The organism is Phyllobacterium sp. 22229, assembly GCF_052056495.1.
Classification (GTDB): Bacteria; Pseudomonadota; Alphaproteobacteria; order Rhizobiales; family Rhizobiaceae; genus Phyllobacterium; species Phyllobacterium myrsinacearum.
This window is the reverse complement of sequence record NZ_JBQEPA010000001.1, coordinates 70,875-183,514: the sequence shown is the minus strand read 5'-3', so window position 1 is coordinate 183,514 and position 112,640 is coordinate 70,875. Positions and strand designations below refer to the sequence as shown.

The window sequence follows — 112,640 nt, the reverse complement described above, 5'->3', positions numbered from 1 at the left end:
GCGGTCTGATCCTGGTTGTTGTCAACACGGCCTCCATCCGGGCGATGGTGAACACGTTCACACAGACGAGACTCCTGGACGATCCCGATGATTATATCGCGACGCACCTTGCACGGCTTGCCGGCGACTTCTCCGTCAGCAGCCAGCATTTCTATGCTTTTTATCTGCTGAGCCACGGGCTCATCAAAGCCCTGCTGGTCGTCGCGTTGCTGCGCAACAAGCTTTGGGCCTATCCGCTTTCCCTCGTGGTTCTTGGACTGTTCATCGCCTACCAGCTGTACCGGTATTCCTACACGCAGAGCGCAGCCCTCATCGTGCTGACGGTTTTCGACCTGTTTGTCATGCTGCTCATCTGGCACGAATACCGGCTGGTTCAAAAGCACGCTTCGCGATAGGTTGCGCCGATGCCGCTAAAAATTCCTCTCATCGCCGGATCGATCCTTTGCCTTCTCATCTTTCCGCTCGCATTGCTTTTTGCGGGCATGTCGGTGATGGCGTCGGATGGCGGAATCACGGCTGAGGCGCGGATGATTTTCTATGTGATGTGCGGCTGGCCGGTCAGCGCCCTTGCCGGACCGATTGGCGCAGCATTGACCCACCGCCGCCTCGGCGCGTGGGCCCTTTTGTGGTTCGTTCCGTGCCTGGCCTATGCGGCGGTTATCCTCGGGCTCACCCTATTCGCCCGCTGACGTCACAGGGTGGTCAAAGCTCCAAGAAGGACTCGAACCCGCCATAGATCATACGCTTGCCATCAAACGGCATCTCCCATTTATCATTCGCAAGCCGGGGGTCCTCCATAGCCTTCCTGTTGGTTTCGTCCCGCTGCTGTCGCGACGCATGAACAATCCACGAAAAGACGACGATTTCATCGTCCTTTGCCTGCACGGCACGCGGAAACGACGTCAGCTCGCCGTAGGGAACGTCATCGCCAAGGCATTCCACATAGGCCAGTGCGCCATGTTCCTTCCAGACATCACCCGCAGCGCGCGCCATCGCCTTATAGGCATCGATCTTGTCCTTCGGCACGGCCAGTACAAATCCATCGACATAAGACATTGTCATCTCCTCATTCGTTTCAACTGTTCTAGGACGATTGAACGGGATGGTTTGCGACATTGTTCCCGTATTTTTATCAGCTCCCGATGATTTCCGGGCTGATCATGGAATGACCGCCTTTTTCGCAAGGCGGTCATTCGCTGCTTTTGCTGAAAAACCGGTCAAAGACCGTTCTTTTTGAGAATCTCCGGTGCATTCGCCTTGGTGATGGTTTCGGTGCCAAGGACGATTTTTTTCTCCACCTTTTCACCCGCAAGGACTTTCAGCGCCTGGCGCAATCCTTCGGCTCCGGGTGTCGGGTAGAGGAACGTTGCGGCGAGTTCCCCCTTGTTGACCCACTGGACGCCTTCATTCGGCAGTCCGTCGACGCCAAGGAACAGGATGTCCTTTTCGCGCCCCGCATCCTTGGCGGCGAGATAGGCACCATAGGCCATCGGATCATTGTGGCCGTAGACCAGCTTGATGTCCTCATGGTTGCGCAGGGCGGTCGCCATGATGTTGTAGGCCTGATCCTGCTTCCAGTCACCGGACTGCTTGTCCAAGAGATAGGTGATGCCCTTCTCCGCATCGGTGTATTTGTGGAAACCGTTGCTGCGGTCATGGCTTGCCTGCGTGCCGAGGCCACCCCAGATTTCGACCACTGTGCCTTTGGCCTTGCCCTTGCCGCCAAGCAATTCCACGGCGTGTTGTCCCGCCGCTTCACCGATCACCACATTGTCGCCGCCGATCCACTGGGTGAACTTGTCGGTATCGACGTTGCGGTCAAGCACGATCACCGGAATGCCGGCATCCATGGCTTTTTCCACCACGCCGGTCAGGCCAGCCGATTCCTTGGGTGAAATCAGGATCGCGTCCACTTCCTGCCGGATGAAATTTTCAACATCGGCCACCTGCTTTTCCGTCTTGTCCTGGCCGTCAGCGACAAGCAGCTCAACATTCGGATGGTTTTTGGCTTCGGCGACCAGATCCTTATTGAACTGGACGCGCCAGGGTTCGACGGTCGTGGTCTGGCTGAAGCCGATGACATATTTATCCTTGGCCCATGCGCCCGGCATGTGCAGCGCCAGCGGCGCGATGAAGGCGGTTGCCATTGCCAATCTGGCAAAATGTCTGCGTGTCAGTCTCATTCTATCCTCCCTGATAGTCCTTGTTGTCGGTTCAATCACCGTGCCCTTGCCGGTTTTCTGGCTTGCTGGGCTCGGATTTCCTTGATGGGGCGGCTGTCGCGAGCTGGGAGAGAAAAAACAGCCATCCGCTGGAGCGCCGCTCCTGCAGCAGCACCGCAACAATGATGATGATGCCCTTGAGCACCAGTTGCGTGTTGCTGTCGATATTGTTGAGCTGCAGGATATTGCTGAGAAAGCCGAAGATGAGCACGCCGACGAGCGTGCCGATCATCGAGCCGCGGCCGCCCATCAAGCTGGTGCCGCCGATCACCACGGCCGCAATCGCATCAAGCTCAAGCCCCGTGCCCGCATCGGGTTTTCCCTGCCTGTATTGCGCGACATAGAGAATGCCCGCGAGCGCCGCGAGATATCCCGATATGGCATAGACGCTGATCTTTACCCGCCAGACCGGCACGCCGGCGAGCCGCGCCGCTTCTTCATTGCCGCCGATGGCATAGATGTACCGGCCGAACTTCGTGTATTTCAGGATCACCCAGAACAGGAGAATGATGGCGGCAAAGATCAATCCCGGAACCGGTATCAATCCGAATATCAGCGAGCGCAGGAATTCGAAATTCTCAGTTGCGTTGCTGCCGGTATAGACCGGCCAGACCGCCGTGTTCTGGCCCGCCGTCAGGCGGGCAACCCCCAGCCCCGCCACCATCATGGCAAGCGTGACGATGAAGGGCTGCAGACGGCCGCCGACGATGACCAGGCCATTGACCATGCCAAGCATGAAACCGACGGCGGGAACCACAACGAGCACCAGCAGCACCCCGGCCTTCGCATCTGCACCGGAGGCGACCCACCAGGCAATGGCGGCCGCAGCCACGATTGCAACAAGGGCGATGATGCGGTTCCGCTGCGTCTGGTCATTTTCGCGCTCGCCGACGGACCGCCCGCCTATCCGGGCAAGGAACAGCCCCGCTCCCAGCACGACAAGGAATGCTAGTATGAAAATGGCGGGAATACCGATGGTATAGGCCGCTGACCAGCCCTCATTGGTCAGGAGCATGGCGCAGACGACGGAACCCAGCGCAAGCACGGACCCGACCGAAAGGTCAATTCCGGCAATGAGGATCACCAGCGTCATGCCGACAGCTGTAATGCCCGTGACCGAAATCTGCCGGAAAACATCGGACAGGTTGCCGTAGGACAGGAATATATTGTGCCCCTTGGACGATACCGGCGATGAGAAAATGCCGACCAGAAACAGCAGTACCAATCCCCAGTAGAGCTTGGTTGCATTCAAGAGGCTCCTGATCCGGCCGAGACTGCCTTGGGATGACCGCATGGTCTGCTCGCTCGTTCGTGTCATGCCGCATCCTTTGTCAGAACCGTGCCCAGGGGTGTTGCCAGTTCCATCACCCGTTCTTCGGAGAATGCCGGGCTCTCAAGAATGCCGGCTGCCCTGCCCTCACACATCACGAGGATGCGGCTGGAGAGCGCAAGAAGTTCCGGCAATTCGGAACTCACCATGATCACCGCCACGCCGGACAAAGCGAGCTTTTTCAGAAGCTCGTAGATCTCATCCTTAGCGCCGACATCGATCCCCCGCGTCGGTTCGTCCAGCAGGACAACGCTTGGCCGGGTTTCCAGCCATTTGCCCAGCACGATCTTTTGCTGATTGCCGCCGCTCAGCTGATCGACCCTCTGATCCGGGCCATCGCAGCGCACGTGCATCGCTTTGATGATCCGGCCTGCCACGGGGTCCTCGCGCCGGCGGCTGATCCAGCCGAACGGCGCGAGCCATGGCAAGGACGGCAGCACGGCATTGGCCCGGATGTCGGCGTCCATGAGAAGACCCGTTCCCTTGCGGTCCTCGGTCAGGAAGGCGATGCCTTTTGCCACCGACCGGCGCGGCGTCAGGGAAGCGGCGGCAAGGTTGGTGCCGTTGCCGGTGATCGTACCGGAGCGTTCTCCGGTCGCCGCGCCGAAAATCAGTTCAAGCACTTCGGTGCGCCCCGAACCCAGCAGCCCGCCGATCCCGAGAATTTCGCCGGCATGGAGATCAAAGCTCACATCATCGACAACATTGTGCATGCTACCGCGCGAATTCGGGCGGCGCAGGCCGAGATGGCGCGCTTCAAGCACAACCGGCCTGCCCGATCCATCCGCCTTGGGTTCCGGCGCAGCCAGATCGCGGCCCACCATCATGCGGATGAGATCGCGCTCGCTCACATCCTGCGCCCGGCGCGTGGCGATGAAGCTGCCGTCGCGCAACACGGTGATCTTGTCGGCCAGCGAGAATATTTCATTCATCCGGTGGGAAATATAGATGATGGCAACGCCGTTGCGGGCCAGTTCCCGCACAAAGCTTGCCAGTCTCTGGGCTTCGGCCTCCGACAATGCCGAGGTCGGCTCATCGAGAACCAGCACGTCGGCCTTCAGGGACAATGCCCGGGCAATCTCGACAAGCTGCTGCTCGCCAACGCGCAAATTCTCCACATCGGCACGCGGATCGATATCGATGCCGAAGCGGTCGAGCAGTTCGGCACTCTTCGTTTCGATGCGCCTGCGGTCGATGAACAGGCCGCCAATCAGCGGCTCGCGCCCGAGAAAAATATTCTCGCAGACGCTGAGGCTTGGAATGAGGTTGAGTTCCTGGTGGATGATGGCGATGCCGTTGTGCTCGGCTTCCCGCGGCGAGGCGAAGTCAACCGCGCGGCCCCGGACAAGCATGTCACCGCCGCTGCGGCGATGGACGCCGCTGAGGATTTTCACCAGCGTCGACTTGCCCGCACCATTCTCCCCCATGATGGCATGAATCTCGCCCGGATAGATGTCGAGATCGATGCTTCGAAGAGCAACAATATGAGCGAATGACTTGCTGATGCCGCGCATCGAGACGATCGGCAGCTGACTATCCAAAATGTTCCTCCCAAAACATTCTTTCAAGTTAATATGTAACATGTTAGATGTTATTGGGCAGGAGTCAAATGCTTCATTCGGAGGAATCGAATTCAGCCTCCCGCCATGCAACAGGGCCTATCGGGGGAACGTTGAACGTGCAATTGGGGTCAGGCGGCAAGAGTTTCAGGGAACAGAAAGTCGTCGCGGTCACGCGCAAGGACCAGGTCTATTCCATCCTGCGGCAGGCCATCATTTCATCGCAGCTGGCGCCCGGCGAAGCCATCCGCAAGGAGCTGGTGGCGCTGCAGCTCGGCGTATCGCGCACGCCGGTCAGCGATGCCATCAACCGCCTCGCCGACGAAGGCCTGGTCGAGATTTATCCGCAAACCGGCACCTTCGTTGCCCGGCTGCGTCTCGACAAGATCGAGACAGCCCAATTCGTGCGCATTGCCCTGGAAACGGCAGCCATCCGGCGGGCGGCGGAGCGCAGCTCGGCTGAGATCGTGCAGCGCCTGCGCGATAATCTGGACCGGCAGCGCAAGGCGGCGGACTCCAGGGACTTTGAGGGGTTTTACGCGCTCGACGAGGAATTGCACGATATGATCTGCGATGCGGCGGGGCTGGCCGGATTGCGCGAGATTGCCGCGAAGGAGCGCAGCCAGATCGACCGCGTGCGGCGGCTGCTCCTGCATTACGAAACGCGCATGGTCGAAACGCTGAAAGAGCACCAGACTATCGTCGATGCCATTGCCGGCAGCAGCGTCGAGCGCGCGGCGGCGGCGATGGAAGAGCATATTTCCAAGATGGGCAAAATGCTGCTGCAGCTGCAGAGCAAACGGCCGGAGCTTTTTGCCGAATAGCCCCCTCGCCGCCCGGTCTAATCCGCATGCAGGTCGCGCGGGATTGCCGGACCGACCTCCAGATCCCGGAATTCGGCTGCAAAGCCAGCCCGCTGCGGCGAACAGGCCATGATACCGGCCGACGCATCGTCTTTGGGAAACGGCGCGAGCCGCGCCAGCTGCCACGGCGCGTCATTGATGGCATACTGGACCCGCACCGCATCATCGTGGCGGGTCAGCCGGATGTGCACGGCATCGTCGACACGGGCGCTGTGCAGCGGAATGACGGACCAATCAGAAATCCGGTTGGTGACGACGACGCTGAAATGCATGAGGCCGTCAGTATATTCGATGCCGGTCTTGATCCAGTTCCGGGCGTCGATCCGCAGCATCAGACCGGCTTGATCGTAGAGTTCGCGGTAGTCGCCGCGCACGGTCACGCGGGCGCTGAAATCGCCGCTGACCGGCATCAGATAGGCATGGCCATTGTCGCGCGCGAAACCATAGAAGGTGTGCTGCCAGAAATCAGTATTCTCAGCCGTCGCAAGCGAGAGCAGACGCGCATCGCCGTGATGGGATGGCGGCGCATTGAGCCAGTTGAACCCGTCAGTCATCACTCCCTCCACACACGAATCCGGCCTGAAACGGCAGATGCGGTGTAGCAGATTGCTGCCGGCGCTGAAATCCATTGCGGCGATAGGTACGGTTACCAATTGGCACTGGTGGTGCATCGGAGCATCATGGAGATGGTTCTTCATCCGGCGATCGCCTTGGCCGCGCAGGTTTTGGCCATACCGTGGGGGTACGTCAGGCTATGCGGGTGTAACAGATGGAAAGGCAATCAAGGTATTTGCTCGGATTCACAAATGTGATTGAAAACGGCGGAGTGGGAGTGGTGATTTTATTGATAACCAGCCGTTCTCATTTCAAAAATGATCTTACGGACAACGCGTATGCCAATGCTTTCTCACTATAAAAAGAGTGGCTGCAGCGCACTTGTTTTTCTTGCATTGGCAGCAATTACAGTATTGGACTCTCCGTTTGGAAACCACCAGAACGCGATATTAATACTAAAATTACTATCAATATTTTCAACATTCATGGCTCTTTTGTGCTTAGAATATTCTACATTTACTAATTTTCATAAATTAACGTTGAAATCCATCATAAGTTCGACTCTGTTTTGCGCGTTATACTGCCGAGATGATACAGATTATATTTCAGCAACACTCGTGTTTTCCGGAGTTTTCGCCTGTTTTTTCATCGCGCAGCTTATGGCCAGACCGAAAGAATTGACTGACGAAAACCACAAATAACCGCACGCACGTGCCACCTTCAATCCTGAACCATGAGCACTGCTTTGGATTTGGCCTGGGATATATCAACCACATTTATTTTGGCCGGGATTGAGGAGTTGATCAAGGCTTACCTCGTTGTCCTGTTCCGCGACACCAGGTTCCGCATACCGTCCTATTTCCTGTTTTTTGGCCTGGAATGTGTATTCAAGACACCGGTGGTCTACGAGCACACTTTGGAACTTGGTGCCGGTCCGGTGTTTGCAGTGCTTGGAACCTTGTCCGTCGTTGTCTCCTCAACCAGCTTTCACATTTTTACATCATTGGTTTATGCCAAAGCCAGATGGATTTACGCGGCAATCTTCTACTGCACAGTCATTCATTGCGCCACCAACATGACGATGGATTATTTGCCGGTTCTTTCCCTCGAAATCTACGCGTTCATCTGGTGGCCATATACATCCGTCGCCATAATCATTCTCTTGCCCTATTCCTATTTTGAACGGCGCATAAGCATTGCCCCCCGTGAATGAGAGAGCAAACCTTGCGCTTTTCCGTCAGGAAGCCATCGACAGCCGTAAGCACAAATGGTTCGGGCGCCCGCAACTATTGCGCCCGATATCCGCAACAGTGGCAACGGGGTGTGCGGTGGTTGCGGTCGCAATGATCGGCATATTCGTGGCATTTGGCGAATACACGCGCAGGGTCCGCCTCACCGGCACGGTGCAGACCAGCGTCGGCGTCGTGCGCTTGATTGCTCCGCAAGCCGGACAGATTGTTGAAACCTCGGTCAGCGAGGGACAGGAGGTGCATAAAGGCGACCGCCTGTATGTGGTAAGCACCGATAGCACGACCTCCGATGGAAACACCTATGCTGCCATTATCGGCCAGCTCCGCCTGCAGCGAAACGAACTGCAGCAGGAGATGGCACGACGCGTCGAACTGGACAAGGAACATAAGGATAATCTGCAAGAGCAGGCGGCTGCGCTCGAGCGGGAGATTGCGCAGGTTGCAGCGCAGATATCCGTAACGGCTGCCTATGCGCAAACCCTGAAGCAATTTGCCGACCGGCTGGAGGGCGTGGTTGAAAAAGGCATTGTTGCACAACGGGAATTCGAGGTGCGGCGGGAAAGTTACATGGGGCAGCGCGCACTTCTGGAAAACCTGCGCCGGGACACCATCCAGTTGCGGGCCAAATTGCAGGAGACCCGTTCCAAGCTCAGGGGCTTCGATCGCGAAGCGGCCTCCGTCATCGGCGGGTTGAAGCGGCAAATATCGGCTCTTGATCAACAGACCGCTGATATGGAGCGCAACCGGGAAATATTGGTGACGGCGCCGCAGGATGGCACGGTGACAGCCGTGCTTGTCCGCGAGGGACAGACGGTTGGTGCAGGCACACCGCTTCTATCCATATTACCGGCATCGGGACATGTGGAAGTTCACTTCTTGGCCTCAAGCGCGGCAATCGGCTTTATCAGGCAAGGATCACCTGTGCTTCTGCGCTATGCGCCGTTTCCCTATCAGAAATTCGGCCAGTATCCCGCTACCATTGCAGAGATTTCCCGCGTTGCGTTGCGCGCGGCGGACGGCGAAGGCATTGCCGCCGGGCAAATCGCTGGAAAACAGCTCCCGAGCGGCTTTTACAGGGTCACCGCCAAGCCGGAGCAGGATACCGTTCTTGCCTATGGTGAACGCGAACCATTGCAGGTCGGCATGGACGTCGAGGCCGATGTCTTTCTGGAAACCAGAAAATTGTATGAATGGATATTGGAGCCGCTCTACAGTCTGAGCGGCGGCATTGGCGGCAAGCCGGGATCACGCGCAAGAAATGAATCCGGTGCTGGATAGGCTCTCATTCGGCTTCAGGCATCGCTTGCCGGTCATCCTGCAAACGGAAATGGCCGAATGCGGGCTTGCCTGTCTCGCCATGATCTGTGGTTTTCACGGCAACAGGGTGGATATCGGCATCCTTCGCCGCAGGCACGCGGCTTCCATCAAGGGCACGGCGCTGACATCCTTGATGCGTATTGCGACAAAACTGGGGTTTGCCAGCAGGGCCATTCGTCTCGATGTTGCAGATTTTGCCGATCTGCGCCTGCCCTGCATTCTGCATTGGGATTTCTCCCACTTTGTCGTCCTGGCAAGGACAACGGCAAAGGGGATCGTCGTTCACGACCCTGCGCTCGGGCGACGCTCTCTCACGTTCAGCCAGGCCTCGGCCCATTTCACCGGCGTTGCACTGGAACTGCTGCCGACTGGTGGTTTTGTGAAAAAGGTGGAAAAGGAGCGCATTCGCCTAAGCGATCTCTTCCGCAATGTCGCTGGCCTCAAGCGCGCGCTCGCCCAGCTTTTTCTGCTGTCGCTCTGCCTGGAGGTTTTTGCACTCCTCAGCCCGGTGGGCTCGCAAATCGTTATCGATCAGGTTGTCGTCTCGGCCGATCACGATCTGCTCATGACCGTCGCGATTGGTCTATGCCTGTTTCTGCTGCTCCAGACGATGATCGGGATTGCACGCGGCTGGGCCGGACTTCTGATGGGCACAAGTCTCAACCTGCAATGGACAACCGGCCTGTTCGATCATCTGCTGCGCCTTCCCTTGTCTTATTTCGAGAAGCGTCACATCGGCGATGTCGTGTCCCGCTTTTCCTCGCTCGTTCCCATTCAGTCGGCGCTGACCACGGACATCGTTGCGGCGGTCCTCGATATCATCGTTGTCATGGGCTCTCTGTGCCTCATGCTGATCTATGGCGGCTGGCTGACATGGGTCGCCGCAGCCACGCTGGCGATCCAGACCCTCATTCGCGTTGTCTCCTACCCGGCCTATCGGGCGGCCAATGAGGCGGCCATCGTGCAGGGAGCCAAAGAAGATTCGCACTTTCTGGAATCCATTCGGGGTATTGCCAGCCTCAAGGCGCTCGATCTGCATGAACGACGGCGCGGAGCATGGCTTAACCTGATGGTCGAATCGATCAATGCAGACCTGCGCATCCGCAAACTCGATCTGGTTTTTGGTACGACAAGTGATCTGCTCGATGGTTTTGACCGCATCATCATGCTCTGGCTGGGAGCTTCAGCCGTCATGGACGGAGCCATGACCATTGGCATGCTCGTTGCTTTTCTTGCCTACAAGGACCAGTTCACCGGGCGGGTGTCTGCGCTGATTGGTCTGACCGTCCGGCTCAAGATGCTCGGTATGCATACCGAACGCCTTGCCGATATCGCATTGAGCGCGCCCGAGGATGCGCCCCGCACCGCATCCAGCGATCAGGACATGTCGCGATTTCAGGGCAAATTGGAAATCAAGAATTTGACTTTTTGCTACAGTGACGGCGATCCGCCTGTTCTGACGAATGTCAATCTCACCATCAATCCGGGTGAAATCATTGCTCTGACGGGCCCATCCGGCGCGGGCAAAACCACGTTCATGAAGATCCTGGCGGGACTGCTGGCCGTTCAGGACGGCCATTTGTCGATTGACGGGCAGGACATCAACCGCCTCGGCGCATCTGCCTACCGCAAAGCCGTTGCGTGTGTTCTGCAGGATGACCGGCTTTTCGCCGGTACGATCGCCGAAAATATCTCCGCTTTCGATCCGGAACATGATAGCGAGCGGGTATGCCACTGCGCGCGACTTGCTGCCATCGACGGCGAGATAAACCGTATGCCCATGGCCTACGAGACACTCGTGGGTGATATGGGCAGCGCTTTGTCCGGCGGCCAAAGACAGCGGATTTTTCTGGCGCGCGCGCTTTACCGCCAGCCAAAAATCCTGTTTCTCGATGAGGCGACCAGCCATCTTGACGAAGACAATGAGAAGACGATCAACCGCGCACTGGCCAGCCTTGCCATAACGCGAATTATCGTGGCGCACCGGCAATCGAGCATTGCGCTTGCGCATCGAACAATCAGAATTCACAACGGCAGCATTGAGGAATTCACATCCTCAAGCGCAATCCCGTGAGATTTGCGGAGCAAAATCTCACGAATGCAAGGTTTCCGGGCGTTCGCCGGCTGGCGTGAAGCGGAACGGCTTCTGAAAATGCCCTCGCTCCGCCAAGACGTTCAATTCGCGATTTGCCGCCATGACGGCCAGCTCGTCCACGTCGCGCACACCGCTTTCATAGATCGCAATGACAATCCGGGCGAGCTGGTTGCAGCGAGCGTGGGTTTTCGGGCAGCGATCGAGCATTTTTGAAGCCCGGTCATGGGCCTGCTGCATGATGTCCCAGTCCGTCGTGGAGTGAATGCGTTGGTCCCTGCTTGAAAAAGGCATGACACACTCCCTGAATATGACTGAAAGTTTTGCAATACCGCAGTGCCGGGCCTGCAGCGCGGCAAAATTGCGGATAAAACCAGTAGATTCCTCTTTGCGCCGGAACGCAAATCACACCCGCCAAAGCAGGCGATAACTATTTTGTGATCGGCATTTCCGCCTCTGAACGCCAACCATTTTTTGTTGACCGCGTCGCTCATGTTTTGTAAGGCTCACTTGTTCCGGGGTCCATTGCTGGCGCAACCGAAATTTGCTCTGCAAACCATACAAATCAAAGAGGTTTTCATGAAAATCAACTTTCCGACTTTTGCAAGTGCCGCGGCGCTCGCTGTTGCCCTGATCGCCGCTCCGGCGATGGCACAGAATGCCGATGGCATTGTTGTTTATAATGCCCAGCATGAAAGCCTCACCAAGGCGTGGGCCGAAGGTTTCACCAAGGAAACCGGCATCAAGGTGACGATCCGCAACGGCAAGGACATGGAGCTGGCCAACCAGATCGTGCAGGAAGGCGCTGCTTCCCCCGCCGACGCATTCCTGACGGAAAACTCCCCCGGGATGGTTCTGGTCGACAATGCCAAACTGTTCGCACCGCTCGACAAGACAGTGCTTGATCAGGTGCCGGCCAATTTCCGTCCCGAGCATGGCCGCTGGACCGGCGTTGCCGCCCGCTCCACCGTCTTTGCCTATGACAAGAATAAGCTGACTGAAGACAAGCTGCCGAAGTCGCTGCTCGACCTTGCCGATGCCAGCTGGAAGGGCCGCTGGGGCGCAGCGCCGGCCGGTGCCGATTTCCAGGCGATCGTCAGCGCACTCCTGGAACTCAAGGGTGAGGAAACCACAGCCAAGTGGCTGAAGGGGCTCAAGGAAAATGCCACCGCCTACAAGGGCAACAGCGTTGCCATGAAGGCCGTCAATGCCGGAGAAATCGAAGGCGCGGTGATTTATCACTATTACTATTTCGGCGATAAAGCCAAAACCGGCGAAAACACCAAGAATGTGTCCCTGCATTACTTCAAGCATGAGGATCCGGGCGCATTTGTCAGCATTTCCGGCGGCGGTGTTCTCGCTTCGAGCAAGCATAAGGACGATGCCCAGGCGTTCCTCAAATGGGTCACCGGCAAGGCTGGTCAGGCTGTCTTGAAGGATGGAGATTCCTTCGAATATGCCGTTGGCAAGGACGCCGCATCCAATGCCGCCCTCGTGCCCCTGGCCGATCTGCAGGCACCGAAGGTGGAACCTTCCAAGCTGAACAGCAAGAAGGTGACAGATCTGATGACGGCAGCGGGCCTGCTGTAACCACCACGCCGGTTAGCCGGCAATGAAATAACTCTGGACACCTCCTGCACAGACATTTGATCTTGCAGGGGGTGTTGTTCGATTCCGCTTCGGGTATGAAGGCCAATCTGGCCGCCGGCGGGTACTCGTGCGTATGAAAGCAAATGTGAATTGTTGTCTACCGGATCAATAAACGGCCAACGTCCCGATGCGGCTGCTGCGCAGCTGGCTTTGGTCCCGCATCATGCCGTGCGACGCCTGCCGTTTTTGTCTGTTTTCGGGCTTGCCGGGCTTGTTGCCCTGCTCAGCCTCCTGCCGCTTGGTTTCGTCATCTGGGTTACCATCCAGACCGGCTGGGATACGGTGGTCACCCTGGTGTTTCGCGCCCGCGTCGGCGAATTGCTGGTCAACACGGTGCTGCTGGAAGTCTGGACAATCCCGCTGTCGATCGTTCTGGCGGTCAGCCTTGCCTGGCTGACAGAGCGGACGGATCTGCCCGGCGCCCGCCTGTGGGCGTGGCTGGCGGTAGCGCCGCTTGCCGTCCCGGCATTTGTCCACAGTTATGCCTGGATCAGCATTGCTCCCAGCCTGCATGGCCTGTTCGGCGGTGTTCTTGTGTCCGTTCTGGCTTACTTCCCGTTTCTCTATCTTCCCGTTGCGGCACAGATGCGGCGCGTCGATCCGGCCATGGAAGATGTCGGCGCATCGCTCGGCCTCAGTCCTTGGCGGGTTTTCTTCCGGGTGCTGTTGCCGCAGTTGCGGTTTGCCATTTGCGGCGGCTCCCTGTTGATCGGCCTGCATCTTCTGGCGGAATACGGCCTGTTCGTCATGATCCGCTTCGATACTTTTGCAACAGCCATCGTTGACCAGTTCCAATCAACCTTCAATGGCCCTGCCGCCAATATGCTGGCCGGCGTGCTGGTGCTGTGCTGCGCGGGCCTGCTGGCGCTGGAAGCGCTGATTCGCGGCAATGAACGCTATGCGCGTGTCGGTTCGGGATCGGCCCGCCCGATCACGAAATACCGGCTGGGCTGGCTGGCGCTGCCATGCCTGCTCATTCCGGTGATCACCACCGCGCTGGCGCTGGGCGTTCCGTTCGTCACCCTTGGCCGCTGGCTGATTGCCGGCGGCACGTCGGTGTGGAAGCTGAACGAAATCGGCACCGCCTTTGGAAGCACATTGCTGCTGGCCGTTGCAGGCGCTGTTCTGGCCACCGTTGCCGCAACGCCCATGGCGTGGCTTTCAGTGCGGGCTCCCGGCCGCATGCAGCGAGCCCTCGAGGCCTGCCACTACTATGTCGGTTCGCTGCCTGGTGTCGTGGTTGCGCTCGCGCTTGTCACCATCACGGTGCGCGTCGTCCTGCCGCTCTACCAGACAGCCGCAACACTGCTGCTCGCCTATGGGCTGCTCTTCCTGCCGCGCGCCCTGGTCGGACTGCGGGCCAGCATCGCGCAGGCGCCTGTCGAACTGGAGCGGGCAGCCATGGCGCTCAGCCGCACGCCGGTGCAGGCGGTCACGCGCATTACCATGCGGCTGGCCGCACCCGGCGCCGCCGCCAGCGTCGCATTGGTGGCGCTTGGCATCACCAACGAATTGACGGCGACGCTGATGCTTGCACCCAATGGTACGCGCACGTTGGCAACGGAATTCTGGTCGCTGACCAGTGAGATTGATTATGCGGCTGCCGCGCCCTATGCACTGATGATGGTGGTGCTGTCCCTGCCCCTCACGCTCCTGCTGCATGCCCAATCGAAACGGATTATTGGACGATGACCTTTCTCGACATTCGCGGTGTAACAAAACGATACGGTGTCACCACCGCCGTCGATGACGTCACACTGTCGGTCGCAGCGGGCAGCCGCACGGCGGTTGTCGGGCCGTCGGGATCGGGCAAGACCACCCTGCTGCGCCTCATCGGCGGGTTTGAAGCCCCCGACAGCGGCCAGGTAACACTGAATGGCGACGTATTGGCCGACGGCACGGCGATCGTTCCGGCGCATCGCCGCAGTGTCGGCTTCGTGACGCAGGATGGCTCGCTGTTCCCGCACCTGACGGTCGCCGACAATATCGGCTTTGGCCTGGACAAGCGCAGTCCCGACCGCAGCCAGCGCATCCTTGCCCTCATGGACATGGTCGAGCTTGACCCCATCATGCTGAACCGCCGGCCGCATCAGCTGTCGGGTGGACAGCAGCAGCGGGTCTCGCTTGCCCGTGCCCTCGCACGCCAGCCCAAGCTGATGCTGCTGGACGAGCCGTTTTCCGCCCTCGACACGGGTCTGCGCGAAAACATGCGCAAGGCGGTTGCGGCTGTTCTGAAAAAAGCCGGCATTACCACCATTCTGGTCACCCACGATCAGGCGGAAGCCCTGTCCTTTGCCGATCAGGTCGCGGTGATGCGGCAGGGCAAACTGGTGCAGGCCGGACCGCCGCGCTCGCTCTATCTGAACCCGTCGGACCGCACGACGGCCTCGTTCCTCGGCGACGCCATTCTCCTGCCAGCCGAAATCGGCAATGGCTGGATCGATTGCGCCTTTGGCCGCTTGGTGGCGAATACTGCCGATCGGCTCGGCAAGGCGGAAATCATGCTGCGCCCCGAACAGCTGAAACTTGTCGCCGTCACCGAAAAGGACGTCATGACCTCGCTAGACGCGAGTGCCGGTTATGGCAAGGTGGTCGATATCGAATTCGGCGGTGCCGTGTGCACCGTGATGCTTGCGATCATGGGCAGCCATGGTGCGCAGGACGGCAAGCCGGCCGCGCCGGTGCAGATCAAATGTTCTGCCGTCAATCTTCCTGCAACCGGGGATCATGTGCGCATTGAAGTCCTCGGCGAGCCGCATATATTTGCCTGACGCGGTTGCCGTTCCAGATTAGGAAGCAGCAATCGCTCCAACAGGAACACTCCCGGAAGGAACCTCCATGCCGCTTTCGATGTACCAGATTTCAGTCCCGGTCTATATCCGCGGCTTTTCGATCCTCTCGACGCTGATTGCCAAGGCTGAAGCCTATGCGCAGGAAAAGAAAATTGATCCTTCCGTGCTTGTCAGCGCGCGCCTGGCCCCCGACATGCTGCCGTTTTCGGGACAGGTTCAACGGGCGAGCGACACCTCCAAGGCGACGATTACCCGCCTGACCGATGTCAAAGCGCCAAGTTTTCCCGATGATGAAGTGAGTTTTGCCGATCTGAAGGCGCGGATCGCCAAGACCGTGGCCTTTCTGGAAGGCCTGGACACGTCAGTGCTCGATGACAGTGAGAGCCGCGAGGTTACCCTGAGTTTCGGTCCGCACAAGGCGCTTCTGGGCGGGCAGGATTACATGCTGCAGTTCGCGTTGCCGAACTTCTTTTTCCACGTCACCACCGCCCATGACATCCTGCGGCACAATGGCGTTCCCATCGGCAAGCTGGATTATCTGGGCGCCTACAGCACTTAAAGGAGAAGCCGTTAGCGCTGTCTTGCCTTGCGGGCAGCGTAGCGGCGATCGCGTTCCGCCTTGCGCTCGGCCTCATCGGCGATGACGCGGGCGATCCGGTTGCTTGACTCGGCCTGCAGCGCCTTTGCGGCAGCCTCAGCTGCTTCTGACACAGCGGCGGCTTCCGCAAGCTTGCGGTCACGTTCTTCCTGCTTTATGCGCTCGCGTTCTGCCTGCCGTGCCGCACGTGCCGCCGCAATGGCTTCCCGTTCAGCGCGTTTTGCCTGCATCTCCGGGTCAGTCGGCTTGGGTGCTTTTTCGAACTTTTTGAGAAGCAGTTGCTTGGCCTCGGCCGCCGCTTTGCGGCGATCAGCGAATTCATTGAGATGTTTCAATCCGGGGTAGTCCTTGTATGGGTTGTTTGGATCTGCCGGAGGCGCGCCCGGCATACGCCGTTTACGCGACAGCGCACCGCATCGCGCGGCGCCGCAGATAGAGTTCCTGTAGCCTACCCGGCGCGCCGTGACAATGAAAGCTCCGCCTAAAGATCAATTGAATTATCAAGATTTCCGGCTCATTGTAATATCTGGTGTCGATTGGCAAAAAAGAACGTGAAAACCTTCGGGTCACGCACCATATCTCTGGAAATGATCCGGCGTCACACTCTGGCACCTCCGGACAGACGCCCACGGGAGAGCAACATGGCTCACTTTGAATATCAATTGCATGCCTTTGATCTTGATAGCAAATTCGGTTTTGCCGACGGCAATATGTTTGGCGCGCTGCTGCGCGAGAAACTGGGCAAGCTCGCACCCAACAAGCGCGAGGTCCTGGTCGAATGCGTCAAGCGCTTCCTGCTGCCAGCCATTCCGCGCCGGGTGCAGACAATGATTGTTGCCAAGGGTCATAACCCGATCCGGCTTGTTGCCGGTGAAACCATCGACGATGTCGAAGATGTCACGGTGGGCATCCGGGAAAAAGACGTGCTGCAGATTGCCCGCGAACTTCTGCGCCGCGTCAAAGCCTAGGGTCAGGACTCATTCCGGCTGCAGATCAAGTGTCCACGTCTGGCCGACAAGGTCGTGACCGAACGAATGGTGCCGTTCTTCCTCGATGAGCTTGAAACCGGCTTCCTGATAAATGCGCCGGGCTGAATGCAGAAAGTCATTGGTCCAGAGGGTAAGCTTGTGATAGCCGACCGCCCGCGCCCGCGCGATGCAGGCGGCGACAAGCGCCGAGCCGATACCCAATCCGCGCGCTGACGGCTCCACATAAAGCATGCGCAGTTTGCCGACCTGCGGGTCATCCGTGCGCATGAGAAAGACCGACCCGGCGATTTCGCCATTCCGGTCGGCAATCCACGCCTGCTCCCGGGCCGGATCGAAGTTTGCAATGAATCCGGACAGGATGCCGGCAATCAGACCTTCAAATGTCCAGTCCAGATCGTATTCGGTGTTGTAGAGATAGGCCTGCCTCTGAATGACCAGGCCGAGATCGCCTGCTCTGGGAGCCCGCAATGTGTACGCGGGAGCCGGGCTGACCGTGTCGGATCGACTGCCCAGAATGGAGCGGATATCACGCATGGATTGCGTCAAGCGGCTGACACGGGCGATATCGAGCGGCGCGAGCACGGCATTGGCCCGCTCGATCGCACTTCGGTCCAGCGCTGCGAAGGCAGCCTGGCCCTCCGGTGTCAGCGAGAGGATGCGCAGCTTGGCGTGATCGGTGCTGACCGTGCTGGTGACAAGCTGGCGCGCTTTGAAGCGGGCCAGTATCCGGCTGATTTGCGCGGTGTCCATGTCCAGTATCCGCGAGAGATCGGCAGCCGTTTTAACGGTGTCATTATTGGCAAGTTCATAGAGAATGCGTGCTTCGGGGAGTGAAAAAGGGCTGTCGGTCAGATGTTCGTCCAGCAAGCCGATAATATGAGTGTAGAAGCGATTGAATTTTCGTATTTCAGCGACCGGTTCCGACATCGGCCCATTCCTCTGCTGTTGACTGGTCTTGAGTATTGACTCAGTCAACATTAAAAGGCAAGTGGCGCACGGCAATGTGAAGTGCCCGCGAACAGGCACCTTCCTGGCTTGCGCGCCGGGTCAATCAGTCAACGGCGACCATGACATCGGAAGCCTTGACGACAGCATAGGCGCTGTCCCCTACCTTCAACTGCAACTCGTCGACAGCCTCGTTGGTAATCGATGCCGTGACCACCGAACCGCCGACGTCGATGCGGACATGCGCCGTGGTTGCTCCTTTGGTTACGTCGACAACTGTCCCCTTCAGCCGGTTGCGTGCACTGATCTTCATAGCGTTTCTCCTGTTGTTTGCCGTACTTTAGACGGGCGAATGCTGTTTACAAGAAGCAAGGGAAAAAGGCCCGGAAAACCGGGCCCTTTCTGTGTTCTCCCAAGGAAATTTATCGTCCGGCGAGTGCCTTGCCTTCCCGGTCCAGCGCGCTGAATTCCTCATCGGAGAGGTTGATCCTTGCGGCATCGACGTTTTCCTCAAGGTGCTTGACCTTGGATGTTCCCGGTATGGGCAGAATGACCGGGCTGCGTTTGAGCACCCATGCCAGGGCGATCTGGCCCGGCGTCGCTTTGTGATGGGCAGCGATTGTGTCCAGCAAAGAGCCTGGCTTTGCCAGATCACCGGCAGCCAGCGGGGACCAGGGTATGAAGCCAATTCCGTTCTGCGTGCAGTAATCCACGACATCCTCGCTTGTGCGATCAACGAGATTGTAGCGGTTCTGCACGGTCGCCACTTTGAAGAACTTCGAAGCGGCCTTGATCTCTTCAACGGATACCTCGCTCAGTCCGGCGTGGCGGATCACACCCGCGTCGAGCAGCGATTTCACAGCGCCGAACTGTTCGTCACGCGGTACTTTCGTGTCGATCCGGTGCAACTGCCAGAGACCGATCTGATCAACGCCAAGCTGGCGAAGGCTCTTATGCGCCTCGTCGATGAGGTATTTTGGATCGGCCTTCGGTGTCCAGCGGTCCGGTCCCTCGCGCGTGAGGCCCGCCTTCGTGGCAACGAGAATGTTGCCATAGGGATGGAGGACTTCCTTGATCAGAAGTTCTGAAACATCCGGTCCGTAGGAATTTGCCGTATCGATGAAGTTCACGCCAAGTTCCGGCAGGCGCTGCAAGGTGCGGATGGCTTCCGGCTTGTCGGCGGGCTCCCCCCAGATACCACGGCCAGTGATGCGCATGGCGCCAAAGCCAAGACGATTGATTTCGATATCGCCGCCAATTCTGAATGTACCGGATTGGGATGCAATGGATTGGGACATTGTCACAGTTCTTTCGTTTGAATTGGAATATTCGATGAAAGTCGGGAACGTCTGTTGCGCACGGAATGCGCGCAGGATCGTGAACGCACGCGGTGGTGCGTTCACGATACATATAGTCCGCAATGGCAAAAGTTTAAGGCTTGAAAACGCGCCCGGTCTCTACCATGGTCACGCGATCAATCAACACCCGAACGGCTCTATTCTAATTGAAATAGAAGGCGTAGGAGGCGAAATTCCCTTCGAAGATCGAGGTGATCTGGTTCCATTCGCCGCTGCTCATTGCCGGGCCGTCCTGAAGATACGGCACGGCAGCCGGACCGGTGACCCAGAGGACGAAATCAAACGGTCTCGGATCATCGAAAACCTTGGCAAGGTTGATGCCTTTGTCGAAGCGCCAGTGGGGAACCAGGATTTTGCCGTCAAGCGCCGCCTCAAACTGCGACAGCACTGCAAGCCACGCCTGAATGCGTTCCGGGGTCACATTGAAGGATGGCAGCACGCCGCTCTTCTGCTTCGGGCCGGGCAGCCATTCGTGGTCGTCGTCGGTTTCCTTGTCAATGAGGGCCCAGGTTTCCCGGTTGAGCGCGATGACCTTTTTCAGGTGAACGCGCACGTCGCTCCACATGGCCTTGTCGGCAACCGGCCAGCGGATGGTGTGAATGAGAGTTATGAAGTCGGCGATATCATCGGCCTGCGCCTTGTTCACCCCGAACATCGTATATTCGTCACTACCCCTGCCATTGGCTTCCGCCATGGTCGAGACAGCACGCGGGAACACCACGCTGAAACTGCTGTTCCAGCTTTCGGAAAAATCATGGGAAAGCCATGCCTTGGCGACGGCCATCAGCAGATTGTCATAGCCCTGCAGCCATTTCGCATCGGCGGTGTCAAAACCGACGATGAAAGGCAGGGGATCGCCGTTTTCATTGGCGTCGGAAAAGGCGCGCCCGATATGGTCTTCCGGTCCAACCGTGCCATCGCCATTCCAGTCAAACCGGGCAACGGAAAGATCGACTTTCAGCTTTGCCGGCTTGTCGCCAACGGCGGCAAGCGCCTTTTCAGCGGAATCAAGATCGGCAATGAACGTGGCCAGAATGCCGCGGAACTGTTCATAGGTGATGGGTTCCGGATTGTCGTTTCTGGCGATCTGGCTGGCACCCCGTCCCAGAAACAGTTCATAGCCATCCGACTTCGAGCCAAACCCATGCTTGTAGAGCGATTGGGCCAGCTTTTCGAAGGCACGTGCACTGCGCACAAGGCCAAGGCCCAGTTGCGCATCGGCATTGTTTGTCGCTTTCGCCGCCAAAGCCAGCAATTGCTCATCCGCCTCGCCGATCCGGCCATTGGCAAGATATTTCTGAAACAGTTCGGTGGCAGCGTTATCCGCCCGCGCTGTCGCGGCAAAAGTGAAGCAGACAAAACTTGCCGCCATGATCAGGGAAATGAGTTTTTTCACGCAGATTTTCCGTTGTTGATGATATCAAACACCGGATTGATAGGCTGGCGCGATGCAAAAGTCTGCAAAATACAATCGTTTGGTGTGCTTATTCACCTATAGATTGTGCCCGTCAGAATGACTGATCGTCGTCCCTGGCGAAAAAGGCCGTCTTTTCTGATTCCGACCGCAGCGTGTCCTGAGCCCGGTCAAGCGCACGCATGGCGGCAAAAAGCACCTCCCGGTCGTGCTGGTGTGCTTCGAACAATGCGACAAAGGCCGGATTGGTGATTTCATGCGGCTTTGGTGCAGCCTTGGCCCGGTTCAAGCTGTCATCGGCGGCGCGCCTGGCCTTCTCCACGTGCTGTCTGGCTGCATCGACATCCGACAAGCTCTTGAAATACTGGCTCATTGTGCGCTTTGCCGCTTTCGGTGAACGTCCGGCCACGCTGGCAAGTAAAGCCTGCCTGCTCTGCTCTTCCAGAGTATTCTTGCCGGCTTGGCCGGCAGATTTGCTGTTCAGGTCGGATACGTTTTTCATGGGCCATTCTTTGATAATTGGCCACAGCATAGGACATCGCCCCGTTTGCCGAAACGAAAGCACGGTTAAAACTCCGGTTGAAACAGGCACGGGATTCCGGTTCTGCCACCTATGCTAGAACCAGATTGCGCTTTGCCCGCCTCCCAACTCTGTGGGAGGCTTTTGGCGATTCGTCTCGAACCGGTTATCGGGATGTTCTATTGGCGGTCGTTGATGCGGAACGCGGCGTCCCAGCCGAGCGCATCACGGGCTTTGCCGCTGTTGGCGACGACATCGGTCTCCGTGACATTGTAGATGCCGCCCGCCCCGCGCTCGACCGCCTTGAGCGCCGCCACGGCAGCAGCATCGACATGGACGCGCAGATCCGGATTGGCCGGCATATCGACCCCGGTTCCCGGCCCATAGAGAAAGCCGTAACGCAGCACAATGCCATCCATGCCCGGTTCACGCAAAACCGCCTGTTCCATGGCGGCAACACCGCCGACGGTGGTTGCACGGGGCTCTTCCGCATGCAGATCAAGCGGGTCCGTTTCGACGAACACACCGGCTTTGGGCGCATAGGCCCAGGCGATGCTCTGCACGATCATCCGCCGGACACCCACTGCCTTTGCCGCGCGTACGAGATTGGCGGTTCCTTCGCTGCGGATGCGGGCATTGCGGCCGATGAAATCCTTCATCGCCGCCGGACTGACACCATAGGGCAGATCCGTAAGCTGATGTATGACGACATCGGGCTGCGATTCCACCACCGCCGCGGCGAGTTTCTCCGCATCAAAGACATCGACGATGGCTGGTTCAACCCCGATCTGGCGCAGGGAAGCGGCCTTCTCCGCGCTTCGCGTGGTGCCTGTCACCGCATATCCGGCTTCCAGCAAAAGCGGGGCAAGCCGCTTGCCAACGGCACCGCTTGCGCCGGCGAGGAAGATTTTCCTGATCATTTACGCGTCTCCTGTCATTGTCTGGCATTGGTCCTGCACCGCCAAGACGAGGCAACCCAACCGAATGTGACATGACCTCCGCCCTTTTTCATCTAAACGGGTTCGAGCATGCCAAACCAGGCGACAAGCCCGAGCACGACAATACCCAGCGCGATCTCCGTCAAGGTTCCAAGCCGTATGACGTGCAGGGAACGCGCCTCGCGGGTGCGCATGCGCGGAACGAATACATAGCGGTTGATCAGAGCCAGTCCCGCCAGCGCCGCGACAAGAATGATCTTCAACGCCAGCAAGAGCTGATAGGGAGAGGTCCAATCGTCCGGCAGATGTCCAAGGACGAGCATGGTGTTGACCACGCCGGAGGCAATCACCAGTGCAACGGCCACATGACCGGCCGACGAAAACCGCATGAGCGCCGTTTGCGCCGCCATACGCCATTCCGCCTGGCGCAACCGGTCAAGCACCACAATAACCGGCACAAGTGCTCCGATCCATGCGCCGCCTGAGAGCACGTGCAGCATATCATTGCTGCGATGGGCCACACCGATCCAGCCCTCCTGCATTGTGGCATGGCCGGAAAATGCCAGACTGGCCAGAACCAGCCCTGACGCCACTGCAAGCGCAGCATGCGCCCGGCGCGGCGTCAGAGCCAATGCGGGTAAAAGCAGCAGGGCAGCTGCAACCTGTAGCGCCCAGCCGCGGCCGACGCTCGTCTCGAGCAGCACGTCACGGATTGTTCCGAGATCAACAACATCGGTCCAGCCCTGCCCGATCGTTCCTGCCTGCAGCGGCAAAGCCAGAAACGTCGTCGCGACAATCAGAAAGACCGCGATCCCGCTCGCCGGGCGCAGGCGCTGCCCGATTTCCACGGCGAGGCTTTTGGGCACCAGCAGCGCAAGATAGGCAAATGTCCCCCACAGGAACATCGCGGACACATTGTGCGCGAAGCGGCAGAGAACAAGCGCCGTCTCCAACCCCATCAGGGCTTGACGGTAAATGTATAGCTGCCCTTGGTCTTGTGACCGTCGGTGGAAAGCACCGTCCAGTTGACAGTGTAGCCACCCGGGACAAGCGGGGTCGACAACGGGATGACCAGTGTTTTCTGGTCACTGATGGCCAGTTTGGCCTGACCGGTCGATATCGTCGCGTTTCCTTGACCGGTAATGGTCGCCCCTGAGAATTTCAGGTTCAGCCCTTCGGAAAATGTCAGGTCGATCTCGACGGGCGAGACCTTCACCGTCGCGTTTTCGGCTGGAACTGCCGATTTGAGATGGGCATGGGCGAATACCTGTCCCAACAGACCGGCATTGACGACGGTTGCGACAGCGAGAATACGGAAGAGCTGTGACATGAGAACTCCTGTAAGCGGGCAGAGATTGAAAATCCGGGATGTGGATGCGACCGCGCGGCGAAAGCTATGCCTGATTTTAGCCCGGATCATGGCAGAATCCCCGCGGCACGCGGCGGCAAACAGGCGGCAGCGCGAAGCATCCACCTGACGCCGTCGCTGCTCATTTCGATACAGCTGAGCGGTTCGACATCGATGCGCCAAAACGCGGTATCCGGTGCTTGCAAGGCGCTGAGAACAGCGGCGCGGACGATGGAGGCGTGCGTCACCACGATTGTGTGGCCGCCATCATTCAGATGGGAACGCATCCAATCCGCAATCCTGACGAGAAAATCATGGATGGATTCGCCGCCATGCGGCGCCGATACGGGATTGTGCATCCAATCGGCCACATCGTCCGGCTGGGCATCATGAACAGCAGTGAATGCCTGTCCGGCCCACCGCCCGTAATCAATCTCCGCCAGCGCCGCATCGACAATGGATTCCAGTCCGAGGGCATCGGCCGTTTGCCGGGCCCGCAGTGCCGGACTGGTCAAAACACGGTGCGCGTGGCGCAAATGCCCGGCAATAGCCTGCGCGCGCTGGGTTTCACCAGGTTCAAGCGCTTCGTCGGCGGGAAAAGCACCGGTCCGCACCGCAGGCGTGGCGCCATGGCAAACAAGGGTTAACCGCGTGGCTTTGGCCAAAATATCCCTCAAAAACCCTCAGGAAAAATACGGAAATGGCGCCCTGACCGTTCATTGACAGTCTGCGGCGTGCACAGATATAACCGTGCTGTTGCGAGTTTGGAAGCCGGTGAAATTCCGGAGCGGTCGCGCCACTGTAATTAATCAGTCTTTTTTCGCTGATTGAAAGCCAGACCCTGGCCGCAACATCATTAATTCCGTTAGTGAACGCGTCATTCTGGGAGAAAAGTTCATGTCCGATATCGCTCTTACGCCATCAGCCGGCGTCACCCCCATTCCTCTCGGCGAAGTCTTGCCCTGGGCTATTTTCGGCGGGCTGATCATGCTGCTCGCAATCTACTTCATTGGCGCGGAAGAAGGGGCGATGTCGCTCTTCTCGGGCATGTATGTGCACGAATTCGTTCATGACGGCCGCCATCTCCTCGGTTTTCCCTGCCACTGAGGAAACGAAACAATGACAAGAGATCTTTTGATCCGCGGCATGATCGTAGGGGTCATCGCCGGGTTGCTGGCGTTCGGCTTTGCCCGGGTGTTCGGCGAACCGCAGGTTGATCACGCCATCGCCTTTGAGGAAAAGATGAGCCAGGCGGCCGGTGCAGCGGCTGAACCGGAGCTTGTCACGCGGGCGACACAGGCCGGCATCGGCCTGTTTACCGGCATCGTTGTCTACAGCGCCGCGCTTGGCGGATTGTTTTCCCTGGTCTTTGCCTTTGTGCATGGCCGGGTCAGCTCGCTCAGCCCGCGCAGCACGGCGGCTCTGCTTGCCCTTGCAGGTTTTGTGGCAATCGTTCTCGTTCCCTGCATCAAATATCCGATGAATCCGCCTGCGGTCGGCAGTCCGGACACCATTGGGGCCAGAACGGAACTGTTCTTCGTCATGCTGGTGGTTTCGCTCGGCGCCCTTGCCGCGGCCGTCGGCCTGGCAAAGCGCCTTTATGCCCAGCACGGCGCATGGAACGCGACATTGATCGCCGGTGCCGCCTATGTCGTGTTCATAGCCTTGGTTCAATACCTGCTTCCCGCCATCAACGAAGTTCCCGAACAGTTCTCACCGACGGTTCTGTGGAATTTCCGCGTCGCATCGCTGGGGATCCATGTGATCGTCTGGACCACGCTTGGTCTGCTCTTCGGCGCTTTGGCTGAACGGGTTCTGGCCGGACAACGGCCGCGCTATCGCCTGCAGGCGGCGCGCTGAGCGCAGTCGGCCATTCCTGAACGCCCCCTTGCGGGCGTTCAGGCTTCCGCCGCCGATGGAGCTGGCATGAGACCGCAACACCTCAATATCCCCATGCGCCGCCCGGCAGGCTGGTTTCTGGTTCTGGTTGCGTCGTTGCTCCTGTTGCAGACCGGCAGCGGCTGGGCGCATCGCAGCAGCGCCGGAACCGACACTTCGGGCATTTCCATTCCGAGCCTCTCCCACGGTGAGATGGCCATTATCGCTGACTACCGCACGCCGATCCTCGATCTGGCAGCGCGGATGACCCGCACCGATGAAAAGTTCCGGCGGCTGCTGAATTATACCAATATCCAATACAGCTATTGTCTCTGGGGCATTGTTCCCGGCAGTATCAGCGACGAGCAAAGCCCGTTCAACGCCTGTTCACACGCCTATCTTGCTGCGGCAAAGGCAGTGCTGGTGTATATGCGCGACATGCCCGAACACCGGGACGCGGTCAGTACCCTCGTCTCTGATCTTGATGGCGAGCTTGTGCGCAATGGCGGCTCTTTCGTCATGTGCCAGTATAGCGGCGATCCCTACAACACCGCCGACATCATCAAGCCGCACTGGAGCGATGTGCCGGGGCACCTGACCAGCCTGTTTTCCTTTCTGGGATTCGCGATGCTGTTTGTTTCGGCGGGTTTTGCCTGCATCCATCTGACGCGCCCGCCACAACAGCCTGATACCGTCTGATCAAGGCTATGGCCTTTGGGCCACACCGCGCACGTCTTGTCGCCGAACCGCAGATCGCCCTTTCCGCTGCACGCGACTTGATTTAAGCCTGCTTGACGTTTGAACGTTACTGCATTTCATGCCCAAAGACGCTTACAACCAAGGACACTTCATGCCCTCCTTTGATTATATCCGCCCCATCCTGCTGCTGCTCGGCTCAAATGTTTTCATGACATTTGCCTGGTATGGCCATCTTAAATTCGCGGGCCGGCCGCTTTTTCTGGTCATCCTTATCAGCTGGATGATTGCCTTTGCCGAATACTGCCTTGCGGTACCGGCAAACCGCTACGGTCACGAGATCTATTCGGCCGCCCAGCTGAAGACCATTCAGGAAGTGATCACGCTCCTGGTCTTTGCTGGGTTTTCGGTGATGTATCTCGGTGAAAAAATCACCATCAACCACCTCGTCGGCTTCGCGATGATCTGCGGCGGTGCATTCTTCGTGTTCAAGGGTCCGCTCTAGGATCAAATATTAGCCGCATAATATTGTTGAAAGACCGCAGGGAGGCCGGCTAACCGTTGCGAAACGTATAGGCATAACCGTTCAGCGCCGGCGCGCCGCCAAGATGCGCATAGAGCACCGTTGACCCGTCGGGAAAAAATCCCTTGCCCACGAGATCGATCATGCCTTGCATGGATTTTCCCTCATAGACGGGATCGGTGATCATGCCTTCCAACCGCGCGCAAAGACGGATGGCCTGTTTGGTTTCCTCTGATGGTACGCCATAGACCGGATAGGCATAGTCTTCGTTGAGGATGACATCCGCCGCGGTCAGGTCTTTACCAAGCTCAACCAGATCGGCGGTGCGGCGCGCGATCTCCAGCACCTGCGCCCTGGTCTGCGCGGGGGTGGCCGAGGCGTCGATGCCGATGACGTTGCGCTCGCGCCCGTCTTTGGCAAAACCGGCAAGCATGCCTGCATGGGTCGAACCGGTCACCGTGCAGACAATGATATAGTCGAATGTGAAACCGAGCGCAGCTTCCTGTGCCCGCACTTCTTCAGCGAAGCCGACATAACCCAAACCGCCGTATTTATGGACCGAAGCTCCCGCCGGGATCGGATAAGGTTTGCCACCCTTGGCTTTCACATCCTCGATGGCGTTTTCCCAGCTTTCACGAATACCGATGTCAAAGCCTTCATCCACCATTTCCACGTCGGCACCCATTATCCGGCTGAGCAGGATATTGCCAACGCGATCATAGACGGCGTCTTCGTGCGGAACCCAGCTTTCCTGCACCAACCGGCATTTGAAGCCGATCTTCGCCGCTGTCGCCGCTACCATGCGCGTGTGGTTCGACTGCACGCCGCCGATAGTCACGAGCGTGTCGGCACCCGATGCAATGGCATCCGGTATGATATATTCGAGCTTGCGCAGCTTGTTGCCGCCAAAGGCCAGCCCGGAATTGCAATCGTCGCGCTTGGCATAAAGCTCGACCCGGCCGCCGAGATGCGCGGACAGGCGGCTCAGTTTTTCAATCGGCGTCGGCCCGAATGTCAGCGGATAGCGTTCGAATTTTTCCAGCATTGTGTTCCCCTTGAGAAGTGGTTTTCGCAGGTAAAACGCTATCATTTGCCGGGTGAGAGGTGCTCTCATAGTTTGGCAACAAAACTGATGAATAATGATTTCTTTGCGCTAATTCTGCACTATACTTTTGTAGTAATGCTTGTTTGCGGAAGATTCTTTTATGCCCAGCGAACTGGACCGCATCGATATGAAAATGCTGCGGCTGTTGCAGAAGAACGGGCGCTTGACCAATGCGGAGCTGGCAACGCTTGTGGATGTGAGCCCGGCGACCTGCCATCGGCGCACGCAGCGCCTGTTCGACGACGGTTTTATCAAGACCGTGCGGGCGATGGTGCAACCACAAATGGTCGACCGGGGTGCATTGGTCATGGTCGGCGTGGTGCTGGATCGTTCAACGCCGGAAAGCTTCGCGCAGTTTGAACAGGCGGTAACAAAATTGAGCTTTGTTCTCGACTGCAATCTCGTCGCCGGTGATTTCGATTATTTCCTGAAAATCCGCGTCAAGGATATGGCCGACTTCAACCGGATTCATGGCAGCCAGCTGATCGCCCTGCCCGGCGTGCGCCAGACCCGGACGTTCTTCGTCATGAAGGAAGTCATCGACAACGCGCTGCTGGATTTTTGAGGGGATTGGAATAGAATCTGAGGAACAAATGGGATGATATAAATGGATCCGTGGACGAGCTTATTGATGCTGGCGGCATGCATAATTTTTATCGTGGCCGGAACTCGCATATATTATAAATTTATATCAATGGCATGGGATGAGGTAGAGGGCATTATTGATAGTACATGTACTTCAATATTGGTTGATACGCGTGCGGTACACTTCTCGGTAAAGTTTAGCTATGACAATCAAACGTACTGTGAAGAAATAAAACAGACCGGCATGAACGGATTCCTCTGCAAATCTGTTGTCGGGAACAAAGTGCGCATTCTTGTTAACCCCAAGAATCCGAAAGAATGCGTCGTAAAGAGCAATGAAACTGATCCAATCGACGCAAGCGCGGCAATCGTGGCCAGAACAATTTCAAACGTTCTATCTTTCATCAGGCACCGTTGATTAAAATAGCGTGGGCTGCCCGAAATGTAGCTCTGGGCTTCTAATCCATCTTTATCGTTCGAAAGTCCATCGCTTGTCTCATTTTCAACGCCCCAGATCGTTCTTGGTGTTCTTGTAGATGTTGACACCCAGTTCGCGGATTTTCTTGCGCAGCGTATTGCGGTTGAGCCCAAGCAGTTCGGCTGCCTTGATCTGGTTGCCATGGGTGGCGGTCAGGCATGACAGGATGAGCGGGTATTCCACTTCCTCCAGCACGCGCTGGTAAAGCCCGACCGGCGGCAGATCATCGCCATAGGAAAGGAAGTAGCGCTGCATGTTGAGTTCCACCGCCTGGGCGATGGTGATATCCTCGTTGGACATCGACGACGAGGATGGTTCCGCCGGCCGCAGGTCGGCCTTGAGTTCCGCCTCGATCACATCCGCATTGATTTCTTCCTGCGGATAAAGCGCTGCAAGACGGCGCACCAGATTCTCCAGTTCGCGCACATTGCCGGCCCAGGGATAGCGGCGCATCAGGTCGAGGCCATCGGCGGTGATGCGTTTTTCTGGCAGGCCGTCTTTTGCCGCCATCTTGAAGAAATGCCGGACAAGATCGGGAATATCCTCGCCGCGCTCACGCAGCGGCGGCAGGCGCAGCGGCACCACGTTCAGACGGTAATAGAGATCCTCGCGGAACATGCCCTGATTGATCAGCGTGCGCAGATCCTTGTTGGTGGCCGCCACGATGCGCACATCGGTCTTGATCGGCGTGCGCCCGCCCACCGTCATGTATTCGCCCTGCTGCAGCACGCGCAGCAGCCGTGTCTGGGCTTCCATCGGCATATCGCCGATTTCATCGAGGAAGAGCGTGCCACCATCGGCCTGTTCGAACCGGCCGCTCGACCGGTTCTGCGCACCGGTGAACGCGCCCCGCTCATGGCCGAACAATTCGGATTCAATCAGGTCGCGCGGAATGGCTGCCATGTTGATGGCGACAAACGGTCCCTTGCGGCGACGGCCGTACTCATGCAGCGCCCGCGCCACCAACTCCTTGCCCGTGCCGGATTCCCCTGAAATCATCACCGTCAGGTCGGTCTGCATCATCCGGGCGAGAACCCGGTAAATGTCCTGCATGGCAGGCGAGCGGCCCACCAGCGGCATGGTATCCGGTTGTTCTTCATTGGCCCATTTTTCCGGCTTTTTCTTCGGTTCCGCCAAGGCACGGCCGACGATGCTGACAAGCTCGGTCAGATCGAATGGCTTTGGCAGATATTCATAGGCCCCCGCCTCCGAAGCGCGGATCGCTGTCATGAAAGTGTTCTGCGCGCTCATGACGATAACAGGCAGATCGGGGCGCGATTTCTTGATGCGCGGCAAGAGGTCGAAAGCGTTTTCATCGGGCATCACCACATCGGTGATGACGAGATCGCCGTCACCGGCGGAAATCCAGCGCCACAGGGTGGCTGCATTCGACGTGATGCGCACATCGTAACCGGCACGCGACAGCGCCTGATTGAGGACCGTTCTGATTGCTGCGTCGTCATCCGCAACGAGAATGCTGCCCAAGCTCATGATCAGAATCCTGCCTTCTTCGATATAATCATTTCATCCGCATGGTCATCGTCCGAAGGATCGCTTTGCCATGCGGGCATCAGAATACGGAATGTTGTCTTGCGCGGCACGGAATCGCACTCGATGACACCGCCATGATCGCCGACGATTTTTGCAACGAGCGCCAGGCCGAGACCCGAGCCGTTCGGCTTTGTCGTGATGAACGGATCGAAGAGATGCGGCATGATGTCAGGCGAAACGCCGGCACCGGTATCCTGCACGCAGAATTCGAGCGGCAGGGAGACACGGTTGCGGATGCCGGGAATGGACAGCCGGATGCCGGGGCGGAACGCCGTCGACAGCGTGATTTCGCCCGGCTCGCTGGTGCCGATGGATTCCGCCGCGTTTTTCACCAGGTTCAGGAACACCTGCACCAGCTGGTCGCGATTGGCGAAGACGTAAGGCAGCGACGGATCATAATCCTCGTGAAACTTGATGTGGCTGGCAAAACCGTTCCTGGCGATGGCTTTGACGTGATCCAGCACCACGTGGATGTTCACGGCCTCGCGCTCGATCGGACGTTCGTCGGAAAACACTTCCATGCGGTCAACAAGCGAGACGATCCGGTCGGTTTCGTCGGTGATCAGCCGTGTCAGCGCCCGGTCATCATCGTTCAGACCTGTTTCCAGCAGCTGCGCCGCACCGCGAATGCCCGACAGCGGGTTCTTGATTTCGTGCGCCAGCATGGAAGCAAGGCCGGTCACCGAGCGGGCGGCGCCGCGATGGGTCATCTGCCGGTCCAGCTTTTCCGCCATGGACCGCTCCTTGAACAGGATGACGATCGATCCCGGCGCTTCGCTGACCGGCGTCACATAGAGATCGACGATCCGGTCCTGTCCGAGACGCGGCGACGAAACATCAACACGATATTCATTGACCGGCGACGGGCTTTCCCGCACCTGCTTGACCAGTGCCAGCAGAGGGCTGCCGAATGGCAGCAGCATGTCCAGCGTGTTGCGGCTCAATATGCTGGCGCTGGAGCGGAAGAACGCTTCTGCATCGGCATTGGCATAGGAAATATGCCCGGTTTCATCGAGCATGATCACCGGATGGCGGATCGCATTGAGAACGATCCCCGCCAGCTTGTCATCCATCGCAACATTGTCCGCCGATGTCATCATGCAACCTTCTTCATGTCGTGTTCGTCCGGCCGCGCGAGTGCGGCATGCAGGCGCCCGGCAACCAGACGCGGATTGGTTTCGGTCATGATCGCAGCGCGTTCGGCGGCGCCGATATCGACACCGTGCTTGTCCAGATACCAGCCGAGATGTTTGCGCGCATGACGAATGCCGGTCGGCTCGCCATAATGGGCCAGCATCGCCTCATAATGGGCGACCGCATAGTCGGCAATCAGGCCCGCATCCTGTCCGCTCTGCATGCCATGCACGATTGTTCCGGGCAGCCAGGGCTGCCCGTAGGAGCCACGTCCGACCATGACGGCATCGGCGCCAGACGCCTCGAGAATGCCATTGGCATCGTCGCGGTTCAGCACATCGCCGTTGGCGACAAGTGGAATAGAAACGGCTGCTTTGACGGCACGGATGGCATGCCAGTCCGCCTTGCCCTCGTAGAACTGGCGGCGCGTGCGCCCATGCACCGTCACCATCTGCACGCCCGCCTGTTCGGCGCGTGCCGCAAGCTCCGGCGCATTGATGCTGCCGTCATCCCAGCCCAAACGCATTTTCAGCGTCACGGGAACCTTCACCGCGCCAATGGTCGCCTCGATCAGCGTCAAGGCATGGTCGAGATCGCGCATCAGGGCCGAACCGGAAAAACCACCAGTCACCTTTTTGGCCGGGCAGCCCATATTGATGTCGATGATATGCGCGCCCTCGCCTTCGGCAATGCGCGCGGCTTCCGCCATCCATCTGGTTTCACGTCCGGCGATCTGCACCACATGGGTGCCAAGACCATCGCCGCGCAGCCGCAGCAGGTTGCCGCGCTCGCGCGTGCACAGCTCGGCGCTGGCAACCATTTCGGACACGACCATGCCTGCGCCGGCCTTCCACGCCAGCTGGCGGAACGGCAGGTCGGACACTCCGGACATCGGCGCAAGGAACACCCGGTTACGCAGCTGCACGCCGCCTATCTCGAGTGGTTGATTCAGATCGATCACGTCACTATTGCCTGTTTCGTATGCAATTTTCCAATCGCCTATCCTTTAGACAGGAACACTGGACTAGGCAAGGCAAAGAGCACCGCGAATGGACGAGATTTCGTTTAAACCTCTGGTCTTTCGCCTCGGCAAGAGGTAACGCAGTCTGGAGTTACGGAGAGAAGTGTGGCGGCAGGTACAAACGACAAGCAGATGCGGGTGGCAGCCGTCATTGTGGCGGCTGGTCGCGGGGAACGCGCGGGCCAAAGCGTTGAAGGACCGAAGCAATATCGCAAGATCGGCGGTGAAGCGGTTCTGGCGCACACGCTGCGGGCATTTCTCGGCTGCCCGTTCATCCACGATGTCATTGTTGTCATCCACAAGGAAGACCAATCCCTCTTCGCCCAGGCGGCCGGAGACTATGCGGCACGCGTCACATGCGTGACCGGCGGGCCGACGCGGCAGGAATCAACCCGGCTCGGCCTGCTTGCCCTGAAAGACCAGGCGCCGGACCACGTGCTTATCCATGACGGTGTGCGGCCGTTCATCTCCACCGACCTGCTCGAGCGGGTAATTTTCAACCTGACGCCGCATATCGGCGTGCTGCCAGTGCTGGCGGTGTCCGATACGCTGAAGGCGGCGGGGCATGATGCCATGGTGAGTGCCACGGTGCCGCGTGCCGGGCTTTATGCGGCCCAGACGCCGCAGGCCTTTCCCTATGGGCCGATCATGGCCGCGCACGATGCCGCATTCGCCATCGGCCGTTCCGATTTCACCGATGATTCCGCCATTGCCGAGTGGCAGGGCCTGCCGGTGCGCATTGTCGAGGGATCGGCCGACAATACCAAACTCACCTGGGCAAAGGATATCGATATGGCTGATGACCGACTGTCGCAACGGCATGCCGCCTTCCCGGATGTGCGCACGGGCAATGGCTATGACGTGCATTCTTTCGAACCCGGCAATGGCGTGACGCTTGCCGGTGTCTTCATCGAACACGACCGCAAGCTCAACGGTCACTCCGACGCGGATGTCGCCTTGCATGCGCTGACCGACGCCCTTTTGGCCACACGCGGCGCGGGCGATATCGGCACGCATTTCCCGCCATCCGACCCGCAATGGAAAGGTGCAGCCTCGCATATTTTCGTCGAACACGCGGTCAGGATCGTCAAGGCGGCAGGCGGGCGCATCGCCAATGCCGATATCACCCTGATCTGCGAAGAACCGAAAGTCGGCCCGCACCGCGAGGCGATGACCGCGGCCCTGTCGAAAATGCTCGGGATTACGCCCGATCGTGTATCGGTCAAGGCGACGACCAATGAAAAAATGGGCTTTATCGGCCGCAAGGAAGGCATTGCCGCCATTGCCACGGCATCGGTGATTTATCCAGGGGGATTGCCGGAATGAGCGGACTGATCGCTGAGACAAAAGCCATCGCAGTTCTGCAGGCCTGCCGTGCCAGAGGCATGCTGCTTGCCACCGCGGAATCCTGCACAGGCGGGCTGATTGTAGCCTCCCTTACCGATATTGGCGGTTCGTCCGATGTGGTGGATCGCGGCTTCATCACTTATTCCAACGAAGCCAAGCACGATATGCTCGGCGTTCCCATGGATCTGATTGCAGCGCATGGCGCCGTATCGGAAGAAGTGGCGCTTGCCATGGCCGCGGGTGCCGTAAAACAGTCGCGCGCCGGCATCGCCGTAGCGGTGACGGGTGTCGCAGGACCCGGTGGCGGATCGGCGGCAAAGCCGGTTGGTCTCGTCTGGTTCGGTGTCGCTCTCAAGGGACAGGCACCGCAGGCTGTGCGTCATGTTTTTCCCGATCAGGGACGCGCGAGCATCCGGCAAAACGCCGTCGAAACGGCGCTCGATCTGGTGTTGAAGACGCTCGCCTCCTGAACTCAGGTGCGCGACACCCGGAACGCCATGCCGATGGATTCCGGCGTCACCGGCTTGAAGCCGAATTTTGCGTAGAGATGTTTGGCCGGGCCATCGGCGATAAGGCTGACATAGGCGCCATCAGGCGCTTCCGCCGCCACATAGTCCATCAGCGCTGCCATGATCTTCTTGCCCAGCCCGCGTGCCTGATGGGCGGGATCAACCGCTATGTCCACCACCTGATAGAAACAGCCGCGATCCCCGACAATGCGGCCCATGCCGACTGCCTTGCCGTCCAGTGTCACCGTCACGCCGCAAACCGTGTTGGGAAGTCCGATGAGAGCCGCCTCACGGCTCTTCGGACTCAAACCGGAAATCACCCGCAACCGGCAATAGTCGTCAACGGATGGTGCTTCCCTGTGAAGCGTGTAATCGGGCTCAGCGCCGCTCATCATTCTCTCCCAATCTGATTGCGCCGCAGTTCTAGCTGAATCGTCCCGTTGCGATCAATCATCCGGGACACGGAAACTTGCCATTCTTGACATCATCACCGCCGGCATGGGATATCGGTTCCATGATCGAGAATGACGTTTTGATTGTCGCGCGGATTGCCGGCATCCCAACAGGCGGGATGCAGGGACTTCGTGCACGCTGATCGAAAAGCGTAACTCGTCACCAGCAAACCCCGCCGGCAATGGACGGGGCTTTTTTATGGTGCGCGCCGTCCATCGGCATCAAGATGGAGAACGCAATGACACAGAATATCTATGATACGCCGGCCTTCTTTGAGGGCTACAGCCAGTTGGGCCGCTCGGTGGGCGGTCTTGCGAGCGCGGCCGAATGGCCTGCCCTGCAGGCGCTGATGCCAGACCTTCACGGCCTGCGCGCCGTTGATCTCGGTTGCGGTTTCGGCTGGTTTTCCCGCTGGGCGCGCGAGAACGGTGCCGCGGAGGTGCTCGGCCTCGATGTTTCGGAAAACATGCTGGCGCGGGCGCGATCGATGACACAAGACACGGCAATTTCCTATGATCAGGCCGATCTGGAGATGCTTGATCTTCCCGAGGCGTCTTTCGGCCTTGCCTACAGCTCGCTCACCCTGCACTACATCGACAATCTGGCCGGGCTGTTCAAGGCTGTGCACAAGGCGCTTGTGCCTGGAGCGGCGTTCATTTTCTCGATGGAACATCCCATCTTTATGGCACCATCCCGTCCCGGCTGGCTGATCGATGCGGATGGCCGCAAATCCTGGCCCGTCGACGGTTACCTGGTCGAGGGGCCGCGTGTGACGGACTGGCTGGCCAAGGGCGTCATCAAACAGCACCGGACAATCGGCACCATCCTCAATCTGTTGATAGCAGCCGGCTTCACGATCACTCACGTGGAGGAATGGAAGCCGACGAAGGAACAGATTGACGCAAGACCCGATCTTGCCGAGGAACTGGAGCGCCCGATGTTCCTGCTGGTTTCCGCACAGCGCTGAGGCCCATACGAGACCGTTCAGTTGAGAGAATCCGGGGGCTTCCAATGGCGCCCGGATTTTGATACGGCTCAACGCGGAAGAGTTTTGATCTGCCCGGAGTTTCATTTTGCCATCGTAAAGACCGGTCTCGCCTGTATTACCCTGTACTGCTGACAACGCGCGTTGTGTTACGGCAGTGCTGACACATGTTCAGCGGGTGGCAGAGTTAGAGGCCGGTTGGCAAAGCAAGCGTATGCTTTCAGCAGACGCATCGGCCCAAAACTCTTCTTCGTTCCCGAAAACGCCACACCGCGCTCAGTCCATGACTGTCTGACAGCCTTCTTGCTGAACTTCCAAAAGGAAGATCAAGACGGCATGTCCAATATTCTTAGCGTCCAATGGACCATTGTTCCAAGAACGGCTCCCCAGCCTCTCATCGCCTGCAGCCATTGCCGGTGCGTGCGGCCCTTCAAATCCAGCGGCAAGGCCCGGCTCAACGCCAATGGCCGCAAACTCGACGCCTGGCTCATCTACAAATGCACGGTCTGCGACAACACGTGGAACCGCACGATCTTTGAGCGCAGGCATGTCCGGGATATCGACCCGCAAACCCTGTCAGCGCTTCAGAGCAACGATCCGGAATGGCTCGAAGAGCTGGCGTTCAATCTGACGGAACTGCAACAGAAGACGAAGGACGGGACGGAATTCTCCGATGTTTTCGTCGCCAAGAAGCTTCTGTCGCAGGCATCGGATGTCACGCACCTGTCGATTGAGCTCAGACTGCCGTTGACAACAACCGTGCGCCTCGACCGGCTTCTGGCTTCGGAACTGGCTTTATCCCGCAGCCGGATACAGACACTGGAACGCGATGGCCTGCTGTCGACGGCGCCATCCGGTCGCAACATTCTGCGCAAAAGCATTGGAGACGGTCTGGCCGTTCTCATGGATATTTCCAACGAACCAGAACGCAGCAGGATCATGGATGCGGCAAGCAGACAGGTAAACAGCTGAAACAAGACACCCCACTGCGGCGATTCTTGCGGTGGGGAGTTTTAGTTATCCGGCAAATCAAAAAGACGGTTTTGCGTTATGAATCGCGCCCGTAAATCTGATCGGCGCGTTTTTCAAAGGCTTCGGTGAATTTCCGGAAGGCAATATCGAACATCGACCCCATCAAAAAACCGAGCGTGCGGCTTTTGAATTCATAATCGATGTAGAATTTGACCTCGGAATGTTCCGGGTTTGCCGAGGGCACGAACTGCCATTTGTTGTCGAGATAGCGGAACGGCCCGTCGACATATTTGGTCTCGATGACCTTCTCGTCCGGCTTGAGCAGGACCTGGCTGGTGAAAGTCTCGCGGATCAGCTTGTAGCCTACGGTCATATCGGCGATGAGCAGCGTCTTGCCGTCCCGTTCCTTGCGCGAACGCACCTTCAGGCTTTCGCACATCGGCAGGAACTGCGGATAGCTTTCCACATCCGCCACCAGATCGAACATCTGCTCGGCCCGATGCACCACGGGGCGTGTCGTATCGAACTTCGGCATTCAGTCAGCTTCTGTTGGCGTGCAGCGCCTCGCGTGCAGCCTTCAGCTTGGCGAAATCATCACCCGCATGGTGCGATGAGCGTGTCAGCGGGCTCGATGCAACCACCAGGAAGCCCTTGGTCTTGGCGATGGTCGCATAGGACTTGAATTCGTCTGGCGTGACATAGTTGAGGACCGGATGATGCTTGCGCGTCGGCTGCAGGTATTGGCCGATGGTCATGAAGTCGACATTGGCGGAACGCAGGTCGTCCATCAGCTGCAGGACTTCGTTGCGCTCTTCACCGAGCCCGACCATGATGCCGGATTTGGTGAAGATGGTCGGATCGAGTTCCTTCACCCGCTGCAACAGGCGGATGGAATGGAAGTAACGGGCACCCGGACGCACCTTGAGGTAGTTGGACGGCACCGTTTCCAGATTGTGGTTGAACACATCGGGGCGCGCGGCAACGACGATCTCGAGCGCGCCGTCCTTGCGCAGGAAATCGGGCGTGAGGATTTCAACCGTCGTACCGGGTGAAATCGCGCGGATCGCATTGATGACATCGGCAAAATGCTGGGCACCGCCATCGGGAAGATCGTCGCGGTCGACCGAGGTGATGACCACATGGGTCAGGCCCATCTTCTTGACGGCCTTGCCGACGTTTTCCGGCTCGTTCGGATCAAGCGCGGTCGGCAATCCCGTTGCGACGTTGCAGAACGCGCAGGCGCGGGTGCAGATTTCGCCCATGATCATGAAGGTGGCGTGCTTCTTGTCCCAGCACTCGCCGATGTTCGGGCAACCGGCCTCTTCGCACACGGTCACGAGACTGTGCGAGCGGACGATATCGCGCGTCTCGGCATAGCCCTTGGAAACCGGCGCCTTGACGCGAATCCAGTCCGGCTTCTTCAGAATTTCCGTATCCGGACGATGCGCCTTCTCCGGATGCCGCAGGCGCCGCTTTTGATCGATCGTATCGAGAACCGTTACCATCAGGACTTCCTAGTTTAATTCGAGGATCTGGCTTTGCCAAAAATCCACAGAATGATAATTGCGCCCGCCGTCGCAACGATCAGATTTCCAAAAAAGCCGTAAAAGTTGAAATTCAACAATCCGGCCAGCGTGCCGCCTACGAACGATCCGGCAATACCAACAAGAATATTGGTGAACAAGCCATGATTGCGGCTCATCGCCTTTTCGGCGATATATCCGGCGATAAAGCCGATGACCAGCATTCCGAAGAAACCGACACCGGGCATGCTCATGATACCGACTGGCTGATCCATCTTCCCTCGCTCGCCCTATCGTCCTGATGCAATCGCAATGGCACGAAACACCAGAGCCCATATAGCACCGAAAAGAAAACCACCCAAGCCGCAGGCCAATGTCACGATCCACACCCCGGTCCATCCGCCGATGGCAGTACCGTTGATGGATATGGTGTTGCCGGAAAGCAGACTCAAGGCAGACGCAGCAAACCCCAGCCCAAAGCCGATCAGGGTCGACCATTTGAGGATTGCCCATGACAGGCGGATCCAGGGTTTGCTGTCCTTGATGGTGACCAACGGACCGGAATTCCTTTCGCTATCAGGCGTTCAGTGCACGTCCATAGGCATCCAGCACGCTTTCCTTCATCGTTTCCGACAGGGTCGGATGCGGGAAGATCGTGTGCATCAGTTCTTCTTCAGTCGTTTCGAGGTTCATCGCAACCACGAAACCCTGGATCAATTCGGTCACCTCAGCACCGACGAGGTGGGCGCCGAGGAGCTGGCCGGTCTTCTTGTCAAAGACGGTCTTGACCATGCCCTGGTCTTCCCCAAGCGCAATCGCCTTGCCGTTGGCGACAAACGGGAAACGGCCGACACGGACGTCATAGCCTTCCGCTTTTGCCTTGGCTTCGGTCAAACCGACGGAAGCGACCTGCGGGTTGCAATAGGTGCAACCGGGGATCTTGGCCTTGTCCATCGGATGCACATTCGGCAGCCCGGCGATCTTCTCGACGCAGATGACAGCCTCGTGCTCGGCCTTGTGCGCCAGCATGGGCGGTCCAGCGACATCGCCGATGGCATAGACGCCGGGAACATTGGTCTTGCCATAGCCGTCGATGACGATGCAGCCGCGATCGGTCTTGATGCCGAGTGCCTCAAGGCCGATATTCTCGATATTGCCCTGCACGCCGACTGCCGAGACCATGCGGTCCGCGGTGATCTTTTCGACCTTGCCGTCCTTCTTTTCCACATGGGCGGTGATGGAATTGGCTGACTTCTCGACCTTGGTGACCTTGGCGTCGAGAATGATCTTCATGCCCTGCTTTTCGAACTGCTTGCGGGCAAAATTGGAAATCTCAGTGTCTTCAACCGGCATGACCTGCGACATGACTTCGACCACGGTTACATCGACGCCCATCGTGCGGTAGAACGATGCGAATTCGATACCGATGGCGCCAGAGCCCATGACGAGCAGCGACTTTGGCATTTCTTCCGGCTTCATCGCCTCGAAATAGGTCCAGATCAGCTTGCCATCCGGCTCGATACCCGGAAGCGCGCGCGGCCGGGCGCCTGTGGCAATAATGATGTGCTTTGCGGTGTAGGTGCCCTCGCCCAGCGTATTCTTGGGCAGCGGCGCCTGCGGCTCAACCGGCTTCTTGGTGGTCTTGGATACGACGATCTCGCCGGGCTTGGTCAGCTTGGCCTCGCCCCAGATGACATCGACCTTGTTCTTCTTCATCAGGAAGCCGACGCCGCCATTCATGCGTTCGGCAATGCCGCGCGAGCGGGCGACGATGGCCTTGAGGTCAGCGGTCACGCTGCCTTCGACCTTGAGTCCGTAATTCTTCGCGTGTTCGGCGTAATGAAAGATTTCAGCCGAGCGCAGCAGCGCCTTTGTCGGTATGCAACCCCAGTTGGAGCAGATACCGGCGAGATGCTCGCGCTCCACGATGGCCGTCTTCAATCCCAGCTGCGCGGAACGGATAGCGGCGATATAGCCGCCCGGGCCGGAACCAATGATGATCACGTCGTAAGTATTGGCCAAGTCTCGGTCCTCCTAAGACTGAACTAAATATCGAGTATGCCTCGAACGATTGGTGCAATGGCCTTGCCGATTGCCCGTGTATTGTCTGCATCCAGATGCACGCCATCGACAGGCGATGTCTTCGCCACCGATCCCGCATCGAAAAACGCGCAATCGGCCTGCCGGGCGGCATCTTCAAAAAAGGCGGCGAGCAGGCGGGACTGTTCGATGCCCTGCTCGAACACCAGCCGGAATTCCGGTCCGTCCGTCTCGCCCAGCGGCGGCGGCGACATGATCAGGATGTCAGGCGCTTTCGCATCAAGCTGGTACGGTGCCGTGCGGATGATCTCGATCAGCCGCTGCATGCCGCGCTTGGCGCCTAACGCATTGCCGCAGATAAAGCTCTTCATGTCGTTGGTGCCGAGCATGACGATCACCAGATCGAGCGGAGAATGCGTGCCAAGGGCCGTGGTCAGCGTCTTGGCAGCATTGCGTTCAAACCCTGAGAGATGGTCGTCGAAGGCGGTTGTCCGCCCGTTCAGACCATCCGCGACAACGCTGACGCTGCCGCCAAGCCCGGCCTGCAAAACCTGCGGCCAACGATCCTCCAGCGCATGGCGTCCTGACCCGTCGGGAACATACCCCCAGGTCAGTGAATCGCCATAGCAGAGTACCGTTTTCATTGTCGGCCTCAGACCAGCATGCCCATCGGGTTTTCAATGTGGCGCTTGAAGGCCTGAGCAAGCTCGGCACCCAGGGCTCCATCGACGGCGCGGTGATCGGTCGAAAGCGTCACGGACATGACCGTGGCGACCTTGATCTCACCCTTCTTGACGACCGCCCGCTCTTCACCCGCACCGATTGCCAGAATGGTGGCATGCGGCGGGTTGATGATGGCGGCGAAGTCTTTCACGCCGAACATGCCAAGGTTGGAAACCGCTGTCGTGCCGCCCTGATATTCCTCGGGCTTCAGCTTGCGGTCGCGGGCACGCTTGGCCAGATCCTTCATCTCGTTGGAGATGGTGGACAAGGTCTTTTCCTCGGCTCTGCGGATGATCGGCGTGATCAGGCCGCCGGGGATCGACACGGCAACGCCCACATCGGAATGCTTGTGCTTGACCATGTTGGCTTCGGTCCAGGACACATTGGCGTCTGGAACATCGCGCAGGGCCAGAGCCATCGCCTTGATGATCATGTCGTTGACGGACAGTTTGTAGGCGGGAACGTCGCCCTTTTCCGTCTTGCGCATCGGCGATGCCGCATTGATCTGGGCACGCAGCGCCAACAGTGCATCAAGTTCGCAATCGACCGTCAGATAGAAATGCGGAACCGTCGACTTGGCTTCCAAGAGACGCTTGGCAATCGTCTTGCGCATGCCGTCATGCGGCACGAGCTCGTAAGAGCCTTCCTCGAACAGTTTCAGCACCGTATCGTCGGACATCGGCTTGGGTGCTGCCGCGGGTGCAGATGCGCTTGCAGCCGGAGCTGCAGCCGCCTTGGCTCCGCCACCGGAGATTGCTGCCTCGACGTCTTTCTTGATGACGCGGCCATGCGGGCCGGAACCCGTTACAGCGGAAAGATCGATACCGGCGTCTTTGGCGATGCGGCGGGCCAGCGGCGAGGAGAATGTCCGGTCGCCGGACTTTGCCGGAGCAGCAGCGGCGGCGGCTGGTGCCGCCGGTGCTGGTGCCGCTTCCTTGGGCGCTTCGGCCTTGGCGGGCGCTGGTGCGGCTTCTGCTTTCGCAGGAGCAGCGTCGCCGCCCTTGGCAGCAGCGCCGACATCTTCGCCGTCCGCCGCCAGAATGGCGATCAGCGCATTAACCTTGACGCCTTCCGTACCGGCGGGGACCACGATCTTGGCGACCGTGCCCTCATCGACCGCTTCGACTTCCATCGTTGCCTTGTCGGTTTCGATCTCGGCAATCACATCGCCGGGACCAACCTTATCGCCTTCCTTGACAAGCCATTTGGCAAGATTGCCCTCTTCCATCGTGGGAGAAAGAGCCGGCATGGTGATATTGATCGGCATATCGATTTCCTCCCCTTTATGCTGTGTATGTCACAGCTTTGACGGCCTCGACGATTTCAGCGACGCTCGGCAATGCCAGCTTTTCCAGATTGGCGGCGTAAGGCATCGGAACGTCCTTGCCGGCAATCGTCAAGATCGGCGCATCGAGATAATCGAAAGCCTGCTGCATGACGCGGGTGGCAATTTCCGTACCGACCGAGGACTGCGGATAGCCTTCCTCGATGGTGACGCAGCGGCCGGTCTTCTTGACCGATTCGACAATCGTCGGAATGTCCATCGGACGGATGGTGCGCAGATCGATGATCTCAGCATCGATGCCAAGCTTCGTCAGTTCTTCCGCTGCCTTGACCGTATAGTTCATGCCGATACCGAAGGAGACGAGCGTAACGTCCGTGCCCTTCTTGTGGATGCGGGCCTTGCCGATCGGCAGGACGAAATCATCAAGCTTCGGCACATCGAAGGAATGACCGTAGAGGATTTCGTTTTCGAGGAAGATGACCGGGTTCGGATCGCGGATCGCCGCCTTCAGCAGACCCTTCGCATCGGCAGCCGTGTAGGGCATGACGACCTTGAGGCCCGGAATATGGCTGTACCATGCGGCATAGCACTGGGAGTGCTGGGCAGCAACGCGGGCAGCCGCACCGGAAGGACCACGAAACACCATCGGCGCGCCCATCTGGCCGCCGGACATGTAGAGCGTCTTGGCCGCCGAATTGATGATCTGGTCAATCGCCTGCATGGCGAAGTTGAAGGTCATGAATTCAACGATCGGACGCAGACCGGTCATCGCCGCACCAACACCCACACCGGCAAAGCCGTGTTCGGTGATCGGCGTATCGACAACGCGGCGCGGGCCGAATTCGTCGAGCAACCCTTGCGTGATCTTGTAGGCACCCTGATATTCGGCGACTTCTTCACCCATGACGAAGACGTTGGGATCACGGCGCATTTCTTCGGCCATGGCGTCGCGCAGGGCTTCACGCACGGTGGTCGATACCATCTCGGTGCCTGCCGGAATATCCGGATCGGCGGCAACTTCGGTCTTCGGTGCAGCCGGAACAGTTGTGGCGGGCTTTGCAGCCTCCGCTTCGTGCTGCGGGGCTGCTTCCGCCTTGGCAGGCGCTTCGGCTGCAGCAGCCTTTGGCGCGCTATCGGCGCTTTCACCGTCGCCCAGGAGAACGGCGATGACGGTATTGACCTTCACATTGTCGGTGCCTTCGGCAACAAGAATCTTGCCGATGGTGCCTTCATCGACCGCTTCCACTTCCATCGTCGCCTTGTCGGTTTCGATTTCTGCGAGAACGTCGCCGGAGGTGACCTTGTCACCTTCCTTTTTCAGCCATTTCGACAGTTTGCCCTCTTCCATGGTCGGCGAGAGCGCTGGCATCAGAATATCTACAGGCATGGTTGCGCCTCCCTTAGAGCAGAATGTCGGTATAGAGCTCGGATGCATCCGGCTCCGGATCGGACTGGGCGAAATCCGCTGCGTCGGCAACGATGTCGCGAACGTCCTTGTCGATCTTCTTCAGGTCGTCCTCGCTGGACCAGCCCTTGTCGATCAACCGGCTCTTCACCTGCTCGATGGGATCGTGTTCGGAGCGCATCTTCTGCACTTCGTCCTTGGAACGGTATTTGGCCGGATCCGACATGGAGTGACCACGATACCGGTATGTCTGCATTTCCAGGATCATCGGGCCTTTGCCGGAGCGCGCCCAGGCCGTGGCTTCTTCGCCGGCAGCCTGAACAGCGCGGACATCCATGCCATCGACCTGAATACCGGGAATGTTGAAGGAAATGCCGCGACGGGAGAAATCGGTTTCGGCCGAAGCGCGGGAAACCGCCGTACCCATGGCGTAACGATTGTTTTCGATGATGTAGATGACCGGCAGCTTCCAGAGCGCCGCCATGTTGAAGCTTTCGTAGACCTGGCCCTGGTTGGCCGCGCCATCACCGAAATATGCCAGGGAGACATTGCCGTTGTCGCGGTAGCGATTGGCAAAAGCGAGGCCCGTACCAAGGGAGACCTGCGCGCCGACGATGCCGTGACCGCCGTAAAAGTTCTTCTCTTTCGAGAACATGTGCATGGAGCCGCCCTTGCCCTTGGAAAGGCCGCCGCGGCGTCCGGTCAGTTCGGCCATGACGCCCCGGGCGCTCATGCCGCAGGCCAGCATGTGGCCGTGATCGCGATAACCGGTGATGACCTGATCGCCTTCGACCAGTGCGGCCTGCATGCCGGTCACAACGGCTTCCTGACCGATATAGAGATGGCAGAAACCGCCGATGAAACCCATGCCGTAGAGCTGGCCGGCCTTTTCTTCGAAGCGCCGGATCAGCAGCATTTCGCGGTAGGCGTGGAGCTCCTGCTCCTTTGTGTACTCGATTGGTTTTGGTGCTTTGACAGCAGAGGTCTGCGCAGAACGCGCAGGGCTTTTTTTCGCCCTCGTAGCCATATCTCACTCCCTGTTATTTTGTCGGACGACAATAGCAGCCGGAGCAGAACTTACAATATGCAGAATTGAATAAGAGCTATGCAAATAAGACGTTCAAAACGCACGATAAAAAGCGAATTAACCGGAATTCAGTTAATAGTTAAATCACCCGAGCCACGCATAATTGTGACTTCGTCCGGCCGCGATACATTCAACGCCTTGCGGGCCTGTTCATCTAACATGTCCCGCTCGATTGTTCCATCATGCATAAGTTGCACTTCCCGTTCAAGCTCCGTGCGCGATGCCTTGACCGCGTCGTACTGGGCACGCAGCAACCGGGTCTGATCCTGCAGCTTGATGGTGGAGTAGAGACCGTATTCACCGTGATAGGCATGAAAACCGAAATAGGCGAAAAACATCGTGGCAAGGATCGGCACGACAAGCCGCCCGCGATTGGTTTTCCGTCTCTGTTTTGTCCACATGGCAAATGACCCGAAGGGATGCGGAATCAGGTCACGATGGCCCGATTAGTCACATGGCCATAAAACAATGTTTTGCTTAACAGCCGATTAAATTCGCCGCTCCGACTGCTCCGGGCAACCCCGCCAAAACAAAATGGCGGGCACAGGGCCCGCCATCTCGATCACACGTGAATGCGCTCGTATCAGAGGCCGCGGAAAATCCCGCGGCCGGCATAGCGGGCCTGCGGTCCAAGTTCCTGCTCGATGCGGATCAGCTGGTTGTACTTGGCGATCCGGTCGGAGCGGGAAAGAGAGCCGGTCTTGATCTGCCCGCAATTGGTGGCGACGGCGAGATCGGCAATCGTTGAGTCTTCGGTTTCACCGGAGCGGTGCGACATGACGGCGGTATAGCCAGCGCGATGCGCCGTATCGACCGCGTCGAAGGTTTCCGACAGTGTGCCGATCTGGTTGACCTTGACGAGAATGGAATTGGCCACGCCCATCTTGATGCCATCGCGCAAACGGGCCGAATTGGTGACGAAGAGATCGTCGCCGACGAGCTGGCACTTGTCGCCGATTAGATCGGTCAGGTATTTCCAGCCTTCCCAGTCATCTTCGGACATGCCGTCTTCGATGCTGATGATCGGATAGTCAGCTGCCAGCTTGGCCAGATACTTTGCCTGGGTCTTCGGATCGCGGCTCTTCTTCTCGCCTTCATAGACGTAATTGCCGTCCTTGAAGAATTCGGTTGCAGCGCAATCCAGACCGATGGCGATTTCTTCGCCCGGCTTGAAACCGGCTTTCTCGATGGATTCCATGATGAAGTCCAATGCAGCCGGTGCCGTCTTCAGGTTTGGCGCAAAACCGCCCTCGTCGCCCACATTGGTGTTGTGGCCGGCATCCTTCAGGCGCTTCTTCAGCGTGTGAAAGACTTCCGCACCGTAACGCACGGCTTCCGCCAGCGACGATGCGCCAACCGGGAGAATCATGAATTCCTGAAAATCGATGGGATTGTCGGCATGCGCGCCGCCGTTGATGATGTTCATCATCGGTACCGGCAGGACATGGGCGTTGGGTCCGCCGAGATAGCGGTAGAGCGGCAGGCCGGAGGATTCAGCGGCGGCCTTGGCAACGGCGAGCGATACGCCGAGAATGGCGTTGGCGCCAAGACGGCTCTTGTTCGGCGTGCCATCGAGATCGATCATGGTCTTGTCGATGTGAATCTGGTTTTCCGCATCCAGGCCGCCGATCGCATCGAACAGCTCGCCATTGACCGCATCGACAGCCTTCAAAACACCCTTGCCGAGATAGCGTGTGCCGCCATCGCGCAGTTCAACAGCTTCATGTGCACCCGTCGATGCGCCGGATGGAACCGCGGCGCGGCCCAGGGAGCCGTCTTCGAGAATGACGTCGACCTCAACAGTCGGGTTCCCGCGACTATCCAGAATTTCACGGCCAATAATATCGACAATAGCAGTCATAAGGCTTTTCCTTCAATTTGCATTGGGCAGCATTCGCCACTGGAATAGCGAATGAAGATGACAAGGAAAATCCCCATGAGGACGATTTGTTGATCAAAACAGAAAAAAGGCCGTCAGAGACGGCCTTTTCCTGAAAATCAACTCATGCCGCCTTGGCGATCCGGTCGAACTCCAGCAGCTTTTCCAGAAGGCGCGGCATCTGGTCGAGCGGCACCATGTTCGGACCGTCCGATGGCGCATTGTCCGGGTCCTGGTGCGTTTCGATGAACACACCAGCCACGCCAACAGCAACTGCGGCCCGCGCCAGCGTCTCGACAAATTCGCGCTGCCCGCCGGTGGAGCCACCCTGCCCGCCCGGCTGCTGCACGGAATGCGTGGCATCAAAAATGACCGGCGCGCCGAAACCCGCCATGATCGGCAGCGAGCGCATGTCGGATACCAGCGTGTTGTAGCCAAAGGAGGCGCCGCGCTCGGTCACCATCACATTCGGATTGCCGCTTTCCGTTACCTTGGCGATGACATTCTTCATGTCCCAGGGTGCGAGGAACTGGCCCTTCTTGATGTTGACCACCTTGCCGGTCCTGGCGGCGGCGATCAGCAAATCGGTCTGACGGCAGAGAAATGCCGGGATCTGCAGCACATCGACCACCTCGCCCAGAACCGCGCACTGCTCTTCCGTGTGCACGTCGGTCAGCGTCGGCAGTCCGAACTCCTTGCGGATATCGGCGAAAACCGGCAGCGAATTCTCAAGGCCAAAGCCACGCTTGCCGGTCAGCGACGTCCGGTTGGCCTTGTCGAAGCTTGACTTGTAGACCAGTCCGATGCCGAGCTTGCCCGTCAGTTCCTTCAGCGCGCCCGCCATGTCGAAGGCATGCTGGCGGCTCTCCATCTGGCACGGACCGGCAATCAGTGAAAACTGGGCCGTATTGGAAAAGGCAACCGGACCGGCGGAGACAGTGGAATTCAGGGACATCAGGCAGCCTCAAATACAATGGCAGCGCCCTGTCCCGGTGCCTTGTGCACAATCAGGCGGGAGCCGCGCTTTTCGGTGGAGATATTGTTGTTGGCAAGCAGCGTTTCAACTGCCGCCAGATCACGGACGCCAACGACAAAGGCCTGCAGGCGCAGACCCCGCTCGTTTTCCGGTGCATCAAGACCAAGAAAGGATCGAAGGCCGGCAGGCGTCAGCACGGTGATATTGGCATTGGCAGCACGGATATCCATGCCGAAGGAATGGGCGTTGACGTCGCGCTGGTTGACCAGTTCCTGCAAGGGATACTGGAAATCCGTCGGATTGACTTCCGACAGCACGATTTCGCGCAAACCTACCGCACCATTTCTGTGAGTTTGCAGGGCCGAACGATCGACTTTCGGTGGATTGACACGTTCGCAAGTGAAGAAAAACGCATCCGGCGCCCGCAGATCGGCGGCAAAGGCAAGGCGAAAGCCCGCCACCCCTTCTGCGCCATCGGGTGTTTTAAAGCCCCGGGAAAATTCCAGCATTCGACCCGCGGAAATTCCCGATTGCACAAACGCATCATTGTCCGCATTGGCATCCTGCGTACCCATGACCAGTGCGGAAAAGCCGTCCTGACCATTGCGGAAACGATAGGCCTGGTCGCGGGCGACGAAGACATTGCCGTTGCGCGCCTCGATTTCACAGGTTTCGCGCTGGGCAATGGCGAGCGGCTCCAGAAATGTGTCATCGCTGAAGAAAACGCAGGCATTCTCGGTGCCGAAAGGATGGACGCCAGCAGGCGCCACGGTAAAGCCGAGTGTTTCAAGACGCCGGCGCGCCGTATCGAGATCCGCCGTTGGCAGAACCAGATGATCGACAGGCCGGGGGGTGCGCGGTGAAATGGTGGTCATGGGGAAAGGGTGTGCCTTAAAGAGCAATGCAATTCAAGCCACACCCCGTATAGATTTAGACCAGCCGGCTCTGATCCATGGCCGCCCGAATGAACGAGGCGAACAGCGGATGCGGTTCAAACGGCCGTGATTTCAGTTCCGGATGGTACTGGACGCCGATGAACCATGGATGATCGGCATATTCGATGGTCTCAGGCAGAACGCCGTCCGGCGACATGCCCGAAAACACCAGACCGCAATCTTCCAGACGGTCCTTGTAGTCGATGTTCACTTCATACCGGTGACGATGCCGCTCGAATATATCGGTCGAGCCATAGATGTCGGCAATCCGTGTACCGGATTTCAGCATGGCTTCGTAGGCGCCAAGACGCATGGTGCCGCCGAGATCGCCAGCCTGCGTGCGCTTCTCCAGCATGTTGCCCTTGAGCCATTCAGTCATAAGACCGACGACCGGTTCATTCGTCGGGCCAAACTCGCTGGACGATGCCTTTTCGACGCCAGCCAGTGAACGGGCCGCCTCGATGACCGCCATCTGCATGCCGAAGCAGATACCGAAATACGGCACCTTTTTCTCGCGGGCGAATTTTGCCGCCAGAATCTTGCCTTCCGAACCGCGCTCGCCAAAGCCGCCCGGCACCAGAATGCCATGCACCTTCTGCAGGTAAGGCGTCGGGTCTTCCTGTTCGAAGATTTCCGATTCGATCCAGTCGAGATTGACCTTCACCTTATTGGCCATACCGCCATGGTGCAGGGCTTCGATCAGCGACTTGTAGGCATCCTTGAGGCCGGTGTACTTGCCGACAACGGCGATGGTGACCTCGCCTTCCGGATTGTGGATACGCTTGCTGACCTCATCCCAACGCTCCATGCGGGGCTTTGGCGCGGGATCGATCCCGAATGCCGCCAGGACTTCCGAATCGAGGCCTTCCCTGTGATAGGCCATCGGAACGTCATAGATCGTATCGACATCGAGTGCCTGAATGACCGCGGACGAGCGGACATTGCAGAACAGCGACAGCTTGCGGCGTTCCGATTCCGGAATCTCGCGATCCGCACGAATCAGCAGAATGTCAGGTGCAATACCGATCGAGCGCAGTTCCTTGACGGAGTGCTGGGTCGGCTTGGTCTTCAGTTCGCCCGCTGCGGGGATGTAGGGCATCAAGGTCAGGTGGATATAGACAGCGCTGCCGCGCGGCAGATCGTTGCCGAGCTGGCGGATCGCCTCAAGAAACGGCATCGCTTCGATATCGCCGACCGTACCGCCGATTTCGCACAGGACAAAATCATAGTCCTGATTGCCGTCAACGATGAAATTCTTGATCTCATCGGTCACGTGCGGAATCACCTGAACGGTCGCGCCGAGGTAGTCGCCCCTGCGTTCCTTCTCGATGATGTTGCGGTAGATGCGTCCGGTGGTGATATTGTCCTGCTTGTTGGCAGGACGCCCCGTAAAGCGCTCGTAATGACCAAGATCGAGGTCAGTTTCAGCGCCATCGTCGGTCACAAAGACCTCGCCGTGCTGATACGGCGACATCGTGCCGGGGTCGACGTTGAGATAAGGATCAAGCTTGCGAATCCGTACACGGTATCCACGAGCCTGAAGGAGGGCTGCCAAAGCAGCTGCGGCGATGCCTTTTCCGAGGGAAGAAACCACGCCGCCAGTGATGAAAACATATCGGGCCATGGGCTTATCTCGTTAGTCCTTTGTGAGTGATTTGGCCACAAAAAAATCGGCCTGAAAGCCGTTTTTCCCGTGCCAATATCTTTTTCAAACAAACAAAACGGCCAGACATTATGTCTGGCCGTTTCAATTCAGCGACGAATAGTTCTTACAGTACAACCACTTCCGTGCCAACAGTGACGCGGTTGTAAAGATCGATCACGTGATCATTGACCATGCGGAAGCAGCCGTTTGAAGCTGAACTGCCGATGGTCCATGGCTGCACGGTACCGTGGATACGGATATAGGTATCCTTGTTGCCCTGTGAAAGGTAGAGAGCGCGCGCGCCGAGCGGATTGCCTGGACCACCGTCCATGCCGTTCTCATACTTGGCGTAATGATTTGGTTCGCGCTCGATCATTTCCTTGGTCGGGATCCAACGGGGCCATTCGCGTTTGGTGCGGATTTCGGCCGTGCCCTTGAATTCAAGGCCTTCCTTGCCGACGGCAATGCCGTAGCGGCGTGCGGTCGTGGGCGATTCAACAAGATAAAGGAACTTCTGCTTCGGGTCGATGACGATGGTGCCGGTCTTGTAACCGGTGAAGGACACATCCTGCGGCAGATATTTCGGGTCCAGCGAGTAGTTGCGCTTGGCGGCCGCCGCGGTTGCGCGGGCGGGCTTGCGGACCTGCGACACCTTGGCTGGTTTGGCTGTGGAAGCGGTTGGCGCCGTATCAACCTTTGCCGCATCGGCGGGCGTTGCGGCCGTATTGACGGTAGACTGAGCGAAGGCTGATCCGGACATGGCCAGAACAGAAATTCCGATGAGCAGAGAGCGACGTGAAATCATAGTGTTAGTTCCCGGATAATATGCACGCGCCATCAGCGGCGCTTGCCAGGCCCCCTAGGCCAAACCTGACTATGGCGATATCCGAAGACTGTTTTTCACTCAATGCAAATCACCGTGAAGAACTGTCCGGACTGATTCTTCACCGCCAAGGGTTGCGGAAGCGCAACACATTTGCCGCGCATCCGTAAAGAATCAGTTTCCGCGGCCGTTACTGGGAATTGGGAACCGGGTTGGCAGGCTGTGCTGGCGCGGCCGGAGCAGCGGGCGCAGGCGCTGTTGATTCGGCCGGTGCCGGAGCCGCTGGCGCAGGTGCCGCGTTACCCGATGCGGCCGGTGCCGGAGTGCCGGATACCGGCTGCGTGGTTGTCGCAGCGCCTGGAAGCTGGTTGAGAATGCCGCCCGATCCTGGCTGGCCACCGGTTGCAGGCTGTCCGCCCGTCGTTGCCGGAATACGGTTGAGAATATCCGTCGGGCTTTCGGCATAGCGGGACATGATGCCGAGCGCCAGGGACGTGATGAAAAAGCCCGTTGCAAGAATTGCCGTTGCCCGCGTGAGCACGTTGGCAGCACCGCGTGCGCTCATGAAACCCGAGCCGCCACCGATTCCAAGACCGCCACCTTCAGAGCGCTGCATCAGCACAACTCCAACGAGGGCAAGTACAATCAGAAGGTGAATGACGATAACGACGGTTTGCATGGGGTATTTTCTGCTTTCTAGGTGTCGGACGCGGCTCTTTACACCGTATCTCGTAATAAACCAAGCCCGTCAGCGGACAGTTTTCTCGGCAATTCGGCGCTTTCGATGCTCTTCAGAGCGAATGATACGCTTCACAGATGGCCAGGAAGTCCACAGCTTTCAAGCTCGCACCGCCGACAAGTGCGCCGTCGACGTTCTCGATGCCCAGAAGTTCAACCGCGTTGGAGGGCTTTACCGAGCCGCCATAGAGAATGCGCTGCCGCGCTCCCTGCCCTCCAAAACGCGCTGCCAGTGCCGCGCGGATTGACGCGTGAACCTCGCGGACATCCTCGGCGGTCGGCGTCAATCCCGTGCCGATGGCCCATACCGGCTCATAGGCGATCACCGTATTGGCAGCGGTGGCGCCATCGGGAATGGAACCGGCCAGCTGCGTTGCAATAATATCGAGTGTCGCTCCGGCCTTGCGCTGTGCCTCGGTTTCGCCGATGCAGATGATCGCAACCAGTCCGGCGTCCCATGCCGCCACGGCCTTGGCGTTGACCATGGCATCGGTTTCACCGTGATCCGTGCGCCGCTCCGAATGCCCGACAATGACATGCGACGCGCCAGCATCCTTCAACATGGCAGCCGAGATGTCACCCGTGTGCGCACCGGACTTTTTCGCGTGGCAATCCTCGCCGCCAATGTGAAGCGCCTCGCCTTCCACCGACTGGGCTGCCCGGAAAACAAGCGTGGCCGGCACGCAGATCAGTGCGTCGATCTTCTCGCCGATGGCTGAATTCGGCCGGTTGACGATAATACGCAGTTCATCCAGGGACTCTCCGGTCCCGTTCATTTTCCAGTTACCGGCGACGAGTGGACGGACATCAGGGGTCATTCGGCGTTCCTCAAGACGATAGATTTGATGATTTCTCGGTCATTTGATTGTCTGACTAGCAAATTCACTTGATAAAGCAATCGACACAAGCCCTTCATGACGCTATTCCCCTAGGCAATTCAATGTGAGCCTCATACTGTTACGGTGACTTTCTATGCTCGATTCCTTGCGCGACGTGGCCCAGACCTGGGTAGCCAAGCTGCTTCTCGCTCTTCTTGGCGTCAGTTTTGTTGGCTGGGGCGTTTCCAATACCATTCTCAGCGCCGTCGGCCATGGATCGGCAATCAGTGCCGGAAGTTCGAAAGTCTCACCGGTCGAGTATCGTCTGGCCTATGACCGGCAGCTTGCCGCCCTGCAGCAGCGTTTTGGCCAGCGTTTTACACGTGAACAGGCCGATGCCATCGGTGTGAGCAATCAGGTCCAGGCGCAGCTTGTCGCCGGTGTGGTGCTCGATGAGGAAGCGCGGAAGATGTCGCTCGGTCTGTCAAAGGACCGTCTGGCGCAGCTGGCTGCCGAAGATCCGGCGTTTCAGGGTCCCGATGGCCGCTTCAATCCCGGCCAGTTTGATCTGGTGCTGCGCAATGCCGGCATGACCCCGCAGGGCTATCTCGACAGCCGCAGCAAGATTGCCCGCCGCCAGCAGATCGTCGAAGCCGTCGCCGATGGCATCACGGTACCTGATACGCTGCTGAAGGCAGTCGCGACCTACAAGGGCGAATCCCGCACCATCGATTACGTCTCGATGCCCAAATCCTTCATCACCGACATCCCTGCCCCCAGCGATGCGGACCTGAAGACCTATTTCGACGCGAACAAGGAAGCTTACGCAGCGCCGCAATATCGCAAGATCACCTACGTCAAGCTTGAGCCCAAGGACATTGCCGACCAGGCGTCGGTTTCGCCGGAAGAGATCAAGGCGGAATACGACAAGAACATCGCGCGCTACACCTCGCCGGAAACCCGCACCATCGAACAGCTGACCTTTGCCAATGCCGATGCCGCCAAGGCTGCGCACGACCGTCTGGCAGCAGGTACGTCGTTCGAAGATGAGGTAAAGGCCGAAGGCAAGACGATGAGCGATGTCGGCCTTGGCACATTCCAGCGCAATGCCCTGCCCGACCAGACAATTGCCGATGCCATCTTCAAGCTTCAGGCCGGCGGTGTCAGCGACGTGATCACCGGTGCCTTTGGCCCGGTCATCGTGCGTGTAACCGCCGCTGCACCGCAAGTCATCAAGCCGCTTTCCGAGGTGGAGAAGGATATTCGCGAGACGATCGCGCTTTCCCTGGCAGCATCCTCTGTCATGTCCGTGCACGACGCCTATGAAAATGCACGGGCCGACGGCGCAACCATGGCCGATGCCGCCGCCAAGCAAAACCTCAAGATGGTGACCATTGACGCCGTCGATCAGTCGGGCCGCGGACCGGACGACAAGGAGATTCCCGGTATTCCGTTCGGTGAAAACCTTCTGGCCGCCGCCTTCCTCGCCGACCAGGGGTTTGACAACGAGCCGCTCAACATCGGTCCGAACAGTTTCCTCTGGTATGATGTCACCGGCATCACCCCGGCACGCGACCGCACGCTCGATGAGGTGAAGGCACGGGTCACCGACAACTGGCGGACGGCGGAACTTGAAAAACGCCTCAACGAGAAGGCCGAGGAAGTGCGCAAGCGCGTCGCCTCCGGCACGTCGCTTGACGACATCGCGGCTGAATTCAAATTCACCAAGGAAACCAAACGCGGCATCACGCGCCAGTCAAAGGATACCGACCTTGGCGTGGGCGGCGTTGCCTCGGTGTTTGACGGCCCGAACGGCCTTGTCGGCGTGACTGAATCGGCGGCGGACCAGTCGAAGCTGATCTTCAAAGTGACGGAATCGATCGAACCTGTGAATGTGGGACCGGACTCGCTGACCAAGGCGGAGAAGGATTCCTTCACATCGCGGTTGTCGGACGACCTGCTCGACCAGCTGGTCATGCAGTTGCAGACCGTCTATCCCGTCACCATCAACAAGACCGTTATTGATCAGGCGCTTGCCCGCCAGTGAATGCAGTGAGATCCGGGAATGGCTGAACTGAAACGTTTCATCGGCATTGCGGCAGCGGGAAAAGCGCTTTCCCGCGAGGAAGCCGTGGAAGCTTTCGACATCATGATGTCGGGACAGGCAACCCCGGCGCAGATCGGCGCCCTGCTGATGGCGCTGAGGGTGCGCGGCGAACAGGTTGACGAGATTGCCGGTGCCGTCTCGGCCATGCGCTCGAAGATGCTTCCCGTGAAGGCCGTGCCCGGCGCTATCGATATCGTCGGCACCGGCGGCGACCAGTCGGGTTCCTATAATGTTTCAACCTGCGCCGCCTTTGTCGCGGCTGGCGCCGGTGTCCCGGTGGCCAAGCACGGCAATCGCGCCCTGTCTTCGCGCTCCGGTGCGGCTGACACGCTGGCGGCTCTTGGCATCAACATTGAAATCGGCCCCGATCTGATCTCCACCTGCATCGAGGAAGCCGGTATCGGTTTCATGTTCGCGCCGTCGCATCATCCGGCGATGAAGCATGTCGGTCCGGCCCGGGTCGAACTTGGCACCCGCACCATCTTCAATCTGCTGGGACCATTGACCAATCCTGCCGGCGTTACCCGCCAGCTCGTCGGCGTCTACGCGCCGGAGTGGGTGGAACCCATCGCGCAGGTGCTCAAGAACCTCGGTTCGCAATCCGTATGGGTTGTGCATGGCGACGGTCTTGATGAAATCACCACGGCGGGCGTCACCAAAGTCGCCGCTCTTGAAAACGGCGTCATCCGCACCTTCGAGATCGAGCCGGAGGCCTTCGGCCTGCGCCTGGTCGATCCTCAGGATCTCAAGGGCGGAACGGCGGAAGAGAATGCGGTTTCGCTGCTCTCCGTTCTCGATGGCGCGCATGGCGCCTATCGCGACATCACCCTGTTCAATGCGGGCGCTGGCCTGGTTGTCGCCGGCGTCGCGAGCGATCTGAAAACCGGCATCAGCATGGCCGCCCATTCCATCGACAGCGGTGCGGCGCGACATGTGCTAAAGAAGCTGGTGCATGTATCCAACAGCAAGGCCGACTGACCATGGTTGATATTCTTCGCAAGATAGAAGCCTACAAGCGTGAAGAGATTGCTGCCGCCAAGACGCGTTGGAGCGTCGATGAACTCAAGGCCCGGATCAGCGATCAGGACGCACCGCGCGGTTTCCTCAATGCTTTGCGCCAGAAGCGCGCGGCCAACGCATTCGGCCTGATTGCCGAGATCAAGAAGGCGAGCCCGTCAAAAGGCCTGATTCGCCCTGATTTCGATCCGCCTGCGCTGGCCAGGGCCTATGAACATGGCGGTGCGGCCTGCCTTTCCGTGCTGACCGATGCGCCGTCGTTTCAGGGTGCGCCGGAGTTTTTGACCGCTGCCCGCGCCGCCGTCAGCCTGCCCGCCCTGCGCAAGGATTTCCTCTTCGACACCTATCAGGTGTTTGAAGCCCGCAGCTGGGGTGCCGATTGCATTCTGATCATCATGGCCAGCGTCGACGATGCCCTGGCGGCAGCGCTCGAAGAGACGGCCATGGCGCTCGGCATGGATGTGCTGGTCGAGGTGCATGATGAGGCCGAGATGGAACGGGCGCTAAAACTGACCTCGCCTCTTCTTGGCATCAACAACCGCGATCTGCGCACGTTCCATGTGGATCTCGCCGTATCGGAACGGCTGGCCAGAACGGTGCCTTCGGACAAACTGCTCGTCAGCGAAAGCGGTGTCTTCACCCATGCGGACTGCCAGCGTCTTGCCCAATCCGGCATTGGCACGTTCCTTGTCGGCGAAAGCCTGATGCGCCAGAGCGATGTGGCGGCGGCCACCCGCACGCTTCTGCATGGCTCGACGGACCAGCAGACAAGCGCCGCATGACAACCGCACCGAAGCTGACCCATCTCGACAGTAGCGGCGCGGCCCATATGGTCGATGTCGGCGGCAAGGCTGAGACCGAACGGGTTGCTATGGCCGAAGGGTCCGTGCGGATGCTGGCGGAAACACTCGACCTGATCCTGTCCGGCAATGCCAAGAAGGGTGATGTCATCGGCACGGCGCGCATCGCCGGGATCATGGCCGCCAAGAAAACCCATGAGCTTATTCCGCTCTGCCATCCGCTGCTTCTGAACAAGATCAGTGTCGATATCGATGCCGACAAGGCCCTGCCGGGGCTGCGGGTGCGTGCCACGGTCAAGCTGACGGGTAAAACCGGTGTTGAAATGGAAGCGCTTACCGCGGTTTCCATTGCATGCCTGACGATCTACGACATGGCAAAAGCCGCCGATAAGGGTATGATCATTCAGGATATTCGCCTGTTGCAGAAATCGGGCGGAAAATCGGGCGATTGGTCCGCGGAAACTTCAAACGGGAATTGAACGATGGCAGACCTCCTTCCGGTTGACGAAGCGCTGCGGCGCATCCTGGCCAATGTGGATCTGCTGGAGCCGGAAACCGTTGCGCTCGCCGATGCGGGCGGACGCGTGCTCGCTGCCGACCTGCATGCCCAGCGCCAGCAGCCGCCCTTTGCCGCGTCGGCGATGGATGGCTATGCCGTACGCGCCGCCGATGTAGCCAGCACGCCTGTCCGCCTGAAGCTTGTGGGTCAGTCCGCTGCCGGTCACGCCTTTCAAGGCTCGGTCGATCCGGGTGAAGCCGTGCGCATCTTTACCGGCGCCCCGGTGCCAGCGGGTGCCGACAGTGTGGTCATCCAGGAAAACACCGTGCCGCATGGCGATGAGGTGGAGATTGTCGAGACCATTGCTTTTGGCCGCAACATCCGCGCGGCCGGCCTCGATTTCAACAGCGGCGATGTTTTGCTCACCGCGGGCCGGCAGCTTGATCCGGCTGCCCTTGCCCTTGCCGCATCCGCCGATCATCCGCATCTGTCCGTCGTGCGGCGCCCGCGCGTTGCGATATTGGCAACGGGCGATGAATTGGTCAGCCCCGGTCAAACCTACCGGCCCGACCAGATCATTGCTTCAAACAGTTACGGTCTTGCTGAAATCGTCCGCAATGCGGGCGGCATTGCCATTGATCTGGGCATTGCCGAAGACCGGCTCGAAGCACTGAGCGAGGCGCTCGACCGCGCAATGGCGGCGCAGGCCGATATTCTGGTGACGCTGGGCGGCGCCTCGGTCGGCGATCACGACCTCGTCCAGCCTGCCCTTGCCGCGCGCGGCATGGCGCTCGATTTCTGGAAAATCGCCCTGCGCCCCGGCAAGCCGCTGATGTTCGGTCATCTTCAGGGCATGCGCATTCTCGGCCTGCCCGGCAATCCCGTCTCGAGCCTGATCTGCGCGCATATATTCCTGACGCCGCTCATCCGCACCTTCATGGGCCTGTCGCACACGCCCGATCTGCGCGCTGCGGTTCTCGGCACTGATATGCCCACCAATGACCAGAGACAGGACTATGTCCGGGCGCGCATCGTCACCGGACCCGACGGCACGCTGACCGCGACGCCGTTTCCGTTGCAGGATTCATCCATGCTGAAGTTTCTCGCCGATGCCAATGGCCTGATCATCCGCGAACCGCATGCGCCTGCCCTTGCCGCGGGCTCGGCCTGCACGATCCTGATGTTGCGGTGACTTTTAGACCGGGCCTCTGGAGTCGTGGGTCAGTCCACAACTCCAGAGCGGTATCGCCTGAGAGCAACCCAAGGCAATTCTATACTCAAATCAGGCAGTTAACCGGTGCTCTCTACGGTCACTTTCCGTTATATTGGCAAGGTCTATTGCTTTTTGCAACCTAGACGCGTGCCGGAAAGATGGCTCGAGTGTTTTGCCCTGTTTGACCGCCTCCACAAACCGTTGGTAATTCGTCGCGACAGGCTCAACCTCGACCTCTTTCCAGACCGCCGTTTCGACATCATCGCCAAGGCAGACCAAAAGTTTCGAGCCGTCATGGCGGTGCACCACTTCGAACGCGCCCTTGTCGCCGTAGACGCGCAGGCGCAGCTCGTTGACATGGCCCGTGGCCCAGCGGCTTGAATGGACGACACCCAGCGCGCCATTGGTGAAGCTCACCGTCATGGTGAAACTGTCATTGGCATCGAGTTCATATTCGCCGATGCGATTGCCTTCCGCCTTGTCGAATGCCTTGAGACGGCAGAACACCTCGTCGATTTCCGTATCGGTGCCATAAACGACAAAATCCAGAATATGCACGCCGACATCGCCAAGCGTACCGTTGGAGCCATGCTTTTTCGACAGGCGCCAGAGCCAGCGGCTTTCGGTCTGCCAGTCACCCCACATTTTCGAGACAAGCCAGCTTTGCAGGTACGATGCCTCCACATGCCTGACTTTGCCGATCTGGCCGCTGGTGACCAGTTTGCGGGCCGCCTGCAGCTGCGCGACATTGCGATAGGTCAGGTTCACCATGCCGACGAGACCGGCCGCCTCGATCTTGTCGGCCATTTCAGCGGCGTCTTCATAATTGGCCGCAAGCGGTTTTTCGCAGAACACGTGCTTGCCCGCCGCAACGCACTGCAAGGTGGTGGCGTGGTGGATGCTGTCGGGCGTGACATTGGCCACCGCATCGAAATCGCCCCAGGCAAGCGCCTCCTCCAGCGAGGTAAAGGCCCGCTCGATGCCATATTCCGCGCGGAATGCTTCCGCCCGGCCCGGATCGACATCGACCGCGCCCGCCAGTGTCACCCCTTCGATTTCAGCGAAATTCTTGGCATGGGAATTGGCCATACTGCCGGTACCCAAGATCAAAAGACGCATTGGTCCAGTCCTTCACATGAATGTGCCGCACGCTGCAACGCGGTGCCGGCATTGATACTGCGGATATTGGAAACGGCCGCGCCGGCGGCCGCACCTGATCGGATCGGCGTTCAGCGGAAACCTTCCTCGCCGGCGTCGTGCAGGCTGCCGCCGCGGGCGGTGATGGGTTCGATGGCCTGTTCAACCGGCGTGTTCGGCGCAGTGTTGAGTTCCGGATAGCGGTTGGGATTGTAGGCCCAGTTCACCGCATTGCGCAGGACAAGCCCGACCGTCTCGTCGTGATAGGTCGGATAGGTTTCGTGGCCGGGACGGAAATAGAACACGTTGCCCGCACCCTTGCGGTAGGTCAGGCCGGAACGGAACACCTCGCCGCCCTGGAACCACGAGACGAAGATGGTCTCAAGCGGTTCCGGCACGGAAAACGGCTCGCCATACATCTCTTCGTTTTCCAGCTCGAAATAGCGCGGCAGGCCCTTTGCAATGGGATGGCCGGGATTGACCACCCAGAGCCGCTCGCGCTCACCGGCTTCGCGCCAGTGCAGCGCACAGGGCGAGCCCATCAGGCGCTTGAAAATCTTCGAGAAATGCCCGGAATGCAGGACGATGATGCCCATGCCTTCCCAGACGCGCTTGGCCACGCGCTCGACCACTTCGTCGGCGACGTCGCCATGGGCGCGGTGACCCCACCAGATCAGCACATCGGTTTCATCCAGTGCCTTGTCGGTCAGGCCGTGTTCTGGTTCCTGCAGGGTGGCGGTCTTGACCGAGATATTGCTGTCGGACGTCAGAAGCCTGGCAATCTGGTTGTGCATGCCTTCAGGGTAGATTTCGGCGACGGTCTTGTTCATCTGTTCATGAACATTTTCGCCCCAGACGAGCGTGCGGATGGTCATCTTTGTCTTCCTATTCATTGCATATGCGGTTGGGAGGATGCGTGTATTCGGTCTTCAGTGTGACGCTGCCGGCCTGCCCGTTTGATCGAAGCGGTGGACATTGTCGTTGATCGGCGAAATGTGGAGCAGTTCGCCGGGCTGCTGGCTTGCAGTCCCGTCCTGTCTGACGACAAGCGGGTCCTTCGCGCCAATATCGATGTAGAGATAAGTCTCGGAACCGAGGTTCTCGGACAGGATCAGCTTGCCGTTCCACGTGCCGCCCTTGTCCTTGATTTCGAGATGCTCGGGCCGCACGCCGAGCGTGTGGGCACGATAGGTATCCGCATGTTTTTCGGTCAGGAAATTCATCTTCGGCGATCCGATGAAACCGGCAACAAACACGGATTGCGGCTTCTCATAAAGCTCAAGCGGCGTGCCGACCTGTTCGACAATGCCGTCGCGCAGCACGCAGATCCGGTCTGCGAGTGTCATCGCCTCCACCTGATCGTGGGTGACGTAGATCATCGTGGTTTCGTGCATCTTGGCATGCAGCTTGGCGATCTCAAGCCGTGTCTGCACGCGCAGGGCGGCATCGAGATTGGAGAGCGGTTCATCGAACAGGAAAACTTTCGGATCGCGCACGATCGCACGGCCGATGGCCACGCGCTGGCGCTGGCCGCCGGAGAGCTGCTTTGGCAGGCGGTCGAGATAGGCGGTGATCTGCAGCATGTCCGCCGCCTCGTTCACCCGCCGCTTGATCTCCTCCGCGCCGCCCTTGGCGAGTTTCAGCCCGAATGCCATATTGTCGAATACCGTCATGTGCGGATAGAGCGCATAGGACTGGAACACCATGGCGATGCCGCGCTGCGACGGCGTCAGACTGTTGACCACCTTGTCGTCGAAGGCGAGTGTTCCGGCGGTGATATCCTCAAGCCCGGCGATCAACCGCAGCAACGTCGACTTGCCGCACCCGGATGGGCCGACGAACACCATGAACTCGCTCGGGCTGATTTCCAGATCGACACCCTTGATGACATCGAAGGTGCCGAAGGACTTGCGGACATTGTTGAGACGAATAGCTGTCATTTGAGTTACCCCTTGACGCCGCCGGCGGTGAGGCCGGAAATGATCTTGCGTTGGAAAATCAGGACGAGAACAACGAGCGGCACCGTCACGATGACGGATGCGGCCATGATCGTGCCCCACGGGATTTCATGCGCGCTGGCTCCGGACAGAAGCGCGATGGTGACCGGCACCGTGCGCACCTCCGTCGAAGAGGTGAACGTGAGGGCGAACAGGAACTCGTTCCATGCGGCAATGAAGGCGAGCAGTCCGGTGGTTACCATGGCCGGCCACATCAAAGGCAGGAAGACCTTGGTGATGATGACCCAGGGCGTTGCACCGTCGACGATGGCCGCCTCCTCGATTTCGACAGGCAGATCGCGCATGAAGGTGGTCAGCACCCACACGGTGAACGGCAGCGTGAAGATCGTGTAGGAAAAGACGAGGCTCCACAGCGTGTTGTAGAGGCCGAGAAAGCGCACGACCTCGAAAAGGCCCGCCAGCACCGCGATCTGCGGGAACATCGAGACGGAGAGGATGGTCAGCAGCAGCAGCGAACGGCCGCGAAACCGCACGCGGGCCAGCGCAAAGGATGCGGTGACGGCAATCAGCAGGGCCAGCAACACCACCAGTGTCGACACGATAAGCGAATTGAGCAGATTGCGGGTGAAACTGCCGGCATTGATGACCGATACGTAGTTTTCCAGCGAGAATGACGACGGAAAATACTCGACGGTGAACAGGTTGCTGCCGGTTTTGAAGCTGGTGATGATGGCGTAGTAGAATGGAAAGACCGCCAGCACGACAATCAGGGTGACTAGCGCATAAAACGCCGTGTTCTTGGTGAGATTCCAGATCATCAGCGGTCTCCTCCATCGAGGCGCACGCGGCCAAGCCAGATCGCCAGTACGGTCATCAGCGCGATCACCAGGAACAGCAGCGTCGATTGCGCCGAGCCATAGGCGAATTTGTCGAACTCGATGAGATTTTCGCGTGCCAGCACCGACATGGTCTTGGTCTGCGAGCTGTTGGGAGTCAGAACATAGATCAGGTCGAAAATGCGCATGGCATCGAGCAGGCGGAAAATGATGGCAACCATCAGCGCCGGCTTGATCAGCGGCAGGGTGATACGGAAGAACTGGCGGATCGGATGCACGCCGTCGATATGCGCGGCTTCATAAATGTCTTTCGGCACCATCTGCAGGCCAGCCAGAATGAGCAGCGCCATGAACGGCGTGGTCTTCCAGACATCGACGATCAGCACCGCTGTCATCGCCGTATCGGCGCTCGCCGTCCAGGCGATGGGATGGCTGATGAAACCGAGGCGCAGGAAAAGATCATTGAGAATGCCGAACTGGTCGTTCAGCATCCAGCCCCACAGGCGGGCGGACACGATGGTCGGAATCGCCCAGGGAATGAGGATGGCGGCACGGACAATGCCCCTGCCCTTGAACTCGGCATTCAGAACAAGCGCGACGATCATGCCGAAAAAGGCTTCCAGCGCCACGGAGATGATGCTGAAGCGGACCGTGTTCCACACGGCGTTCCACCAGGTCGGATCGACCAGAAGTCCTGAAAAGATCGTGCGGCCGCTCTTCAGCTGGATCCACGAGAGATAGTTCTTGAATCCCACCCATTTGGCCGCGCCCATATTGGTCAGCGAGGCATCGGTGAACGAGAAATAGATTGTCCGAAGCAAGGGCCAGCCGGCAACGATGGCCAGCGCGATGATCATCGGAATGAGAAACAGCTGCGCCGAACGGGCGCGCTGCCGCAAAAGCTCTGAACGTGCGGTGGAAGGCGTCATGCTCGTATTCCTGCCCGTGTGGTTCCAGATGAAGCGAAAGCGTCAGGCAAACGGTGCGAACGGGGTTCGGGAGGTTGTGAACGCCATCCGCACCGTGCCCTTTGCTGGCAGGGGCCTACCAGCTGTTTCCCTTGAGTTCAGTCAGCTTTGCTTCCAGAAGCTCAAGGTTTTCGGCAGCGGTGCCATTGCCCGATAATGTATCGTGGACCGCGCTCCAGAACATGTTGGACACTTCATTGTATTTCACCTTCGTCGGCGCCGAGGGGCGCGGAACGGAATTTTCAAACACCGGTTTCCAGTTTGGAATCAGCGGCTGCGCGGCGGCGATGTCCTTGTCGTCATAGAGCGCCTTGATGGTCGGCATGCTGGCCTGGGAAATCGCCCGCGCCTTCTGCTGTGCGGGCGAGCCGAGGAACAGCGCAAGCTTGATCGCCTCTTCGGGTGCCTTCGAATATTTTGAAACCGCCAGGTTCCAGCCGCCAAGCGTTGCGGCGGAGCTTTGGCCTTCCTTGCCGCTCGGCAGAGGCGCCACATCGAACTTGCCCTTGATGGCGCTGCCATCGGCCCCGGCCAGCGCATAGGCATAGGGCCAGTTGCGCATGAAAACGGAATTGCCGGTCTGCCAGACGCCGCGCGCCTCTTCCTCGGTGTAGGCAAGCACGCCCTTGGGCGAAATGGTGTCGACCCAGCCCTTGGCACGGTCGATGGCTGCTGCCGCTTCCGGATTGTTGATCGAAATCGTGCCGTCCGCCTCGACGATCTGCCCGCCGCCCGAGGATTTTACCCATTCGAGCGCGTTGCAGGTCAGGCCCTCATAGGCATTGGCCTGGAAAACAAAGCCATAAATGCTCTTGTTGCCGCCCGCCCGTTCGCCGTCCTGGATTTCCTTGGCGGTTGCCGCCATCTCGTCCCAGGTTTTCGGCACCGGCTTCTTGTACTTTTCCAGCAGGTCCTTGCGGTAATAGAGCGCCGGAGCATCGGTGAACATCGGCAGGGCGACCAGCTTGCCGCCGACGGTCTGGCTTTCGATGATCGAAGGGATGTGCTGGTCGATGACGTCCTTGGCGGCTTCCTTCAGGTCGAGGAACTGGTCGGCCAGCTGCGGCGCCCAGATCACGTCGGTGCGGTAGACGTCGATATCCGTATTCCCGGCGGCGAGCCACAGGCGGTACTGGCCGAAATTGTCGGAACTGTTGGCAGGCATGGCAACGATCGACACCTTGTTGCCGGTTTCCTTCTCGAACTGGTCAAGCTGCTTGCGCAGGAATTCGCGTCCATTGCCAGTGTCGCCGGATACAATCGCCAGATTGGCGGCAAAAGCCCCCGACGCCAGCAAGGTCGTGGTCAAAAGGGTCGCAATGAATGATTTGGCTTTCATGATTTCCTCCCAAAAATCTGACAGAATCGGCTGCCGCACATCGCAGCGATGCTTGGCTCCTCCTCAAAAACTCCTCCTGAAGCGCTTTGGAAATCATTTGAAACATCAAAATTCAAAGCGCTTTGAATGAAAAATGACAAAGCCCCTCCGGCCTGTCAAGCCGCAAATTGGCGGGATAAGCCGGATGCCTTGGCTGGCGGCGTCCTGATCAAACATATTGCATATAAATTACAATATATTATGCGAAATATCTCAACATGTGAATTCCCTGTTGGTGCACCGCTGAAACCGCATCTCGCCAACCAAAGATCACAATATCGCGAGCAATTACCCAAAGCGCTTTGAATTTAGGCTCTGGTTATGTTTAGTATTTGGAGTCATATCTGCATTGCCTGAATACACCGTATTGGATTGCGTGCCATGAAACTCAAGGAACTGGCTGAACAACTGGGCCTCTCGCAAACGACCGTCAGTCGCGCCCTGAACGGCTATCCCGAAGTCAACAAGGCCACGCGTGAGCGCGTCAGCCAGGCGGCGCAAAAATACGGCTATAGTGCCAATGCCAATGCCCGCCGCCTTGCCATAGGCCGTATCGGCGCCATCGGCATCCTGATGCCGCGCGACCGCAGCGAACGTTTCGGCCCGCATACGAGCGAATTCTTCTCCGGTCTGGCCGAACAGCTGTCGCAGCACGAAATGGACCTGCTGATGAGCCCGAGCATTAACAATGACGAGCTTGCGGCTTACCGGCGGCTGATTTCCAGCAAGCGCGTGGACGGCATCATCATCACCGGCCCCACCCTGATGGACGAGCGCGTGGCCATGCTGACGGAAGCGAAATTTCCCTTCGTGCTGCACGGGCGAACCAATATCGCCGCCCCGCATGCCTGGCTCGACATCGACAATGCCGGCGCCTTCCGGCAGGCGGCATCGCATCTGATCGATCTTGGCCACCGGCATATCGCGATGATTGACGGGCTGAAGGGCCATACGTTTTCCGAACACCGCGAAATGGGTTATCGCGAAGCGCTGGTCGAGCGCGGCATTGCCGTTGATCCGCGCTTCATCGTGCATGAACGTTTTTCCGACGAGACCGGTTTTCACGAGGCACAGCGGCTTTTGTCCTATACGCCGCATCCCACGGCTATTCTCGCCGGCTCGATGATGACGGCGCTCGGCATTTTCCGCGCCATCCGCTCAAAGGGCTACGAACTGGGCAAGGAAGTCTCCGTGATCGCCCATGACGACGTGTTTCCCTATCTCAATGCCAGCAACATGGTGCCGGCCATGACCACCACCCGGTCGTCGATCCGCTCCGCCGGGTCGCGTATTGCCGAGCTGCTGGTGCGTGTCCTCGACGGCGAACCGGTCGAGAACATCCACGAGATATGGCCCGTAGAACTTATCCTGCGCCAGTCGAGCGGTCCGCCCGTCGCCCCGCGCCGGTGACATCGCCTGGTCAAGCGTCTGCGCTCGGCGATTCGGACGAAAGCTGTCATGATACTGTGATATCCAATTGGAAACCGACGGAACAATGCCCCGAATGGGTGCATTTCTGCCCGCACATGCCCCGTAACCAAGCTTCCAGCATTGCCGCAACGGAATATTAAGCACTTGTAGAACAATGCTGGAACAGATAGTGTTTGTTCTGGTTTTGTTTTTCCGATTCCCTGCTAAAGGATCGCCGATGCTCACGCGTAAACAACATGAACTTCTTCTCTTCATTCATGAGCGTCTGAAGGAGACAGGCATTCCGCCATCCTTCGACGAAATGAAGGATGCGCTGGATCTGGCCTCCAAATCCGGCATTCACCGGCTGATCACCGCGCTGGAAGAGCGCGGCTTCATTCGCCGGCTTGCCAACCGGGCACGCGCGCTGGAAGTCCTGCGCCTGCCGGACTCCATCGCACCCGGCCTCAACAGCCAGAGAAAGTTCGAGCCGAGCGTCATCGAGGGCAGTCTCGGACGCAATGTGGCCCCGCCGAAACCGCAGCCGCGCGCCTCCAATGACATGGACATGCCTGCCAATGTCAGCATTCCCGTCATGGGCCGGATTGCCGCCGGTGTGCCGATTTCCGCCATCCAGAACCAGACCCACATGCTCAGCCTGCCGCCTGATATGATCGGCAGCGGCGAGCATTACGCGCTTGAGGTCAAGGGTGACTCGATGATCGAAGCGGGCATTTTTGACGGCGATACGGTTGTCATCAAGCGCGGCGACACCGCGAGCCCCGGCGAAATCATCGTGGCGCTGGTCGATGACGAGGAAGCCACCCTCAAGCGGTTTCGCCGCAAGGGTGCCTCGATTGCCCTGGAAGCGGCCAATCCTGCCTATGAAACGCGGATCTTCGGACCGGACCGCGTGCGGGTTCAGGGCAAGCTTGTCGGCCTGATCCGCCGTTACTGACCGTCCGCCGCGTCCCGTTCGGCATTGTTCGGGACGCCTTTGGCCGCATGGGCCTTGTGTGAACGCTCCGGCCGGTTGCGCGCCGCATTGGAATGGATGCGATAGCTGTTCCATGGCCGGTTGGGCGGACCTATCGCGAAGGTCAGACGGGCGGACAACAGCCTTTGCTCCAATGCTTCTGTGGCTTTCGATACATCCGTCAGGTCGCCCTGCCCTTGCGCAGCCGGGCCAAACCGGATTTCGGCGGCGCCGTTCAACGCCAGATCGCGGCGCGTGATCACCATCGGGCCGGGCACGGGGCAAGCGGCTTCGACACCGGCAAAGCCCAGCACGACAATATTGCCCGCGTTGCAGGCCGCATCCCGTTGCGCGGGATCATCCGTATAGGCAATGATGAGGCCGCCCGGTTCACGCGTGATACAGAGCTTTCCGGCGCATTCGAACGCGCCCTCCACTGCTACTTTGCCGCTTCCTGCCGGTTTGACGATCTGATCCAGCCCATAGCCCTGCCGCCAGTTGTCGAGGGTGAAGGCACCGCCCAGCGGGCGATTGATCATCAACGCCGTGCCATTGCGCGCACCGGCCAGCCGGCCATCCTCCGACAGGACGATATCCGGCAGCGCTGCGCGTGCCATGATCAGGGCGGCGGCAGCAAACAGCGGCAGGCTGCACAGGCGCAGCCATGATGACGGGAGAATGAGGATCACAAGCCCCACGCTCATCAGGATCAGGCTCGGCTGCGGCATCGGACCGGGATTGCCCGAGGGCGAGAGTGCCGCCACGTGATGGGCAATGAAGACCACGAGGTCGATGCCGCGTTCCATGACGGAAAATGCCAGAAAATCCAGATCGAACGGCATCAGCAGCAGCGCCAGTACGGCGAAGGGCATGACCAGAACCGAGACCGCGGGCAAGGCAAATGCGTTGCCGATCAGTCCAAGCGGCGCGGTATTGTTGAAATGGTAGGCGGCAAAGATCGCGCTGGCCGACCCGGCGACCAGAGATGTGAGGGCGATATCACTGACATGGTCGCCGATCCTGCCGGGCAATTGCAGCAAGAGGCCGCTGCGGGATGCACTCCGGGCATTCCGGGCGGTCCTGCGCGGCGACCACCAGCCGTAAAATGCGATCAGTGCGGCGGTGGCCGAGTAGGACATCTGGAAGCTTGGCCCCATCACCTCATGCGGCGCGATGGCGATGGTCACCAGAGCAGCCAGAGCGACATTGCGCAAAGACAAGGCGGCACGATCCGCCGTCATGGCGACAAGCATCACGCCGAGCATGACAAAGCTGCGCTGGGCCGCCACGTCCATACCAGAGAGCAGCAGATAGAACGCCGACGCCAGCAACGCCGCGCAGGCCGAAAACTTCTTGATCGGATAGCGCGCGGCGAAGTCCGGGAAAAAGGCCATGCCGGCACGCAGCGAGCCGATAACGATTCCGGCGACGAGCGCCATGTGCAATCCCGAGATGGAGAGGATGTGCGACAGGCCGCTCAGCCGCATGGCGTTGTTGGTGGCGTCGCTGATGCCATCGCGCTGGCCGGTGATCAGCGACGCGGCAATGGCTCCGGTTTCGCCGGGCATATGACCGGCAATGCGATCGGTCAGTGTCTGGCGCATTGTGGCAACCATGAGCAATGTTCTGGTCGTCAAATCAGCTGGTTCCGGCAGGGCAACCGCTTCGGGCCTGCCGAGAAAGAAGCCGCTGCCGCCGATGCCCCTGTAGTAATTGTGGAAGGCAAAGTCGTAATTGCCCGATCGCACCGGCCCGGATGGCGGGCGCAGATGCACCAGTCCGCGCAAACCGCCGCCTATGGCAGCATCCGCAGGCAGGGCGCGGGCCGAGACAACCAGCCTTGTCGGGGCATAGCGCAGTAGCGGGCGTTCCGTGGCTATCACATCCATCGTCACGCGCCAGCCGCCCCGCCCGGCACGGTTGATCGCGGCGATGCGGCCGGTCAGCCGCGTGGTGACGGCAGAACCGAGCATCGGCGTATCCAGACGCAGTGTTTCCAGCTTGGCGCAGAGCATGCCCGCCACAACCAGCAGGGCAGCTGAAAGGCACATCCCCGCCAGATGCCGTTCATGCGCCAGGAGCCGGAACCCGGCAAGGGCGGTCAATCCGAAGAGGATGGCGCTCAGCCGCGGTTCCGACGGCAGGCAGAAATAGACGATGGCGCCGCTGCCGGCAAAAACCGGAACAAACAGGAAAAGGCTGCCGCGATCATGGTCCTGCCAGAATGCCTGGGAGATTGCCGGAAGCAGATCACGCCCCAACCCAATACGCCAACGCAGCCTTGCCGACAGACTCACGCGTGGTGCGCCAACAGCATTATCCCGCGGCATTTGAGTCGCAATACCCGGCTCATCGTCCGCCGGACGATCAAAAAACTGCCGTTCACTCGTTTGTGTACTGGTGGCCGGCCCCTGCATTTGCCTCCAATTCTGCCTATGCCCTTGCACGACAGCGCTCCTATGCTACATCAACGCCAGATCAAATCGATTGGATGTTAGGCTAATGGCCGAGACGTCTGTTGGAGTCCTTATGTCGTCACCTGTTGTTACCCGTTTTGCACCCTCCCCGACCGGATACCTCCATATTGGCGGTGCTCGCACGGCCCTGTTCAACTGGCTCTATGCCAAGCACACCGGCGGGAAGATGCTGCTGCGCATCGAAGACACGGATCGCGAACGCTCCTCGGAAGCGGCTGTCACGGCCATTCTCGATGGCCTGAAGTGGCTGGGCCTTGATTGGGATGGCGATGCGGTGTCGCAGTATGAGCGCGCGCCCCGTCACCGGGAGGTTGCCGAGGAACTCGTTGCCAAGGGCAAGGCCTATTATTGCTATGCCTCACCGGCAGAGCTTGAGGAAATGCGCGAAAAGGCGCGCGCCGAGGGCCGCCCGCCGCGCTATGACGGCCGCTGGCGCGATCGTGATCCGAAGGAAGCCCCTGCGGGCCTCAAGCCGGTTATCCGCATCAAGGCACCGCAGGACGGCGAAACGCTCGTGCGCGACCTCGTGCAGGGCGATGTGCGCTTTCCCAACAAGGATCTCGATGATTTCATCATCCTGCGTTCCGACGGCAATCCGACCTACATGCACGCGGTTGTCGTCGATGACCATGACATGGGCGTCACCCACATCATCCGTGGCGACGATCACCTGACCAATGCGGCGCGTCAGGCCATCATCTATGATGCGATGGGCTGGGCTATCCCGGTCATGGGCCATATTCCGCTCATCCACGGTGCGGATGGGGCAAAGCTGTCGAAGCGTCACGGCGCGCTCGGTGTCGAGGCTTATCGGGCCATGGGTTATCTGCCTGCGGCCTTGCGCAACTATCTCGTCCGCCTCGGCTGGAGCCATGGCGACGACGAGATCATGTCCGACGCCCAGATGATCGAGTGGTTCGAGATTTCCGACATCAATCGCGGCGCATCGCGCTTCGACTTCCAGAAGCTCGAGGCGATCAACGGCCACTACATGCGGTTCTCCGCCGATGCCGATCTGGTCAAGGCGATGATCGACATCCTGCCTGAGATTGAGGGCGGCGCGGACATTCTGTCGCGGCTCAATGACCGGACCCGCCAGCAGTTGCTCGCGGCCATGCCCGGCCTGAAGGAGCGTGCCAAGACGCTGGTCGAACTGGCGGACAGTGCAAAGTACCTGTTTGCACAGCGCCCGCTGGCGCTGGACGAAAAAGCCGCAGGCCTTCTGAACGAAGAAGGCCTGGGCGTGCTTTCCGGCGTTTTCCCGGCACTATCGGCCGTCAATGACTGGACCGCCGAAGCCTTGGATGCGGCGGTGCGGGTTCATGCGGAAAACACCGGCCTGAAGCTGGGTAAAATTGCCCAACCCCTGCGCGCCGCGCTGACGGGAAGAGCAACATCTCCGGGGGTTTTCGATGTGCTGGCGGTGCTTGGCCGCGAGGAGTCGCTGGGGCGTATCGAGGACCGGATAAAAGGTTAATCCGCAGCCCTGACGGTGCATTTTTTGCATTGCAACATTGCGCCGTTCGGCTACGGTGTCGTGCCTGAGAAAATCAGGATAAAGACCTTGGAAAGAGGTCGAGGCTTTGGGCCAGTACGCTGAACGCAGAGGTCAGAAAATCACCTGCCTGGAAGGAACAACCTGTTTCAAAGGCATACTGGAATATGAAGTAACTCGTGTGCTTTCACTTCCGAAGTTCGACGAGAGTCTACTGCTCAAGCAGCGAACTTCGGAATGGTACACGGGATGTCAGCGGGAGCTGAAGCAAGAAAGGAACGGCAATGTCTGAGAATAGCGTCAACATCGATCTGAATGGTCACGAGTTTGCGTTACCGATTAAAAAAGGCACCATCGGACCTGATGTCGTGGACATTGGAACACTCTACAAGAACACGGGTGCATTCACCTACGATCCGGGTTTTACATCCACAGCCTCCTGCGAGTCGCAGATCACCTATATCGATGGTGACGAAGGCATTTTGCTGCATCGCGGCTATCCGATCGAACAACTCGCCGAAAAAGGCGACTTCCTCGAAACCTGCTATCTCCTGCTTTATGGCGAACTGCCGACAAAGAGCCAGAAGCATGATTTCGACTATCGCGTGACGCACCACACCATGGTGCATGAACAGATGTCGCGCTTCTTCAGCGGCTTCCGCCGTGACGCCCATCCCATGGCTGTCATGGTCGGTTGCGTCGGCGCCCTGTCTGCCTTCTATCACGACTCGACCGATATTTCGGACCCGCATCAGCGCATGGTTGCATCCATCCGCATGATCGCCAAGATTCCGACCCTGGCTGCCATGGCCTACAAGTACCATATTGGCCAGCCCTTCGTTTACCCGAAGAACAATCTCGATTTCGCCACCAACTTCCTGCACATGTGCTTTGCCGTGCCGTGCGAAGATTACGTCCCAAATCCGGTTCTTGCCCGCGCAATGGACCGGATTTTCATTTTGCACGCCGATCACGAGCAGAATGCCTCGACGTCGACGGTGCGTCTTGCCGGTTCGTCCGGTGCCAATCCGTTCGCCTGTATCGCTGCGGGCATTGCCTGCCTCTGGGGCCCGGCCCATGGCGGTGCCAATGAGGCCGCCCTCAACATGCTCGGCGAAATCGGTACGGTTGACCGCATCCCCGAATTCATCAACCGCGCCAAGGACAAGAACGATCCGTTCCGCCTGATGGGCTTTGGTCACCGCGTCTACAAGAACTACGATCCGCGCGCCAAGATCATGCAGCAGACCACCAAGGAAGTTCTCGCCGAACTCGGCATCAAGGACGATCCGCTGCTCGATGTCGCCATGGAACTGGAGCGCATTGCCCTGACCGATGAATATTTCATCGAGAAGAAGCTCTATCCGAATGTCGATTTCTATTCCGGTATCACCTTGAAGGCGCTCGGCTTCCCCACCACCATGTTCACGGTGCTGTTCGCCGTTGCCCGCACCGTCGGCTGGATTGCGCAGTGGAAGGAAATGATCGAAGATCCGCACCAGAAGATCGGCCGCCCGCGCCAGCTCTACACCGGTGCAACGCAGCGCGACTACGTTCCGGTCGGCAACCGCAAATAAGATCATCCAGAATACGAAAAAAGGCGCCGTTCGGCGCCTTTTTCATATCCAGAAGCCTGTTTCTCAGGCCCTCTTATGCACGTATTCGAGAACTTTCCCGGCAGCAATCTCGCCGGATGGCCGTTCCGTTTGCATCAGTGCCGCGATTTCATCGAAGCCTTCGAGTTGCAAGGCCCTGGCATGGCCGGGCTTCAGCAACTGTTCGATTTCGCGGGCCAGCGGACCGGGACGAACGAACTGGTTGAAATATTCCTGCACGACTCGCTTGTCGGCAATGATATTGGGCAAGGCGGCGCTCCACACCTTGATGCGCGGCGCAATGAACATCCGCGCCAGCCAGTCAGGCCGGTAGGACAGCACCGTCGGGATGCGTGCCAGTGCGAGTTCGAGCGATACGGTGCCCGAAGCGGCGAGCGCGGCTTCGGCTTCGGCAAAGGCTTTCAGGCGCTCCGCTTCACCCACCACGATGTTGGGCTGGACTTTCCAGCCGGCGGTGAGCTGGCGCACCAGGGGTTCGACCTTGGGAAGCGTCGGCAAGGTCAGCCTGAAGCGGTTTCCCCGCTCTTCCAAAAGGTCAATTGCTTCGCCGAATGGTTTGGAAAGGCTTGATATTTCAGCTCTACGTGATCCCGGCAGGACAACAAGATTGTGTTCGGTTCTATCAGCGAAACCGCTTTCCCGTGCCCGGTTCCGTTCCGCAGCCGCCAACAGCGGGGCATAGGTCACCAGCCTGTGGCCGACATAGGTGGCGGGCGGACCGTCGAGATCTTTCAAGGCCTGCACTTCAAACGGCAAAATCGCCAGCACATGATCGATATAACCGCGCATGGCCTTGGCGCGCTCCGGGCGCCAGGCCCAGACCGACGGGCTGATATAATTGATGATCGGGATCGACGGATCGGCAGCCCGCACCTTGCGGGCAACGCGATGGGTAAAATCCGGGCTGTCGATAATGACGAGGCAATCGGGTTTCGCCGCGATGATGGCTTTGGACAGTTGGGCGATGCGGCGGATGAGCTGCGGCAGTTTGGTGACGATGGCCGTCAGGCCGACCAGAGCGATTTCGTGCTGGTCGAACAGGGAGTTGAGACCGAGGGCCGAAAGATGCTCCCCGCCAACGCCGGTCAAGGTCACCTCACCCGGATATTGCCGGCGCAGCGCTTGAACCAGGTCGGCACCAAGCAGGTCGCCGGACTCTTCGCCGGTGACAATGGCCAGGCGAAGTGGCTTTGCTGCTGTTTTCACTCGGCCTCCTGCGCAAAAGTTTCGATGAAAATACCGGCTTCATTGGCAACGGCGATCGTTTCGGCATAGCCCAGGATCAGCGTGCGCCGTGCTTCGATGGCAATGCCCTTCAGGCCGGCCTTCACCGCATTCTCCACGGTGCTCACGCCGATGGCAGGCAAATCCGCGCGCACCTCCTGCTGCGGCTTGGCGCATTTCACCAACACGCCGCCCTTGCGGTTGATCCGCTTGGCAATACGCAGTTCGGCCACCCGCTGCAGCATGGCATCGGTGCCCTCCACGCCCTCCAGCGCCACCACGCGGCTGCCGACGGCGATGGCCGCCTGCCCGATATCGAGCGAGCCGATCATGATGGCCGCCTCGCGGGCGGCCCGCATGTCGGCAATGCTTGCCTGATCGGCTTTCTTCCGGGTGATCGTTCCCACCTCAGGCGCAAGAATATCCGGAACGATCTCGTGCGCACCGACAACCCGGAAACCATAGGATTCAATGGTTGCGATCACGGCCTTGAGCAAACCGTCATCGCCGAGGCGGAAAGCCCGCATGAAACGATACAACGCGACGAGATTGCCGTTGCCGGGCCGCAGCGCCGCTGAAAATTCCGGCCGGTGGCGCACGCCGCCCGCCAGCACCACATTGCTGATATCTTCCGATTTCAGGATTTTCATCAGGCCGCCCAGCTCGACGATCGAGATTTCCGCGTGCTTGCGTGTATTGATCTCAGGCGATGCCTCACCCTTGATGGCTATGATCAAGGGATTGGCGCCCTGTTTCTGCAGGCTTTCCGCGATGGAAATCGGCAGGAGCCCATTGCCCGCGACGATCGCCGTGCGGCCGGTTATGGCCGCTGGCCGCGTCCCGTCCGGTGTCTTAGCTGTTGTCGTCACTGTCGCTGGTCTCGATTCCGGAACCGAGGGGCGGCGTGCAGAAGGCACGTTTGGTATCAGCGGTGATGAAGTCAACCAGATCGGCAACCGCCGGCGACTGGGAAAAGGCAAGGCGCACGTCACCGGCGCGGTTGCGGACCGGCTTGCTGCGGTCAAACAGCATGCGCACGGCGCGGCGCAGATTGTGTATCTCCGGACGGGCCATGCCTGACCGCTTCATGCCGACAATATTGAGGCCGCCCAGATAGGCGTGATTGCCGATGACCATGCCGTAGGGAATGACATCGAGTGCCACCGCCGCAAGCCCGCCGACAAAAGCATGGTGGCCAACCCGCACGAACTGATGCAAGGCAGCGCCGCCGCCGATGATGACGTTGTTGCCGACGGACACATGGCCGCCGATCATGACATTGTTGGCGAAGGTGACATTATCGCCGATGTCGCAATCATGCGCCACGTGCGAATAGGCCAGGAACATGCAGTTGTCGCCAACCGTGGTAAAGCCGCGGCTGCCGTCAGTGCCGCGATTCATCGTGACGCCTTCGCGGATGGTGCAGTTCTGGCCAATGACAAGCGTGGTGTGCCCGCCCTTGTGCTTGGTGTTCTGCGGATCGCCGCCCAGAATGGCATTGGGATAGACCTTGGCGCCATCACCCAGGGTCGTCGCGCCCATGACGACCACGTGGCTCAGCAGGGTAACATCATTGCCAATGACCGCTTCCGGTCCGATATGGCAGAATGGTCCGATGGTTACCCTGTCACCAATCTTTGCGCCCGCCTCGACAATCGAGGTGGGATGAATGCTGGAACTGGACATCAAGCCCCGGTCTCGTCTTCTTCGGGGAAGCTGACCATTGCCGCCACGTCAGCTTCGGCCACCTTGACGCCGTCAACTTCAGCAGTGCAGCTGTACTTGTGGATGTTGCCGCGCTGCTTGAGCTTGGTCACGCGCAGTTTGAGCTGGTCACCCGGCACGACAGGCTTGCGGAACTTGGCATTGTCGATGGTCATGAAGAAGACCTTGCCCGGCTTGCCGCTGCCATTGTGGAACAGCACGATGGCACCGGCGGTCTGGGCCATGGCTTCAACGATCAGAACGCCGGGCATGATCGGCAGTTCAGGAAAATGACCGGCGAAATGCGGTTCATTGATCGTGACGTTCTTGATACCCGTTGCCGAGACATCGCGATCGATATCAACGATGCGATCAATCAGCAGAAAGGGATAGCGATGCGGCAGATTTGCCAGAAGCTTCTGGATGTCCGCGACGCCAAGACTGCTCGCCTGTACATTTTCATTCATCTGAACTGCTCTCCTTCTTGGTCCTGGTCATCGCGCGGACACTCGCGATTTCGCGGAACCATTGCTTGAACGGCTGCGCGGGCGCACCGGCCCACCGCTCACCGTCCGGAATATCATTCATCACGCCGCTTGCCGCGGCAATCTCAACGCGGGAACCGATATTGACATGATCCTTGATCCCGACACTTCCGCCCAGCATCGTCATGTCACCAAGCACCACACTGCCGGAAATGCCACACTGCGCAGCAATCACGCAATGGCGTCCAATACGAACATTGTGGGCAATCTGCACGAGATTGTCGATTTTCGTGCCCTCACCGATCACCGTATCGGCGAGTGCGCCGCGATCAATGGTCGTGTTCGCGCCAATTTCAACATTGTCCTGGATGATGACGCGGCCAAGCTGAGGCATCTTGTCGAGGCCAGCCTTACCCGAAACATAGCCAAAACCGTCTTGGCCAATGCGCACGCCCGGATGCAGCAGCACCCGATTGCCGAGAAATGCATACTGGACCGAGCAGCTCGGCGCGATATAGCAGTCGCGTCCGATCTTGCAGCCATTACCGATCACCACGCTGGCGGCAATGACGGTCCCGGCGCCAATGGAAACACGCTTGCCGATGATGACACCGGGTTCAATCGTGACACCATCTTCTATTTCGGCTGTCGGATCGATGATGGCGTGCGGTGAAACACCTGTCTCCTCGCCGCTCCAAAGATGCGCGTTGACCGCCCGCGGATAAAGCGCACGGCCAATGGCGGCGAAATCCTGCTGCGGATGGCGGCTGACGATGACCGCAACATTCTTGGGCACGCTTGCCTTGACTTCGTCCGTGCACAACACGCCGGCGGCTTTCAAACCTTCGAGGTTCTGCGCGTTCTTCTTGCCATCGATGAACACAAGCGCATCGGGACCGGCATCCGCCAGGGATGCAAGGCGGACGACCGGCCTATTGGCCAGAGAACTGTCCACAAGAACGCCATTGGTCAGATCGGCGATCTGACCAACAGTCACGTTCAGCAGTGGCTCATAAAAGATCGGATCGGCCATCGACTAACTTTCTCCCCCGGGGAAATATGCTCCCCCGGGAGGTCAGCAATCTATCAGAATTTGCTCGACATGCCGAAGTTGAAGTTCTGCACCTGATCGCCATCCACCTTCTTGACCGGGAAAGCGTAGTCGAAGCGCAGCGGACCGAACGGCGATGCCCACATGATACTTACACCCGCGGATGCGCGCCATTCCATGCTGGTGTTCGATGCCTGCTTGAGGTCGTTGCCGTACAGCGTGGCCGCATCGGCAAACAGGGCACCACGGATACCCAGGCTCTCAGGAACAACCGGCAGCGGGAACTGTGTTTCCACAGTGGCATTGAAGTAGGTGTTACCACCGAGGAAGCTGCCCTTGGCATCCGCCACACTCAAGTCGCGCGGACCGATACCGGCGTATTTGAAGCCGCGAATCATGTCCTGGTTGTTCTTGAACGTGTCAAACACGCGCAGATCGTCGCCAAATCCCTTGATGTAACCCGCGCCGACACCGACGAGGCCGACAATGTCCATTTCCTGGGACAGCGTCTTGTAGTAGCTGCCCTTGAACGTTGTCTTCAGGTAGTTGGCATCGCCGCCGACACCAGCATATTCCTGGTTGAACTTGGCGTAGAGACCATCATGCGGGTTCTTGCGGTCATCGATGGTGTCATAGACAAGCGACCAGCTGACCGACGACTTGATCCATGTACCGCGATTTGTCGCGTCAACGAACGCCTGCGAAATCTGCGATGGATCCGGTGTGCCGTCAGGAAGCTTGGCAGCGTCTTCGATCGTGTATTTTTCCTGCGACAGGTTGTAAGCGACACCCGCCGTCAGTGTTTCGGTGATCGGCAGACCAAAGCGGATCGTACCGCCGGTCAAATCGGTTTCATACTTGTCATTGACGCCGGACTGGCGCTTGAACAGATCGAAACCGGCCGAAATGCGCTGACCGAGGAAGTAAGGCTCGGTAAAGGACAGCGAATAGGTGCGGTTGTTGTTCAGACCGCCACCGGCACCGATACGAATGAACTGGCCGCGGCCAAGGAAATTGCGCTCGGTGATCGAGCCTTCAACTGTCGGTCCGGGGCTTTCGCCACCCGTCGTATAACCGCCACCGATGGAGAATTCACCGGTCGACTTCTCGACAACATCCACAACCAGGACAACCTGGTCCGGCTGCGAGCCGGGCGCGGTCGAAATGTTGACGGTCTGGAAGAATTCAAGGTTTTCCAGACGCTTCTTGGCGCGCTGGATCAGGACCTGATTGAACGCATCGCCTTCGCTCACATCGAATTCACGGCGGATGACGTAGTCACGCGTCTTCTCGTTGCCGCGGATTTCGATGCGCTCGAGATAGGCGCGCGGACCCTGGTCGATGTTGTAGACGACCGAAATCGTGTGGTTCTCGAAGTTGCGGTCACCGCGCGGTTCAACCTTGGCAAAGGCGTAACCCTGACCAGCCACCTTTTCGGACAGCTTGATGATGGAGTCTTCGACTTCCTTGGCGTTGTAGACATCGCCTTCGGAGGTTTTGACGAGACCACCCAGCTTGGATGTATCGACACCTTCGACCGAGCTCTGAATCTCTACGCCGCCGAACTTGTACTTCTCACCCTCTTCAACCGTAACGGTGATCGTGTACTCATTGCTTGCCGCGTCGAGATTGGCTGTCGACGAGATCACACGGAAATCCGCATAACCACGGTTGTAATAGAAGCGGCGCAGCGACTCTTCGTCCGCCCGCATACGGTCTTCGCTGTACACGTCATTGCGTGTCAGCCAGGACAACGGGTTGGAACGCTTGGTCGAAATCACGTCACGCAGACGGCGTTCGCCAAAGGCATGATTGCCGACGAACACGATGTTGGCGATCTTGGTACGGTCGCCTTCATTGATGTCGAAGACCACGTTGACGCGCCCCTGACCGAGATCCATGGTGCGCGAACTTACCGTAGCATCGCTGCGGCCGATGTTGCGATAAGCGGCGCGGACTGCCTCGGTGTCGGCATCAAGCGTCTGCTGGCTGAATGCAGCGCGCGACTTCGACTGCACTGCACCGGAGAGCTGCGCATCCTTGATCTTCTTGTTGCCGCGGAAAATAACCTGATTGACGACCTGGTGCTCGGACACGGTGACAATCAATGCACCGCCGGACTGGGTGATGCGCACATCGCCGAACAGACCCGTGTTGAACAGGCGCTTCGTGGCAGCATCAATGTCATTGTTGGAGAAAGGCTTGCCTGGCGTGATGCCGAGATTGTCCTTGACCGTCTGGGCATCCACACGGGTATTCCCGCGCACTTCAATGCGGCTGACGGTTGCTGCCTGTGCTGCTGTAATCCCCGCAACCGTCGTAACGATCGCTCCCGAACTTACCAGAGCCGCTGAAATGGCGAGCGCCGACGCTGCACCAACGAATTTTGAACTTGCCGCCATAGGCCTACTAAACCTTTGTTTCTCGTTGTCCCCGGGCGAGATCCCGGACTAAGCAATTACTCGCACACCGTCATAGCCGGTTTTTACATACACGCAAGGCTTACGGTTAAAATCTATTTACTTCACACGAAAGCGTGGCATCCCTGCCACGCCATTCACAGCTTATAGTAAACAGATCATAACGCTTTTCCACCCCACCTCTGTAATTTTCACTAATGTTTAATTTTCATCACCGGCAGGCGAAAAGATCGTTAAACACAACAAAACCCATGAATCCAAGCACCAGAAGGAAGCCCATGCGGAAGAAAATCTCCTGAACGGCTGGCCTCACCGGCCTGCGGATGACCGCTTCCACGGCGTAAAAGATCAAATGCCCGCCATCCAGCGGCGGCAGGGGGAAAAGATTGAGCAAACCGATGCCGATCGACAGCATGGCGGTCAGCTGAATCAGCCAGTCGACCCCCTGACTGGCCGCCTGCCCTGCCATCGTGGCAATTTTGACCGGCCCGCCCAGCTGACACTTGTCTTCCCTGCCTGCAAAAAAGCGGCTGAAAAACTGGCCTGTCCGGGCAATAATGAAACCGCTTTCACGCACCGCCTGTCCGACTGATTCGATGGGGTTGTAGGTCACCCGCCGGAAGTTGCCGTATTCCTGATTGTTCACCACGCCGATCACGGCAATTTTCACCGGATTGCCCAGGGCATCCTTCTGCTCGGCCAGCTCCGGCGTGGCAGTCAGGCTGACCTCCTGCCCCTTGCGTTCGACGACAAATTTCAGAGAATCGCCTGCACGCGCCGAAACGTGCCGCTGCACATCGGCAAAGGTTTCAACCTTGTCCCCGTCCACGCTGATAAAGCGGTCGCCGGGCTGAAATCCTGCCACGGCAGCGGGCCCGCCCGGACGCACTTCGGCCACGACGGGATCGGCCACCATGCGGCCATAGAGCGCAAAAAAGACGGAAAAGATCGCAACCGTCAGCAGAATATTGAACGCCGGACCGGCAAAAACCGTCGCCGCGCGCTTCCAGACCGGCTGGGTGTGGAAAGCAACGGCGCGCTCCTCGGCGGTCATGGTTTCCGGCAATGCAACCGGCGAACTGGCCACACTTTCGTCGCCGGCAAACTTCACATAGCCGCCCAGGGGGATCGCCGACAGCTTCCAGCGGGTGCCGCTGCGGTCGTTGAAACCGAACAGTTCGGGCCCAAAACCGATGGAGAAGGCCTTAACGCCTATGCCGCACCACCGCCCGACGAGATAGTGCCCCATCTCGTGAACGAAGACGACAACCGTTAGTACAATCAGAAAGGGTAAAATCGTACCGATAAGCAAACCGTGCGTGCCGAAGATATAGCTCAGCGTATCCGTCAAAGTGTCCTCCGGGCCTTGCCCAACCCATCAGAGGGTCACCTGGGCTCAGCCTGCTAGAAAAGAATATCGTAAGGCGTTTCCGGCTTCACGAGAATTGCCCCGATCAGGTACAGCAATGCCGCCGCGGCCACAAGTCCATCCACCCGGTCCATCACGCCACCGTGACCGGGGATCATATATCCCGAATCCTTGACGCCAAACTTGCGCTTGACCCATGATTCGCCGAGATCGCCAATCTGGGCGGTCACCGACAGCACGAAGGCGATCAACGGAATGGGTACGCCGCCAGCCGGGGTAATGAACGCGGCACAGGCCACGCCGGCAGCCACGCCCGCGGCCGCGCCGCCAATGGCGCCCGACCAGGTTTTATTCGGTGAGAACCGCGGCGCCAGTTTTGGTCCACCCAGTGCCCGCCCGTTGAAATAGGCAAAAATGTCCGTCGACCAGACAACGGCAAACAGGAACAGAACAGCAGCAAAGCCATCCCCGGTGTCGCCGCGCACGAATGTCAGCGCGATGGACGGAAATCCGGCATAGAGCAGGCCGATCGCCGGCCACAGCCCGGACTGCCGTCCGCCCAGCACCGCCGTCAGCACGGCTCCGGCCAGCAAAATGCCGATGATCAGCAGCCCGTTGTGCGACAGCAGCAACAGTCCAAGCACCACGATCAGGCAGGCCCAGGCAACGCCGCGCGTCAGCCGATTGGAGCGGTCGAGTGTTATCGCGTGCCATTCATAGAAGACGCCCAGTCCGATGGCGCTCGCCATGAGCGCAAACGGCACACCGCCGACCCAGGTCAGGCCAACGGCGATTGCGATCAGAACAACGGCACTGAGGGTTCGTTTATGCAGATTGCTGAGACGGCCCGTGCCCTTGTCCGGTGCCGATGGCCCTGAAGCCGTCACAGGGCGATTTCCTGCTGATTGACCCCGCCAAAACGCCGCTCGCGCATGTGGAAGGTTTCGATGGCTTCCGCCAGATGGGTGGATTTGAAATCCGGCCAATAGCACGGCAGGAACATGAATTCCGAATAGGCCGCCTGCCAGAGCAGGAAGTTCGACAGCCGCATCTCGCCGCTGGTGCGAATGATCAGGTCGGGATCCGGAATGCCCGCGGTATCGAGCCGCGCGGAGATCGCCTCGGCCGTCACGTCATCCTGGGTCAAAAGGCCCGACGTGACATCTGATAGCAGCGCCTTCACCGCGCGGGTGATTTCATTGCGCGAGCCGTAGTTGAAGGCGATGATCAGCGTCAGCGCCGTATTCTTTTCCGTCAGGCTTTCCGCTTCGGTCAGGAGCGCGCGTATATCCTTGGCCAGACCATCCCGCTCGCCGATGATGCGCACGCGCACATTCTCGCGATGCAGATCAGCCAGATCGCGGCGGATGAACAGCTTGAGCAACCCCATCAGATCAGACACTTCGGACCGCGGGCGCGACCAGTTTTCCGATGAAAACGCAAACAGGGTCAGATAGGGAATACCCATCTTCCCGGCGGCGCGAATGGTCTCGCGCAGCGCATCGACACCCGCCTTGTGACCGGCAGTGCGTGGCAGGCCACGTGCCTTTGCCCAACGGCCATTTCCATCCATGATGATGGCAATGTGGCTCGGATTGGACATAGCATTCAACCTCCGGTGGTATTAACGGGCGAAAAACAGACTAAACCTGCATGATTTCCGTCTGCTTGACAGCAACGACCTTGTCCATTTCGGCAATGGTCTCGTCCGTCAGCTTCTGTACTTTTTCGGAAAGGACGCGGTTGTCATCCTGACTGATGGCGCCATCCTTTTCGAGCTTCTTCAATTCGTCCATGCCGTCGCGGCGAACATGGCGGGCGGCAACTTTTGCCTGCTCGACATATTGATGGGCAATCTTGACGAGTTCCTTGCGGCGCTGCTCATTGAGTTCCGGCAGGGGGATGCGCAGATTGTTGCCATCGGTGATCGGATTGAGGCCAAGACCGGACTCACGAATGGCGCGCTCGACCTTGCCGACCATCGACTTGTCCCAGACCGAAACGGCCAGCATGCGCGATTCGGGCACGGTGATGTTGGCGACCTGATTGAGCGGCATATGCGAGCCGTAGGCCTCGACGGTGATCGGCTCCAGCAAGCTCGCCGACGCACGGCCTGTCCGCAGGCCGTTGAGGTCGTGTTTCAATGCCTGCACGGCACCATCCATGCGACGCTTCAGGTCATTCAAATCGAGTGCATCACTCATATTCAACGCTCCTATATCTTCCGTTATTCTGGTCAGCCCCTGCGAGGTTGGCGGGTCAATCGTCGGAAACGATTGTCGCGCGTCCTCTGCCCTGCAGAATTTCGGCAAAACCACCCTTTTCGTGGATTGAATAGACAATTATTGGGATATTGTTCTCGCGCGCAAGGGCCACGGCTGTTGTATCCATCACCGTAAGGCCGCGATCAAGCATCTCCTTGTGGGTAAGTCGCTCAAAGCGGACGGCGCTGGGGTCCTTTTTGGGATCCGCGGTGTAAACGCCGTCAACCTGCGTGCCCTTGAACAGGGCATCGGCGCCCACTTCGGCTGCGCGCAAGGCTGCGGCCGAATCTGTCGTAAAGAACGGATTGCCCGTGCCGCCGGCAAAAATCACGACCTTTCCCATATCCATATAGGCTGTCGCCTGTCTCTGCGAGAACGTCTCGCACAATTCAGGCATCGCAATGGCGGAGAGGACGACGGTGTCTATGCCGATCTTGACAAGGGAGGTGCGCAAGGCCAGCGAATTGATCACCGTGGCAAGCATGCCCATGTGGTCGCCGGTGACCCGGTCGCCGCCCTTTGACGCGACAGCGACGCCGCGAAAGATATTGCCGCCGCCAATCACCACCCCGACTTCAACACCGAGCGCCCGCGCTTCGGCGATATCACTGGCAATACGGTCGGCAACCGCAACGTCGATACCGAAACCCTGATCGCCCATAAGGGCTTCACCGGAGGCTTTCAGCAGAACGCGTTTATAGACAGCCGTACCAACCATAAGACCTCCCGCAGAGTCGTGCATTTCAGATATTCGAAGCCCGGATACACCAAGGGCATCGCGTTGTCACGCGATGCCCTCTGATTTCGTCAGTTGTGAAATTACTTCTTCACAGCTGCTGCAACTTCCGCTGCGAAATCCGTCTCTTCCTTCTCGATGCCCTCGCCCAGAGCAAAACGGGCAAATGCCGTGATCTTGGCCGGTGCACCGATTGCCTTTTCCGCATCCTTCAGAGCGGCTTCGACAGTCAGGTCAGGATTGATGACGAAAGCCTGCGAGAGAAGAACGACTTCTTCGTAGAACTTGCGCAGGCGGCCTTCGACCATCTTCTCGATGATGTTGTCCGGCTTGCCGGACTGGCGGGCGGACTCGGTGAACACAGCCTTTTCGCGCTCGACAGCAGCCGGATCGACTTCCGCGGCGGTCAGGGCCAGCGGGTTGGTTGCTGCAACATGCATGGCCACCTGGCGGCCGAATGCATTGGCAGCCTCGGCATTGCCAGCTGTTTCAATGGCAACGAGCACACCGAGCTTGCCGAGATTATCGGAAACCGCGTTGTGGATGTAGGTTGCAACAACGCCTTCGCTAACGCTGAGTGCTGCAGAGCGGCGGAAAGACAGGTTTTCGCCGATCGTGCCAACCGCATCCTTGATGGTGTCGACAACCGGCTTGCCGGTTGACGGATAGGTCGCAGCAGCAACGGCAGCGGTGGAACCGTCGGTGCCAAGCGCTACGGTTGCAACATTGCGGACGATGTCCTGGAACGCGTCGTTGCGCGCAACGAAGTCGGTTTCGGAGTTGACTTCAACAACAACCGACTTCTTGCCGTTCGTTGCAACGCCAACCAGACCTTCGGCAGCCGTGCGGCCGGCCTTCTTGTCGGCCTTGGAAATGCCCTTGGCGCGTAGCCAGTCAACGGCAGCTTCCATGTCGCCATTGGTTTCGGTCAGGGCTGCCTTGCAGTCCATCATGCCGGCACCGCTGATTTCGCGGAGTTCTTTTACCTGTGATGCAGAAATGCTCATTATGTCGCCTCTTCTCAAAGCGAAGGCATACTGGGGAAACCAGCATGCCAACTTTGCGGCGCGTCATGCGCCAATACGATTGTTTTTAGTCACCCGTTACGACGGGTGTATGAAGCCTCAAGCGGAGGCTTCACCGTCCTGTGCAGGAGCCTGTGCCGGCTCTTCGAGCGCTGGCTCGACAGGTGCTTCTTCCTGGGCGCCGACATCGATGCCGAGCGAGCCCTGCTGACGCAGGATGCCGTCGAGAGCAGCCTTGGCAATCAGATCGCAATAGAGCGAAATGGCGCGCGAAGCGTCGTCATTGCCGGGGATCGGGAAGTCGATCTGGTCTGGATCGCAGTTGGAGTCGATGACGGCTACAACCGGAATGCCAAGACGCTTGGCTTCCTGAATGGCAATCGCTTCCTTGTTGGTATCAATGATGAAGATCAGGTCCGGGATCGAACCCATGTTCTTGATACCGCCGAGGGCGCGGTTGAGCTTTTCACGTTCACGATCAAGGTTCAGGCGTTCCTTCTTGGTGAAGCCCTGTGCTTCGCCCGAAAGAAGTTCGTCCAGCTTGCGCAGACGCTGAATGGAGTTCGAGATCGTCTTCCAGTTGGTCATCATGCCGCCGAGCCAGCGGGCGTTGACATAATACTGGGCCGAACGGGTTGCCGCATCGGCAATGATATCAGAAGCCTGGCGCTTGGTGCCAACGAACAGAACGCGGCCGCCACGGGCTACGGTGTCGGAAACCTTCTGCAGCGCGCGGTGAAGCAGCGGAACAGTCTGGGCCAGGTCGAGAATGTGAATGTTGTTGCGGTCACCATAAATGTATGGTGCCATTTTCGGGTTCCAGCGATGTGTCTGGTGGCCGAAGTGAACGCCAGCTTCGAGGAGCTGACGCATGCTGAAATCAGGCAATGCCATCTCTTAGTTTTCCTTTTCCGGTTTAACCTCCACAGGAAAGAGGCGGGAGACCCGCCACCGGAGGCCATATCGGATTTCTCCCGATATCAACCCAAATCCCGTGTGTGGAATGAAGCGGCTGTTAATGGATATTGCCGGCAAACGCAAGAGGCGGAGCTGATTTTCATCGTACTTGGTTGCAACAGCCGTCTTACAACCATCGTTCAATGTCCGCCCCTCGGCCGATCCATTACACTCTTGCGGGTATTATACAAAAATTGATATAATGGGCGGCAAATATGAAACGCATGGAGTTTCTTGGCGATTCACTCCCGTCACTGCGTGATTTCCCTGAGTCCGCGCGCAAGGAGATCGGCGTTCAACTGCATAAGTTGCAGCTTGGCTTGCATCCAACGGATTGGCGGCCAATGTCTGCCATTGGAAATGGAGTGCGTGAAATACGTGTACGGGATAGCCAAGGAGCCTTCAGGGTTATCTACATCACCGCTTTGGCGGACGTCATTTATGTTCTGCATGCATTTCAGAAGAAGGCGCAGAAAACAGCAAGCAAGGATCTGAATATAGCTGCCCTGCGGCTACAAAGACTTCTGGAGATAAAATGATGAAGCGAGAGAGCTTTTCAAATGTATGGGATGCCCTGGAAACCGACCCAGCGGAAGCCGCCAATATGTCCATGCGGTCCAGTCTGATGATTGCAATCGAGCAACAGGTAAAAAGCTGGAAGCTCACTCAAGTCGAGGCTGCGCAGCGTCTCGGATTAACGCAACCCCGCTTGAATGATCTGTTGCGGGGACGGATCACGCATTTCAGTCTGGATACGCTGATCAATATTGCAAGAGATGCCGGACTCACCGTCCGGCTTGATATCAGTCAGGCGGCCTAAGTCTACTTCGCGCACTTCGGCGCGTCGAAAAGCTCCAGATTGACCAGTTTTCCGGTCATGGAGAAATCACCGTAATCCATCTTGAGATCGCGGGTGACGCCATTGCGATAGAGTTTGAAATTGATGCGGTAGCTGGGCAGCCCTTCCGATTTGTCCGTATCGTCGAAATAGGCGATGGAGACGGGCCAGGTGTTTTCCTTGGCAAGCGGGCCCATCTTCTTCGTCTCGTCATCGGAATCGCCGGGTGCGGATTTGCCGATGACCACCGTCGTCGCCATCACCTTATCGGCATCCTCTGAACCATCGAACAGCTTGGTCTGGTAGAAAACATCACCGGCGATCGCCTTCTCGATGAGTTCCTGCATATGGCGTGTCGGGAACTGCGAAAGCTCGAGATTTTCCTTGTTGGCTTCCGGCTTGGTGAGGGAGATTTCCGTCTTGTCCTTGTCCCGAAGCGCATCGCCGCGCACTTCCTTGGTCAGGCTCTGGTCGACAAATGTCTTGTTGACGAAACGGAATTTGGCGCCATCGCCCGACTCGAATGTCGTTGTCTGCTGGTCGGTAACCCGCTGGGGCTGCTCTTCCATGTCGACGCGCGTCACAAAGCGAAAATTTGTCGTGTAACCTTCACAATCCGAACCGTTGAATTCGTATACCATGCGGCCTGTCAGCCCCGTGATACCACTGCTTTCCTGCGCGTTATCCAGCTTGAGATCGTAAATGGCGCGGTGTGGCACGAGAGTCGCTGTTCCAGCGGCAAGTGCCATCGACGATCCGGAAAGACCAAGGGCACTCAGGCTGAAAACGAGGACGGGGAATAGACGCATTGACAAGATTCTCCAGTTTTCGAATGGCCATATTAAAAAAACTCTTGGCGGAAGCGAGGCAAAAATCGCAACTTCATTCACAATCACTTGCGATTCCGCATGAGAAGGATGAGAGACCCAATGACCAGCACCATCGACAGCCGTCTAAACGACCTTGGTATTACCCTGCCCGTTGCCGCCGCTCCGGCCGCAAACTACGTGCCCTTCGCGCGCAGCGGCTCACTGCTCCTCACCTCGGGGCAATTGCCGCTGGCCGGGGGCAAGCTGGTCCATACCGGCCTGCTCGGTGTTGATGTTGATCTGGCGCAGGGCCAGGAAGCGGCAAAGGCCTGCGCCATCAATATCCTTGCCCAGGCAAAGGCCGCGCTCGGCGATCTGGAAAAGATTGAGCGTATCGTGAAAATCACGGTGTTTGTCGCCTCCTCCAGCAATTTCACCGAACAGCATCTCGTCGCCAATGGGGCGTCCGACCTGCTCGTGGCGGTGCTTGGCGACAAGGGCCGTCATGCCCGCTCCGCCGTGGGCACAGCCGTTCTGCCGCTGAATGCGCCGGTTGAAATCGAAGCGATCATCGAGGTTCGCTGATCATGGCATCGCTAGATTGGCTGACGAAGACACCCATTGCCCATCGCGGTTTGCATGATCTCAACAAATCCCGGTGGGAGAATACGCTTTCAGCCTTTGATGCGGCGGCAAGCGCCGGATTTGCCATCGAATGCGATGTGCACCTCTCCGCCGATGGCAAGGCCCTGGTGTTTCACGACGGCACGCTCGATCGCCTCGCCGGGAAGCCCGGCAATATTCATGATGTCAGCGTGGCGGATGCTGCCGGGTTGCGGGTCGGCGGCACGAAGGATCACGTGCCGACACTGGCCGAAGCGCTCAGGCTCATTGCCGGCCGCGTGCCGATTGTCATCGAATTGAAGGGGATTCCAGGAAGAGACGATGGTCTCGTCAAGGCAGTCGCCGGGGATCTGGCCGGGTATGACGGCGATGCCGCCATCATGTCGTTCGACCATCACCTCATCCGGCTGTTCGGCAGGGACGCTCCGGGAATTCCGGCCGGGCTCACGGCGGAAGGTCTCGGTGACAGCGATCTGGAAGCGCATTTTTCCATGCTCGCCCATGACATCGATTTCGTCTCCTACAATGTCCATCATCTGGAAAACCGCTTTGTCGGTTTTGTGAAAGGCAGGCTCGGCCTGCCCGTCATTTCGTGGACGGTGCGCAGCCCCGCTGACAAGACCACGAGCGATGCGCATGTGGATCAGATCACGTTCGAGGGCTTTGATCCGCGCGCTGTTTGAAACACGGCCGTCATGCCGCGCTGCCTCTTGTATCGCCGGGTGGAATACCTAGTTTAACCAGAGGCAGCGAGGCGACTTTCATCCTGCCGGCAACGTCGGGAAACCAAGTTCAGCAATGTCAAATCTTGATCAGGGCGAGTTTACCTTGCGCGTCGGCGATGGAATCGGCGCGTTTACGCCGGAGGAATGGTCGCAGCTCTCGGGAACATCGAACAACTCGCCCGGCTACAATCCGTTTCTTTCCCACGCCTTTCTCTCCGCGCTAGAGGATTCCGGCTGCGTCGACCGCAAGGCTGGCTGGCTGCCGCAATTCCTGCGTCTTGAGGATGCAGCAGGCAGCGTCATCGGCGCGGTTCCCTGCTATCTGAAGGGCCACAGCCAGGGCGAATATGTTTTTGACCATGGCTGGGCGGATGCTTTTGAACGGGCCGGAGGACGCTATTATCCCAAACTGCAGGCCAGTATTCCCTTTACACCGGCGACGGGCCCTCGCCTGCTTGTGCATCGCGATTGGGACGGTCCGGCCGTCCGGGCGGCCCTTGCCAATGGCCTGCGGCAGCTTGCCGGACAGCTCGGGGTTTCATCCGCGCACTCAACCTTTGTGAATACGGACGATCTGCCGGCATTCACCGAAGCCGGTTTCCTGCACCGCATCGACCAGCAGTTTCACTTCTTCAACCAAGGCTATGAAACCTATGATGATTTTCTCGATAGCCTTGCCGCGCGCAAACGCAAGGCCCTGAAGCGCGAACGGCGCGAGGCACTGGCCGACGGCATCACCATCGACCGCCTCACCGGCAGCGCCCTGACCAAACCGGTCTGGGACGACTTCTTCACCTTCTATACGGACACCGGCAACCGCAAATGGGGCCGCCCCTATCTGAACCGGGAATTCTACCGGCTGATCGGCGAACGCATGCCCGGCGACATCGTCCTGATGATGGCGCGGCGCGATGGCCGCTACATCGCCGGGGCGATCAACTTCATCGGTTCCGACCGGTTGTTTGGCCGCCACTGGGGTTGCATCGAAGACCACCGGTTCCTGCATTTCGAAGTCTGCTATCACCAGGCCATCGATTTTGCCATCGAACGCAAGCTGCATGTGGTCGAGGCAGGCGCCCAGGGCGAGCACAAGCTGGCGCGCGGCTATCTGCCGGTCACCACCCATTCCGCCCACTATATAGCGCATGAGGGGTTGCGCCGCGCCGTTGCCGGTTTTCTCGAGCACGAGCGCAATGACGTTGCCATGATGAGCGACGTGTTGAACGAGCACGCACCGTTCAAGAAATCCGACTGCTGAACACACCATTTGCCCGGGCATGCTTGACCTTGCGCTAGTGGAACGAATTTGACATTCGCATCCCATTTGACATCATCTGCACTATGCGAATGTCAGAATCGGACCACGAGCACACGGCAAACATCCGATTCATCATTCAGGAAAGACGGGTGCCCCATGAGCCAGACCTATGACGACAACAATGTGTTCGCAAAAATCCTCCGCGGCGAGATTCCCTCGCACAAGCTCTATGAGGATGCCGACACCTATGCCTTCATGGATGTGATGCCGCAGGGCAAGGGCCACTGCCTGGTCATACCCAAGCAGCCCTCGCGCAATATTCTTGATGCCGCACCGGCCAGCCTTGCCGCCGCCATTGCCACGACGCAGAAGCTCGCACGCGCGGTCAAGACAGCCTTTGACGCGGATGGCGTGACGGTCATCCAGTTCAACGAACCGGCCTCGGGCCAGACGGTTTTCCATCTGCATTTCCACATCATTCCCCGGTTCGAGGGCATCGCGCTCAAGCCGCATACGGGACAGATGGAAGACCAGGGCGTTCTGGCCGAGAATGCCGAGAAAATACGATCGGCGCTTGCGGACATGCTCTAGGCTGTCGCCATTGCCGGGCGGGAAACCGTCCCGGCCGGATAGACATGGGCAGATTTGTAGAAAAGACCCATGCCGTACCAGCACATCAGCGCCACACCGGCGCCGGCGATGACATCAACGAGATGATGCCCTCCCTCGATTGGTGTGGCCATCAGGATGATGGTATTCAATAGCAGGATGGGGAAGAACCAGAACCGGACGCCGGAAAAGGCCAGAACCAGCAGGACTGAAAGGGTTCCGTGATAGGATGGAAATGCGATCAGCCCTTTGATGGAATTGAGTGAAATCCACTGCTCAACGCCTGTTCGCAGATCAAAGAAGGTCTGCTTATAGGCAAGATCCACCACTGGCCTGTGTATTTTCCAGATGGTGTCGGCCGGTTTGATGGTCGCCAATGCCCCTGCTGAAGGCAAAATTGCCGAAATGAAGATGCACGCTAGGGCACCCGCCATAACGGCCGCAACGAAGTGCTGCGCCTTTTTCGTGTCTTCCATCGTGCTGAAGACGATGACGGCACATGCGACTTGCGCCAATGTAGTCAAATAGGTGATCGAAAACACCAGACCCAGCCACGGATGTTCGCTGACATAGCGTGCATAGGTGAGCCAGTCGAAGCCAATCAGAGCGTCGAGGCGCATAAGCGTGGCGTCAATGGCGGGAAAATCAAGCGACGTCACCAGATAGCTCAACACCGCCGCAGCAGCGCTGAATGCCATGAGAATGGCCGTTTCGACGCACATCACGTTAAAATGACGCCTCGGCCGTTTGGCATGATAGACATAAGCAGCGAAGCCGCAGAGTCCCGTCAGGACGACCACCTTCAAAGCACTCGAGGTGTCGAACCGGAAGTCAGATGCGGCAATCCACACCGCGTCGATCAGCAGTATTCCGGCAACAATCAATGCCTTCCAAAGGGTCTGATTATTCGATTTCATCCGGACTCCGCATGTTACGATGGCAGGCGCTGCGGCGATGCCGCGGATACCGTGGGATATCTTTGGAACACCAAGGTGACGGTCATCAGCAGCTTGCTGGCAAGCAAAGCCAGTCCGAACACGGCAAACCCGCCGATGACGTCGACGAGATGATGACCGCCTTGCACAAGGATGGCCGGCAGCATCAGCGTGTTGACGATGATAAACACCGGGAAGGCAAATGGCGTCCTGACCATGAACCAGACAGCCATGCACGCCATAACCGTGTGGAATGAGGGAAAAGCGATCAAACCCAGCGCATCTGCGGGTGAAAGAAAGACGGGTCCCGCCAGAGCCAGGCGATTCAGTTCCGCGCCGTAGCTGTTGCCGACGATCACCGCGAACGAATCCGAAACGCCGGGAGGCAGAACTTCGAATGCCGCGGGCCCGGAGCTTGGGAACAGCGCCCAGACCGCTATCGATATCAGGGCGCTTGCAATGCCTGTCAGCAGGAAACGGTGCAGGCGTTCCCGTTGTCCTGAAAAGCCAAGAATAAGAACGATCACAACGAGCTGGGGCATCGAGCTTGCGTAAATCCAGCGCAGGGCGGTGCCGAGCGCGGGCATCTCCGCCACATAGACAACGGCGTCCGTCCAGGAGAACCCAATCGCCGCATCAAGCCTGGCAAGAAGCGGATCGATGCGGCGGTCACCCACAGGCAGCAGCAGATAATTGAAGATTGAGCCGGCAATCGTAAACAGAATGAACAGGCCGGCTCCGGTTGCTGCCAGCGCGATCTTTTCTTCGCCGCGTATCGTGCGGTAGATATGGCCGATTGCGATGCTTGTGCCGCCAATTGCGCACACCACGGCGTAGTTGAACCAGTCGACACCGACGTCCTTGACGGCAATCAGCACCGCATCGATCACAAACAATGCGGCCACGATGCCTGCGCAAATCTTTTCAGCCGGATGCAAGATCATCGTTGAGCCCTTTATGCAGGCCCAGCATAGCCTGCGGGGTTTAAGGATGGCTGAATCGAAATGCTTCACGTTTCATGAAACATACAACCCGGCAATCAGCACGATTTCGGCAGCAATCACACTGACAATCACATGGCGGCCAAGGCGCAGATAGGCCAGAAACCCGACGGCGGCGGCGCCAAGGCGCAAAAACACCGAGGACTCGGCGAGCGATCCGCTGGGATAGAGAATGAGCTGGGCGATCACTCCGGCTACAAGCGCTGTTGCAATGGCGCGCACCGCGATGAGCGCATCGGAATCCTCGCGCACCCGCCCGCCGATGAGAACACCCAGATACCGCCAGATGTCCGTCGGCAGCCAGCCCGCCAGCAGGATGAAGAGATAGGGCCACCACCAGTCGGTCAGGCTGTGCCAGGTCATGCTGCGCGCGCCCTCGCCCACCGCACATAGCCCATCGTCACCGCACCGCCGGCAAGACCCGTCAGCAGCAGATCATAGGCCGGTGCCAGATGATGAATGAGCGGGAACAGCGCCAGACCCGATACCATCGCCACGTGGACCGACCGGTCGCGCGCCGATCCCCACAACGACGTCAGGAAATACATCGGCGTCAGGAAGAACAGCGCCGCGAACACAATCGGCGGAAAATCCGTCGACAGAAAATAGACGAGTGCCACCACAAGCGCATTGGTCACGGTGAGCGTGATGCCGAGACCGGCGAAGTAACTGACACGCATATCGCGCGGTATGTGGCGGAACCGCTCCATACCCATGACCCAGGCGGTGACGGCAATGAAATGCGACAGGAAAAGCAGCGTGATCCGGCGCGTCTTCGGCCCGCGCATTTCCGGAATGAAGGCAGCCACCATCGGCATGAGGCGGATTGACGACAGGGCAACGGCAATCGACGCCCCGAGAAGCGAATAGCCGCCGGAAATCGCACCGATCAGGACGATATTGGCCGGAAGCGCCCAGATTGCCGCAACCATGAAGGTTGCCTGCAGCAGCGACACGCCATTTTCACTGGCAAAACCGGCAAAGCCGACATGCGCCGTCATGAGAATGAAGGCCGGAATGCTGAAGATCATCGCCATGCCGGACAGAAACCATGAGAACCGCGTTCTCACGCTGTCGTCTACCGGCGTCTGTGATGAAGGAAATTCGGAATCGCCCATGATTCAATCGATAGCCCGATCCTGCCATGCCAGCAAGAAAAAGGCCGCCCGGAGGCGGCCTTTTCATTACTTCTTGCGCGGCACCTTCGGCACCGATGCCTTGCCGCGCGATGGCGGTGTTGGCTCGTCGGCGATGGAAGGACCGGACGTTACTTTTTCAAGTATCGGCTTCTTCGGCGCGGGCTTCTTCTTCGCCACCGGCTTTTTCTCGACGGCGATTTCCTGCTTCGGCTTCACCGCCACTTCGTCGGCGATATAGTCAAGCACAAGCCCCTTGGAACCATCGGCCTTCTCGACCACCGAGACGACAACGGTACCGCCCTTCTTCAGCCTGCCAAACAGCACCTCGTCAGCCAGCGGCTTCTTGATGTGTTCCTGAATGACGCGGCCAAGCGGACGGGCGCCCATACGGTCGTCGTACCCCTTTTCGGCCAGCCAGGCGATTGCCTCTGGCTTCAGATCGAACGTCACGCCGCGATCGGCAAGCTGTGCCTCAAGCTGGATGACGAACTTCTGCACCACCTGATGGATGACCGGAATTGGCAGAGGACCGAACGGAATGATGGCATCGAGACGGTTGCGGAACTCCGGCGTGAACAGCCGGTTGATCGCTTCCATATCATCACCCTCCCGCCGCGAGGAGCCGAAACCGATGGCCGAGCGCGCCGCATCCGACGCACCGGCATTGGTGGTCATGATCAGGATGACGTTGCGGAAATCGATCTGCTTGCCATTGTGATCCGTCAATTTGCCGTGATCCATGACCTGCAACAGGATGTTGAACAGATCCGGATGCGCCTTTTCGATTTCATCGAGCAGCAGCACGCAATGCGGATGCTGATCGACGCCATCGGTCAGAAGACCGCCCTGGTCGAAACCGACATAGCCGGGAGGTGCACCGAGCAGACGCGAAACCGTATGGCGCTCCATATATTCCGACATGTCGAAACGCAGGAGTTCCACGCCGAGCGACAGCGCCAGCTGCTTGGCCACTTCGGTCTTGCCGACGCCGGTCGGGCCCGAGAACAGGTAGGAGCCGATTGGCTTCTCCGGTTCGCGCAGGCCGGCACGGGCCAGCTTGATCGAGGAGGACAGGGCCTCGATTGCCAGATCCTGGCCATAGACGACACGCTTCAGTTCGGCCTCAAGATTGGACAGAACAGCTTCGTCATCCTTGGACACGGTTTTCGGCGGAATGCGGGCCATCGTCGCGATGGTGGCCTCGATTTCCTTGACGCCGATGGACTTCTTGCGCTTTCCTTCCGGCAGCAGCATCTGGCTGGCGCCCGTCTCGTCGATCACATCGATGGCCTTGTCGGGCAATTTGCGGTCGCTGATATAGCGCGCCGACAGTTCCACCGCCGATTTGATGGCTTCCACCGTGTACTTGACCTTGTGGAAGTCCTCGAAATACGGACGAAGACCCTTCATGATCTCGATGGCATCCGGGATCGACGGTTCATTGACATCGATCTTCTGGAAACGCCGGACAAGCGCCCTGTCCTTCTCGAAGAACTGGCGGAATTCCTTGTACGTCGTCGAGCCGATGCAGCGGATGGCACCGGAGGACAATGCCGGCTTCAGAAGGTTCGACGCATCCATCGCACCGCCCGATGTGGCACCCGCACCGATGATCGTGTGAATCTCGTCGATGAACAGGATCGCCCCCGGAAACTCCTCAAGTTCCTTGATGACCTGCTTCAGGCGCTCCTCGAAATCACCGCGATAGCGGGTTCCGGCCAGCAATGTGCCCATATCGAGCGAAAACACCGTGGCATCGGCAAGAACCGACGGCACCTTGCCTTCGACGATCCGCTTGGCGAGACCCTCGGCGATGGCTGTCTTACCCACGCCGGGATCGCCCACATAGAGCGGATTGTTCTTCGAACGGCGGCACAGAATCTGGATCGTCCGGTTGATTTCCTGATCGCGGCCGATCAGCGGATCGATCTTGCCGGCTTTCGCGCGGTCGTTCAGATTGTTGCAGTAGGCCGTCAGGGCATCCTGCTTCTTCTTCGTCGCGCCCTCTTCCGACTCGGAAGCGTGGTTTTCTTCATTGTTGCTCTCCGCACCCAGCGGGGTGCGCGGCTCCGACGCGCCGGGGCGCTTGGAGATGCCATGGGAGATGTAGTTGACCGCGTCATAACGGGTCATCTGCTGTTCCTGCAGGAAGAAGGCCGCATGGCTTTCCCGCTCGGCGAAAATGGCCACAAGAACGTTGGCGCCGGTGACTTCTTCACGGTTGGAGGATTGAACGTGAATAACGGCGCGCTGGATGACGCGCTGGAACGCGGCGGTTGGCTTTGAGTCCTCATCATACCCGGTGACAAGGTTATCCAGTTCGTGATCGACATAATCGGTCACGGTGCGGGTCAGCTGTGCGAGGTCAACATTGCAGGCGCGCATGACACTGCTCGCGTCCTGATCATCGATGAGTGCGAGGAGCAGATGCTCCAGCGTCGCATATTCATGATGATGCTCGTTCGCGATTGTCAGCGCCTGATGGAGGGCCCGCTCCAGACTAGGTGAGAAAGATGGCATGAAACCTCACTTTTTCTCCATCACGCATTGTAGCGGATGTTGGTTTTGCCGCGCATAGTCCATGACTTGGGTCATCTTGGACTCGGCGACCTCATAGGTAAAGACTCCACACTCTCCCACCCCATGATTATGCACATGAAGCATGATGCGTGTGGCATCTTCTTTGTTTTTCTGGAAAAAGCGTTCCAGAACATGAATGACGAATTCCATGGGAGTGTAATCGTCATTCAGGAGCAACACCCGGTAAAGACTCGGCTTCTTCAGCTTAGGCTTGGTACGTGTGATGACAGCCGTTCCCCGGCCGGGGCCATTGCCGCTGCCTTTGTCTTCATCTTGCATTGTTGGTGCAAACCGCTTCATCTCTTCCAATACCCGCATTTGGTGGTCATGTGTTGCCCTGTGCATTCTATGTAGGTCGCAACGCGCTGATTTTAAGCCCTCTCACAAAGCATGCAATATCACTCGGCCCGTTTTCGGGCGCGCAGATAAAAAAAGTCCGGTTGCGCGTGCAACCGGACCTTCCTCAAACCGAAAATAAGGCTGGATTTATTTGGTGACCTTGGCAACTGCCGCCTCGTAGGGCTTGTAGGCTTCCTTGGCGAGATCGGCATAGAGTTCGCCGAACTTGGTCGCCTGGGCAACAAACGCTTCATAGGCCTTCTTGGAGAAAGCGGTGTGCGCCTCGTAAAGCTGCTCAACCGACTTGGTCGTGCCAAGCTTTTCAACCAGTGCCGTGCCGTCTTCGAAGGACTTCTTCGAGTATTCAGCCGCTTCATTGGCGATTGTCTGCAAACCCTGAGACAGAACGGAAACGCTCTTCATCGAGGTGTTGACGAATTCCTTGCTCGATTCACTCAGAGTTTCGAATGGATTGGCCATGATAAATCCTTCCTTGGATTAAATTTCCTCGTAGCCATATTTAGTGTGCACCGCACAAAAAGTCAATTTTTTTGTGCATCGCAATAATTTCCGACAATTTTAAACAGCGCAATGCCGCTGAATTCGTGAACATTCCGGTTACCATAAACAGTTTGGTAACGCTGTTGCGGGTAATGTTCGACGATCCGTACCTGACGCAACATTACGTCAGTCAAATTCCATATACGCTTTAAGTATGAGCAGGTGTTGATTGTGCTTTATCCAGCCCGCCAAGGTTCCAGATTTTTTACCAGACTCACCCATACATTCCTGGCTTTGGCGCTCGCTTCCGGAATAGGCCTGACACAGACACCCAAGGCAGAAGCATCCTCAAAGGCATCGGCCATCGTGGTGGATGCCAATACCGGCAAGACGCTCTATTCATCCAATGCCGATGCCCAGCGCTTTCCGGCATCCCTCACCAAGATGATGACGCTGTACATGCTGTTTGAAGCGATGGAAGCCGGAAAAGTCTCAAAGTCGACACCCATTCCCGTTTCGGCCTATGCCGCAGGACAACCGCCGACAAAGATCGGCTTCAAGCCCGGCCAGACCATCAGCGCGGAAGCGGCCATCCTCTCCGTCATCACCAAATCGGCCAATGACTCGGCGACAGCCATCGGCGAATATCTTGGCGGTTCGGAACAGCGCTTTGCCCAGATGATGACCAACAAGGCGCGCCAGCTCGGCATGCGCAACACCACCTTCCGCAACGCCTCGGGCCTGCCCAATCCGCAGCAGCGCTCTTCGGCGCGCGATCTTGCCCTGCTCGGCATCGCCCTGCGCGAACATTTCCCGCAATATTATGATTATTTCTCCACGCGCAGCTTCAGCTATCGCGGCCGCCGCATCGCCGGTCACAACCGCCTGCTCGGCAAGGTACGCGGTGTCGATGGCATCAAGACCGGCTATACCCGTGATTCCGGCTTCAACCTTGTTTCGTCGGTGAATGTTGATGGCAAGAAGATGGTTGCCGTGGTGATGGGCGGCACCAGCGGCGGTGCCCGCGATGCGCAGATGGCCAAGCTGATCGAGCAGTATCTGCCGGGCGCTTCGCGCCGAGACGGCGGCAATCTCCTGGCCTCGCGCAAGAACAGCAAGGTTCAGGTCGCTGCCGTTGAACTCCCCGAGGACGACGATGCACCGATGCCGACGCAGCGCGCCGAAGTTGTTGCAAAGACCAGCAATGTCGTGACCGCCTATGCCTCTGCTCCGGCCCAGTCGCCAGCCGCGCAAATCCTGACCGTTCCAACCCCGACCGCACGTGCAGACGTTGCCGAATCCGACGATGAGGCTGAGGTCGATCCGGTGACCACCGCTTCGGCTTCCGACAAGGGCACAGCCAGCGGCTGGATGGTGCAGATCGGGTCGATGGGCAGCGCCGATGAAGCCAAGGCAATTCTTGCCCGCGCAGCGTCCGAGGTCGGCGGTTCGCTTGCCACCCTGTCGCCCTACACCGAAAAATTCCAGAAGGGTTCGGCAACCTATTACCGCGCCCGCTTTGCCGGCATTGCCTCAGCCAAGGCTGCAAACAATGCCTGCACTGCATTGAAGCGTCAAAACTACCATTGCTTTGCAATTGCGCCCCAATCGTAAGGCAGTGATCTGAAAGACCCAGTTGGTACAGAGTTGAGGGTTTTGCGAATGTCGAGTGTCAATGAATTCCATGGTTCTGCCGGTGCTGCCGGCAAGGAATCCCGCTCGCTCTTTGGCGGTATGCAGGCGTTGCAGCAGGCGGCGCAGCGTCTTGCCGATCTGCGGCGCGGTAACTCAGCGTTCAAGACGATGGACCTGGTAAACGTGCTTCTGTGCCAGGCGGCCAGAACACGGCGTGCCGCCATGCCTCCCGTGCGCCTGCATATCCGTGCTGCCGGTCACAAGGGTGTGACGGCGGTCCGGCTCAAGGTTTCCTGAGAATTCGGGTCTAGAGCAGCCCCAAAGAGGCCAGCTCGTTGCGCAGTTCCGGCGGCAATTTGGCCCGGCCTTTGCCCTGCCCTTCATCCGCCGGTGCATCTTCGCTTGTCAGATAACGCCAGCCCTGGAACGCCCGCCGCGGCTGCCATTCCGTCGCGATGATGCGCGGATCCAGCACCAGATGGCAGCGTGAAATCCCCTCATCATCGGTGAAGGTGCGAATGTCCGTCAGTATCTGGCGGCATTGGATGTTGCCCTTGATCACCCAGTAGAGCGATCCACCGGCCAGCAATTCCTCCACGCGCTTGGGAACCATGCGCGTCGTGTGGAACTGCTCGGGCGACAGGCCCGCGCGCCTGCGCTCATCCAGGCGGAAATCGATCCACGCCGCGAGATCTTCGATCGCAGTGCAGCCGACGCAGAGTTTGACGAGATTGAGAGCCATGCACGAGATTTGACGCTTTCGGGCGGCAACGTCAACCGAAACCGGCTGGTTCTCCACAAAGCACCGGCGGGGGCATGGCGATGCCGCCCGCCGGTGAAAATTTCAGTGACCGGTTGCGGGTATGGCCGCCCCGCCGCCCGATTGCCGTTTGGCAGCCGGTGCATGAACGTCCGCTGCAACCACCGGCACCTCCACGCCCTTGGCGTCATAGAGCTTGCCATTGAGGAAATAGTCGCCGTCGTGCAACTGCGCGATGTCCTGATAGCGCAGCACCCGCTCGGTACCGGCAACGAACACCGACTGCTGGTCCGAATTGCCCGCCGTCAGATGGTTGAACACGATGTTCAGCACGATTGCCATGAGTGCGGCCGAACTGATGCCGGAATGGAAGATCGTGGCGAACCATGTGGGGAAATGATCGTAGAAATTCGGCGATGCAATCGGGATCATGCCGAACCCGAGCGACGTGGCGACGATGATGAGGTTCATGTTGTTGGCATAGTCGACCTTCGACAGCGTGCGTATACCGCTGGCAGCCACGGTTCCGAACAGCACGAGGCCCGCGCCGCCGAGGACGGCGCTCGGTACCGCCGCAACGATGCGCCCCATGACCGGCAGCAGACCCAGTACGACAAGGAACAGACCGCCCGTCGCCACCACATAGCGGCTCTTGATGCCAGTCACGGCAACCAGCCCGACATTCTGGGCAAAGGCGCTTTGCGTGAACGAGCCGAACACCGGCGCGATCAGGCTCGACAGCATATCGGCGCGCAGACCATCGCCGAGGCGGCGCGAGTCCACCTTCGTTTCGATGATCTCGCCGACCGCCAGGATATCCGCCGATGTTTCGACCAGCGTGACCATGATCACGATGAACATGGAAATGATCGCCGCCAGCTGGAAGGTCGGATACCCCCATTGAAAGATCGTCGGCAGGGCGATGAAGGGCCCTTCGCTTACCTTGGAGAAGTCGGTCATTCCAAGCGCCAGTGCAATCAGGGTACCGATGACGATGGCCAGCAGGATCGACAGCCGTGAAATGCGGGCACTGCCGACCTTGCTGAGCAGAAGCACGATGACAAGGGTCACGGCCGCCAGTTCGATATTGGCCATGCTGCCGAAATCCGGCGCCTTGCTGTTGCCGCCCATCGCCCAGCGCGCTGCAACCGGCATCAGGGTCAAGCCGATGGTGGTGATGACGATCCCGGTGACCAGTGGCGGGAAAAACCGGGTGATCCTGGAAAAGACCGGCGTGATCAAAAGGCCGATGAACGAGGCGACCATGACGGCGCCCAGCACCGCCTCGATGCCGCCATTGCCGGTGATGGCGACCATGGTTGCCACGCCGGAAAACGACACGCCCTGAACGAGCGGCAAACGGCAGCCGAAAAAGGGCAAGCCCATCGTCTGCAGGATCGTCGCCAGCCCGCCGGCAAACAGCGACGCGGTGATCAAAAGGCCGATGTCGTTCGATGACAGCCCTGCCGCCTGGCCCAGAATCAGCGGAACGGCAATGATGCCGCCATACATGGTCAGTACATGCTGAAAGCCATAGGCCATGTTGGCCGCCAGCCCCAGATTCTCGTCCTCCGGACGGTCCTCCGGCGTCGTTTCAATCAATCGTGATGCCAAGGTAGTGTCCTCCCAATACCTTTATGCAGCCCAACCAAACATTGCTGATCGGGCGGGAGGAAAACTATGGCAGCTTTTTGGGATTTGACTGTATCTGATTTATTGAAAGTGTTTTCGGCTGCGTGCGGGTATTGCACGCGCCGCTTCAATCAATCTCAGCACTCCACGACATTGACCGCAAGACCGCCAAGGCTGGTTTCCTTATAGCGCTCGTTCATATCATTGCCGGTCTGACGCATGGTTTCGATGCAGGCGTCGAGCGGTACGAAATGCGTGCCATCCCCCTTGATCGCCAGGGATGCGGCCGTCACCGCCTTGACTGCGCCCAGGGCATTGCGCTCGATGCAGGGCACCTGGACGAGCCCGGCCACGGGGTCGCAGGTCATGCCGAGATGGTGCTCCAGCGCAATTTCAGCCGCATTCTCGATCTGCGCGGCATTGCCGCCCATCACAGCAGCAAGCCCGGCCGCCGCCATGGCCGAGGCAGAGCCCACCTCGCCCTGACAACCGACTTCCGCGCCTGATATCGAGGCATTGTGCTTGATGACGCCGCCAATGGCCGCCGATGTCAGCAGAAAATCGCGAATGCCATCGGCATCGGCATCGTCATGGAAATGCAGGTAGTAGCGCAGCACGGCGGGAACCACGCCCGCAGCGCCATTGGTCGGCGCGGTCACCACCCGTCCGCCCGCAGCGTTCTCCTCGTTCACCGCCATGGCGTAGACCGACAGCCAGTCATTGGCCAGCAGCGGATTCATGCGGTTCTGCCGCCACTCTTCCTGCAGACGGTCGTGCAGATAGCGGGCGCGGCGTTTGACCTTGAGGCCGCCCGGCATGATGCCTTCCTGCTCCAGCCCGCGATCGATGCAGGAGCGCATGGCCGACCAGATGCGATCGAGACCGGCATTGAGATCGTCGCGGCTCATGAAGACTTCTTCGTTGCGGCGTTTCATTTCCGCGATGGAGAGCCCGCTCTCCGCGCTCATGGCCAGCATCTGGGCCGCGTTCTTGAACGGGAACGGCACGGGATGTTCGGGTTTTGGTGCGGTGCGGGTCTTTGCGCTTTCCAGCTCTTCCTCGGTGACGACGAAGCCGCCGCCGATCGAATAGAAAATCCGGCGCAGAAGCAGGCGCTCATCCGCATCATAGGCTTCGAAGGCCATGCCGTTGGCATGCCCCGGTAGCGGCGTCCTGCGGTCCATGATCAGATCGGTTGCCGGATCGAAGCGGTAGGCGGGATGCCCTTCCGGGCGAATGCGCTTCTCCTGTTTGACCGTTTCAAGCAACGCATCCATCTGGTTGGGATCGACCGTGGCCGGCAGAAGGCCGCACAGGCCAAGGATCACTGCCCGGTCCGTCGCATGGCCAATGCCCGTGAACGCCAGCGATCCATGCAGATGCACGCGCAGGCGGTCGACCTTGACGCCAGTGGGGCGCGGCCACTGGCCGTTCTTCAATTCTTCCAGAAACAGGCCGCCGGCGGTCATCGGGCCCATCGTATGGGAACTCGAAGGACCAATGCCGATTTTATAAAGATCGAAAACCGACAGGAACATCCGGCTACCTCAAACGGTGAAATTGCATCGCGCTATAATGGCCGCTCCAAGGCTTGAGCCGAAGCCAGCCACCGACCTAGCCTTGTGCTTCTACGACATGCCGGGCCAAAGAAAAAGGGTGCAGACGCACTAGGGTCCAGACCCGTTAATCTGGTCGAAATGGTATGAGACTTTTCGTTCGGAGACAAGGAGCGGAGGCGATGGGAATGTTTATCCATTCTCAAGTCCTTTGCGACGCTGTAGCCGGGCGAAAAGGCCATATCCTGCGGACGCCGAAACGGCTGCAAGCTGCAGTGTCGAGCCGCTCGGCCGGGGGAAAGGCCCCGCCCTTCGCGCCTCTCCTCGCATCTTCTTGCCGTTTCAGGCGCCATTTCGATCAGATTAACGGGTCTGGACCCTACACCCCTCCATCAGAAATTTATTTCGGCTCAACTGGACTGGAGCCTGTTTTTCAGTTCAGTGAATGACGACGAGGTAGGTTACCAGCATGATCACTGCGAAACCGAGGACTGCCCAGGCAGTAATGCCCCAGCAGGACTTTTGAACGCTATCGTCCATGAATTTTGTATTTCCCTGTTGCTCTCGAAAGGACACGATTCTGGCGAAACGCTCCCTCTCTGGGAACGCGGGTATATCCGTCCATGCCGTCCTTCGCAACGCCAAAGATGGCAAAATCAGGGCAGCGCGACGCATGGCTGAATTGCACCCGCCGCATGACTTCAATGATTTCAAAGCGTTAAAGAAAGTTTCAATACACCGCGGCGTTTACGATTGGGGTAAATTCGTGTTGAGTGAATCCGCAAACTGAGTCATGTGTTTGTCGACGTCTTTGCTCATACCGAGAGAGCCCGCATGGAACCCGCCCGCTTTATGTCCTACTGGCTCGATGCGCTCGCCCTCGTCTATTTCTTTGGCGTGTGGGTGCTCTATTCGCGCACCACGGACAAGGGGTTTCTCAACCGGCGCTCGCTGACATCGGAAATGAACCTTGCCCGGCGGCAGTGGATGACCACCATGTCGAGCCGCGAATTGCGCATGATTGACACCAGCATTATGATCGGCCTGCAGCAGGGCACCGGCTTTTTTGCGTCAACGTCGATTCTGGCCATTGGCGGCTGTTTCGGCCTGCTGAATTCATCCGGCCGGGTGGTCACGCTGTTCCACGATATCCCGTTCCTCGGCGAGACGACCGAGCGCTTGTTTGAAACCAAGGTTCTCGGCCTGCTGGTGCTCTTCGCCTATGCCTTTTTCAAATTCGCCTGGGCTTACCGGCTGTTCAACTACTGCTCGATTCTCATCGGCGGTGTGCCCATGGCCCGCGACAAGGCGCCTGATGATCCGCAGGTCATTTTCAGCGTCAACCGGGCGGCCGAGATCAACATCCTCGCCGGTCAGCACTTCAACAGCGGACTGCGCGGCATCTTCTTTTCCATCGGCTATCTCGGATGGTTTCTTGATCCCGTGCTGTTCATGATCACGACCAGCCTTGTGGCGGTCGTGCTCCTGCGCCGTCAGTTCTTCTCCAATGCCCGCGATGCGCTCCTGCGCAACAATGCCAATGCAGATTCATAGGCCGCGCGGCAGGTAGCGCCAGACAATGACGGCGGTGAAGACCATCAGCATGCCCAGGGCGATGAAGATCGCGCCAAGGCTGAAGAATGTCAGGATGATCGAATAGAAAAAGGCCGGAAGAAGCTCGGAAAAATCGAGATAGGTCCGGTAGACCGAGGTCATCTGCGCCCGTTCATGCGGGTGAACCGCGCGAATGAAGGTGGTCGAGGCCAGCGTGTCCAGCGCAACGCAGAAAAACGCTCCGGCAAGCAGCATGAGCGCCGCGATCATCGGAAATTTCTCACCCGCCAGCCCGGCCCCGGCCAGCGCAATGGCCAGCAGGATGAAAACGCCTGAAATCGTCCGCATCAGCCCCTTGGCCATGCCGACCTTGCCCCACAGGATCGACCCCAGCAGAAAGAGGTTGCCGAGCGAGACAAGCAGACCGCCCGCCAGTTTACCCTGGCCCGTCGCCACCATCAGGATCGGCCCGTAGACGAAGAAGGTGCTCCAGTAGCACGACCGCGAAAAAGCGATGAGCCAGGCGAGCCGCAGGCGCGGCTGCGCGACAAACCGCCGGACATTGGCGATGGGATTGGCGGCACGGCTCGGGCCCTTCTGCAGGGCGGGATTGTCGCTGAGGCGAAAATACCAGAACAGTGTGAGAAGCAGCAGGGAAAAGCCGATCGACAACAGGAAAGGCGCGATCATACCGATGGTGCTGTAGAGAAAGACGCCGAGGAACGGCCCGGCCGTCCAGGCAAAGGTTGCCGTCGCCATGCGCACGGACTCCGCGCGCACGAGTTCGCCCTTCTTGATATGGTCCATGATGTAGAGACTGAGCGTGATGGACAGTGCGCCTGCCCCGAAAGTACGCAGGAACAGGCCCGCCGCCTGCCCCGGCACCGTATCCAGCGCGAAGGCGCAGCATCCCAGGATCAGCGAGGTGGCGCCGGCCGTATAGACCCAGCGGCGCGGAATGCGGACGATCAGCAGCGGAATCGACAGGGTGACCATCAGTCCGAGCATCGACATGCAGGTATAGAGGATGCTGACGCTGCGTTCGCTCTGCAGCAGGTCGTAGGTCTGGATCGGCACCACGCTGGTGATGATCGCCCGTGCCATCGATTCGATGCCGAAGAGGATCGCAAACACCCGGGCGGTCGGACGTTTGGCCGTGCTGATCCAGATGGGATGGCGAACTTGATTGATCACGGAGTTGACTAACGGGGAAATGCTGATTCGAGCGCTCCTGATAGTGGAGCGCAAAACCATGGATAGCAGTCAATCAAGCGACATTATATGTCTGTTTCGCAGAAACCTTTGAAACAAGTGCGAAATATGCGGCGTGATGCGCGCCGGAAACACATGGATTTTGTTGTGCAACTCCCCTAGCCTGTCAGGAGTTGCAATCATCGAGATTCCCGCATGAGCCAGACCGAGACGCCTGCCCCGCCCGCCACATCCCGTCTCGGCAAGCTTGATGTTCTGCGCGGCATCGCCCTGATCGCGATGGCCACCTATCATACGGGCTGGGATTTCGAGTTTTTCGGCTATATGGAGCCCGGCACCACGGGCCATGGTGCGTGGAAGCTTTATGCCCGCATCATCGCTTCGACCTTCCTTGTGCTTGTCGGTTTCAGCCTTGTGCTGGCCCATCGCAACGGCATCCGCTGGCGCTCTTTCGGTATCCGGCTGGTGCAGATCATTGCGGCATCCCTCGCCATCACCCTCGTCACCCGCACCATCACGCCGGACAGTTTCGTGTTCTTCGGCATCCTGCATGAAATTGCCGCCGCCAGCGTGCTCGGCCTGTTGTTTCTGCGCCTTCCCGCCATTGTCATCGCTGCCGCTGCGGCAGCCGTCATCGCCGCGCCGCATTATCTCGCCTCCGCCGCTTTCGATGCCCCGGCACTCTGGCCGCTCGGCTTGTCGGAAATGCCTATCCGTTCCAATGACTACGTACCGATTTTCCCGTGGTTTGGTCCGGTTCTGGCGGGCATGGCCCTCGCCAAGACAATGCTGCACCTCGACCTCATGCGCATCTTTGCCGGAACCATCCGGCCCGCCTGGCTCGACCGGGGATTGCGGTTCATCGGCCAGCACAGCCTGGCGTTCTACCTGATCCATCAGCCGGTGCTGATCAGCTGCGTTTTCCTGATCGCGCAGGTGTTTCCACCAGCCACGCTTACACCGCACGAGGTTTTTGACCGGGAATGCACGCGCAGCTGCTCGGCGGACAATGACAGGGCGTTCTGCGAGCGGTTTTGCACCTGCACGGTGGGCCAGCTGGAAACGCAAAAGATTTTCGACGATGTCTATACGGGCAAGCGCAACCAGGACAATGATCCGCAGTTGCAGGACATCACCGGCATGTGCACGCAGGAAGCGATGCAGCCCTGATCGAAATTTTCATCGGCAGTTGCAGCCTCAGGTATTCACGCCCAGTTCCGCCAGCCGTTCGATGCAGGCTTCTTCAACCTGATCGAGTTCAGCCAGGGTTTCCTCGATGTCGCGGCGCTTCTGGCGCAGGTCGCCGCGCTTTTCCTCGACGCGCTTCATCAACAGGTGCAGTTGACCCATTTCCCCCGGCGGCTCGCGGTACATCTGCACGATTTCGTGGATTTCGGCGATGGAAAAACCGAGGCGCTTGCCGCGCAGGATCTGCTTGAGCAGATGCCGGTCCGATGGCCGGAACAGCCGTGTGCGTCCGCGGCGGACCGGATGGATCAGCCCCTCATCCTCATAGAAGCGCAATGTCCGGGTGGAAACGCCGAACTCCCGCGTCAGCTCAGTAATGGAATAATATTCGCGCATGACAGACATTGCTCTGATTTTTCTCGATATTTCACATGGATGTTTGGCCACGCAATTACGTAAAAGTCAATTGTACGTTTGTTAGCATAAATGAACGTTCGTCTCAAATGCTAAGGAATGGCCCGTTCAGGCCAGCCGGAACCACCACGTTGCCAGCCCCAGAAACGAGAAAAAGCCGACGACGTCGGTCACCGTGGTGACAAAGACAGCCGACGAAATGGCCGGATCGGCGCCGAATTTGTCGAGCAGCAGGGGAATCAGAATACCGCCAAGCGCAGCCGCCATCATGTTGATGATCATGGCCGAGGCGATGATTCCGCCCAGTTCGGCATTCTGGAACCAGAATCCGGCAACCATGCCGATCAGCACGGCGAACACCATGCCGTTGATCAACCCGACCGAGGCTTCGCGCCGGATGATGCGGCCCGCATTGTAGATATCCATGTCCCGTGTCGCCAGCGCGCGCACGGTCACGGTCATGGTCTGGGTCGCCGCATTGCCGCCCATGGAGGCGACGATGGGCATCAGCACCGCCAGCGCCACCATCTGCTGGATGGTGCCGTCGAACAACCCGATGATGGAAGCGGAGAGAAACGCCGTGAACAGGTTGACGACGAGCCAGGGCGTGCGCGAGCGCGAGGTGGACAGGACGGAGTCGGACAGTTCTTCGTCGCCCACGCCGCCGAGGCGCATAATGTCCTCCTCGGCCTCTTCCTGAATGACGTCGACGATGTTCTCGATGGTCAGCACGCCGACAAGCCGTTCATTCTCGTCGACAACGGCGGCGGACAGCAGGTCGTACTGCTCGAAAATCTGCGCCGCCTCTTCCTGATCCATCGTCGCGGGAATGGCATGGCGCGTCTCGTGCATGATCTCGTCGATCTTGCTGTCGCGGCCAGCGCGCAGGATGCGGTCGAGATCGATGGCGCCGAGCAGCCGGAACATCGGATCGATGACGAAAATCTGCGAGAAGGATTCCGGCAGATCGGCATTGTTGCGCATGTAGTCGATGGTCTGGCCGACGGTCCAGAACGGCGGCACCGCGACGAACTCCGTCTGCATGCGGCGTCCGGCGGTCTCTTCGGGATAGCCGAGCGAACGGCGCAGGCGCACGCGTTCGGTGAATGGCAGCTGCGCCAAAATCTCGTCGCGGTCTTCCTGGTCAAGATCTTCCAGGATGTAGACGGCATCGTCGGAATCCAGGTCCTGAACCGCTTCAGCGATCTGCTGATTCGGCATGGCATCGACGATTTCGAGGCGCACGGCCTCGTCGACTTCTGTCAGCGCCGCAAAATCGAATTCATCGCCAAGCAGCTCGATGAGCGCCGCGCGCTGCTCCGATTGCAGCGCTTCGAGGACGTGCCCCAGTTCGGACTGGTGCAGTTTGCCGACGTGGGAACGCAGGAACAGAACATCGCGATCCGCAATGGCGGCGCCGACACGGGCGAGATAGGACGAGCGGACAGCGCCGTCTTCGCCATAAATGTCGACATCCCGCTCGTCATCAGCGGGCGGAGGCAATGTTTCCGTTTCGTCCATCGATCCGCACCTGCCTTCCCGACACGACTTGCACCATACAGTGTCAGTTAACGCATAACCCCCGAAATCCAAATCGATTTTTCCGGGGATTATGCGTCAATTCAGAAGGTTGTTCCGCCTGCGGGATCAGATATGGGACACGCCCGGTCAGGCGGCGCTGTCTTCCCAGCCGCTGATGGCTTTGACCTCCAGAAAGTCTTCCAGGCCCCAGTGACCGCCTTCGCGGCCAATGCCGGACTGCTTGTAGCCACCGAACGGTGCATCCGCCTTGTGCGAGGCGCCGTTGATACGCACCATGCCGGCCCGCAGCTGCCGGGAGACGCGCTTGATCCGCTCGCGATCGCCCGACTGGATGTAGGCGGCAAGGCCGTATGGCGTATCGTTGGCGATTTCGACGGCTTCTTCTTCCGTATCGAACGGGATCATCGCCAGCACCGGCCCAAAGATTTCCTCACGGGCAATCGTCATGTCGTTGTTGACATCGGCAAACACCGTCGGACGGACGAAATAGCCGCGATTAAAACCTTCCGGACGGCCAGTGCCGCCGGCAATCAGGCGCGCGCCTTCCTTGATGCCCTGCTCGATCAGGCCCTGCACCTTGTTGAACTGGGCTTCGGAAACAAGCGGGCCCATATGATCGCCGTCCTCAGCGGGATCGCCGACCACCGTGGCCTTGGCCGTGGCCGCAGCCACCTCGGTCGCCTTGTCATAGACCGAGCGTTCCACCAGCATGCGCGTCGGCGCATTGCAGGACTGGCCCGTGTTGTTGAACACGTGCAGCACGCCGCGCGTCACCGCCGCTTCCACGTCACTGTCGGCGAAAACGATGTTGGGCGACTTGCCGCCGAGTTCCAGCGACACGCGCTTGACCGTGTCGGCCGCCGCCTTGGTGACGGCAATGCCGGCGCGGGTCGAACCGGTGAAGGACATCATGTCGATGCCGGGATGCGCGGACATGGCTGCACCCACGGAAGGGCCATCGCCATTGACCATGTTGAACACACCGGCGGGCAGGCCCGATGCGTCGATCATTTCGGCAAACACGATCGAGGAGATCGGTGCGATTTCCGAGGGCTTCAGCACCACGGTGCAACCGGCGGCAATGGCAGGCACGACTTTCAGGACAACCTGGTTCATCGGCCAGTTCCACGGCGTGATCAGGCCGCAGACGCCGATGGGTTCGTAGGCAATCCGGACATTGGGGTTGTGCTCGTCAAGCGGACGCTCGAATTCAAAACTCTTCAACGCCCGCATGAAGGCCTTGAGGTGGCTGGTGCCCGACGCGGCCTGCTCTTCGAGCGCCATCTTGATCGGCGCGCCCATTTCGGAGGAAATGGCCTGCGCCATGTCATTGATGCGCGTCTCATAGACGGCGGTCAGGCGCTCGAGCCAGGCAATGCGCTCCTCGCGGCTTGTCAAGCTCCAGGTGGCGAAAGCCTTGCGCGCGGCGGCCACGGCAGCATCGACATCGGCTGCCGATCCGACGGAAATGACGGCAAAGGGCTGCTCATCCGCCGGATTGATCACTTCAAGATCCTTTGCCACGGCCGGAGCGGTCCACTTTCCATTGATATAGAAATCGGTCTTGCGAAGCATGGTTGGTCTCCTGCTGGTGCTGTCGGATTGGATTGGTCAGGAATGGAAGTGCATCCGTTGGACGTCAGGTGTAGCGGATGAATGGGCCGCCAGCCAACAGGAATATCGAACAAAGAGGCGAAAATAGCGGCGCGCCGGCGCCTGACCGCTATTTCTTCCGTTCGTGAAACTGGCGGCCGATGCGCAGGAAATTGCCGAGCATGGCGTGGCCATATTCGGTCAGCACCGACTCCGGATGGAACTGCACCCCGAATGTCGGATGCGCCCTGTGGGCAAGCCCCATGATCTCACCCTTGTCGGAGCGGGCTGTTACGGTGAGCGATGCGTTGTCCTCATCCGCAACGACAATCAGCGAATGGTAGCGTCCCGCCTTGAACGGGCTCGGCAATCCCTTGAAAACGCCCGTTCCGTCATGCTGGATCAGCGAGGAGCGGCCGTGCATGGGCTCCTGCGCCCGCAGCACCGCGCCGCCAAAAGCTTCGCCGATACACTGGTGGCCAAGGCATATGCCGAGAATGGGAATTCTGCCGCTGAAAGCGTCGATGACGGCGAGTGACTGCCCTGCCTCGTGCGGCCCGCAGGGACCGGGCGAGATGACAAGCGCCGCGGGTTGCAGCGCTTCGATGTCGGCGACGGTGATCGCGTCATTGCGCACAACGCGGGTTTCCTCGCCCAGCTCGGCAAAATAGCGCGCCACGGTGAAAACGAAGGAATCGTAATTGTCGATGATGAGGATCATGACCCGGCATCTCCGGCCATGCCGAACACATCGAAAATCCGTGCCGCCTTGTCCAGCGTCTCCTGATATTCGGCCGCCGGGTCGGAGAGAGCTGTTATGCCGCCGCCCGCCTGGAATACCGCCTTGCCGCCCTGGAACAGCACGGTGCGGATGGCGATATTGGTGTCCATATTGCCGTTGAAACCGAAAAACCCGATTGAGCCGCAATAGATGCCGCGCGCAACCTGTTCCGTCCCGGTGATGATTTCCATCGCCCGCAATTTTGGCGCACCGGTGATGGACCCGCCGGGAAAAGCCGCGCGGATCAGATCCGGCAGTGATTTTTCGTCTGCCAGACGCCCGGTGACGACCGATACCAGATGATGCACGCTGGCATAGGATTCGAGGCCGCACAGTACGGGCGTGAGCACGGAATGGGGATTGCAGACCCGTGACAGATCATTGCGCATGAGATCGACGATCATCAGGTTTTCGGCCCGGTCCTTTTCCGAGGCAAGCAGCTCATCCGCATGCCGCCGGTCGATATCCGGGTCAGCGGAGCGCGGCACGGTGCCCTTGATCGGCCGGGCCTGCACGTCGCGGCCCTCAACCGACAGGAACCGTTCCGGCGAACTCGACGCGATGATCAGATCGTCATACTCCAGATAGGCGGCAAAAGTCGCGGCATTGCGCTGGCGCAACGCCTTGTAGAAGGCCCAGACGGGATAGTTTTCGGGAAGACCGGCGATAAAGCGCTGTGCGATGTTGGCCTGGAAGATATCGCCGTCGAGAATATATTCGACGACTTTCGCCACCGCCTGCATATAGGCGTCGCGCGTGAAATTGGATTGCCAGGCAGTGCGGACGATAGGGGGCCGTGCAGAGCCTTGTGCGTTCCCCGGCTTTTCCAGCGCGCCGAGAAACAGATGCGCCCGTTCGGCGGCACGCGTTTCGTCCGCCTGCTCAGGCAAACCGGACGAGACGAGCCAGACCCGTTGCTTCAGGTGATCGAAGGCAAGCACGACATCATGAAAATGCCAGATGGCGTCGGGCACATCGCCCTGCGACTGTTTGCGCGGCTCTGGAAGTTTTTCCAGCAACCGCCCGAATTCATAGGAGAAATAGCCGATGGCCCCGCCATGAAAGGGCGGAAGACCGGCCTGATCCTCCAGCCGGTAGCGTTCGAGATAGCGCGACAGCGCTTCCAGCGGGCCCATATCCAGCGACTGATCGTTCCAGCTGGCCACACCATCCCGGACCGCCAGCGTGCCGAAGGGATCGGCCGCCACATAGGAATAGCGGCCTAGCTGGTCGTGCCGCATGGCACTGTCGAGAAAACTCAGCCCGCCGAGCGATTTCAGGCGTTCGGCAGCGTCGACTGGTTCCAGCCAGGGGATTTCACGGATGTACATCCGTTGTCAGCCTTTCCCGAATGATGGCGTTACCCGCTCTTGCGGGTGGAAAGGAGTATACTTGTCTCGGTCAGGGTGATTCCGTCAATATGCCTGATGTCGCGCAGC

At 58.9% G+C, this 112,640-nt stretch carries 117 protein-coding genes and 1 riboswitch (2 of these 118 cut by a window edge); of the genes, 41 read left to right on the top strand and 76 right to left on the bottom strand.

Annotated features, from left to right (window positions below; translation table 11 throughout):
* On the top strand, positions 1-395 hold the 3' portion of the coding sequence (locus tag ACTJJ7_RS00885) for a DUF2127 domain-containing protein (protein WP_440964838.1). Its footprint begins 79 nt before the window's first position; 395 of the gene's 474 nt are visible here — the last part of the coding sequence; its start codon lies off the left edge, out of view; its stop codon occupies positions 393-395.
* A 9-nt stretch (positions 396-404) separates the two neighbouring features.
* Positions 405-689, top strand: a complete 285-nt coding sequence (locus ACTJJ7_RS00880) for a hypothetical protein (RefSeq protein ID WP_105732822.1) — start codon at positions 405-407, stop codon at positions 687-689.
* Positions 690-702: 13 nt separating this feature from the next.
* Here the strand turns inward: ACTJJ7_RS00880 and ACTJJ7_RS00875 are convergent, their stop codons facing one another.
* The 4 genes from ACTJJ7_RS00875 to ACTJJ7_RS00860 form a co-directional block, all read right to left on the bottom strand.
* Entirely contained in the window at positions 703-1,056 is a 354-nt protein-coding gene (locus tag ACTJJ7_RS00875) for a DUF1428 domain-containing protein (RefSeq protein ID WP_440964836.1), read from the bottom strand.
* 161 nt (positions 1,057-1,217) lie between these two features.
* Positions 1,218-2,147 (bottom strand): substrate-binding domain-containing protein, encoded by a 930-nt coding sequence (locus ACTJJ7_RS00870; RefSeq protein WP_223615208.1) that lies wholly within the window; start codon positions 2,145-2,147, stop codon positions 1,218-1,220.
* 67 nt (positions 2,148-2,214) lie between these two features.
* Positions 2,215-3,540, bottom strand: coding sequence for an ABC transporter permease (locus ACTJJ7_RS00865; RefSeq protein WP_440964834.1), 1,326 nt, complete (start codon positions 3,538-3,540; stop codon positions 2,215-2,217).
* On the bottom strand, positions 3,537-5,066 hold the full coding sequence (locus tag ACTJJ7_RS00860) for a sugar ABC transporter ATP-binding protein (RefSeq protein WP_440965099.1): 1,530 nt from the start codon (positions 5,064-5,066) through the stop codon (positions 3,537-3,539). The genes ACTJJ7_RS00865 and ACTJJ7_RS00860 overlap by 4 nt, the downstream gene beginning before the upstream one ends.
* 164 nt (positions 5,067-5,230) lie before the next feature.
* On the opposite strand from ACTJJ7_RS00860, the gene ACTJJ7_RS00855 reads away from it, so the two are divergent.
* Positions 5,231-5,935, top strand: a complete 705-nt coding sequence (locus ACTJJ7_RS00855) for a GntR family transcriptional regulator (RefSeq protein ID WP_158531248.1) — start codon at positions 5,231-5,233, stop codon at positions 5,933-5,935.
* Positions 5,936-5,952: 17 nt separating this feature from the next.
* On the opposite strand, the gene ACTJJ7_RS00850 is transcribed toward ACTJJ7_RS00855, so the two are convergent.
* Positions 5,953-6,528 (bottom strand): DUF1349 domain-containing protein, encoded by a 576-nt coding sequence (locus ACTJJ7_RS00850; RefSeq protein ID WP_440964832.1) that lies wholly within the window; start codon positions 6,526-6,528, stop codon positions 5,953-5,955.
* Between the two features lie 734 nt (positions 6,529-7,262).
* On the opposite strand from ACTJJ7_RS00850, the gene ACTJJ7_RS00845 reads away from it, so the two are divergent.
* From ACTJJ7_RS00845 to ACTJJ7_RS00835, 3 genes are read left to right on the top strand one after another with little or no spacing between them, the layout of a single operon-like run.
* Positions 7,263-7,742 carry a hypothetical protein gene (locus ACTJJ7_RS00845; RefSeq protein ID WP_440964830.1) on the top strand — a complete coding sequence of 160 codons (480 nt, stop codon included), beginning with the start codon at positions 7,263-7,265 and terminating at the stop codon, positions 7,740-7,742.
* Positions 7,735-9,057 carry an HlyD family secretion protein gene (locus ACTJJ7_RS00840; protein WP_440964828.1) on the top strand — a complete coding sequence of 441 codons (1,323 nt, stop codon included), beginning with the start codon at positions 7,735-7,737 and terminating at the stop codon, positions 9,055-9,057. Before ACTJJ7_RS00845 ends, ACTJJ7_RS00840 begins: the two co-directional genes overlap by 8 nt.
* Positions 9,038-11,170: a peptidase domain-containing ABC transporter gene (locus ACTJJ7_RS00835; RefSeq protein WP_440964826.1), complete on the top strand. Its 2,133-nt coding sequence runs from the start codon at positions 9,038-9,040 to the stop codon at positions 11,168-11,170. Before ACTJJ7_RS00840 ends, ACTJJ7_RS00835 begins: the two co-directional genes overlap by 20 nt.
* A gap of 18 nt (positions 11,171-11,188) precedes the next feature.
* On the opposite strand, the gene ACTJJ7_RS00830 is transcribed toward ACTJJ7_RS00835, so the two are convergent.
* A complete protein-coding gene (locus ACTJJ7_RS00830; protein ID WP_440964824.1) occupies positions 11,189-11,482 on the bottom strand; it encodes a hypothetical protein in 294 nt (97 codons plus the stop codon).
* Between the two features lie 285 nt (positions 11,483-11,767).
* Here ACTJJ7_RS00830 and ACTJJ7_RS00825 point away from each other — a divergent pair, with 285 nt between their 5' ends.
* The 4 genes from ACTJJ7_RS00825 to ACTJJ7_RS00810 all read left to right on the top strand — a co-directional run bounded on the left by ACTJJ7_RS00825 (position 11,768) and on the right by ACTJJ7_RS00810 (position 16,189).
* Positions 11,768-12,778: an iron ABC transporter substrate-binding protein gene (locus ACTJJ7_RS00825; RefSeq protein WP_105732830.1), complete on the top strand. Its 1,011-nt coding sequence runs from the start codon at positions 11,768-11,770 to the stop codon at positions 12,776-12,778.
* 210 nt (positions 12,779-12,988) lie between these two features.
* Positions 12,989-14,530 carry an ABC transporter permease gene (locus ACTJJ7_RS00820; RefSeq protein WP_440965097.1) on the top strand — a complete coding sequence of 514 codons (1,542 nt, stop codon included), beginning with the start codon at positions 12,989-12,991 and terminating at the stop codon, positions 14,528-14,530.
* Entirely contained in the window at positions 14,527-15,609 is a 1,083-nt protein-coding gene (locus tag ACTJJ7_RS00815) for an ABC transporter ATP-binding protein (RefSeq protein ID WP_440964821.1), read from the top strand. The genes ACTJJ7_RS00820 and ACTJJ7_RS00815 overlap by 4 nt, the downstream gene beginning before the upstream one ends.
* A 67-nt stretch (positions 15,610-15,676) precedes the next feature.
* Positions 15,677-16,189 (top strand): DUF1993 domain-containing protein, encoded by a 513-nt coding sequence (locus ACTJJ7_RS00810; RefSeq protein WP_105733136.1) that lies wholly within the window; start codon positions 15,677-15,679, stop codon positions 16,187-16,189.
* 11 nt (positions 16,190-16,200) lie between these two features.
* Here the strand turns inward: ACTJJ7_RS00810 and ACTJJ7_RS00805 are convergent, their stop codons facing one another.
* On the bottom strand, positions 16,201-16,563 hold the full coding sequence (locus ACTJJ7_RS00805) for a DUF6481 family protein (RefSeq protein ID WP_105732833.1): 363 nt from the start codon (positions 16,561-16,563) through the stop codon (positions 16,201-16,203).
* A 306-nt stretch (positions 16,564-16,869) separates the two neighbouring features.
* Here ACTJJ7_RS00805 and ACTJJ7_RS00800 point away from each other — a divergent pair, with 306 nt between their 5' ends.
* Positions 16,870-17,196, top strand: coding sequence for a hypothetical protein (locus ACTJJ7_RS00800; protein WP_105732834.1), 327 nt, complete (start codon positions 16,870-16,872; stop codon positions 17,194-17,196).
* A gap of 9 nt (positions 17,197-17,205) precedes the next feature.
* Here the strand turns inward: ACTJJ7_RS00800 and ACTJJ7_RS00795 are convergent, their stop codons facing one another.
* The 9 genes from ACTJJ7_RS00795 to ACTJJ7_RS00755 form a co-directional block, all read right to left on the bottom strand.
* Positions 17,206-18,144, bottom strand: a complete 939-nt coding sequence (locus ACTJJ7_RS00795; RefSeq protein WP_440964818.1) for a bifunctional helix-turn-helix transcriptional regulator/GNAT family N-acetyltransferase — start codon at positions 18,142-18,144, stop codon at positions 17,206-17,208.
* 124 nt (positions 18,145-18,268) lie between these two features.
* Complete coding sequence (locus ACTJJ7_RS00790; RefSeq protein WP_105732836.1) at positions 18,269-18,475, bottom strand: TOBE domain-containing protein; 207 nt, start codon at positions 18,473-18,475, stop codon at positions 18,269-18,271.
* Positions 18,476-18,584: 109 nt separating this feature from the next.
* Positions 18,585-19,460: an aldo/keto reductase gene (locus ACTJJ7_RS00785; RefSeq protein ID WP_440964815.1), complete on the bottom strand. Its 876-nt coding sequence runs from the start codon at positions 19,458-19,460 to the stop codon at positions 18,585-18,587.
* Positions 19,461-19,662: 202 nt separating this feature from the next.
* Positions 19,663-20,916, bottom strand: coding sequence for a hypothetical protein (locus tag ACTJJ7_RS00780; protein ID WP_245420992.1), 1,254 nt, complete (start codon positions 20,914-20,916; stop codon positions 19,663-19,665).
* Between the two features lie 112 nt (positions 20,917-21,028).
* Positions 21,029-21,436 (bottom strand): hypothetical protein, encoded by a 408-nt coding sequence (locus tag ACTJJ7_RS00775; RefSeq protein ID WP_130269319.1) that lies wholly within the window; start codon positions 21,434-21,436, stop codon positions 21,029-21,031.
* Between the two features lie 197 nt (positions 21,437-21,633).
* On the bottom strand, positions 21,634-22,374 hold the full coding sequence (locus tag ACTJJ7_RS00770; RefSeq protein ID WP_440964812.1) for an NAD-dependent epimerase/dehydratase family protein: 741 nt from the start codon (positions 22,372-22,374) through the stop codon (positions 21,634-21,636).
* 92 nt (positions 22,375-22,466) lie between these two features.
* On the bottom strand, positions 22,467-23,351 hold the full coding sequence (gene copD / locus ACTJJ7_RS00765; RefSeq protein WP_440964810.1) for a copper homeostasis membrane protein CopD: 885 nt from the start codon (positions 23,349-23,351) through the stop codon (positions 22,467-22,469).
* Complete coding sequence (gene copC, locus ACTJJ7_RS00760) at positions 23,351-23,722, bottom strand: copper homeostasis periplasmic binding protein CopC (protein WP_130269316.1); 372 nt, start codon at positions 23,720-23,722, stop codon at positions 23,351-23,353. Before copC ends, copD begins: the two co-directional genes overlap by 1 nt.
* Positions 23,723-23,808: 86 nt before the next feature.
* Positions 23,809-24,405, bottom strand: coding sequence for a histidine phosphatase family protein (locus ACTJJ7_RS00755; protein WP_440964808.1), 597 nt, complete (start codon positions 24,403-24,405; stop codon positions 23,809-23,811).
* A gap of 48 nt (positions 24,406-24,453) precedes the next feature.
* Positions 24,454-24,604: riboswitch (cobalamin riboswitch) on the top strand.
* A gap of 33 nt (positions 24,605-24,637) precedes the next feature.
* On the opposite strand from ACTJJ7_RS00755, the gene ACTJJ7_RS00750 reads away from it, so the two are divergent.
* The 4 genes from ACTJJ7_RS00750 (at position 24,638) to ACTJJ7_RS00735 (ending at position 26,819) form a co-directional block, all read left to right on the top strand.
* Positions 24,638-24,847 carry a CbtB domain-containing protein gene (locus ACTJJ7_RS00750; RefSeq protein ID WP_130269314.1) on the top strand — a complete coding sequence of 70 codons (210 nt, stop codon included), beginning with the start codon at positions 24,638-24,640 and terminating at the stop codon, positions 24,845-24,847.
* A gap of 12 nt (positions 24,848-24,859) precedes the next feature.
* On the top strand, positions 24,860-25,600 hold the full coding sequence (locus ACTJJ7_RS00745) for a CbtA family protein (protein ID WP_105732843.1): 741 nt from the start codon (positions 24,860-24,862) through the stop codon (positions 25,598-25,600).
* A gap of 66 nt (positions 25,601-25,666) precedes the next feature.
* The gene (locus tag ACTJJ7_RS00740; RefSeq protein ID WP_440964806.1) at positions 25,667-26,317 is read left to right on the top strand and encodes a hypothetical protein; all 651 of its coding nucleotides are present in this window, start codon (positions 25,667-25,669) and stop codon (positions 26,315-26,317) included.
* Between the two features lie 151 nt (positions 26,318-26,468).
* On the top strand, positions 26,469-26,819 hold the full coding sequence (locus ACTJJ7_RS00735) for a DMT family protein (protein ID WP_440964805.1): 351 nt from the start codon (positions 26,469-26,471) through the stop codon (positions 26,817-26,819).
* A 49-nt stretch (positions 26,820-26,868) separates the two neighbouring features.
* On the opposite strand, the gene ACTJJ7_RS00730 is transcribed toward ACTJJ7_RS00735, so the two are convergent.
* Positions 26,869-27,882: a 1-aminocyclopropane-1-carboxylate deaminase gene (locus ACTJJ7_RS00730; RefSeq protein WP_440964803.1), complete on the bottom strand. Its 1,014-nt coding sequence runs from the start codon at positions 27,880-27,882 to the stop codon at positions 26,869-26,871.
* A gap of 160 nt (positions 27,883-28,042) precedes the next feature.
* On the opposite strand from ACTJJ7_RS00730, the gene ACTJJ7_RS00725 reads away from it, so the two are divergent.
* Both ACTJJ7_RS00725 and ACTJJ7_RS00720 read left to right on the top strand, forming a co-directional pair.
* Positions 28,043-28,507, top strand: a complete 465-nt coding sequence (locus tag ACTJJ7_RS00725; protein ID WP_440964802.1) for an Lrp/AsnC family transcriptional regulator — start codon at positions 28,043-28,045, stop codon at positions 28,505-28,507.
* Positions 28,508-28,549: 42 nt separating this feature from the next.
* Positions 28,550-28,945, top strand: coding sequence for a hypothetical protein (locus ACTJJ7_RS00720; RefSeq protein ID WP_440964800.1), 396 nt, complete (start codon positions 28,550-28,552; stop codon positions 28,943-28,945).
* An 84-nt stretch (positions 28,946-29,029) separates the two neighbouring features.
* On the opposite strand, the gene ntrC is transcribed toward ACTJJ7_RS00720, so the two are convergent.
* Genes ntrC through dusB form a run of 3 tightly spaced genes read right to left on the bottom strand, consistent with a single transcriptional unit; the run spans position 29,030 to position 32,651 of the window.
* Entirely contained in the window at positions 29,030-30,496 is a 1,467-nt protein-coding gene (gene ntrC / locus ACTJJ7_RS00715) for a nitrogen regulation protein NR(I) (RefSeq protein WP_403174070.1), read from the bottom strand.
* A 2-nt stretch (positions 30,497-30,498) separates the two neighbouring features.
* On the bottom strand, positions 30,499-31,656 hold the full coding sequence (locus ACTJJ7_RS00710; RefSeq protein WP_105732846.1) for a two-component system sensor histidine kinase NtrB: 1,158 nt from the start codon (positions 31,654-31,656) through the stop codon (positions 30,499-30,501).
* Positions 31,653-32,651 (bottom strand): tRNA dihydrouridine synthase DusB, encoded by a 999-nt coding sequence (gene dusB / locus ACTJJ7_RS00705; RefSeq protein WP_440964797.1) that lies wholly within the window; start codon positions 32,649-32,651, stop codon positions 31,653-31,655. Before dusB ends, ACTJJ7_RS00710 begins: the two co-directional genes overlap by 4 nt.
* 192 nt (positions 32,652-32,843) lie before the next feature.
* Between dusB and ACTJJ7_RS00700 the strand changes: the two genes are divergently transcribed.
* Positions 32,844-34,037 (top strand): bifunctional 2-C-methyl-D-erythritol 4-phosphate cytidylyltransferase/2-C-methyl-D-erythritol 2,4-cyclodiphosphate synthase, encoded by a 1,194-nt coding sequence (locus ACTJJ7_RS00700; RefSeq protein WP_130269521.1) that lies wholly within the window; start codon positions 32,844-32,846, stop codon positions 34,035-34,037.
* Complete coding sequence (locus tag ACTJJ7_RS00695; protein WP_440964795.1) at positions 34,034-34,528, top strand: CinA family protein; 495 nt, start codon at positions 34,034-34,036, stop codon at positions 34,526-34,528. Before ACTJJ7_RS00700 ends, ACTJJ7_RS00695 begins: the two co-directional genes overlap by 4 nt.
* Positions 34,529-34,530: 2 nt before the next feature.
* Here the strand turns inward: ACTJJ7_RS00695 and ACTJJ7_RS00690 are convergent, their stop codons facing one another.
* Positions 34,531-34,959 (bottom strand): GNAT family N-acetyltransferase, encoded by a 429-nt coding sequence (locus ACTJJ7_RS00690; protein ID WP_130269309.1) that lies wholly within the window; start codon positions 34,957-34,959, stop codon positions 34,531-34,533.
* A 299-nt stretch (positions 34,960-35,258) separates the two neighbouring features.
* On the opposite strand from ACTJJ7_RS00690, the gene ACTJJ7_RS00685 reads away from it, so the two are divergent.
* Positions 35,259-35,987, top strand: coding sequence for a class I SAM-dependent methyltransferase (locus ACTJJ7_RS00685; protein WP_440964793.1), 729 nt, complete (start codon positions 35,259-35,261; stop codon positions 35,985-35,987).
* Between the two features lie 354 nt (positions 35,988-36,341).
* A complete protein-coding gene (locus tag ACTJJ7_RS00680; protein WP_440964791.1) occupies positions 36,342-36,977 on the top strand; it encodes a DUF1062 domain-containing protein in 636 nt (211 codons plus the stop codon).
* A 76-nt stretch (positions 36,978-37,053) separates the two neighbouring features.
* Here ACTJJ7_RS00680 and ACTJJ7_RS00675 read toward each other — a convergent pair whose 3' ends face one another.
* From ACTJJ7_RS00675 to tpiA, 17 genes are all read right to left on the bottom strand, one after another.
* The gene (locus tag ACTJJ7_RS00675) at positions 37,054-37,512 is read right to left on the bottom strand and encodes a type II toxin-antitoxin system RatA family toxin (RefSeq protein WP_105732851.1); all 459 of its coding nucleotides are present in this window, start codon (positions 37,510-37,512) and stop codon (positions 37,054-37,056) included.
* A gap of 4 nt (positions 37,513-37,516) precedes the next feature.
* On the bottom strand, positions 37,517-38,482 hold the full coding sequence (gene lipA / locus ACTJJ7_RS00670) for a lipoyl synthase (protein ID WP_105732852.1): 966 nt from the start codon (positions 38,480-38,482) through the stop codon (positions 37,517-37,519).
* Between the two features lie 14 nt (positions 38,483-38,496).
* The gene (locus tag ACTJJ7_RS00665; protein WP_223614997.1) at positions 38,497-38,775 is read right to left on the bottom strand and encodes a GlsB/YeaQ/YmgE family stress response membrane protein; all 279 of its coding nucleotides are present in this window, start codon (positions 38,773-38,775) and stop codon (positions 38,497-38,499) included.
* Positions 38,776-38,790: 15 nt separating this feature from the next.
* Complete coding sequence (locus tag ACTJJ7_RS00660; RefSeq protein ID WP_425374693.1) at positions 38,791-39,054, bottom strand: hypothetical protein; 264 nt, start codon at positions 39,052-39,054, stop codon at positions 38,791-38,793.
* Positions 39,055-39,076: 22 nt separating this feature from the next.
* Positions 39,077-40,522 (bottom strand): dihydrolipoyl dehydrogenase, encoded by a 1,446-nt coding sequence (gene lpdA / locus ACTJJ7_RS00655; protein ID WP_105732854.1) that lies wholly within the window; start codon positions 40,520-40,522, stop codon positions 39,077-39,079.
* Positions 40,523-40,545: 23 nt separating this feature from the next.
* A complete protein-coding gene (locus ACTJJ7_RS00650; RefSeq protein WP_105732855.1) occupies positions 40,546-41,184 on the bottom strand; it encodes an SGNH/GDSL hydrolase family protein in 639 nt (212 codons plus the stop codon).
* Positions 41,185-41,192: 8 nt separating this feature from the next.
* Entirely contained in the window at positions 41,193-42,530 is a 1,338-nt protein-coding gene (locus ACTJJ7_RS00645) for a pyruvate dehydrogenase complex dihydrolipoamide acetyltransferase (protein ID WP_130269303.1), read from the bottom strand.
* Between the two features lie 16 nt (positions 42,531-42,546).
* Positions 42,547-43,935: a pyruvate dehydrogenase complex E1 component subunit beta gene (locus ACTJJ7_RS00640; protein ID WP_440964787.1), complete on the bottom strand. Its 1,389-nt coding sequence runs from the start codon at positions 43,933-43,935 to the stop codon at positions 42,547-42,549.
* Between the two features lie 13 nt (positions 43,936-43,948).
* Positions 43,949-44,980, bottom strand: a complete 1,032-nt coding sequence (gene pdhA, locus ACTJJ7_RS00635) for a pyruvate dehydrogenase (acetyl-transferring) E1 component subunit alpha (RefSeq protein WP_105732858.1) — start codon at positions 44,978-44,980, stop codon at positions 43,949-43,951.
* Between the two features lie 128 nt (positions 44,981-45,108).
* Positions 45,109-45,441, bottom strand: a complete 333-nt coding sequence (locus ACTJJ7_RS00630) for an FtsB family cell division protein (RefSeq protein ID WP_105732859.1) — start codon at positions 45,439-45,441, stop codon at positions 45,109-45,111.
* 182 nt (positions 45,442-45,623) lie between these two features.
* Positions 45,624-46,901 carry a phosphopyruvate hydratase gene (gene eno, locus ACTJJ7_RS00625; protein ID WP_105732860.1) on the bottom strand — a complete coding sequence of 426 codons (1,278 nt, stop codon included), beginning with the start codon at positions 46,899-46,901 and terminating at the stop codon, positions 45,624-45,626.
* Positions 46,902-47,043: 142 nt separating this feature from the next.
* The gene (gene kdsA, locus ACTJJ7_RS00620) at positions 47,044-47,877 is read right to left on the bottom strand and encodes a 3-deoxy-8-phosphooctulonate synthase (RefSeq protein ID WP_105732861.1); all 834 of its coding nucleotides are present in this window, start codon (positions 47,875-47,877) and stop codon (positions 47,044-47,046) included.
* Positions 47,874-48,770, bottom strand: a complete 897-nt coding sequence (locus ACTJJ7_RS00615; protein WP_440964784.1) for a VOC family protein — start codon at positions 48,768-48,770, stop codon at positions 47,874-47,876. The genes kdsA and ACTJJ7_RS00615 overlap by 4 nt, the downstream gene beginning before the upstream one ends.
* A gap of 55 nt (positions 48,771-48,825) precedes the next feature.
* Positions 48,826-50,454 carry a CTP synthase gene (locus ACTJJ7_RS00610; RefSeq protein WP_105732863.1) on the bottom strand — a complete coding sequence of 543 codons (1,629 nt, stop codon included), beginning with the start codon at positions 50,452-50,454 and terminating at the stop codon, positions 48,826-48,828.
* A gap of 145 nt (positions 50,455-50,599) precedes the next feature.
* On the bottom strand, positions 50,600-51,280 hold the full coding sequence (locus ACTJJ7_RS00605; RefSeq protein WP_105732864.1) for a L,D-transpeptidase: 681 nt from the start codon (positions 51,278-51,280) through the stop codon (positions 50,600-50,602).
* A gap of 208 nt (positions 51,281-51,488) precedes the next feature.
* Positions 51,489-51,977, bottom strand: coding sequence for a preprotein translocase subunit SecG (secG, locus tag ACTJJ7_RS00600; RefSeq protein ID WP_105732865.1), 489 nt, complete (start codon positions 51,975-51,977; stop codon positions 51,489-51,491).
* A 112-nt stretch (positions 51,978-52,089) separates the two neighbouring features.
* Positions 52,090-52,854: a triose-phosphate isomerase gene (gene tpiA / locus ACTJJ7_RS00595; RefSeq protein WP_105732866.1), complete on the bottom strand. Its 765-nt coding sequence runs from the start codon at positions 52,852-52,854 to the stop codon at positions 52,090-52,092.
* A 154-nt stretch (positions 52,855-53,008) separates the two neighbouring features.
* Between tpiA and ACTJJ7_RS00590 the strand changes: the two genes are divergently transcribed.
* From ACTJJ7_RS00590 to ACTJJ7_RS00570, 5 genes are read left to right on the top strand one after another with little or no spacing between them, the layout of a single operon-like run.
* The gene (locus tag ACTJJ7_RS00590; protein WP_105732867.1) at positions 53,009-54,901 is read left to right on the top strand and encodes a SurA N-terminal domain-containing protein; all 1,893 of its coding nucleotides are present in this window, start codon (positions 53,009-53,011) and stop codon (positions 54,899-54,901) included.
* 18 nt (positions 54,902-54,919) lie between these two features.
* Complete coding sequence (gene trpD, locus ACTJJ7_RS00585; protein ID WP_105732868.1) at positions 54,920-55,939, top strand: anthranilate phosphoribosyltransferase; 1,020 nt, start codon at positions 54,920-54,922, stop codon at positions 55,937-55,939.
* 2 nt (positions 55,940-55,941) lie between these two features.
* Entirely contained in the window at positions 55,942-56,760 is an 819-nt protein-coding gene (gene trpC, locus ACTJJ7_RS00580) for an indole-3-glycerol phosphate synthase TrpC (RefSeq protein ID WP_440964781.1), read from the top strand.
* On the top strand, positions 56,757-57,257 hold the full coding sequence (moaC, locus tag ACTJJ7_RS00575; RefSeq protein WP_440964779.1) for a cyclic pyranopterin monophosphate synthase MoaC: 501 nt from the start codon (positions 56,757-56,759) through the stop codon (positions 57,255-57,257). Before trpC ends, moaC begins: the two co-directional genes overlap by 4 nt.
* Before the next feature lie 3 nt (positions 57,258-57,260).
* A complete protein-coding gene (locus tag ACTJJ7_RS00570) occupies positions 57,261-58,469 on the top strand; it encodes a molybdopterin molybdotransferase MoeA (RefSeq protein WP_440964777.1) in 1,209 nt (402 codons plus the stop codon).
* A gap of 90 nt (positions 58,470-58,559) precedes the next feature.
* On the opposite strand, the gene ACTJJ7_RS00565 is transcribed toward ACTJJ7_RS00570, so the two are convergent.
* The 6 genes from ACTJJ7_RS00565 to ACTJJ7_RS00540 all read right to left on the bottom strand — a co-directional run bounded on the left by ACTJJ7_RS00565 (position 58,560) and on the right by ACTJJ7_RS00540 (position 64,728).
* On the bottom strand, positions 58,560-59,609 hold the full coding sequence (locus ACTJJ7_RS00565) for a Gfo/Idh/MocA family protein (RefSeq protein ID WP_440964775.1): 1,050 nt from the start codon (positions 59,607-59,609) through the stop codon (positions 58,560-58,562).
* A gap of 110 nt (positions 59,610-59,719) precedes the next feature.
* Positions 59,720-60,502 (bottom strand): ThuA domain-containing protein, encoded by a 783-nt coding sequence (locus tag ACTJJ7_RS00560; RefSeq protein WP_440964773.1) that lies wholly within the window; start codon positions 60,500-60,502, stop codon positions 59,720-59,722.
* Positions 60,503-60,556: 54 nt separating this feature from the next.
* Positions 60,557-61,567 (bottom strand): ABC transporter ATP-binding protein, encoded by a 1,011-nt coding sequence (locus ACTJJ7_RS00555; RefSeq protein ID WP_130269295.1) that lies wholly within the window; start codon positions 61,565-61,567, stop codon positions 60,557-60,559.
* A gap of 5 nt (positions 61,568-61,572) precedes the next feature.
* Positions 61,573-62,403: a carbohydrate ABC transporter permease gene (locus ACTJJ7_RS00550; protein WP_105732875.1), complete on the bottom strand. Its 831-nt coding sequence runs from the start codon at positions 62,401-62,403 to the stop codon at positions 61,573-61,575.
* Positions 62,403-63,350 carry a carbohydrate ABC transporter permease gene (locus ACTJJ7_RS00545; protein WP_105732876.1) on the bottom strand — a complete coding sequence of 316 codons (948 nt, stop codon included), beginning with the start codon at positions 63,348-63,350 and terminating at the stop codon, positions 62,403-62,405. Before ACTJJ7_RS00545 ends, ACTJJ7_RS00550 begins: the two co-directional genes overlap by 1 nt.
* 115 nt (positions 63,351-63,465) lie before the next feature.
* Positions 63,466-64,728: an ABC transporter substrate-binding protein gene (locus ACTJJ7_RS00540; protein WP_105733143.1), complete on the bottom strand. Its 1,263-nt coding sequence runs from the start codon at positions 64,726-64,728 to the stop codon at positions 63,466-63,468.
* Positions 64,729-64,854: 126 nt separating this feature from the next.
* On the opposite strand from ACTJJ7_RS00540, the gene ACTJJ7_RS00535 reads away from it, so the two are divergent.
* The 3 genes from ACTJJ7_RS00535 to lexA all read left to right on the top strand — a co-directional run bounded on the left by ACTJJ7_RS00535 (position 64,855) and on the right by lexA (position 67,135).
* Positions 64,855-65,073 carry a hypothetical protein gene (locus ACTJJ7_RS00535; RefSeq protein WP_440964769.1) on the top strand — a complete coding sequence of 73 codons (219 nt, stop codon included), beginning with the start codon at positions 64,855-64,857 and terminating at the stop codon, positions 65,071-65,073.
* Positions 65,074-65,148: 75 nt separating this feature from the next.
* Positions 65,149-66,177, top strand: a complete 1,029-nt coding sequence (locus ACTJJ7_RS00530; RefSeq protein WP_105732877.1) for a substrate-binding domain-containing protein — start codon at positions 65,149-65,151, stop codon at positions 66,175-66,177.
* 238 nt (positions 66,178-66,415) lie between these two features.
* Entirely contained in the window at positions 66,416-67,135 is a 720-nt protein-coding gene (gene lexA / locus ACTJJ7_RS00525; protein WP_105733144.1) for a transcriptional repressor LexA, read from the top strand.
* Here lexA and ACTJJ7_RS00520 read toward each other — a convergent pair.
* Positions 67,129-69,414, bottom strand: coding sequence for a ComEC/Rec2 family competence protein (locus ACTJJ7_RS00520; RefSeq protein ID WP_440964767.1), 2,286 nt, complete (start codon positions 69,412-69,414; stop codon positions 67,129-67,131). The two genes, lexA and ACTJJ7_RS00520, sit on opposite strands and share 7 nt — an antisense overlap.
* Before the next feature lie 268 nt (positions 69,415-69,682).
* On the opposite strand from ACTJJ7_RS00520, the gene gltX reads away from it, so the two are divergent.
* Together gltX and gltA are read left to right on the top strand one after the other, a co-directional pair.
* Positions 69,683-71,107: a glutamate--tRNA ligase gene (gene gltX / locus ACTJJ7_RS00515; protein WP_105732879.1), complete on the top strand. Its 1,425-nt coding sequence runs from the start codon at positions 69,683-69,685 to the stop codon at positions 71,105-71,107.
* Between the two features lie 302 nt (positions 71,108-71,409).
* Complete coding sequence (gltA, locus tag ACTJJ7_RS00510; protein ID WP_105732880.1) at positions 71,410-72,702, top strand: citrate synthase; 1,293 nt, start codon at positions 71,410-71,412, stop codon at positions 72,700-72,702.
* Positions 72,703-72,765: 63 nt separating this feature from the next.
* Here gltA and lpxB read toward each other — a convergent pair whose 3' ends face one another.
* The 13 genes from lpxB to rpsB form a co-directional block, all read right to left on the bottom strand.
* Positions 72,766-73,947 carry a lipid-A-disaccharide synthase gene (gene lpxB, locus ACTJJ7_RS00505; RefSeq protein ID WP_440964764.1) on the bottom strand — a complete coding sequence of 394 codons (1,182 nt, stop codon included), beginning with the start codon at positions 73,945-73,947 and terminating at the stop codon, positions 72,766-72,768.
* Entirely contained in the window at positions 73,944-74,834 is an 891-nt protein-coding gene (locus ACTJJ7_RS00500; protein ID WP_440964762.1) for an LpxI family protein, read from the bottom strand. The genes lpxB and ACTJJ7_RS00500 overlap by 4 nt, the downstream gene beginning before the upstream one ends.
* On the bottom strand, positions 74,818-75,651 hold the full coding sequence (gene lpxA / locus ACTJJ7_RS00495; protein ID WP_440964760.1) for an acyl-ACP--UDP-N-acetylglucosamine O-acyltransferase: 834 nt from the start codon (positions 75,649-75,651) through the stop codon (positions 74,818-74,820). The genes ACTJJ7_RS00500 and lpxA overlap by 17 nt, the downstream gene beginning before the upstream one ends.
* Positions 75,651-76,136: a 3-hydroxyacyl-ACP dehydratase FabZ gene (gene fabZ, locus ACTJJ7_RS00490; RefSeq protein WP_105732884.1), complete on the bottom strand. Its 486-nt coding sequence runs from the start codon at positions 76,134-76,136 to the stop codon at positions 75,651-75,653. The genes lpxA and fabZ overlap by 1 nt, the downstream gene beginning before the upstream one ends.
* On the bottom strand, positions 76,129-77,187 hold the full coding sequence (lpxD, locus tag ACTJJ7_RS00485; protein WP_440964758.1) for a UDP-3-O-(3-hydroxymyristoyl)glucosamine N-acyltransferase: 1,059 nt from the start codon (positions 77,185-77,187) through the stop codon (positions 76,129-76,131). The genes fabZ and lpxD overlap by 8 nt, the downstream gene beginning before the upstream one ends.
* Before the next feature lie 53 nt (positions 77,188-77,240).
* Positions 77,241-79,607: an outer membrane protein assembly factor BamA gene (gene bamA, locus ACTJJ7_RS00480; RefSeq protein WP_440964756.1), complete on the bottom strand. Its 2,367-nt coding sequence runs from the start codon at positions 79,605-79,607 to the stop codon at positions 77,241-77,243.
* A 229-nt stretch (positions 79,608-79,836) separates the two neighbouring features.
* Positions 79,837-80,976, bottom strand: coding sequence for an RIP metalloprotease RseP (gene rseP / locus ACTJJ7_RS00475; protein ID WP_105732887.1), 1,140 nt, complete (start codon positions 80,974-80,976; stop codon positions 79,837-79,839).
* Between the two features lie 53 nt (positions 80,977-81,029).
* Positions 81,030-81,881, bottom strand: a complete 852-nt coding sequence (locus ACTJJ7_RS00470; protein WP_105732888.1) for a phosphatidate cytidylyltransferase — start codon at positions 81,879-81,881, stop codon at positions 81,030-81,032.
* Positions 81,878-82,597, bottom strand: coding sequence for an isoprenyl transferase (locus ACTJJ7_RS00465; RefSeq protein ID WP_105732889.1), 720 nt, complete (start codon positions 82,595-82,597; stop codon positions 81,878-81,880). The genes ACTJJ7_RS00470 and ACTJJ7_RS00465 overlap by 4 nt, the downstream gene beginning before the upstream one ends.
* 40 nt (positions 82,598-82,637) lie before the next feature.
* The gene (gene frr / locus ACTJJ7_RS00460; RefSeq protein ID WP_105732890.1) at positions 82,638-83,198 is read right to left on the bottom strand and encodes a ribosome recycling factor; all 561 of its coding nucleotides are present in this window, start codon (positions 83,196-83,198) and stop codon (positions 82,638-82,640) included.
* Between the two features lie 55 nt (positions 83,199-83,253).
* Positions 83,254-83,976, bottom strand: coding sequence for a UMP kinase (pyrH, locus tag ACTJJ7_RS00455; RefSeq protein WP_105732891.1), 723 nt, complete (start codon positions 83,974-83,976; stop codon positions 83,254-83,256).
* A 101-nt stretch (positions 83,977-84,077) separates the two neighbouring features.
* A complete protein-coding gene (tsf, locus tag ACTJJ7_RS00450) occupies positions 84,078-85,001 on the bottom strand; it encodes a translation elongation factor Ts (protein WP_105732892.1) in 924 nt (307 codons plus the stop codon).
* Positions 85,002-85,118: 117 nt separating this feature from the next.
* Positions 85,119-85,913, bottom strand: coding sequence for a 30S ribosomal protein S2 (gene rpsB / locus ACTJJ7_RS00445; RefSeq protein WP_105732893.1), 795 nt, complete (start codon positions 85,911-85,913; stop codon positions 85,119-85,121).
* 278 nt (positions 85,914-86,191) lie between these two features.
* Here rpsB and ACTJJ7_RS00440 point away from each other — a divergent pair, with 278 nt between their 5' ends.
* Positions 86,192-86,515, top strand: a complete 324-nt coding sequence (locus ACTJJ7_RS00440; protein WP_440964752.1) for a type II toxin-antitoxin system RelE/ParE family toxin — start codon at positions 86,192-86,194, stop codon at positions 86,513-86,515.
* Positions 86,515-86,796: a helix-turn-helix domain-containing protein gene (locus ACTJJ7_RS00435; RefSeq protein WP_440965095.1), complete on the top strand. Its 282-nt coding sequence runs from the start codon at positions 86,515-86,517 to the stop codon at positions 86,794-86,796. The genes ACTJJ7_RS00440 and ACTJJ7_RS00435 overlap by 1 nt, the downstream gene beginning before the upstream one ends.
* Before the next feature lie 2 nt (positions 86,797-86,798).
* Here ACTJJ7_RS00435 and ACTJJ7_RS00430 read toward each other — a convergent pair whose 3' ends face one another.
* Positions 86,799-87,623, bottom strand: coding sequence for a cell envelope integrity EipB family protein (locus tag ACTJJ7_RS00430; RefSeq protein ID WP_105732896.1), 825 nt, complete (start codon positions 87,621-87,623; stop codon positions 86,799-86,801).
* A 120-nt stretch (positions 87,624-87,743) separates the two neighbouring features.
* Between ACTJJ7_RS00430 and ACTJJ7_RS00425 the strand changes: the two genes are divergently transcribed.
* The 4 genes from ACTJJ7_RS00425 to ACTJJ7_RS00410 all read left to right on the top strand — a co-directional run bounded on the left by ACTJJ7_RS00425 (position 87,744) and on the right by ACTJJ7_RS00410 (position 90,821).
* Positions 87,744-88,208 carry a RidA family protein gene (locus ACTJJ7_RS00425; RefSeq protein WP_105732897.1) on the top strand — a complete coding sequence of 155 codons (465 nt, stop codon included), beginning with the start codon at positions 87,744-87,746 and terminating at the stop codon, positions 88,206-88,208.
* Positions 88,209-88,210: 2 nt separating this feature from the next.
* Positions 88,211-88,930: a glycerophosphodiester phosphodiesterase gene (locus ACTJJ7_RS00420; protein WP_440964749.1), complete on the top strand. Its 720-nt coding sequence runs from the start codon at positions 88,211-88,213 to the stop codon at positions 88,928-88,930.
* A 115-nt stretch (positions 88,931-89,045) separates the two neighbouring features.
* Complete coding sequence (locus tag ACTJJ7_RS00415; protein WP_105732899.1) at positions 89,046-90,230, top strand: GNAT family N-acetyltransferase; 1,185 nt, start codon at positions 89,046-89,048, stop codon at positions 90,228-90,230.
* A gap of 156 nt (positions 90,231-90,386) precedes the next feature.
* Positions 90,387-90,821: an HIT family protein gene (locus ACTJJ7_RS00410; protein ID WP_105732900.1), complete on the top strand. Its 435-nt coding sequence runs from the start codon at positions 90,387-90,389 to the stop codon at positions 90,819-90,821.
* Here ACTJJ7_RS00410 and ACTJJ7_RS00405 read toward each other — a convergent pair.
* The 7 genes from ACTJJ7_RS00405 to ACTJJ7_RS00375 form a co-directional block, all read right to left on the bottom strand.
* Positions 90,818-91,756, bottom strand: coding sequence for a phosphatase PAP2 family protein (locus ACTJJ7_RS00405; protein ID WP_440964746.1), 939 nt, complete (start codon positions 91,754-91,756; stop codon positions 90,818-90,820). The genes ACTJJ7_RS00410 and ACTJJ7_RS00405 overlap by 4 nt on opposite strands.
* 14 nt (positions 91,757-91,770) lie before the next feature.
* Positions 91,771-92,718 (bottom strand): phosphatase PAP2 family protein, encoded by a 948-nt coding sequence (locus ACTJJ7_RS00400; RefSeq protein ID WP_440964744.1) that lies wholly within the window; start codon positions 92,716-92,718, stop codon positions 91,771-91,773.
* Between the two features lie 72 nt (positions 92,719-92,790).
* Positions 92,791-93,138 carry an AzlD domain-containing protein gene (locus ACTJJ7_RS00395; RefSeq protein ID WP_105733145.1) on the bottom strand — a complete coding sequence of 116 codons (348 nt, stop codon included), beginning with the start codon at positions 93,136-93,138 and terminating at the stop codon, positions 92,791-92,793.
* A complete protein-coding gene (locus ACTJJ7_RS00390) occupies positions 93,135-93,893 on the bottom strand; it encodes an AzlC family ABC transporter permease (protein ID WP_105732903.1) in 759 nt (252 codons plus the stop codon). The genes ACTJJ7_RS00395 and ACTJJ7_RS00390 overlap by 4 nt, the downstream gene beginning before the upstream one ends.
* A 66-nt stretch (positions 93,894-93,959) precedes the next feature.
* Positions 93,960-96,434: an ATP-dependent Clp protease ATP-binding subunit ClpA gene (clpA, locus tag ACTJJ7_RS00385; RefSeq protein WP_440964743.1), complete on the bottom strand. Its 2,475-nt coding sequence runs from the start codon at positions 96,432-96,434 to the stop codon at positions 93,960-93,962.
* A 6-nt stretch (positions 96,435-96,440) separates the two neighbouring features.
* Entirely contained in the window at positions 96,441-96,794 is a 354-nt protein-coding gene (gene clpS / locus ACTJJ7_RS00380) for an ATP-dependent Clp protease adapter ClpS (protein WP_105733146.1), read from the bottom strand.
* A gap of 186 nt (positions 96,795-96,980) precedes the next feature.
* On the bottom strand, positions 96,981-97,313 hold the full coding sequence (locus ACTJJ7_RS00375) for a phasin family protein (protein ID WP_105732905.1): 333 nt from the start codon (positions 97,311-97,313) through the stop codon (positions 96,981-96,983).
* A gap of 222 nt (positions 97,314-97,535) precedes the next feature.
* On the opposite strand from ACTJJ7_RS00375, the gene ACTJJ7_RS00370 reads away from it, so the two are divergent.
* Together ACTJJ7_RS00370 and ACTJJ7_RS00365 are read left to right on the top strand one after the other, a co-directional pair.
* Positions 97,536-98,948, top strand: a complete 1,413-nt coding sequence (locus ACTJJ7_RS00370) for an SPOR domain-containing protein (protein WP_425350426.1) — start codon at positions 97,536-97,538, stop codon at positions 98,946-98,948.
* A gap of 48 nt (positions 98,949-98,996) precedes the next feature.
* Positions 98,997-99,266 (top strand): hypothetical protein, encoded by a 270-nt coding sequence (locus ACTJJ7_RS00365; RefSeq protein ID WP_105732906.1) that lies wholly within the window; start codon positions 98,997-98,999, stop codon positions 99,264-99,266.
* Between the two features lie 10 nt (positions 99,267-99,276).
* Here the strand turns inward: ACTJJ7_RS00365 and ACTJJ7_RS00360 are convergent, their stop codons facing one another.
* From ACTJJ7_RS00360 to ACTJJ7_RS00350, 3 genes are all read right to left on the bottom strand, one after another.
* Entirely contained in the window at positions 99,277-99,711 is a 435-nt protein-coding gene (locus ACTJJ7_RS00360) for a DUF1489 family protein (protein WP_105732907.1), read from the bottom strand.
* A gap of 102 nt (positions 99,712-99,813) precedes the next feature.
* Positions 99,814-101,343, bottom strand: coding sequence for a nucleobase:cation symporter-2 family protein (locus ACTJJ7_RS00355; RefSeq protein WP_425350413.1), 1,530 nt, complete (start codon positions 101,341-101,343; stop codon positions 99,814-99,816).
* 155 nt (positions 101,344-101,498) lie between these two features.
* A complete protein-coding gene (locus ACTJJ7_RS00350) occupies positions 101,499-102,899 on the bottom strand; it encodes an L-serine ammonia-lyase (protein WP_130269279.1) in 1,401 nt (466 codons plus the stop codon).
* Positions 102,900-103,751: 852 nt separating this feature from the next.
* Here ACTJJ7_RS00350 and ACTJJ7_RS00345 point away from each other — a divergent pair.
* On the top strand, positions 103,752-104,471 hold the full coding sequence (locus ACTJJ7_RS00345) for a DUF599 domain-containing protein (RefSeq protein WP_130269277.1): 720 nt from the start codon (positions 103,752-103,754) through the stop codon (positions 104,469-104,471).
* Here the strand turns inward: ACTJJ7_RS00345 and ACTJJ7_RS00340 are convergent.
* A complete protein-coding gene (locus tag ACTJJ7_RS00340; RefSeq protein WP_440964739.1) occupies positions 104,466-105,665 on the bottom strand; it encodes an MFS transporter in 1,200 nt (399 codons plus the stop codon). The genes ACTJJ7_RS00345 and ACTJJ7_RS00340 overlap by 6 nt on opposite strands.
* 213 nt (positions 105,666-105,878) lie before the next feature.
* Here ACTJJ7_RS00340 and ACTJJ7_RS00335 point away from each other — a divergent pair, with 213 nt between their 5' ends.
* On the top strand, positions 105,879-106,853 hold the full coding sequence (locus ACTJJ7_RS00335; RefSeq protein WP_440964738.1) for a heparan-alpha-glucosaminide N-acetyltransferase: 975 nt from the start codon (positions 105,879-105,881) through the stop codon (positions 106,851-106,853).
* 27 nt (positions 106,854-106,880) lie between these two features.
* On the opposite strand, the gene ACTJJ7_RS00330 is transcribed toward ACTJJ7_RS00335, so the two are convergent.
* The 6 genes from ACTJJ7_RS00330 to ACTJJ7_RS00305 form a co-directional block, all read right to left on the bottom strand.
* On the bottom strand, positions 106,881-107,267 hold the full coding sequence (locus ACTJJ7_RS00330; RefSeq protein WP_105733149.1) for a MerR family transcriptional regulator: 387 nt from the start codon (positions 107,265-107,267) through the stop codon (positions 106,881-106,883).
* Between the two features lie 126 nt (positions 107,268-107,393).
* The gene (mgtE, locus tag ACTJJ7_RS00325; protein ID WP_105732913.1) at positions 107,394-108,806 is read right to left on the bottom strand and encodes a magnesium transporter; all 1,413 of its coding nucleotides are present in this window, start codon (positions 108,804-108,806) and stop codon (positions 107,394-107,396) included.
* A 147-nt stretch (positions 108,807-108,953) separates the two neighbouring features.
* Positions 108,954-110,402, bottom strand: a complete 1,449-nt coding sequence (locus tag ACTJJ7_RS00320; RefSeq protein ID WP_440964736.1) for an aldehyde dehydrogenase family protein — start codon at positions 110,400-110,402, stop codon at positions 108,954-108,956.
* 148 nt (positions 110,403-110,550) lie between these two features.
* Positions 110,551-111,141 carry an anthranilate synthase component II gene (locus ACTJJ7_RS00315; RefSeq protein ID WP_130269273.1) on the bottom strand — a complete coding sequence of 197 codons (591 nt, stop codon included), beginning with the start codon at positions 111,139-111,141 and terminating at the stop codon, positions 110,551-110,553.
* The gene (gene pabB / locus ACTJJ7_RS00310) at positions 111,138-112,532 is read right to left on the bottom strand and encodes an aminodeoxychorismate synthase component I (protein ID WP_440964733.1); all 1,395 of its coding nucleotides are present in this window, start codon (positions 112,530-112,532) and stop codon (positions 111,138-111,140) included. Before pabB ends, ACTJJ7_RS00315 begins: the two co-directional genes overlap by 4 nt.
* A gap of 29 nt (positions 112,533-112,561) precedes the next feature.
* Positions 112,562-112,640, bottom strand: the end of a protein-coding gene (locus tag ACTJJ7_RS00305) for an Lrp/AsnC family transcriptional regulator (protein WP_105732917.1). It continues 347 nt past the right edge of the window; 79 of the gene's 426 nt are visible here — the last part of the coding sequence; the start codon falls outside the window, past its right edge; its stop codon occupies positions 112,562-112,564.

Bases quoted from the DNA above. Each gene is read 5' to 3' on its own strand.
- ACTJJ7_RS00880 (WP_105732822.1), top strand. From the start codon at position 405: ATGCCGCTAAAAATTCCTCTCATCGCCGGATCGATCCTTTGCCTTCTC.
- ACTJJ7_RS00875 (WP_440964836.1), bottom strand. From the start codon at position 1,056: ATGTCTTATGTCGATGGATTTGTACTGGCCGTGCCGAAGGACAAGATC.
- ACTJJ7_RS00870 (WP_223615208.1), bottom strand. From the start codon at position 2,147: ATGGCAACCGCCTTCATCGCGCCGCTGGCGCTGCACATGCCGGGCGCA.
- ACTJJ7_RS00865 (WP_440964834.1), bottom strand. From the start codon at position 3,540: ATGACACGAACGAGCGAGCAGACCATGCGGTCATCCCAAGGCAGTCTC.
- ACTJJ7_RS00860 (WP_440965099.1), bottom strand. From the start codon at position 5,066: ATGCGCGGCATCAGCAAGTCATTCGCTCATATTGTTGCTCTTCGAAGC.
- ACTJJ7_RS00850 (WP_440964832.1), bottom strand. From the start codon at position 6,528: ATGACTGACGGGTTCAACTGGCTCAATGCGCCGCCATCCCATCACGGC.
- ACTJJ7_RS00845 (WP_440964830.1), top strand. From the start codon at position 7,263: ATGAGCACTGCTTTGGATTTGGCCTGGGATATATCAACCACATTTATT.
- ACTJJ7_RS00835 (WP_440964826.1), top strand. From the start codon at position 9,038: ATGAATCCGGTGCTGGATAGGCTCTCATTCGGCTTCAGGCATCGCTTG.
- ACTJJ7_RS00830 (WP_440964824.1), bottom strand. From the start codon at position 11,482: ATGCCTTTTTCAAGCAGGGACCAACGCATTCACTCCACGACGGACTGG.
- ACTJJ7_RS00825 (WP_105732830.1), top strand. From the start codon at position 11,768: ATGAAAATCAACTTTCCGACTTTTGCAAGTGCCGCGGCGCTCGCTGTT.
- ACTJJ7_RS00815 (WP_440964821.1), top strand. From the start codon at position 14,527: ATGACCTTTCTCGACATTCGCGGTGTAACAAAACGATACGGTGTCACC.
- ACTJJ7_RS00810 (WP_105733136.1), top strand. From the start codon at position 15,677: ATGCCGCTTTCGATGTACCAGATTTCAGTCCCGGTCTATATCCGCGGC.
- ACTJJ7_RS00800 (WP_105732834.1), top strand. From the start codon at position 16,870: ATGGCTCACTTTGAATATCAATTGCATGCCTTTGATCTTGATAGCAAA.
- ACTJJ7_RS00795 (WP_440964818.1), bottom strand. From the start codon at position 18,144: ATGTCGGAACCGGTCGCTGAAATACGAAAATTCAATCGCTTCTACACT.
- ACTJJ7_RS00790 (WP_105732836.1), bottom strand. From the start codon at position 18,475: ATGAAGATCAGTGCACGCAACCGGCTGAAGGGGACAGTTGTCGACGTA.
- ACTJJ7_RS00785 (WP_440964815.1), bottom strand. From the start codon at position 19,460: ATGTCCCAATCCATTGCATCCCAATCCGGTACATTCAGAATTGGCGGC.
- ACTJJ7_RS00775 (WP_130269319.1), bottom strand. From the start codon at position 21,436: ATGAAAAACGTATCCGACCTGAACAGCAAATCTGCCGGCCAAGCCGGC.
- ACTJJ7_RS00770 (WP_440964812.1), bottom strand. From the start codon at position 22,374: ATGATCAGGAAAATCTTCCTCGCCGGCGCAAGCGGTGCCGTTGGCAAG.
- copD (WP_440964810.1), bottom strand. From the start codon at position 23,351: ATGGGGTTGGAGACGGCGCTTGTTCTCTGCCGCTTCGCGCACAATGTG.
- copC (WP_130269316.1), bottom strand. From the start codon at position 23,722: ATGTCACAGCTCTTCCGTATTCTCGCTGTCGCAACCGTCGTCAATGCC.
- ACTJJ7_RS00750 (WP_130269314.1), top strand. From the start codon at position 24,638: ATGTCCGATATCGCTCTTACGCCATCAGCCGGCGTCACCCCCATTCCT.
- ACTJJ7_RS00745 (WP_105732843.1), top strand. From the start codon at position 24,860: ATGACAAGAGATCTTTTGATCCGCGGCATGATCGTAGGGGTCATCGCC.
- ACTJJ7_RS00740 (WP_440964806.1), top strand. From the start codon at position 25,667: ATGAGACCGCAACACCTCAATATCCCCATGCGCCGCCCGGCAGGCTGG.
- ACTJJ7_RS00735 (WP_440964805.1), top strand. From the start codon at position 26,469: ATGCCCTCCTTTGATTATATCCGCCCCATCCTGCTGCTGCTCGGCTCA.
- ACTJJ7_RS00730 (WP_440964803.1), bottom strand. From the start codon at position 27,882: ATGCTGGAAAAATTCGAACGCTATCCGCTGACATTCGGGCCGACGCCG.
- ACTJJ7_RS00725 (WP_440964802.1), top strand. From the start codon at position 28,043: ATGCCCAGCGAACTGGACCGCATCGATATGAAAATGCTGCGGCTGTTG.
- ACTJJ7_RS00720 (WP_440964800.1), top strand. From the start codon at position 28,550: ATGGATCCGTGGACGAGCTTATTGATGCTGGCGGCATGCATAATTTTT.
- ntrC (WP_403174070.1), bottom strand. From the start codon at position 30,496: ATGAGCTTGGGCAGCATTCTCGTTGCGGATGACGACGCAGCAATCAGA.
- ACTJJ7_RS00710 (WP_105732846.1), bottom strand. From the start codon at position 31,656: ATGATGACATCGGCGGACAATGTTGCGATGGATGACAAGCTGGCGGGG.
- ACTJJ7_RS00700 (WP_130269521.1), top strand. From the start codon at position 32,844: ATGCGGGTGGCAGCCGTCATTGTGGCGGCTGGTCGCGGGGAACGCGCG.
- ACTJJ7_RS00695 (WP_440964795.1), top strand. From the start codon at position 34,034: ATGAGCGGACTGATCGCTGAGACAAAAGCCATCGCAGTTCTGCAGGCC.
- ACTJJ7_RS00690 (WP_130269309.1), bottom strand. From the start codon at position 34,959: ATGAGCGGCGCTGAGCCCGATTACACGCTTCACAGGGAAGCACCATCC.
- ACTJJ7_RS00685 (WP_440964793.1), top strand. From the start codon at position 35,259: ATGACACAGAATATCTATGATACGCCGGCCTTCTTTGAGGGCTACAGC.
- ACTJJ7_RS00680 (WP_440964791.1), top strand. From the start codon at position 36,342: ATGTCCAATATTCTTAGCGTCCAATGGACCATTGTTCCAAGAACGGCT.
- ACTJJ7_RS00675 (WP_105732851.1), bottom strand. From the start codon at position 37,512: ATGCCGAAGTTCGATACGACACGCCCCGTGGTGCATCGGGCCGAGCAG.
- lipA (WP_105732852.1), bottom strand. From the start codon at position 38,482: ATGGTAACGGTTCTCGATACGATCGATCAAAAGCGGCGCCTGCGGCAT.
- ACTJJ7_RS00665 (WP_223614997.1), bottom strand. From the start codon at position 38,775: ATGGATCAGCCAGTCGGTATCATGAGCATGCCCGGTGTCGGTTTCTTC.
- ACTJJ7_RS00650 (WP_105732855.1), bottom strand. From the start codon at position 41,184: ATGAAAACGGTACTCTGCTATGGCGATTCACTGACCTGGGGGTATGTT.
- ACTJJ7_RS00645 (WP_130269303.1), bottom strand. From the start codon at position 42,530: ATGCCGATCAATATCACCATGCCGGCTCTTTCTCCCACGATGGAAGAG.
- ACTJJ7_RS00640 (WP_440964787.1), bottom strand. From the start codon at position 43,935: ATGCCTGTAGATATTCTGATGCCAGCGCTCTCGCCGACCATGGAAGAG.
- pdhA (WP_105732858.1), bottom strand. From the start codon at position 44,980: ATGGCTACGAGGGCGAAAAAAAGCCCTGCGCGTTCTGCGCAGACCTCT.
- ACTJJ7_RS00630 (WP_105732859.1), bottom strand. From the start codon at position 45,441: ATGTGGACAAAACAGAGACGGAAAACCAATCGCGGGCGGCTTGTCGTG.
- eno (WP_105732860.1), bottom strand. From the start codon at position 46,901: ATGACTGCTATTGTCGATATTATTGGCCGTGAAATTCTGGATAGTCGC.
- ACTJJ7_RS00615 (WP_440964784.1), bottom strand. From the start codon at position 48,770: ATGACCACCATTTCACCGCGCACCCCCCGGCCTGTCGATCATCTGGTT.
- ACTJJ7_RS00610 (WP_105732863.1), bottom strand. From the start codon at position 50,454: ATGGCCCGATATGTTTTCATCACTGGCGGCGTGGTTTCTTCCCTCGGA.
- ACTJJ7_RS00605 (WP_105732864.1), bottom strand. From the start codon at position 51,280: ATGATTTCACGTCGCTCTCTGCTCATCGGAATTTCTGTTCTGGCCATG.
- secG (WP_105732865.1), bottom strand. From the start codon at position 51,977: ATGCAAACCGTCGTTATCGTCATTCACCTTCTGATTGTACTTGCCCTC.
- tpiA (WP_105732866.1), bottom strand. From the start codon at position 52,854: ATGACCCCTGATGTCCGTCCACTCGTCGCCGGTAACTGGAAAATGAAC.
- ACTJJ7_RS00590 (WP_105732867.1), top strand. From the start codon at position 53,009: ATGCTCGATTCCTTGCGCGACGTGGCCCAGACCTGGGTAGCCAAGCTG.
- trpD (WP_105732868.1), top strand. From the start codon at position 54,920: ATGGCTGAACTGAAACGTTTCATCGGCATTGCGGCAGCGGGAAAAGCG.
- trpC (WP_440964781.1), top strand. From the start codon at position 55,942: ATGGTTGATATTCTTCGCAAGATAGAAGCCTACAAGCGTGAAGAGATT.
- moaC (WP_440964779.1), top strand. From the start codon at position 56,757: ATGACAACCGCACCGAAGCTGACCCATCTCGACAGTAGCGGCGCGGCC.
- ACTJJ7_RS00570 (WP_440964777.1), top strand. From the start codon at position 57,261: ATGGCAGACCTCCTTCCGGTTGACGAAGCGCTGCGGCGCATCCTGGCC.
- ACTJJ7_RS00565 (WP_440964775.1), bottom strand. From the start codon at position 59,609: ATGCGTCTTTTGATCTTGGGTACCGGCAGTATGGCCAATTCCCATGCC.
- ACTJJ7_RS00560 (WP_440964773.1), bottom strand. From the start codon at position 60,502: ATGACCATCCGCACGCTCGTCTGGGGCGAAAATGTTCATGAACAGATG.
- ACTJJ7_RS00555 (WP_130269295.1), bottom strand. From the start codon at position 61,567: ATGACAGCTATTCGTCTCAACAATGTCCGCAAGTCCTTCGGCACCTTC.
- ACTJJ7_RS00550 (WP_105732875.1), bottom strand. From the start codon at position 62,403: ATGATCTGGAATCTCACCAAGAACACGGCGTTTTATGCGCTAGTCACC.
- ACTJJ7_RS00545 (WP_105732876.1), bottom strand. From the start codon at position 63,350: ATGACGCCTTCCACCGCACGTTCAGAGCTTTTGCGGCAGCGCGCCCGT.
- ACTJJ7_RS00540 (WP_105733143.1), bottom strand. From the start codon at position 64,728: ATGAAAGCCAAATCATTCATTGCGACCCTTTTGACCACGACCTTGCTG.
- ACTJJ7_RS00535 (WP_440964769.1), top strand. From the start codon at position 64,855: ATGAAAAATGACAAAGCCCCTCCGGCCTGTCAAGCCGCAAATTGGCGG.
- ACTJJ7_RS00530 (WP_105732877.1), top strand. From the start codon at position 65,149: ATGAAACTCAAGGAACTGGCTGAACAACTGGGCCTCTCGCAAACGACC.
- lexA (WP_105733144.1), top strand. From the start codon at position 66,416: ATGCTCACGCGTAAACAACATGAACTTCTTCTCTTCATTCATGAGCGT.
- gltX (WP_105732879.1), top strand. From the start codon at position 69,683: ATGTCGTCACCTGTTGTTACCCGTTTTGCACCCTCCCCGACCGGATAC.
- gltA (WP_105732880.1), top strand. From the start codon at position 71,410: ATGTCTGAGAATAGCGTCAACATCGATCTGAATGGTCACGAGTTTGCG.
- lpxA (WP_440964760.1), bottom strand. From the start codon at position 75,651: ATGTCCAGTTCCAGCATTCATCCCACCTCGATTGTCGAGGCGGGCGCA.
- fabZ (WP_105732884.1), bottom strand. From the start codon at position 76,136: ATGAATGAAAATGTACAGGCGAGCAGTCTTGGCGTCGCGGACATCCAG.
- lpxD (WP_440964758.1), bottom strand. From the start codon at position 77,187: ATGGCCGATCCGATCTTTTATGAGCCACTGCTGAACGTGACTGTTGGT.
- bamA (WP_440964756.1), bottom strand. From the start codon at position 79,607: ATGGCGGCAAGTTCAAAATTCGTTGGTGCAGCGTCGGCGCTCGCCATT.
- ACTJJ7_RS00465 (WP_105732889.1), bottom strand. From the start codon at position 82,597: ATGTCCAATCCGAGCCACATTGCCATCATCATGGATGGAAATGGCCGT.
- frr (WP_105732890.1), bottom strand. From the start codon at position 83,198: ATGAGTGATGCACTCGATTTGAATGACCTGAAGCGTCGCATGGATGGT.
- pyrH (WP_105732891.1), bottom strand. From the start codon at position 83,976: ATGGTTGGTACGGCTGTCTATAAACGCGTTCTGCTGAAAGCCTCCGGT.
- tsf (WP_105732892.1), bottom strand. From the start codon at position 85,001: ATGAGCATTTCTGCATCACAGGTAAAAGAACTCCGCGAAATCAGCGGT.
- rpsB (WP_105732893.1), bottom strand. From the start codon at position 85,913: ATGGCATTGCCTGATTTCAGCATGCGTCAGCTCCTCGAAGCTGGCGTT.
- ACTJJ7_RS00440 (WP_440964752.1), top strand. From the start codon at position 86,192: ATGAAACGCATGGAGTTTCTTGGCGATTCACTCCCGTCACTGCGTGAT.
- ACTJJ7_RS00435 (WP_440965095.1), top strand. From the start codon at position 86,515: ATGAAGCGAGAGAGCTTTTCAAATGTATGGGATGCCCTGGAAACCGAC.
- ACTJJ7_RS00430 (WP_105732896.1), bottom strand. From the start codon at position 87,623: ATGCGTCTATTCCCCGTCCTCGTTTTCAGCCTGAGTGCCCTTGGTCTT.
- ACTJJ7_RS00425 (WP_105732897.1), top strand. From the start codon at position 87,744: ATGACCAGCACCATCGACAGCCGTCTAAACGACCTTGGTATTACCCTG.
- ACTJJ7_RS00420 (WP_440964749.1), top strand. From the start codon at position 88,211: ATGGCATCGCTAGATTGGCTGACGAAGACACCCATTGCCCATCGCGGT.
- ACTJJ7_RS00415 (WP_105732899.1), top strand. From the start codon at position 89,046: ATGTCAAATCTTGATCAGGGCGAGTTTACCTTGCGCGTCGGCGATGGA.
- ACTJJ7_RS00410 (WP_105732900.1), top strand. From the start codon at position 90,387: ATGAGCCAGACCTATGACGACAACAATGTGTTCGCAAAAATCCTCCGC.
- ACTJJ7_RS00405 (WP_440964746.1), bottom strand. From the start codon at position 91,756: ATGAAATCGAATAATCAGACCCTTTGGAAGGCATTGATTGTTGCCGGA.
- ACTJJ7_RS00400 (WP_440964744.1), bottom strand. From the start codon at position 92,718: ATGATCTTGCATCCGGCTGAAAAGATTTGCGCAGGCATCGTGGCCGCA.
- ACTJJ7_RS00395 (WP_105733145.1), bottom strand. From the start codon at position 93,138: ATGACCTGGCACAGCCTGACCGACTGGTGGTGGCCCTATCTCTTCATC.
- ACTJJ7_RS00390 (WP_105732903.1), bottom strand. From the start codon at position 93,893: ATGGGCGATTCCGAATTTCCTTCATCACAGACGCCGGTAGACGACAGC.
- clpA (WP_440964743.1), bottom strand. From the start codon at position 96,434: ATGCCATCTTTCTCACCTAGTCTGGAGCGGGCCCTCCATCAGGCGCTG.
- clpS (WP_105733146.1), bottom strand. From the start codon at position 96,794: ATGAAGCGGTTTGCACCAACAATGCAAGATGAAGACAAAGGCAGCGGC.
- ACTJJ7_RS00375 (WP_105732905.1), bottom strand. From the start codon at position 97,313: ATGGCCAATCCATTCGAAACTCTGAGTGAATCGAGCAAGGAATTCGTC.
- ACTJJ7_RS00365 (WP_105732906.1), top strand. From the start codon at position 98,997: ATGTCGAGTGTCAATGAATTCCATGGTTCTGCCGGTGCTGCCGGCAAG.
- ACTJJ7_RS00360 (WP_105732907.1), bottom strand. From the start codon at position 99,711: ATGGCTCTCAATCTCGTCAAACTCTGCGTCGGCTGCACTGCGATCGAA.
- ACTJJ7_RS00350 (WP_130269279.1), bottom strand. From the start codon at position 102,899: ATGTTCCTGTCGGTTTTCGATCTTTATAAAATCGGCATTGGTCCTTCG.
- ACTJJ7_RS00345 (WP_130269277.1), top strand. From the start codon at position 103,752: ATGGAACCCGCCCGCTTTATGTCCTACTGGCTCGATGCGCTCGCCCTC.
- ACTJJ7_RS00335 (WP_440964738.1), top strand. From the start codon at position 105,879: ATGAGCCAGACCGAGACGCCTGCCCCGCCCGCCACATCCCGTCTCGGC.
- ACTJJ7_RS00330 (WP_105733149.1), bottom strand. From the start codon at position 107,267: ATGCGCGAATATTATTCCATTACTGAGCTGACGCGGGAGTTCGGCGTT.
- mgtE (WP_105732913.1), bottom strand. From the start codon at position 108,806: ATGGACGAAACGGAAACATTGCCTCCGCCCGCTGATGACGAGCGGGAT.
- ACTJJ7_RS00320 (WP_440964736.1), bottom strand. From the start codon at position 110,402: ATGCTTCGCAAGACCGATTTCTATATCAATGGAAAGTGGACCGCTCCG.
- ACTJJ7_RS00315 (WP_130269273.1), bottom strand. From the start codon at position 111,141: ATGATCCTCATCATCGACAATTACGATTCCTTCGTTTTCACCGTGGCG.
- pabB (WP_440964733.1), bottom strand. From the start codon at position 112,532: ATGTACATCCGTGAAATCCCCTGGCTGGAACCAGTCGACGCTGCCGAA.